103 protein-coding genes, 7 tRNA genes and 2 pseudogenes (2 of these 112 cut by a window edge) are annotated in these 110,376 nt (G+C 74.1%); 38 read left to right on the top strand and 74 right to left on the bottom strand.

The genetic code is table 11. The features are described 5' to 3' along the window. Both ACZ6CZ_RS24040 and ACZ6CZ_RS24035 read left to right on the top strand, forming a co-directional pair. Positions 1–459, top strand: the end of a protein-coding gene (locus tag ACZ6CZ_RS24040; protein WP_469024636.1) for an elongation factor G-like protein EF-G2. The gene continues 1,740 nt to the left of window position 1, outside the view; the window shows 459 of its 2,199 coding nt (coding positions 1,741–2,199); its start codon lies off the left edge, out of view; its stop codon occupies positions 457–459. A 215-nt stretch (positions 460–674) separates the two neighbouring features. Further along, on the top strand, positions 675–2,321 hold the full coding sequence (locus ACZ6CZ_RS24035) for a hypothetical protein (protein WP_469024634.1): 1,647 nt from the start codon (positions 675–677) through the stop codon (positions 2,319–2,321). Between the two features lie 103 nt (positions 2,322–2,424). Here ACZ6CZ_RS24035 and ACZ6CZ_RS24030 read toward each other — a convergent pair whose 3' ends face one another. Further along, the gene (locus ACZ6CZ_RS24030; protein WP_469024632.1) at positions 2,425–2,982 is read right to left on the bottom strand and encodes an HIT family protein; all 558 of its coding nucleotides are present in this window, start codon (positions 2,980–2,982) and stop codon (positions 2,425–2,427) included. 67 nt (positions 2,983–3,049) lie between these two features. Here ACZ6CZ_RS24030 and ACZ6CZ_RS24025 point away from each other — a divergent pair, with 67 nt between their 5' ends. Beyond that, complete coding sequence (locus tag ACZ6CZ_RS24025) at positions 3,050–3,709, top strand: potassium channel family protein (protein WP_469024629.1); 660 nt, start codon at positions 3,050–3,052, stop codon at positions 3,707–3,709. Positions 3,710–3,737: 28 nt separating this feature from the next. On the opposite strand, the gene thrS is transcribed toward ACZ6CZ_RS24025, so the two are convergent. From thrS to ACZ6CZ_RS24010, 3 genes are all read right to left on the bottom strand, one after another. Continuing rightward, positions 3,738–5,723: a threonine--tRNA ligase gene (gene thrS, locus ACZ6CZ_RS24020; protein WP_469024627.1), complete on the bottom strand. Its 1,986-nt coding sequence runs from the start codon at positions 5,721–5,723 to the stop codon at positions 3,738–3,740. A gap of 144 nt (positions 5,724–5,867) precedes the next feature. Next, positions 5,868–7,100: a hypothetical protein gene (locus tag ACZ6CZ_RS24015; RefSeq protein WP_469024625.1), complete on the bottom strand. Its 1,233-nt coding sequence runs from the start codon at positions 7,098–7,100 to the stop codon at positions 5,868–5,870. Beyond that, complete coding sequence (locus ACZ6CZ_RS24010) at positions 7,097–7,663, bottom strand: DUF4365 domain-containing protein (RefSeq protein WP_469024622.1); 567 nt, start codon at positions 7,661–7,663, stop codon at positions 7,097–7,099. The genes ACZ6CZ_RS24015 and ACZ6CZ_RS24010 overlap by 4 nt, the downstream gene beginning before the upstream one ends. A gap of 168 nt (positions 7,664–7,831) precedes the next feature. Here ACZ6CZ_RS24010 and ACZ6CZ_RS24005 point away from each other — a divergent pair, with 168 nt between their 5' ends. Beyond that, the gene (locus ACZ6CZ_RS24005; RefSeq protein ID WP_469024620.1) at positions 7,832–8,557 is read left to right on the top strand and encodes an exonuclease domain-containing protein; all 726 of its coding nucleotides are present in this window, start codon (positions 7,832–7,834) and stop codon (positions 8,555–8,557) included. A 58-nt stretch (positions 8,558–8,615) separates the two neighbouring features. Here the strand turns inward: ACZ6CZ_RS24005 and ACZ6CZ_RS24000 are convergent. The 4 genes from ACZ6CZ_RS24000 to ACZ6CZ_RS23985 form a co-directional block, all read right to left on the bottom strand. Continuing rightward, positions 8,616–8,687, bottom strand: a tRNA-Val gene (locus tag ACZ6CZ_RS24000). Between the two features lie 39 nt (positions 8,688–8,726). Continuing rightward, the gene (locus ACZ6CZ_RS23995) at positions 8,727–9,173 is read right to left on the bottom strand and encodes an SRPBCC family protein (RefSeq protein ID WP_469024617.1); all 447 of its coding nucleotides are present in this window, start codon (positions 9,171–9,173) and stop codon (positions 8,727–8,729) included. 499 nt (positions 9,174–9,672) lie between these two features. Then, positions 9,673–9,744 (bottom strand) — tRNA-Val (locus ACZ6CZ_RS23990). A 138-nt stretch (positions 9,745–9,882) separates the two neighbouring features. Further along, the gene (locus ACZ6CZ_RS23985) at positions 9,883–10,422 is read right to left on the bottom strand and encodes a TIGR02611 family protein (RefSeq protein WP_469024614.1); all 540 of its coding nucleotides are present in this window, start codon (positions 10,420–10,422) and stop codon (positions 9,883–9,885) included. Positions 10,423–10,613: 191 nt separating this feature from the next. On the opposite strand from ACZ6CZ_RS23985, the gene ACZ6CZ_RS23980 reads away from it, so the two are divergent. Both ACZ6CZ_RS23980 and ACZ6CZ_RS23975 read left to right on the top strand, forming a co-directional pair. Further along, positions 10,614–11,027 carry an SsgA family sporulation/cell division regulator gene (locus tag ACZ6CZ_RS23980; protein ID WP_004002642.1) on the top strand — a complete coding sequence of 138 codons (414 nt, stop codon included), beginning with the start codon at positions 10,614–10,616 and terminating at the stop codon, positions 11,025–11,027. A 361-nt stretch (positions 11,028–11,388) separates the two neighbouring features. Beyond that, positions 11,389–11,949 (top strand): CGNR zinc finger domain-containing protein, encoded by a 561-nt coding sequence (locus tag ACZ6CZ_RS23975; protein WP_469024612.1) that lies wholly within the window; start codon positions 11,389–11,391, stop codon positions 11,947–11,949. A 62-nt stretch (positions 11,950–12,011) separates the two neighbouring features. Here the strand turns inward: ACZ6CZ_RS23975 and ACZ6CZ_RS23970 are convergent, their stop codons facing one another. Together ACZ6CZ_RS23970 and ACZ6CZ_RS23965 are read right to left on the bottom strand one after the other, a co-directional pair. Further along, positions 12,012–12,164, bottom strand: coding sequence for a hypothetical protein (locus ACZ6CZ_RS23970; RefSeq protein ID WP_469024610.1), 153 nt, complete (start codon positions 12,162–12,164; stop codon positions 12,012–12,014). A gap of 192 nt (positions 12,165–12,356) precedes the next feature. Next, positions 12,357–12,803 (bottom strand): hypothetical protein, encoded by a 447-nt coding sequence (locus ACZ6CZ_RS23965; RefSeq protein ID WP_469024608.1) that lies wholly within the window; start codon positions 12,801–12,803, stop codon positions 12,357–12,359. Positions 12,804–13,076: 273 nt separating this feature from the next. Between ACZ6CZ_RS23965 and ACZ6CZ_RS23960 the strand changes: the two genes are divergently transcribed. Beyond that, positions 13,077–13,595 carry a DsbA family protein gene (locus tag ACZ6CZ_RS23960; RefSeq protein ID WP_469024605.1) on the top strand — a complete coding sequence of 173 codons (519 nt, stop codon included), beginning with the start codon at positions 13,077–13,079 and terminating at the stop codon, positions 13,593–13,595. Between the two features lie 12 nt (positions 13,596–13,607). On the opposite strand, the gene ACZ6CZ_RS23955 is transcribed toward ACZ6CZ_RS23960, so the two are convergent. From ACZ6CZ_RS23955 to ACZ6CZ_RS23945, 3 genes are all read right to left on the bottom strand, one after another. Then, positions 13,608–14,432: a GNAT family N-acetyltransferase gene (locus ACZ6CZ_RS23955; protein ID WP_469024602.1), complete on the bottom strand. Its 825-nt coding sequence runs from the start codon at positions 14,430–14,432 to the stop codon at positions 13,608–13,610. 73 nt (positions 14,433–14,505) lie between these two features. Further along, on the bottom strand, positions 14,506–15,327 hold the full coding sequence (locus ACZ6CZ_RS23950) for an aminotransferase class IV (RefSeq protein ID WP_469024598.1): 822 nt from the start codon (positions 15,325–15,327) through the stop codon (positions 14,506–14,508). A 1-nt stretch (position 15,328) separates the two neighbouring features. Next, a complete protein-coding gene (locus ACZ6CZ_RS23945) occupies positions 15,329–16,366 on the bottom strand; it encodes a chorismate-binding protein (protein WP_469024595.1) in 1,038 nt (345 codons plus the stop codon). 179 nt (positions 16,367–16,545) lie between these two features. Here ACZ6CZ_RS23945 and ACZ6CZ_RS23940 point away from each other — a divergent pair. The 5 genes from ACZ6CZ_RS23940 (at position 16,546) to ACZ6CZ_RS23920 (ending at position 17,003) form a co-directional block, all read left to right on the top strand. Continuing rightward, positions 16,546–16,618: transfer RNA gene (locus ACZ6CZ_RS23940), tRNA-Gly, on the top strand. 38 nt (positions 16,619–16,656) lie between these two features. Beyond that, positions 16,657–16,730 (top strand) — tRNA-Cys (locus tag ACZ6CZ_RS23935). A gap of 1 nt (position 16,731) precedes the next feature. Further along, positions 16,732–16,803: transfer RNA gene (locus ACZ6CZ_RS23930), tRNA-Val, on the top strand. Between the two features lie 24 nt (positions 16,804–16,827). Then, positions 16,828–16,899: transfer RNA gene (locus ACZ6CZ_RS23925), tRNA-Val, on the top strand. Positions 16,900–16,931: 32 nt separating this feature from the next. Next, positions 16,932–17,003: transfer RNA gene (locus ACZ6CZ_RS23920), tRNA-Val, on the top strand. A 56-nt stretch (positions 17,004–17,059) separates the two neighbouring features. Here ACZ6CZ_RS23920 and ACZ6CZ_RS23915 read toward each other — a convergent pair. The 4 genes from ACZ6CZ_RS23915 to ACZ6CZ_RS23900 form a co-directional block, all read right to left on the bottom strand. After that, positions 17,060–17,356: a TFIIB-type zinc ribbon-containing protein gene (locus ACZ6CZ_RS23915; protein WP_469024593.1), complete on the bottom strand. Its 297-nt coding sequence runs from the start codon at positions 17,354–17,356 to the stop codon at positions 17,060–17,062. Positions 17,357–17,436: 80 nt separating this feature from the next. Then, on the bottom strand, positions 17,437–18,441 hold the full coding sequence (locus ACZ6CZ_RS23910) for an aminoglycoside phosphotransferase/kinase family protein (RefSeq protein WP_469024590.1): 1,005 nt from the start codon (positions 18,439–18,441) through the stop codon (positions 17,437–17,439). A gap of 210 nt (positions 18,442–18,651) precedes the next feature. After that, positions 18,652–18,852: a hypothetical protein gene (locus ACZ6CZ_RS23905; RefSeq protein ID WP_469024588.1), complete on the bottom strand. Its 201-nt coding sequence runs from the start codon at positions 18,850–18,852 to the stop codon at positions 18,652–18,654. Between the two features lie 198 nt (positions 18,853–19,050). Continuing rightward, positions 19,051–19,326, bottom strand: a complete 276-nt coding sequence (locus tag ACZ6CZ_RS23900) for a hypothetical protein (protein ID WP_469024585.1) — start codon at positions 19,324–19,326, stop codon at positions 19,051–19,053. A gap of 196 nt (positions 19,327–19,522) precedes the next feature. Between ACZ6CZ_RS23900 and ACZ6CZ_RS23895 the strand changes: the two genes are divergently transcribed. After that, positions 19,523–20,908: a serine/threonine-protein kinase gene (locus ACZ6CZ_RS23895; protein ID WP_469024677.1), complete on the top strand. Its 1,386-nt coding sequence runs from the start codon at positions 19,523–19,525 to the stop codon at positions 20,906–20,908. Positions 20,909–20,936: 28 nt separating this feature from the next. Here ACZ6CZ_RS23895 and ACZ6CZ_RS23890 read toward each other — a convergent pair whose 3' ends face one another. The 9 genes from ACZ6CZ_RS23890 to ACZ6CZ_RS23850 form a co-directional block, all read right to left on the bottom strand. After that, positions 20,937–21,755, bottom strand: a complete 819-nt coding sequence (locus ACZ6CZ_RS23890; RefSeq protein ID WP_469024582.1) for a TrmH family RNA methyltransferase — start codon at positions 21,753–21,755, stop codon at positions 20,937–20,939. Between the two features lie 99 nt (positions 21,756–21,854). Further along, on the bottom strand, positions 21,855–23,087 hold the full coding sequence (cobA, locus tag ACZ6CZ_RS23885) for a uroporphyrinogen-III C-methyltransferase (RefSeq protein ID WP_469024580.1): 1,233 nt from the start codon (positions 23,085–23,087) through the stop codon (positions 21,855–21,857). A gap of 140 nt (positions 23,088–23,227) precedes the next feature. Next, the gene (gene cobT / locus ACZ6CZ_RS23880; protein WP_469024578.1) at positions 23,228–27,136 is read right to left on the bottom strand and encodes a nicotinate-nucleotide--dimethylbenzimidazole phosphoribosyltransferase; all 3,909 of its coding nucleotides are present in this window, start codon (positions 27,134–27,136) and stop codon (positions 23,228–23,230) included. A 392-nt stretch (positions 27,137–27,528) separates the two neighbouring features. Beyond that, entirely contained in the window at positions 27,529–28,746 is a 1,218-nt protein-coding gene (cbiE, locus tag ACZ6CZ_RS23875; RefSeq protein ID WP_469024575.1) for a precorrin-6y C5,15-methyltransferase (decarboxylating) subunit CbiE, read from the bottom strand. 170 nt (positions 28,747–28,916) lie between these two features. After that, the gene (locus ACZ6CZ_RS23870) at positions 28,917–29,558 is read right to left on the bottom strand and encodes a GNAT family N-acetyltransferase (protein ID WP_469024573.1); all 642 of its coding nucleotides are present in this window, start codon (positions 29,556–29,558) and stop codon (positions 28,917–28,919) included. A 159-nt stretch (positions 29,559–29,717) separates the two neighbouring features. Then, entirely contained in the window at positions 29,718–30,548 is an 831-nt protein-coding gene (locus tag ACZ6CZ_RS23865) for a MetQ/NlpA family ABC transporter substrate-binding protein (RefSeq protein ID WP_469024571.1), read from the bottom strand. A 62-nt stretch (positions 30,549–30,610) separates the two neighbouring features. Further along, positions 30,611–31,348 (bottom strand): methionine ABC transporter permease, encoded by a 738-nt coding sequence (locus tag ACZ6CZ_RS23860; RefSeq protein ID WP_469024569.1) that lies wholly within the window; start codon positions 31,346–31,348, stop codon positions 30,611–30,613. Then, on the bottom strand, positions 31,345–32,388 hold the full coding sequence (locus ACZ6CZ_RS23855; protein WP_469024567.1) for a methionine ABC transporter ATP-binding protein: 1,044 nt from the start codon (positions 32,386–32,388) through the stop codon (positions 31,345–31,347). The genes ACZ6CZ_RS23860 and ACZ6CZ_RS23855 overlap by 4 nt, the downstream gene beginning before the upstream one ends. Before the next feature lie 388 nt (positions 32,389–32,776). Further along, complete coding sequence (locus ACZ6CZ_RS23850) at positions 32,777–33,427, bottom strand: HAD-IA family hydrolase (protein WP_469024564.1); 651 nt, start codon at positions 33,425–33,427, stop codon at positions 32,777–32,779. Between the two features lie 69 nt (positions 33,428–33,496). Here ACZ6CZ_RS23850 and ACZ6CZ_RS23845 point away from each other — a divergent pair, with 69 nt between their 5' ends. Together ACZ6CZ_RS23845 and ACZ6CZ_RS23840 are read left to right on the top strand one after the other, a co-directional pair. Continuing rightward, positions 33,497–33,856: a hypothetical protein gene (locus tag ACZ6CZ_RS23845; protein ID WP_469024562.1), complete on the top strand. Its 360-nt coding sequence runs from the start codon at positions 33,497–33,499 to the stop codon at positions 33,854–33,856. Between the two features lies 1 nt (position 33,857). Beyond that, on the top strand, positions 33,858–34,274 hold the full coding sequence (locus ACZ6CZ_RS23840) for a hypothetical protein (protein ID WP_469024559.1): 417 nt from the start codon (positions 33,858–33,860) through the stop codon (positions 34,272–34,274). On the opposite strand, the gene ACZ6CZ_RS23835 is transcribed toward ACZ6CZ_RS23840, so the two are convergent. The 3 genes from ACZ6CZ_RS23835 to ACZ6CZ_RS23825 all read right to left on the bottom strand — a co-directional run bounded on the left by ACZ6CZ_RS23835 (position 34,264) and on the right by ACZ6CZ_RS23825 (position 36,584). Next, positions 34,264–34,761 (bottom strand): GNAT family N-acetyltransferase, encoded by a 498-nt coding sequence (locus ACZ6CZ_RS23835; RefSeq protein ID WP_469024556.1) that lies wholly within the window; start codon positions 34,759–34,761, stop codon positions 34,264–34,266. The genes ACZ6CZ_RS23840 and ACZ6CZ_RS23835 overlap by 11 nt on opposite strands. 45 nt (positions 34,762–34,806) lie before the next feature. Next, on the bottom strand, positions 34,807–35,313 hold the full coding sequence (locus tag ACZ6CZ_RS23830; protein WP_469024554.1) for a sigma-70 family RNA polymerase sigma factor: 507 nt from the start codon (positions 35,311–35,313) through the stop codon (positions 34,807–34,809). Positions 35,314–35,408: 95 nt separating this feature from the next. Then, a complete protein-coding gene (locus ACZ6CZ_RS23825) occupies positions 35,409–36,584 on the bottom strand; it encodes a glycerophosphodiester phosphodiesterase (protein ID WP_469024550.1) in 1,176 nt (391 codons plus the stop codon). A 460-nt stretch (positions 36,585–37,044) separates the two neighbouring features. On the opposite strand from ACZ6CZ_RS23825, the gene ACZ6CZ_RS23820 reads away from it, so the two are divergent. Then, positions 37,045–37,674, top strand: coding sequence for a lysophospholipid acyltransferase family protein (locus ACZ6CZ_RS23820; RefSeq protein ID WP_469024674.1), 630 nt, complete (start codon positions 37,045–37,047; stop codon positions 37,672–37,674). Positions 37,675–37,726: 52 nt separating this feature from the next. On the opposite strand, the gene ACZ6CZ_RS23815 is transcribed toward ACZ6CZ_RS23820, so the two are convergent. From ACZ6CZ_RS23815 to ACZ6CZ_RS23795, 5 genes are all read right to left on the bottom strand, one after another. Further along, the gene (locus ACZ6CZ_RS23815) at positions 37,727–39,253 is read right to left on the bottom strand and encodes an MFS transporter (RefSeq protein WP_469024547.1); all 1,527 of its coding nucleotides are present in this window, start codon (positions 39,251–39,253) and stop codon (positions 37,727–37,729) included. Continuing rightward, positions 39,250–39,801 (bottom strand): TetR/AcrR family transcriptional regulator, encoded by a 552-nt coding sequence (locus ACZ6CZ_RS23810; RefSeq protein ID WP_469024545.1) that lies wholly within the window; start codon positions 39,799–39,801, stop codon positions 39,250–39,252. Before ACZ6CZ_RS23810 ends, ACZ6CZ_RS23815 begins: the two co-directional genes overlap by 4 nt. Positions 39,802–39,913: 112 nt before the next feature. Continuing rightward, positions 39,914–40,885 (bottom strand): aldo/keto reductase, encoded by a 972-nt coding sequence (locus tag ACZ6CZ_RS23805; RefSeq protein WP_469024543.1) that lies wholly within the window; start codon positions 40,883–40,885, stop codon positions 39,914–39,916. A 132-nt stretch (positions 40,886–41,017) separates the two neighbouring features. Beyond that, on the bottom strand, positions 41,018–42,445 hold the full coding sequence (gene argH, locus ACZ6CZ_RS23800) for an argininosuccinate lyase (protein WP_469024540.1): 1,428 nt from the start codon (positions 42,443–42,445) through the stop codon (positions 41,018–41,020). 117 nt (positions 42,446–42,562) lie between these two features. Next, positions 42,563–43,756 (bottom strand): argininosuccinate synthase, encoded by a 1,194-nt coding sequence (locus tag ACZ6CZ_RS23795; RefSeq protein ID WP_469024537.1) that lies wholly within the window; start codon positions 43,754–43,756, stop codon positions 42,563–42,565. A 184-nt stretch (positions 43,757–43,940) separates the two neighbouring features. Between ACZ6CZ_RS23795 and ACZ6CZ_RS23790 the strand changes: the two are divergent. The 4 genes and pseudogenes from ACZ6CZ_RS23790 to ACZ6CZ_RS23775 form a co-directional block, all read left to right on the top strand. Next, a pseudogene (locus tag ACZ6CZ_RS23790) lies at positions 43,941–44,525 on the top strand (pyridoxamine 5'-phosphate oxidase family protein); the annotation flags it as partial. Positions 44,526–44,645: 120 nt separating this feature from the next. Further along, a complete protein-coding gene (locus ACZ6CZ_RS23785; protein ID WP_469024535.1) occupies positions 44,646–49,580 on the top strand; it encodes an HD domain-containing protein in 4,935 nt (1,644 codons plus the stop codon). Further along, positions 49,573–49,956: a hypothetical protein gene (locus ACZ6CZ_RS23780; protein ID WP_469024533.1), complete on the top strand. Its 384-nt coding sequence runs from the start codon at positions 49,573–49,575 to the stop codon at positions 49,954–49,956. The genes ACZ6CZ_RS23785 and ACZ6CZ_RS23780 overlap by 8 nt, the downstream gene beginning before the upstream one ends. Then, entirely contained in the window at positions 49,953–50,555 is a 603-nt protein-coding gene (locus ACZ6CZ_RS23775; protein ID WP_469024531.1) for a hypothetical protein, read from the top strand. Before ACZ6CZ_RS23780 ends, ACZ6CZ_RS23775 begins: the two co-directional genes overlap by 4 nt. A 40-nt stretch (positions 50,556–50,595) precedes the next feature. Here ACZ6CZ_RS23775 and ACZ6CZ_RS23770 read toward each other — a convergent pair whose 3' ends face one another. Then, positions 50,596–52,107, bottom strand: coding sequence for a sensor histidine kinase (locus tag ACZ6CZ_RS23770; protein WP_469024529.1), 1,512 nt, complete (start codon positions 52,105–52,107; stop codon positions 50,596–50,598). Beyond that, positions 52,104–52,844, bottom strand: a complete 741-nt coding sequence (locus ACZ6CZ_RS23765; RefSeq protein ID WP_469024671.1) for a response regulator transcription factor — start codon at positions 52,842–52,844, stop codon at positions 52,104–52,106. The genes ACZ6CZ_RS23770 and ACZ6CZ_RS23765 overlap by 4 nt, the downstream gene beginning before the upstream one ends. Before the next feature lie 164 nt (positions 52,845–53,008). On the opposite strand from ACZ6CZ_RS23765, the gene ACZ6CZ_RS23760 reads away from it, so the two are divergent. The 5 genes from ACZ6CZ_RS23760 to ACZ6CZ_RS23740 all read left to right on the top strand — a co-directional run bounded on the left by ACZ6CZ_RS23760 (position 53,009) and on the right by ACZ6CZ_RS23740 (position 57,946). Continuing rightward, positions 53,009–54,361 carry a ferredoxin reductase family protein gene (locus tag ACZ6CZ_RS23760; protein ID WP_469024527.1) on the top strand — a complete coding sequence of 451 codons (1,353 nt, stop codon included), beginning with the start codon at positions 53,009–53,011 and terminating at the stop codon, positions 54,359–54,361. A 10-nt stretch (positions 54,362–54,371) separates the two neighbouring features. Next, the gene (locus ACZ6CZ_RS23755; RefSeq protein ID WP_469024525.1) at positions 54,372–54,863 is read left to right on the top strand and encodes an FMN-binding protein; all 492 of its coding nucleotides are present in this window, start codon (positions 54,372–54,374) and stop codon (positions 54,861–54,863) included. A gap of 78 nt (positions 54,864–54,941) precedes the next feature. Further along, positions 54,942–56,324, top strand: coding sequence for a ferredoxin reductase family protein (locus tag ACZ6CZ_RS23750; RefSeq protein ID WP_469024523.1), 1,383 nt, complete (start codon positions 54,942–54,944; stop codon positions 56,322–56,324). A gap of 28 nt (positions 56,325–56,352) precedes the next feature. Then, a complete protein-coding gene (locus tag ACZ6CZ_RS23745; protein WP_469024520.1) occupies positions 56,353–57,150 on the top strand; it encodes an FMN-binding protein in 798 nt (265 codons plus the stop codon). A gap of 55 nt (positions 57,151–57,205) precedes the next feature. Then, positions 57,206–57,946, top strand: a complete 741-nt coding sequence (locus tag ACZ6CZ_RS23740) for an FAD:protein FMN transferase (RefSeq protein WP_469024668.1) — start codon at positions 57,206–57,208, stop codon at positions 57,944–57,946. Positions 57,947–58,005: 59 nt separating this feature from the next. Here ACZ6CZ_RS23740 and ACZ6CZ_RS23735 read toward each other — a convergent pair whose 3' ends face one another. From ACZ6CZ_RS23735 to argC, 5 genes are read right to left on the bottom strand one after another with little or no spacing between them, the layout of a single operon-like run. After that, the gene (locus ACZ6CZ_RS23735; RefSeq protein WP_469024517.1) at positions 58,006–58,551 is read right to left on the bottom strand and encodes an arginine repressor; all 546 of its coding nucleotides are present in this window, start codon (positions 58,549–58,551) and stop codon (positions 58,006–58,008) included. 7 nt (positions 58,552–58,558) lie between these two features. After that, a complete protein-coding gene (locus ACZ6CZ_RS23730) occupies positions 58,559–59,764 on the bottom strand; it encodes an acetylornithine transaminase (protein WP_469024515.1) in 1,206 nt (401 codons plus the stop codon). Continuing rightward, the gene (gene argB / locus ACZ6CZ_RS23725) at positions 59,761–60,669 is read right to left on the bottom strand and encodes an acetylglutamate kinase (RefSeq protein ID WP_469024513.1); all 909 of its coding nucleotides are present in this window, start codon (positions 60,667–60,669) and stop codon (positions 59,761–59,763) included. Before argB ends, ACZ6CZ_RS23730 begins: the two co-directional genes overlap by 4 nt. Further along, positions 60,666–61,844: a bifunctional glutamate N-acetyltransferase/amino-acid acetyltransferase ArgJ gene (gene argJ, locus ACZ6CZ_RS23720; RefSeq protein ID WP_469024510.1), complete on the bottom strand. Its 1,179-nt coding sequence runs from the start codon at positions 61,842–61,844 to the stop codon at positions 60,666–60,668. The genes argB and argJ overlap by 4 nt, the downstream gene beginning before the upstream one ends. Beyond that, positions 61,841–62,869: an N-acetyl-gamma-glutamyl-phosphate reductase gene (gene argC, locus ACZ6CZ_RS23715; protein ID WP_469024508.1), complete on the bottom strand. Its 1,029-nt coding sequence runs from the start codon at positions 62,867–62,869 to the stop codon at positions 61,841–61,843. The genes argJ and argC overlap by 4 nt, the downstream gene beginning before the upstream one ends. Before the next feature lie 316 nt (positions 62,870–63,185). Between argC and ACZ6CZ_RS23710 the strand changes: the two genes are divergently transcribed. After that, positions 63,186–63,638, top strand: coding sequence for a DUF6314 family protein (locus ACZ6CZ_RS23710; RefSeq protein ID WP_469024505.1), 453 nt, complete (start codon positions 63,186–63,188; stop codon positions 63,636–63,638). A gap of 39 nt (positions 63,639–63,677) precedes the next feature. Here ACZ6CZ_RS23710 and ACZ6CZ_RS23705 read toward each other — a convergent pair whose 3' ends face one another. Then, the gene (locus ACZ6CZ_RS23705) at positions 63,678–64,271 is read right to left on the bottom strand and encodes a histidine phosphatase family protein (protein ID WP_469024503.1); all 594 of its coding nucleotides are present in this window, start codon (positions 64,269–64,271) and stop codon (positions 63,678–63,680) included. A gap of 291 nt (positions 64,272–64,562) precedes the next feature. Here ACZ6CZ_RS23705 and ACZ6CZ_RS23700 point away from each other — a divergent pair, with 291 nt between their 5' ends. Beyond that, entirely contained in the window at positions 64,563–64,763 is a 201-nt protein-coding gene (locus ACZ6CZ_RS23700) for a DUF1918 domain-containing protein (protein WP_469024500.1), read from the top strand. A 10-nt stretch (positions 64,764–64,773) separates the two neighbouring features. Here ACZ6CZ_RS23700 and ACZ6CZ_RS23695 read toward each other — a convergent pair whose 3' ends face one another. Continuing rightward, a complete protein-coding gene (locus ACZ6CZ_RS23695; RefSeq protein WP_469024665.1) occupies positions 64,774–65,985 on the bottom strand; it encodes a glycoside hydrolase family 10-like protein in 1,212 nt (403 codons plus the stop codon). 180 nt (positions 65,986–66,165) lie between these two features. Here ACZ6CZ_RS23695 and ACZ6CZ_RS23690 point away from each other — a divergent pair, with 180 nt between their 5' ends. Together ACZ6CZ_RS23690 and ACZ6CZ_RS23685 are read left to right on the top strand one after the other, a co-directional pair. Continuing rightward, complete coding sequence (locus tag ACZ6CZ_RS23690) at positions 66,166–67,041, top strand: 3-hydroxybutyryl-CoA dehydrogenase (RefSeq protein ID WP_469024498.1); 876 nt, start codon at positions 66,166–66,168, stop codon at positions 67,039–67,041. Positions 67,042–67,261: 220 nt separating this feature from the next. After that, positions 67,262–67,519 (top strand): hypothetical protein, encoded by a 258-nt coding sequence (locus ACZ6CZ_RS23685; protein ID WP_469024496.1) that lies wholly within the window; start codon positions 67,262–67,264, stop codon positions 67,517–67,519. Positions 67,520–67,540: 21 nt separating this feature from the next. Here the strand turns inward: ACZ6CZ_RS23685 and ACZ6CZ_RS23680 are convergent, their stop codons facing one another. From ACZ6CZ_RS23680 to infC, 10 genes are all read right to left on the bottom strand, one after another. Next, complete coding sequence (locus tag ACZ6CZ_RS23680; RefSeq protein ID WP_469024493.1) at positions 67,541–68,071, bottom strand: NUDIX hydrolase; 531 nt, start codon at positions 68,069–68,071, stop codon at positions 67,541–67,543. 75 nt (positions 68,072–68,146) lie between these two features. Then, on the bottom strand, positions 68,147–69,487 hold the full coding sequence (locus ACZ6CZ_RS23675) for a transcriptional regulator (protein ID WP_469024490.1): 1,341 nt from the start codon (positions 69,485–69,487) through the stop codon (positions 68,147–68,149). 199 nt (positions 69,488–69,686) lie between these two features. Then, positions 69,687–70,802 (bottom strand): PP2C family protein-serine/threonine phosphatase, encoded by a 1,116-nt coding sequence (locus ACZ6CZ_RS23670; RefSeq protein ID WP_469024487.1) that lies wholly within the window; start codon positions 70,800–70,802, stop codon positions 69,687–69,689. Positions 70,803–71,047: 245 nt separating this feature from the next. Continuing rightward, positions 71,048–73,564 (bottom strand): phenylalanine--tRNA ligase subunit beta, encoded by a 2,517-nt coding sequence (gene pheT / locus ACZ6CZ_RS23665; protein WP_469024485.1) that lies wholly within the window; start codon positions 73,562–73,564, stop codon positions 71,048–71,050. Continuing rightward, positions 73,564–74,685 carry a phenylalanine--tRNA ligase subunit alpha gene (pheS, locus tag ACZ6CZ_RS23660; protein WP_469024483.1) on the bottom strand — a complete coding sequence of 374 codons (1,122 nt, stop codon included), beginning with the start codon at positions 74,683–74,685 and terminating at the stop codon, positions 73,564–73,566. The genes pheT and pheS overlap by 1 nt, the downstream gene beginning before the upstream one ends. Before the next feature lie 167 nt (positions 74,686–74,852). Next, positions 74,853–76,031 carry a sensor histidine kinase gene (locus tag ACZ6CZ_RS23655; RefSeq protein WP_469024480.1) on the bottom strand — a complete coding sequence of 393 codons (1,179 nt, stop codon included), beginning with the start codon at positions 76,029–76,031 and terminating at the stop codon, positions 74,853–74,855. A 50-nt stretch (positions 76,032–76,081) separates the two neighbouring features. Next, a complete protein-coding gene (locus ACZ6CZ_RS23650) occupies positions 76,082–76,945 on the bottom strand; it encodes a TrmH family RNA methyltransferase (RefSeq protein WP_469024477.1) in 864 nt (287 codons plus the stop codon). Positions 76,946–77,115: 170 nt separating this feature from the next. Further along, positions 77,116–77,499, bottom strand: coding sequence for a 50S ribosomal protein L20 (gene rplT / locus ACZ6CZ_RS23645; RefSeq protein WP_020938960.1), 384 nt, complete (start codon positions 77,497–77,499; stop codon positions 77,116–77,118). A 100-nt stretch (positions 77,500–77,599) separates the two neighbouring features. Then, complete coding sequence (gene rpmI, locus ACZ6CZ_RS23640) at positions 77,600–77,794, bottom strand: 50S ribosomal protein L35 (RefSeq protein WP_003977225.1); 195 nt, start codon at positions 77,792–77,794, stop codon at positions 77,600–77,602. Between the two features lie 111 nt (positions 77,795–77,905). Continuing rightward, positions 77,906–78,616, bottom strand: coding sequence for a translation initiation factor IF-3 (gene infC / locus ACZ6CZ_RS23635; RefSeq protein WP_469024474.1), 711 nt, complete (start codon positions 78,614–78,616; stop codon positions 77,906–77,908). 359 nt (positions 78,617–78,975) lie between these two features. Between infC and ACZ6CZ_RS23630 the strand changes: the two genes are divergently transcribed. Continuing rightward, a complete protein-coding gene (locus ACZ6CZ_RS23630) occupies positions 78,976–79,344 on the top strand; it encodes a DUF1844 domain-containing protein (RefSeq protein ID WP_469024471.1) in 369 nt (122 codons plus the stop codon). 36 nt (positions 79,345–79,380) lie between these two features. Here ACZ6CZ_RS23630 and ACZ6CZ_RS23625 read toward each other — a convergent pair whose 3' ends face one another. Then, complete coding sequence (locus ACZ6CZ_RS23625) at positions 79,381–80,112, bottom strand: SseB family protein (RefSeq protein WP_469024468.1); 732 nt, start codon at positions 80,110–80,112, stop codon at positions 79,381–79,383. A gap of 149 nt (positions 80,113–80,261) precedes the next feature. On the opposite strand from ACZ6CZ_RS23625, the gene ACZ6CZ_RS23620 reads away from it, so the two are divergent. After that, complete coding sequence (locus ACZ6CZ_RS23620; protein WP_469024466.1) at positions 80,262–81,260, top strand: serine hydrolase; 999 nt, start codon at positions 80,262–80,264, stop codon at positions 81,258–81,260. Between the two features lie 34 nt (positions 81,261–81,294). Here the strand turns inward: ACZ6CZ_RS23620 and mycP are convergent, their stop codons facing one another. Both mycP and ACZ6CZ_RS23610 read right to left on the bottom strand, forming a co-directional pair. Next, positions 81,295–82,467, bottom strand: a complete 1,173-nt coding sequence (gene mycP / locus ACZ6CZ_RS23615; RefSeq protein ID WP_469024463.1) for a type VII secretion-associated serine protease mycosin — start codon at positions 82,465–82,467, stop codon at positions 81,295–81,297. After that, on the bottom strand, positions 82,464–83,882 hold the full coding sequence (locus tag ACZ6CZ_RS23610; protein WP_469024461.1) for a hypothetical protein: 1,419 nt from the start codon (positions 83,880–83,882) through the stop codon (positions 82,464–82,466). Before ACZ6CZ_RS23610 ends, mycP begins: the two co-directional genes overlap by 4 nt. A 271-nt stretch (positions 83,883–84,153) precedes the next feature. Here ACZ6CZ_RS23610 and ACZ6CZ_RS23605 point away from each other — a divergent pair, with 271 nt between their 5' ends. Further along, on the top strand, positions 84,154–85,356 hold the full coding sequence (locus tag ACZ6CZ_RS23605) for an amino acid deaminase/aldolase (protein WP_469024459.1): 1,203 nt from the start codon (positions 84,154–84,156) through the stop codon (positions 85,354–85,356). 57 nt (positions 85,357–85,413) lie between these two features. On the opposite strand, the gene ACZ6CZ_RS23600 is transcribed toward ACZ6CZ_RS23605, so the two are convergent. The 4 genes from ACZ6CZ_RS23600 to ACZ6CZ_RS23585 are packed head-to-tail and all read right to left on the bottom strand — an operon-like array spanning position 85,414 to position 90,215. Continuing rightward, complete coding sequence (locus ACZ6CZ_RS23600; protein WP_469024456.1) at positions 85,414–86,649, bottom strand: HAD family hydrolase; 1,236 nt, start codon at positions 86,647–86,649, stop codon at positions 85,414–85,416. A 25-nt stretch (positions 86,650–86,674) separates the two neighbouring features. Beyond that, on the bottom strand, positions 86,675–87,466 hold the full coding sequence (locus ACZ6CZ_RS23595) for a 3-oxoacyl-ACP reductase (RefSeq protein ID WP_469024454.1): 792 nt from the start codon (positions 87,464–87,466) through the stop codon (positions 86,675–86,677). Then, positions 87,463–88,836 carry an aldehyde dehydrogenase family protein gene (locus ACZ6CZ_RS23590; RefSeq protein ID WP_469024452.1) on the bottom strand — a complete coding sequence of 458 codons (1,374 nt, stop codon included), beginning with the start codon at positions 88,834–88,836 and terminating at the stop codon, positions 87,463–87,465. Before ACZ6CZ_RS23590 ends, ACZ6CZ_RS23595 begins: the two co-directional genes overlap by 4 nt. An 8-nt stretch (positions 88,837–88,844) precedes the next feature. Then, positions 88,845–90,215 (bottom strand): glutamine synthetase family protein, encoded by a 1,371-nt coding sequence (locus tag ACZ6CZ_RS23585; RefSeq protein ID WP_469024450.1) that lies wholly within the window; start codon positions 90,213–90,215, stop codon positions 88,845–88,847. An 87-nt stretch (positions 90,216–90,302) separates the two neighbouring features. Between ACZ6CZ_RS23585 and ACZ6CZ_RS23580 the strand changes: the two genes are divergently transcribed. Beyond that, positions 90,303–91,064 (top strand): FadR/GntR family transcriptional regulator, encoded by a 762-nt coding sequence (locus ACZ6CZ_RS23580; RefSeq protein ID WP_469024447.1) that lies wholly within the window; start codon positions 90,303–90,305, stop codon positions 91,062–91,064. Positions 91,065–91,170: 106 nt separating this feature from the next. Then, positions 91,171–91,905: a gamma-glutamyl-gamma-aminobutyrate hydrolase family protein gene (locus ACZ6CZ_RS23575; RefSeq protein ID WP_469024444.1), complete on the top strand. Its 735-nt coding sequence runs from the start codon at positions 91,171–91,173 to the stop codon at positions 91,903–91,905. Between the two features lie 654 nt (positions 91,906–92,559). Here the strand turns inward: ACZ6CZ_RS23575 and ACZ6CZ_RS23570 are convergent. Continuing rightward, positions 92,560–93,513, bottom strand: coding sequence for a LysR family transcriptional regulator (locus tag ACZ6CZ_RS23570; protein ID WP_469024441.1), 954 nt, complete (start codon positions 93,511–93,513; stop codon positions 92,560–92,562). 71 nt (positions 93,514–93,584) lie between these two features. Here ACZ6CZ_RS23570 and ACZ6CZ_RS23565 point away from each other — a divergent pair. After that, positions 93,585–94,808: pseudogene (locus ACZ6CZ_RS23565) on the top strand (TDT family transporter); the annotation flags it as partial. Here ACZ6CZ_RS23565 and ACZ6CZ_RS23560 read toward each other — a convergent pair. Both ACZ6CZ_RS23560 and ACZ6CZ_RS23555 read right to left on the bottom strand, forming a co-directional pair. Next, the gene (locus ACZ6CZ_RS23560) at positions 94,723–95,508 is read right to left on the bottom strand and encodes a helical backbone metal receptor (RefSeq protein ID WP_469024438.1); all 786 of its coding nucleotides are present in this window, start codon (positions 95,506–95,508) and stop codon (positions 94,723–94,725) included. The pseudogene ACZ6CZ_RS23565 and the gene ACZ6CZ_RS23560 sit on opposite strands and share 86 nt — an antisense overlap. A gap of 102 nt (positions 95,509–95,610) precedes the next feature. Continuing rightward, positions 95,611–96,177 (bottom strand): helix-turn-helix domain-containing protein, encoded by a 567-nt coding sequence (locus ACZ6CZ_RS23555; RefSeq protein ID WP_469024435.1) that lies wholly within the window; start codon positions 96,175–96,177, stop codon positions 95,611–95,613. A 534-nt stretch (positions 96,178–96,711) separates the two neighbouring features. Between ACZ6CZ_RS23555 and ACZ6CZ_RS23550 the strand changes: the two genes are divergently transcribed. From ACZ6CZ_RS23550 to ACZ6CZ_RS23540, 3 genes are all read left to right on the top strand, one after another. Beyond that, positions 96,712–97,641, top strand: coding sequence for a 5'-3' exonuclease (locus ACZ6CZ_RS23550; protein ID WP_469024662.1), 930 nt, complete (start codon positions 96,712–96,714; stop codon positions 97,639–97,641). Between the two features lie 125 nt (positions 97,642–97,766). Next, on the top strand, positions 97,767–98,612 hold the full coding sequence (locus ACZ6CZ_RS23545) for a siderophore-interacting protein (RefSeq protein WP_469024433.1): 846 nt from the start codon (positions 97,767–97,769) through the stop codon (positions 98,610–98,612). A gap of 81 nt (positions 98,613–98,693) precedes the next feature. Continuing rightward, the gene (locus tag ACZ6CZ_RS23540) at positions 98,694–99,656 is read left to right on the top strand and encodes a pseudouridine synthase (protein ID WP_469024430.1); all 963 of its coding nucleotides are present in this window, start codon (positions 98,694–98,696) and stop codon (positions 99,654–99,656) included. A gap of 17 nt (positions 99,657–99,673) precedes the next feature. On the opposite strand, the gene ACZ6CZ_RS23535 is transcribed toward ACZ6CZ_RS23540, so the two are convergent. The 11 genes from ACZ6CZ_RS23535 to ACZ6CZ_RS23485 form a co-directional block, all read right to left on the bottom strand. Continuing rightward, positions 99,674–101,182 (bottom strand): cytochrome P450, encoded by a 1,509-nt coding sequence (locus ACZ6CZ_RS23535; RefSeq protein ID WP_469024428.1) that lies wholly within the window; start codon positions 101,180–101,182, stop codon positions 99,674–99,676. Between the two features lie 65 nt (positions 101,183–101,247). Further along, positions 101,248–101,868, bottom strand: a complete 621-nt coding sequence (locus ACZ6CZ_RS23530; protein ID WP_469024425.1) for a GTP-binding protein — start codon at positions 101,866–101,868, stop codon at positions 101,248–101,250. Further along, the gene (locus ACZ6CZ_RS23525; RefSeq protein WP_469024422.1) at positions 101,849–102,283 is read right to left on the bottom strand and encodes a DUF742 domain-containing protein; all 435 of its coding nucleotides are present in this window, start codon (positions 102,281–102,283) and stop codon (positions 101,849–101,851) included. Before ACZ6CZ_RS23525 ends, ACZ6CZ_RS23530 begins: the two co-directional genes overlap by 20 nt. After that, on the bottom strand, positions 102,280–102,687 hold the full coding sequence (locus ACZ6CZ_RS23520) for a roadblock/LC7 domain-containing protein (protein WP_469024419.1): 408 nt from the start codon (positions 102,685–102,687) through the stop codon (positions 102,280–102,282). The genes ACZ6CZ_RS23525 and ACZ6CZ_RS23520 overlap by 4 nt, the downstream gene beginning before the upstream one ends. Beyond that, complete coding sequence (locus tag ACZ6CZ_RS23515) at positions 102,684–104,315, bottom strand: ATP-binding protein (protein WP_469024416.1); 1,632 nt, start codon at positions 104,313–104,315, stop codon at positions 102,684–102,686. Before ACZ6CZ_RS23515 ends, ACZ6CZ_RS23520 begins: the two co-directional genes overlap by 4 nt. 400 nt (positions 104,316–104,715) lie before the next feature. Continuing rightward, positions 104,716–107,571 carry a DEAD/DEAH box helicase gene (locus ACZ6CZ_RS23510; protein ID WP_469024414.1) on the bottom strand — a complete coding sequence of 952 codons (2,856 nt, stop codon included), beginning with the start codon at positions 107,569–107,571 and terminating at the stop codon, positions 104,716–104,718. 86 nt (positions 107,572–107,657) lie between these two features. After that, complete coding sequence (gene tatC / locus ACZ6CZ_RS23505; protein WP_469024412.1) at positions 107,658–108,608, bottom strand: twin-arginine translocase subunit TatC; 951 nt, start codon at positions 108,606–108,608, stop codon at positions 107,658–107,660. A 47-nt stretch (positions 108,609–108,655) separates the two neighbouring features. Next, entirely contained in the window at positions 108,656–108,934 is a 279-nt protein-coding gene (gene tatA, locus ACZ6CZ_RS23500) for a Sec-independent protein translocase subunit TatA (RefSeq protein WP_469024409.1), read from the bottom strand. Positions 108,935–109,206: 272 nt separating this feature from the next. Beyond that, complete coding sequence (locus tag ACZ6CZ_RS23495) at positions 109,207–109,401, bottom strand: hypothetical protein (RefSeq protein WP_469024408.1); 195 nt, start codon at positions 109,399–109,401, stop codon at positions 109,207–109,209. 10 nt (positions 109,402–109,411) lie between these two features. Beyond that, positions 109,412–109,672, bottom strand: a complete 261-nt coding sequence (locus tag ACZ6CZ_RS23490; RefSeq protein ID WP_469024659.1) for a hypothetical protein — start codon at positions 109,670–109,672, stop codon at positions 109,412–109,414. A gap of 90 nt (positions 109,673–109,762) precedes the next feature. Further along, on the bottom strand, positions 109,763–110,376 hold the 3' portion of the coding sequence (locus ACZ6CZ_RS23485; RefSeq protein ID WP_469024405.1) for a helix-turn-helix transcriptional regulator. The gene runs 418 nt beyond the window's last position; the window shows 614 of its 1,032 coding nt (coding positions 419–1,032); its start codon lies off the right edge, out of view — the gene reads right to left on this strand; it ends in the stop codon at positions 109,763–109,765.

Here is a 110,376-nt window from a genome sequence, read left to right as displayed (position 1 = left end):
GGCGTGCGGGCCCAGGCCGCCAAGGGTGTCGCCGCCGGTTATCCGCTCATCGACGTGCGGATCACGCTGCTGGACGGCAAGGCGCACTCGGTCGACTCCTCCGACGCCGCCTTCCAGACCGCCGGCGCCCTGGCGCTGCGCGAGGCGGCGGCCGACGCGAGGATCCACCTGCTGGAACCGGTGGCCGAGGTGACCGTGCTGGTCGGCGACGACTACGTCGGCGCGGTGATGAGCGACCTGTCCGGCCGCCGGGGCCGGGTGCTGGGCACCGAACAGGTGGGCGCCGGGCGGACCCTGGTGCGGGCCGAGGTGCCGGAGTTCGAGATCGGCCGGTACGCGGTCGACCTGCGCTCCCTCTCGCACGGCACGGCGCGTTTCAGCCGTGCCTACGCGCGGCACGAGCCGATGCCGCCGCAGATCGCGACCCGCATCCGCGAACAGGCGGGAGAAACCGCCTAGTCGGGAGCGCGCGGCCCGGTGGCGCGCTCCCGCGCGGTCACCTTCGTGCGGGCGGACGGCTTCGGCCGTCCGCCCTTCCGAAGTCAGTGGCTGCGGATACGCTGATCACCTGGCCCGTCGTGCCGCGTCGGTACGACGGCCGGTCCAACAGGTGTGCGGGGCAGGGAAGTCGGGAAGGCCGCAGGAGCGACACCGGCGGCGAATCGGGGGCGGGTATGTCCATGGGAACCGAGTGGGACGGGCCGCAGGTGCCCGTCTCCGGCGACGAGGGCCAGGCGGCCACCTTCGCCCTGGCCTCGGTGGCCTACCGCGACAACGCGATCGAGGACATCAAGGCGGCCGACAACGAGTGGCACGAGTCGACCGTCAAGGCGGGCCGGCTCACCCTGTTCCGGCCGAACCTCGGCGAGGCCTTCTCCCGCGCGGTCGTCGACCGCATGCTCACACCGGGCCGCAAGCCGCTCATCCAGTCGTTCGGCACCGAGCCCCAGGTCGTCGTGGAGCACTGCCTGGCGGCCAACAACATCCGGCGCGAGCGCGACAACCGGCTCGCCGTGGTCATGGCGCTGTGCGGGCTGATCTTCCTGCCCGGCCTCCTGGTCTGGCTGCTGATCTTCCAGGTGCGCACGCTGGTCGTGCGGGCGAACGGCAGGCGGGCGGGCGCCCTCGCCACCGCGCTGCTCCTCGGCGTCGGCACGCTGGCCGTCGTCTTCCTGCTGAAGATGCCGTTCTCGGGCTTCTGGGGATGGTATTCGCGCGGTGCCGTCATCGCGCCCGTGCTGGGCTGGTTCTGGGCCAAGCGGATCTGCGAGAGCACCGCGCACGACCTGCGGGCCCGCTGGGACGGGCTGCTGTCCGGGACCAGCGTCGGCGCCAAGGTGCCCGACTCCGTGCCCCGCAGCCCGGGCGAGACCGCCGCCGAGCAGGTGCGCCAGTCCCTGGCCCGGCTCAGCGCCGAGCAGAACTCCAACTCCGTCTTCTACGCCGGCCCCAAGGGGATACTCGGCATGGGCACCCGCTGGGGCGCCTGGCAGCTCGCGGAGGACCTGGTGCCGGCCGACCCCACCCGGGAGATCCACCCCTTCCGCAGCTGGGACGTCATACGCGCGATCCACGACCAGCTGAAGATGCTGGAGCGCGGCCCGCTGAACACCGGCGGCTTCACCAAGCCCTCCATACGGCACTGGATCGTCACCCCGATCGGCGAGAACGCCAAGGCCGTCTCCCGCCCGGACGGCACCGACGTCGAGGCCTATCAGGTCAAGCCGCACGCGATACAGGAGATCTGCAACAAGCAGCAGTTCGGCAGCGGTGACCGGCACTACCTCGGCGTGCAATGGACGCTGTGGGACGGACAGCTGGTCATCACCATGCTGATCACGGTGACCGTGCTGCACGAGACGCTGCGCATCGAGGTCACCGGGCACGCGCTGGGGCCGGTGCACCCGCTGTTCACCTCGAAGCCGGAGGCGCCGGCCCGGGAGGTCTCCAAGTCCCTCAAGCCCTGGGAGACCCGCACGATCAAGCTGCCGCTGGTCACCGCCGACGAGGTGGTACGGGTGTCCTCGCGGGCCCTGCTCACCTGGTACCCGCCGGCGCTCACCTGGCTCGGTGGCTCGCTGGGGCTGCCGGAGCCGTTCGGGCTGCGGCACGTGTGGGCCGACAAGCCGTGGCGGCACCGCTTCATGGCCGACGACGCGCTGCGCGCGGCCACCCCGGTGCTGCGGGTGGTGCACTCCGCCGCGATCCGGGTGCTGGCGGAGAACGGCGTGGACACGGAGAAGTTCGGCACGCGCTCGTCGTTCCTCAGCACAGCGGTGCAGGACCCCGCGCCGCGCAAGGCCGACCTGTACGACGCCTGACGGCGGCAGCGGGGACGGCGGCGACGGGGAGGCGGCAACACCGACGGCGACCGGGGAGCCCCGGCCGGGGCGCCCGGGCAGGTGGGCGGCCCCGGCGCCGGGGCTAGGCGGGCCAGGCCTCCGCGAGCATCTTGCGGGTGTCGGCCAGCAGCTGCGGGAGCACCTTGGTGTGGCCGACGACCGGCATGAAGTTGGTGTCGCCGCCCCACCGCGGAACGATGTGCTGGTGCAGGTGGGCGGCGATGCCCGCGCCGGCCACCGTGCCCTGGTTCATGCCGATGTTGAATCCGTGCGCGCCGGAGGCCGTGCGCAGCGCGGTCATCGCCTGCTTCGTCAGCTCGGCCAGCTCCGTGGTCTCCGCACCGGTCAGCTCGGTGTAGTCGGCCACGTGCCGGTAGGGCACGGTCATCAGGTGGCCGCCGTTGTACGGGTAGAGGTTGAGCACCGCGTACACGTGCTCGCCGCGCCGGACGATCAGCCCGTCCTCGTCGGACTGGGCCGGGAGCGAGCAGAACGGACAGCCGTCGCCGGCCTCTGGGCCGCTCGGCTTGTTCTCGCCCTGGATGTAGGCCATCCGGTGGGGCGTCCACAGGCGCTGGAACGCGTCCTGCGTCCCCACTCCGATCTGCTGTTCCGGCTCACTCGTCATGCAAGGCAGCATATGGCTTCGCCCGTTCGCGGCGTGTCGCCGGGGCGGCGGGAAGGCGGCCACCGGCCAAGCTTGGCCGGTGGACGTCGACAGCCCCGCGGCTCGCTGGGAGCAGCGCACCGAGATCCCGCTCTTCATGGCGTCGCTGGTCTTCATGGCCGCCTATGCCACCCGGGTGCTGGCCGTGGGACTGCCGGCCGGCTGGCGGAACCTGTGCGGGGTGGCGATGCTCACCCTCTGGGTGCTGTTCGCCGCGGACTACGTGGTGCGCTGGCGGCTCGGCGGGCAGCGCTTCGCGCGCTTCGCGACCACCCACCTGCTGCACACGGCCGTGGTCGTGCTGCCGCTGCTGCGCCCGCTGCGCATCGTTCCGCTGTACGACGTCATCCAGCGCCGCCAGGGGGAGCCGCGGCTGTCGCTGTACGCCCGGGTGATCGCCTACGCCAGCCTGTCCACCTTGCTGCTCGGCTTCGCCGGCGCCCTCGCGGTCTACCAGCAGGAGCGCGGGGCGCCGGGCGCGACCATGCGGACGTTCGGGGACGCGGTGTGGTGGGCCGCCTCGACCCTTAGCACGGTCGGCTACGGCGACATCACCCCCGTGACCACACTCGGCCGGGTGATCGCGACCGGGATGATGGCCTGCGGGCTGGGCCTGCTCGGGGCGGTGACGGGGTCCTTTTCGTCCTGGCTGATGCAGGTCTTCTCCCGCGAGGGCGACGAAAGGCCCCCGGGGCGGTGATCCCCGGGGGCCTCGCGGACGGTGCGGGTCAGACCTGGGTCCGCTCCCGCACCACCTCGGCGATCTTGGCCAGGGCGGCGTCGAAGGCGATGCCGTTCTCCTGGGAGCCGTCGCGGTAGCGGAAGGAGACGGTGCCCGCGTTCATGTCGTCGTCACCGACGATGACCATGAAGGGGACCTTCTGCTTCTGCGCGGTGCGGATCTTCTTCTGCATCCGGTCCGAGGAGGAGTCCACCTCGACCCGCAGGCCCTGCTTGCGGGCCTCGGCCGCGAACTTCTCCAGGTACTCGACGTGCGCGTCACCCACCGGGATGCCGATCGCCTGGACCGGGGCCAGCCAGGCCGGGAAGGCGCCGGCGTAGTGCTCCAGGAGCACCGCGAAGAACCGCTCGATGGAGCCGAACAGCGCGCGGTGGATCATGACCGGGCGCTGCTTGGAGCCGTCCGGGCCGGTGTACTCCAGGTCGAAGCGCTCCGGCAGGTTGAAGTCCAGCTGGACCGTCGACATCTGCCAGGTGCGGCCGATCGCGTCCTTGGCCTGGACGGAGATCTTCGGGCCGTAGAAGGCGGCGCCGCCCGGGTCCGGGACCAGCGGCAGGCCCTGCTTCTCGGCGACCTGGCGCAGGGTCTCGGTCGCCTCCTCCCAGGCCTCGTCGGAGCCGACGAACTTCTCCGGGTCCTTGGTGGACAGCTCCAGGTAGAAGTCGGTCAGGCCGTAGTCGCGCAGCAGGTTCAGGACGAAGGTGAGCGTCGTGTCCAGCTCGTCGGCCATCTGCTCGCGGGTGCAATAGATGTGCGCGTCGTCCTGGGTGAAACCGCGGGCGCGGGTCAGGCCGTGCACGACGCCCGACTTCTCGTACCGGTACACCGTGCCGAACTCGAACAGGCGCAGCGGCAGTTCGCGGTAGGAGCGGCCGCGCGCGTCGAAGATCAGGTTGTGCATCGGGCAGTTCATGGGCTTGAGGTAGTAGTCCACGCCCTCGTCGAGCTGCATGGGCGGGTACATGCCGTCGGCGTACCAGTCCAGGTGGCCCGAGGTCTCGAAGAGCTTCCCCTTGGTGGCGTGCGGGGTGTAGACGAACTCGTAGCCCTCTTCCTCGTGGCGGCGCCGCGAGTAGTCCTCCATGACCCGGCGGACGATGCCGCCCTTGGGGTGGAAGACGGCGAGGCCGGAGCCGATCTGCTCCGGGATGGAGAACAGGTCCAGCTCGTTGCCGAGCTTGCGGTGGTCGCGCTTCTCGGCCTCGGCGAGGAAGTCGAGGTGTGCCTTCAGCTCGTCCTTGGACGGCCAGGCGGTGCCGTAGATGCGCTGGAGCATGGGGTTCTTCTCGCTGCCGCGCCAGTAGGCGGCCGCGTTGCGCATCAGCTTGAAGGCCGGGATGAGCCGGGTCGAGGGCAGGTGCGGACCGCGGCACAGGTCCTTCCAGCACAGCTCGCCGGTCTTGGCGTCCAGGTTGTCGTAGATCGTCAGCTCGCCGGCGCCGACCTCGACGTCCGCGCCGTCGGCGCTGTCCTGGACGGCGGCCGAGCCCTTGAGGCCGATCAGCTCCAGCTTGTACGGCTCGTCAGCCAGTTCCTCGCGGGCGGCCTCGTCGCTGACGACGCGGCGGGCGAACCTCTGCCCGCGCTTCTGGATCTCCTGCATCTTCTTCTCGACGGCCTTGAGGTCCTCGGGCGTGAAGGGCCGCGCGACGTCGAAGTCGTAGTAGAAGCCGTCCTTGACGGGCGGGCCGATGCCCAGCTTGGCCTCGGGGAAGAGTTCCTGCACGGCCTGCGCCATGACGTGCGCGGTGGAGTGGCGCAGGATGTTCAGGCCGTCCTCGGAGGAGATCTCGACGCCCTCGACGGTGTCGCCGTCGCGCACCTCGCAGGTGAGGTCCCGCAGCTCGCCGGCGATCCGCGCGGCGATGACGGTGCGCTCGCCGGCGAAGAGGTCGGCGGCCGTAGTGCCCGTCGTCACCACGCGTTCTTCCCGCTCGGAATCGCGCTGGATGATCACACGGACGTCTGACACCGGTCTCTCCTGACTGAAGGTGGGTGCGGGCGCCGTACCAGGAGCGCGCGCACCAGGGATCGTACCGACCCGACCCCGCCGACCGCGAAACGGTTACGGCCCGTCCCCGGCCGGACACGGCCCCGCGGCCGGTGCCGCGCGCGCTCAGCCGTCGGCGCCGCACGCCTCCTCGAAGCAGTCCGGGTTCTCCTGGAGCGACTTCATCAGCCGGTCCCGCTCCGCCTCGTCCACCTGCACGGGGATCACCCCCGAGGCGCCGCCGAGCCGGCTGAAGCCGCCCCGGCTCTCCAGCCGCCCGTGCACCCGCACCGGGACCCCGGCGAGGTGGGCCTGCCCGGCGACGCGGTAGTCCGCCTCGCCGAGGGCGACGCGCAGGTGCGGCACCTCGGCGCCCGCGATCACCCGCAGCCGTACGACGCCCTCCCCGTGCGGTCCGGACCGGCGCAGCCGTACCACCGTCCCGGTGACCCGCACCGGCACCGACGGCTCCGCGCGCCGGTAGCGGGCCCCGGCCTCGCGCAGCACGGGCAGGTCGCCCGGGGAGAACTCCACGGGTTCGGCCCAGGCGGCGCAGCCCTCGGGGACTCCCGCGGCCGGCGCCCAGTCGACGGCGACGCGGGCGCCCTCGGTGCCGCGGACCAGGGAGACCAGCGCCTCGGTCAGCTCGCGGCTGACGCCCGCCTCGACGGCACCGTCGAAGGCGTCCATCCGGCCGGTGGCCCGCTGGTAGTCGACGGCCTCGCGGGCGGCGTAGAGGGCCTGGTGGAGGCGGACCGCGAGCGGGCGGCCGGCGGCCACGGGCAGGAAGGCGGTCAGCCGGCGGCCGCCCGCGGCCGGGCCGACCAGGACGTCGTCCAGCAGCGCGGCGGCCGAGCGGCGGTGCCGGGCGCCGTGGTAGCCGGCCCGCGCGCGGGTGGCGAGGGCGCCCGCGAGGAGGGTCTGGCGGGCGGCCGCGCGCACGTGCTCCTCGGCGGTCCAGGAGGCGGCGCCGGCGGGCCCGCCGGGTACGTCGCGCCACCAGCGCACCTCGTCGCTGGGCACCGCCAGGCAGAGGAGGATCTCGCGCGCGGACGGGCCGGTGCTGCGGGAGAGGGCGAGGAGGACCTCGCCGAGCAGGTCGTCACAGTCGGGGAAGTCCCGGCTCTCCGGCACCAGCAGGCTCGTCCCGGCGCCGCCCGGCTCCGGCGGGGTCCAGCGGCCGTAGCGCCCCGCCGCTCCCCCGCGCCGCTGCCAGCCGTGCCGGCGCAGCAGGGCGGCCAGGACGGCCGGGTCGACCCGGGCGGGGTCGGGGGGACGGTTCCAGCGGACGCGGGCGAGGTGCGCGGGCGGGGGCGCGGCGGGCTCCCGCCGGGTCTCGTCGTACGGGCGGTGCCTCATGGTCTGCCTCCCGTCCCGACCCGCGTCATGATCCCGCACAGCGCCCGGTCGTCGAAGATGCGCGAGGTCGGTATCCGCACGGTGGTCCGGGTCCGGCCGGTGACGGGGTGGCCGGCCAGGTCGACCCAGTAGCAGCAGTGCCGCAGGTCGAGGCGGTCGTGGCCGGCGCGCAGCCAGTCGTCCTGGGACCGGGGGACCAGCATCACGACGAGGATCTTGTGGACCGAGACGGGTGTGCGGGCGAGCTTGCGCAGGTGGTCGTTGTCGAGGGTGAAGGAGAAGAACGGGCCCGTGGGGTGGGGCGCGATCTGGTACGTGCACTTCAGCTGCACCTTGATGGTCACCTCGTCGTCGACGGTGTGTCCGGGCGCGCTGTGGCTGACGTGCCAGTCGATGCCGTTGTCCGGGAACGGCTGGGACAGCGAGCAGCCGGCCGCGGCGGCGACCGCGTGCAGATAGCCCACCTGCAGTGTCTCCATGCACGCGGTGGTGGCGAGCGTGCCGCGAAGGGGGCCCGTGCGGTCGGGCAGCAGCCCGCCCCGCTCGGGCTGGGCTATCGCCATGGCCAACAGCCTTCCGAGCCAGGTGTTTCCCTGTGCCGGGCCGCTGAACTGCAAAGACCCGCACTCCTGTTGTGTCCTGTCGGCGTACGGCGCAAACGGCCCGGGTATCACCAAACGGGCAGCGGACGGAGCATCAGCTGCCGTGGGTGAGCGAGGAGTTGGGTGCGCATGACGTGCTGGTACGAGGGGCCTCTGGCCGCCTTCGACACGGAGACGACGGGCGTCGACGTGGAGACCGACCGGATCGTGTCGGCCGCCGTCGTCGTCCAGGACGCCCCGGGCACCCGGCCCCGGGTGACCCGCTGGCTGGTGAACCCGGGTGTGCCGGTGCCGGAGGCGGCGACGGCGGTGCACGGGCTGACGGAGGAACACCTGCAGCGCAACGGCCGCTGGCCGGCGCCGGTGATGTACGAGATAGCCGAGGCGCTGGCGGAGCACGCGGCGATGGCCCGCCCGCTGGTGGTGATGAACGCGCCGTTCGACCTGACGCTGCTGGACCGGGAGCTGCGCCGGCACCGCGCGTCCACGCTGGAGCACTGGTTCGACCCGGCGCCGCTGCGGGTGCTCGACCCCCGGGTCCTGGACAAGCACCTGGACCGCTACCGCAAGGGCCGGCGCACCCTGACCGACCTGTGCGAGCACTACGGGGTGCCGCTGGAGGGCGCGCACGACGCGGCGGCGGACGCCCTGGCCTCGCTGGAGCTGGTACGGGCCGTGGGCCGCCGCTTCGCCACCCGGCTGGAGCGCCTGTCCCCCGCCGAGCTGCACACGCTCCAGACCACCTGGCACGCGGCGCAGGCGCGGGGGCTCCAGGCGTGGTTCGCGCGCAGCGGCTCGGAGGAGACCGTGTGCACGCAGTGGCCGGTGCGTCCGGAGCTGGGGGCGGCGGCGTAGAGCGCCGGCCGGAACGCAGCGAGAGCCGGTCCGCCGCTGCGGACCGGCTCTCTCCCGGTGGGCGATACTGGGTTCGAACCAGTGACCTCTTCGGTGTGAACGAAGCGCTCTCCCACTGAGCTAATCGCCCGGGAACGCAGTGAACAATACAGGGCCGGGCGGGCCGGGTTCAAACCGCTCGCAGGTGGCGCAGCAGTCCGCGGTGCCCGGCCCGCATCATCAGCCGGTGGTTGGCGCGGAACAGGGGCCGCCCGGGCACGGCCAGTCTCCTCAGCAGCGGCTTGCGCACGTCCACGACCTGGTCGTACCGGGCCAGGCAGCCGGGGCCGTCCGGGGTGAGGGTCCAGCGGGCCCAGCCGTCCAGGTCGCCGGACAGGTCGACCGTCAGGACCCCGGCGGCCGGATCGCGGCGCACCGCACGGGCGGTGAAGGTCAGGGCGTACGGCAGCGCGGAGCGGACGGTGACGACACCGGTGCTGTCGTCGACCCGGGTGACGGTGCGGACCTGCGGCCACCAGCGGGGGTAGTCGTCGGCGCGTTCCAGCGCGGCGTACACGCGGGCGGGCGGCGCCGGCAGCGGCCACAGGCTGCGGAAGCGGTAGTGCGTCCAGTCCATGGGACGAGTCTGCCCCGAGCGGCGGCGCCGACCCGGTGCCGCATCCGGCTCGCCCCGGCGCGAAGCTGACCCGGGCTCAGGCGGCCCCCCGCGAACCGGGATTCGAGGCCGGGCGGAATCCCTGTCTTGTCGTACTTCCGAAGGAAAGTGACGGCATTCCGGAAAGCGGCCGGGGATTTCCGCCGGCGGGCCGCTTCCGGAGTTCTCCCGGAACCCTTTGGACACGGCTGGAAGTCGCTTTTGGCCTTGATCTCCGGTACGCCTTCCCGAAGAGCGCGATGCTCCGGTTGATCCTTTCGGCCCCGCTGTTCACCACCGCGCGCGGAGTAACGGATCGTCACCGTCCGGTTCCGGACCTCGCTGTCGCCGCCGGGCGGTGCGCGCCTTCGGAGCGCGTGGCGGCCCCGGCAGCGGCGGCACCCCTGGCATCCCTGACGGCCGGACGAGCCCGGACACGACTCCGGCCCACCTGCTGTCGCAGGTGGGCCGGTGTTCCGGGTGGGCGATACTGGGTTCGAACCAGTGACCTCTTCGGTGTGAACGAAGCGCTCTCCCACTGAGCTAATCGCCCGGGCGCAGGAAGAACATTACCCCATGTCACGGGGTGCCCCGGACCAGCACCCCGGCGGTGCGGCCGCCGCACGTCCCCGCGCGGTCGGCGCGGCCCGCGCTCCCCCGCCGGTACCGGACGGCTCGCGCGGGGCAGGGATCACTGGTGCTTCATGTTCCAGGGCATCACGGCGCCGAACTTCCACAGGTAGACCCCGACCAGGGCGCCCACGATCACCAGGCCCGCCGACATCAGGATGATGTTGCGCCGCCGCACCTTGGGGTCGAGCGCCCGCTGGGCCGCCTCCGTGACCTTGCGCTTGGTCCAGCGCAGGACGAGCTGGGCCCAGACGAACTCGGTCGCCCAGATCGCCATGCCCCCGAAGATCACCACCCAGCCGGGTCCGGGCAGCGGCAGCAGCACGACGCCGGCGCCCACCACCGCGAGGCCGATCAGGAACACGCCGACCTGCCAGCTCAGGTGCAGGGCGCGTCGCTTCCTGACGAACTCCGGCGCCCGGGACCCGAGCCCCTGCTCGTCCCTGCCCTCGTCCCCGGCGTCCCCGTGGCCCGGGTCCCCACCGTCCCTGCCGCCGCTCCGGTCGCCCCCGTCAGCGCTGTCCAGCTCTGTCTCACCCGCCTCGGTACGCTCCGCCGCCACGGCGGTCTCACCGCCCAGTTGGTCACTCCCCGTATTCATACGACCAAACCCTACCCGAGTGAAACCAGTCACTGGAATGGCCGTAGATCTCGTACGCACCCTCGGCCGGAAGGGTTACGTAAACACACGCAAAACGCTCAGAGGGGTTTACAACGGCACCGTAGGTGGCATGTCGATTTCGCCGACGTGCGAATCCCCGAGCGCACACTGAGCGAAAGGCCCTGGCGCTTATGAACACCACGGTCAGCTGCGAGCTGCACCTGCGCCTCGTTGTGTCGAGCGAGTCATCCCTGCCTGTCCCCGCAGGCCTGCGGTACGACACGGCCGACCCCTACGCCGTGCACGCCACCTTCCACACCGGAGCCGAGGAGACCGTCGAGTGGGTGTTCGCCCGCGACCTCCTGGCCGAGGGGCTGCACCGGCCCACCGGAACCGGCGACGTCCGCGTCTGGCCCTCCCGCAGTCATGGCCAGGGCGTCGTGTGCATCGCCCTCAGTTCGCCGGAGGGAGAGGCCCTGCTGGAGGCCCCCGCGCGGGCCCTGGAGTCCTTCCTGAAGCGGACGGACGCGGCCGTGCCGCCCGGCACGGAACACCGTCATTTCGATCTTGACCAGGAGCTGTCGCACATCCTGGCGGAGAGCTAGGCCGCGGCCCCTCGAAGCCGCCCGGCGCCGTCCACTCGGGGAGACGGCGCGGGCCAAGACAACAACATCACCCACAACCGCATACGGCACCGTCGACGCCGCCACCGTGAGGTCCAGCACGGTGCGGCGTCGCGCGTGCGTGCGGGAACGCGCCCGGATCCGGGGCCCGACCGCATGCTTTCCGGCCGCGCCCGAGGTGACTGACGGTGACCGAATCCGGCCGCGGGAACCGTGCGGGGCCCGGGGGCGTTCTTCGGGTCGGCATCGGCGGGGCGGACCCCGGTGCGCCGGGCGTGGTTGTCGCTACCATCGGCCACCATCCGCGGGCACCCGCCCGCCCTTCAGGCCAGGGGAGCGAACAGTGCTGATCACCCACGACACCCGGTGTGCCCTCGACACCGTGGTGGATCTGGTGAACACCGCGCCGGAGGACGACGCGGCGCCCGACGGGCTGCCGGACGTCGCGGCCCTCGCCGCGTTCGTGGCGACGCACACCATCAGCGATGTCGGAGTGCTCTCGGAGTTCGACCTGTCGGCGGTGCGCAAGGTGCGCGGGCGGTTCGCCGCCATCTTCGCGGCCGCCGAGCCACGGACCGCCGCCGGAATGATCAACGAACTGGTGGCCGCCGCCGGTACGACTCCCCGGCTCACCGATCACGACGGCTACGACTGGCATGTGCACTACTTCGCCCCCGGTGCCTCGGTGGCGGACCATCTGGCCGCCGACGGCGGGATGGCACTCGCGTTCTTCGTGGTCGCCGGGGAGCAGGAGCGCCTGCGCCGCTGCGAGGCACCCGACTGCCGCCGGGCCTTCGTGGACCTCTCCCGCAACCGCTCACGCCGGTACTGCGACAGCCGCACCTGCGGAAACCGGCTGCACGTGGCCGCCTACCGGGCCCGCCGCAAGGAGGCGGCCGGCTGACGGAGCCGGCACCGATGCCGACGCCGGTCCCGGCGGGTGTCGCCGGGACGGGCGCGTACGGCTCACAGCAACAGCAGGTCGTGCAGCGCCGCCGTGAGGATCAGACACCCGATCACCGCTAGGAAGATCATCAGCGGTGGCTGGGAAAGGGCGAAGAGGCATCCGCGCGGCTCGTCCTTGGGCGGCGCGGCCTCGCTCTGTGTCGTGTCCAGCATCTCGCGGCGATGATGACCCAGGCGCCGCCCCCTACGCGATCAACACGCTCCAAATGTGCGGGAGTTCGCCGAACACTGTGAAGTACCGTCCGGCTGGCTTCACCTTGTGAACGCTTGGCGACGCCGACGGGACGCTCTGTGTCTGTTCAGTCCCAGAGGCCACGCACGGTCACCGGCGGGCGCGTCCCGCGTTCATATCCCGTGCTTCTTCAGGATCGCCTCGATGTCGCTGAAGTCGTCTCCCGAGCCGGTGGCCCGGGGCGCCGGTGCGGGTCTCGCCGCCGGGCGGGGCGTCCCGCCGACGGCGGGTGCCGAGGCCGCGGGGGCCACCGCACCCTGCCGGGCCGCGGCCTTCGCCGCCTTGCGCTCCTGCCGGGAGCCGCCGCGCCGGCGCTCCACGGCCCGAGTGGTGGCGAACAGTGCCCAGGCCGCGCCCAGCACGCCGAAACCGGCCCACGCGGTGGGACTGAAGGCGGTGTCGGAGAGCCAGCCGACGACGCCCGTCATGACCAGGCCGACCGGTACCAGCGCGTAGGCCGCGATACGGGCCGCCGTCAGGAACCGCTTGCGGTAGGCCGTCACCGCGGCGATGCCGAGCCCGGCCGCGGAGACGGCGGAACAGACGGTTTCGGCGATCATCCGGTCCTCCTGGCAGGCTCGGTCGGGTGGAAGGGCACAGCGGCGGGGCCCGTCGCCGCACCGCACGGCTCGCCCCGTCCCCTCCATCGTGCACCGCTCACGGCCCGCGATGCCACGGTCCGGCCCGACATCAGGGAGATCTCCGGGTCGCCTCCTCCCAGGGTGCCGGCCGCGGCGTGGCCCCGGCCCCGGATCCGGGCGCTGTCACCGCCGCTGTCACCGCCGTACGGGCCGGATTGGGTCGCTCGCGTCCGGCCTGGGAGACTGGTGGTCATGAGCGACTCCACCCCCGCCCGCGGTGACGACCTGGTTCTCGACGTGTGGTGCGACCTGCAGTGCCCGGACTGCCGCAGCGCGCTGGCCGACGTCGGCGCCCTGCGCGCCCGCTACGGCGACCGGCTCGAGCTGCGGCTGCGCCACTTCCCGCTGGAGAAGCACAGGCACGCCTTCGCCGCCGCGCAGGCCGCCGAGGAGGCGCTGGCGCAGGGCAAGGGCTGGCCGTACGTGGAGGCGCTGCTGGCCCGGGTCGAGGAGCTGGACCGTACGGGGGAACCCTTCCTGGTCGAGGTGGCCCGGGAACTGGGGCTGGACGCCGAGGAGTTCGACACCGCGCTGATCGACGGCCGGCACATCCTGATCGTCGACGCCGACCAGGCCGAGGGCAAGGCGGTCGGTGTGACCGGCACGCCGACCTATGTCATCGGCGGTGAACTCCTCGACGGCGGCAAGAGCCAGGAAGGCCTGCGCGAACGCATCGAGGAGATCGCCGACCGGCTGCTCGCCGGACACTGACACCCCGGCGGATCAGAGCAGGTGCTTGTCCATCGAGTACTCCGCGGGGGCGTACCCCAGGGACGCGTAGAGCCGCTCGGCCGGGGTGTTGCCCGCGAAGACGTTGAGCCGCAAGGCCGCCTTGCCGGCCGCCACCGTCTGGGCCTCGGCCAGCAGCATCAGGGAACGGCCGTGGCCCCGGCCGCGGTAGCGCTCCCCGGTCTGGACGTCGTAGACGAAGGCCCTGTCCTCCTCGAGCGCCAGCCAGAGCGTACCGACCGGCGTGGCCTCGTGCTCCAGGACCGTCAGCAGCATGCCGGGCGTGCCGAGTCCCCGCGGCAGCAGGCGCGCGTGGTCGCCGGCCGACCTGGCCCGTGCCTCCTCCGGCGGCAGCCCCCGCTCCCGCCAGGTCCTGGCGTAGTCCGTCTCGGCCTTCGCCAGCCAGGGACCGAACTCGGCCTGCGTCATCGGCCGGGCCCGGCTGCCCGCGGGCAGTTCGGGCGCGGCGGAGCCGAGCCGCTTGACCAGGCGGCGGCTGCGGTGGACGTAGCCGAGCGCCGTGGCCAGCCGCAGTGCGGCGTGGGCCTCGGCGGGCACCGTGACGACGAGGCGCTCGCACCGCCAGCCGCGGGCCACCTCCTCGGCGGCCAGCGCGGCCACCGTGCCCCGGCCGCGCCCGCGGTCGGGCTCCTCGATGAACAGGTCGTCGATCCGGGCGACCGCCGGCCCGAGGTCGGGGCACGTGCGCACGCGCACCCCGCCGACCGGGCGGCTGTTCACGCACACCTGGAAGTGCCGGGACAGCGCCCCGTCGGCGGCCCGCTGGAGCGGCTCGGTGGGCCGCAGGGTCGTGGTCATCAGAGGTGTTCTACCCGCCGGCGGGTGCCGCGTCAGCCCCTTTTTCGCCCGCCGTCCCCCGCCCCGGGCCGGATCAGGGGTCCAGGTCCTCGCCGGAGCGCTCGTCGAAGACCCGCATGGCCTTGGCGGTGACCGGGCCGGGCGCACCGGGCAGTTCGCGGCCGTCGACCCGGTGCACGGCCTGGATGTCGCGCAGCGTGGAGGTGAGGAAGACCTCGTCGGCCCGCTCCAGGACGTCCAGCGGCAGGTCGGTCTCCCGGGCGCCGGTCCACTCGACGACCAGCTCGCGGGTGATTCCGGCGAGGCAGCCGGAGGCGACCGGCGGGGTGTGGATCCGGCCGTCCAGGACGACGAAGACGTTGGAGCCGGTGCCCTCGCACAGCTGCCCGACGGTGTTGGCGAACAGCGCCTCCGACGCGCCCTCGCGGTGGGCGCGGGCGAGGGCGACGACGTTCTCGGCGTACGACGTCGTCTTCAGGCCGGTGAGCGCGCCGCGCTCGTTGCGGGTCCAGGGGACCGTGATCACGGCGGTGGAGTCGGGGCGGCGGCCGGTCTCGCCGAGGGCGACGAGCAGGGTCGGGCCGTGCTCGCCGCGGTCGGAGCCGAGGGGCCCGTGACCGCCGGTGTAGGTGATGCGCAGACGGCCCAGCGGCACCGGGTCGGCCTGGAGGACGGCGGCGCAGGCGCGGCGCAGTTCGTCGTGGTCGGGCTCGGGCAGGCCGAGGCCGCGGGCGGAGCGGGTCAGCCGGTCCAGGTGGCGGGTGAGGGCGAACGGCGTGCCGTGGACCGCCTTCACCGTCTCGAAGACGCCGTCCCCCACGGTCAGCCCGTGGTCGAAGACGGAGACGCGTGCGGACTCCGCGTCCCGCAGCTCGCCGTCCAGCCAGATCTTCACGTCAGAGCCCTCCACTGTCGTCGTACGTCCCCGACGCTATCGCGAGCAGCCGGGCGGCTTTCAGCTCGGTCTCCCGCCACTCCCCCTCCGGGTCCGACCCCCAGGTGATGCCGGCGCCGGTGCCGAAGCGCAGGGCGCCGGCCGCGCGGTCGATCCAGAAGGTGCGGATGCCGACGGCCAGCTCCCCCGTGCCCCGGTCGGCGTCGACCCAGCCGATGCCCCCGCAGTACGGCCCCCGGGGTACCGGCTCCAGGGCGCCGATGATCCGCAGCGCGCTCGGCTTGGGGGCGCCGGTGACCGAGCCGGGCGGGAAGGCGGCGGCGAGCAGCTCGGGCCAGCCGGCGTCGGCGCGCAGCTCGCCCCGGACCGTGGACACGAGGTGGACGAGCCCGGGGTGCTTCTCCACGGCGCACAGGTCGGGCACGGTCACGCTGCCGGTGGCGCAGACCCGGCCGATGTCGTTGCGGACCAGGTCCACGATCATCACGTTCTCGGCGTAGTCCTTCTCCAGGAGGTCGGCCTCGGTGCGTCCGGTGCCCTTGATCGGGCCCGACTCGACGGTGCGGCCGGCGCGCCGCAGGAACAGCTCCGGTGACGCGGTGGCCGCCTCCACGCCGTGCCCGGGCAGGCGAATCGTTCCGGCGTACGGTGCCGGGTTGCCGCGGGCGAGCAGCGCGGTCAGGGCGTCCACGTCGGCGTCGGGGGCCGCGGGCGCGCTCAGCACCCGGCAGAGGTTGGCCTGGTAGACGTCGCCGGCCGCGATGTGCTCGCGGATGCGCCGGACGGCCGCCGTGTACGCGGCGCGGTCCAGGGAGGACGTCCAGTCACCGGCCGCGGGTCCGCGCCAGCCGCCCGGGCGGGGAGCGGGCACCGGCCGGCGCCGTACGTCCGCGAAGCGGGCGCAGGTCAGCCGCCCCTCGAAGTCCGCGCAGACCGCCCAGAAGCCGCTCGAGTCCAGGGCCGCCGGATCGCTCGTGACGTCGAGCAGGCCGGTGGCGACGCGGTCACCGAAGCGGGCGAGGGGAGGCAGCTGGAGCACGTGTCGAGTCTAGGGCGGCGCGCCGCCCGGGTGAGCGGCGCGGGTCCCCGCGCGGGCCCTGACCACGTCGTCCGCCGGGTGCAGCGCAGCACGCTGCGTAAACGCGTTTTTGTGCTGGCCGGGGAATCCGCTAGAGTTCAACACGTCGCCGGGACGCGTGAGCGCACCGGAAACGACAAGCGGACGTAGCTCAGTTGGTAGAGCGCAACCTTGCCAAGGTTGAGGTCGCGAGTTCGAGCCTCGTCGTCCGCTCGAAGGATTGAGGGGTCTTCCCGATCCCCTACACTCCTGGTGGAGTGGCCGAGAGGCGAGGCAACGGCCTGCAAAGCCGTCTACACGGGTTCAAATCCCGTCTCCACCTCCAAGGACGATTAGCTCAGCGGGAGAGCGCTTCCCTGACACGGAAGAGGTCACTGGTTCAATCCCAGTATCGTCCACTGGATCTTTGTCGATCCGTACCCGCGCGATTAGCTCAGCGGGAGAGCGCTTCCCTGACACGGAAGAGGTCACTGGTTCAATCCCAGTATCGCGCACGCAGTGCCCGCGGCTCCGGCCGTGGCCCCGAGGACGATTAGCTCAGCGGGAGAGCGCTTCCCTGACACGGAAGAGGTCACTGGTTCAATCCCAGTATCGTCCACACCTCCGAAGCCCCCGGCCCTCCGGCCGGGGGCTTCGTCGTGCGCCGTCCTCGGCTCAGCTGGAGAACAGCATGTGGCCGAAGCTCTTGTGGCGGTGGTGACCGCCGTAGTGACCGCCGCCGTGGTGGCCGCCGCCGTGCGGGGCGCCCCAGGCGGGCGCGGCCGGCGCCGGGTACGCCTGCGGGGCGGCCGGGGGCGGCGGGGCGGGCTGGGACCACTGGGACTCCAGGCGGGTCAGCGCCTCCAGCTCGCCGTAGTCGAGGAAGATGCCGCGGCAGCCGCTGCACTGCTCGATCTGGATGCCGTTGCGGTTGTAGGTGTGCATCGGCGCATGGCACTTCGGACACTGCATGGTCGGCTCAACTCCTCGCCGGTCGGTCCTGCTTCGTGTTTCCCCAGGACAGACTCCGTCCGGACCTGGTCGGTTGCACCCTACGTCGTGGACCGCCGTGCCAACTGGGCGGGGACCGAGGTCATTCGGTCGCAGGCGTCCACGAGGCACCGCTCCACCTCGTCCAGCGGGCGGCCGGCCGCGTGGGCCCGGGCGATGGCGAGGGCGGCGCTCTGGACGGTGAGGGCACGGGCCGGGACGTCCAGGGCCGGCCAGGGGTCGCCGTCCCCGGCGGGCACGGCCGGGCCGCCGCCCGCGCGGTAGGCGCCCAGGAAGCGGGCCCACTCGTCGGGCGGGAGGAGTCCGCAGGCGTACCAGGCGGCGGGGCGGGCGAGGTCCCAGGCCGGTGGGCCCACCCCGAGGTCGTCGACGTCGATCAGCCGCCAGGGGCCGTCCGGTACGGGGTGCCGGACGAGCTGGCCGAGGTGCAGGTCGCCGTGGCAGAGGGTGGCCGCGGTCCGGGGCGCCGGGGCCTCGGCGCGGGCCCAGGCGGGCAGACCGGCCCAGGCGCGCAGCACGGGAGCGGCGGCGGCCGGGGAGTCCGTGGCGTCCTTGGTCTCCGTGTCGAGGGCCGTGCGGAGCCGGGCGACGGCGCGGGCGGCCTTCGCGGGCCCGCGCATGGGCGGCACGGCGGTGTGCCGCGCGTCGGCCCGGTGGAGGCGGGCGAGGAGGGTGGCGGCCGCCTCCCAGGGGGCGGCGTCGGGGTCGTCCGGGTCCACCGGGGTGCCGTACGGCCAGAGGGTCACCAGCCGGCCGTGCAGCGGCCGCGGGTCCGGCGTGAGCGGGGGCAGCAGGACGTCCGGGAGGCGGGCGGCGACGGCGAGGCGCGCGGCCAGCCCGGCCGGTGCGGTGTCCGGGGCGTGGGCCTTCGCGACGGTGCCGGCGTGCCGGACGACGGTGGCGTCCGGGCGGTCCGCGAGCGTGACGGTCCGCGCACCGCACGCGCGGCCGGCCGCGCCGGGGTGCGCGGCGTCCTCGGCCAGCGCGGCCAGCGCGGCCGGCAACGACGGAGACGACGGGAGCGCGGCTACGGCGTCAGCGGTCACGGGGTCCTCGGTGGGCCGGGCGCGGGTATGTGGGCTTGAGCCTACGCGGAGGCCGGCGGCCCCGGTGCCGGACCCCGGACGGGCACAGCAATGCCGGCGCAGCTCCCCAGCTGCGCCGGCATCTGTGCCGTCCGCCGCACCCCCGTCCCCACGGGGTTTCATGGGTGGATGTCCCCGCCCGGACCGCTCTTCCGGGCCTGGGGTCGCCGCTCAGCGCCCCAGCATCACTCCCACGGACGACGCTTGTGCGGCCACTGTCTCCCAGCCGTCGAAGACGAGCAGGAGCAGAGCCGCCAGGGGGAGGGCCATGAGCGTCGCCACCACAGGGTGACGGCGGCCCGTGCGGCGGTGGCGGAGCGCTGGGCGCCGCCCCCGGATGCGGACGAGTGTCCGCGGTGCCGTGTGGGCCATGGTCCCTCTCCCGACCGGTTCCGTTGTGCCTGTACAGCGGCGAGTGCCTGACCTCGGGGGAGGAGTGCCGTACCCGCCGCTCGACCTCAAATCTAGGCGCGCGGCACCCGGTCCACGTCATGCCCTCGTACCGATTCGCGGGCCTCCCGGAGGATGAGCCATGACCTGCGGACTACTCCCCTGGGTGGAGACGGAAGGTCAGCTCTCGGGGTCTTCCCGGAGGGGACGCCCGCTCCCGCCGGCTTGCTCCGAGCTGTCCTCGCGGGGCACCGGCTGCTCGACCAGGGCCAGCACACGGGTCGCCATGAAGCGGGCGGTGCGGACCACGGAGCCGTTGCGGGTGACTTCGCTCACTTCGACCACGCCCCGGCGCACCGCCGTCTCCACCCGGCGGCCCGCCCGGCTCGCCACCACCTCGTACGTCCTCGTCGTGTCCCCGGCATCCACGACTATCTCCACACGGTCACCCTTCACGGGCTCAATCCCCCTTCTGTGACGGCTCGTTGGTGTCACAGGGTTCTCAAAGCCACCGCTGCGGACGGCTTCCTGACCACCCTTCAAGTGTCCCACCCGGGACTGACAATCCATCGGCCCGAGAGGGCGCGGCCTCTGCGCGCCGACGGCCGGGGAAACGTAAGCTGTGCCACGTCACACGGACCGGGCAGCGGGGATGGACATGGCGATGATGCGCCTGAGGCGCGAGGACCCGCGCGTCGTCGGCTCGTTCAGGCTTCACCGACGGCTGGGCGCGGGCGGGATGGGCGTCGTCTACCTGGGCTCCGACAAGAAGGGGCAGCGGGTCGCCCTGAAGGTCATCCGGCCGGACCTGGCGGAGGATCAGGAGTTCCGGTCGCGGTTCGCCCGCGAGGTGTCGGCGGCGCGGCGGATCCGGGGCGGGTGCACGGCGCGGCTGGTGGCGGCGGACCTGGACGCGGACCGGCCGTGGTTCGCCACCCAGTACGTGCCCGGGCCGTCCCTGCACGACAAGGTCGCCGACGAGGGACCGCTGGGCGCCGCGGAGGCCGCCGCGGTCGGCGCCGCCCTGTCGGAGGGCTTGGTCGCCGTGCACGAGGCGGGCGTGGTGCACCGGGACCTGAAGCCGTCCAACATCCTGCTGTCCCCGAAGGGGCCGCGGATCATCGACTTCGGCATCGCCTGGGCGACCGGCGCCTCCACGCTCACCCACGTCGGTACCGCCGTGGGCTCCCCCGGCTTCCTGGCGCCCGAGCAGGTGCGGGGGGCCGCCGTCACCCCGGCCACCGACGTGTTCTCCCTCGGCGCGACCCTGGCGTACGCCTCGACCGGTGACTCGCCCTTCGGGCAGGGCAGTTCCGAGGTGATGCTGTACCGGGTGGTGCACGAGGAGCCGCACCTGGACGGCGTGCCGGACGCGCTGGCCCCGCTGGTGCGGGCCTGTCTGGCGAAGGACCCCGAGGACCGGCCCAGCACGCTGCAGCTGTCGCTGCGGCTCAAGGAGATCGCGGCCCGTGAGGCCCAGGGCCTGCCCGACGTCCGCCCGCCCGCGCCGCGTGCCGCCGAGGCGGACCGGCCCACCGGGCGGCTCGTGGAGACCTACCCGGAGCAGATGCGCGCCCAGCGCCGCCCGCAGACCTCGCCGGGCGCCCCGGTGCAGCGCGGCGGTGCGCCGGGCCGGGGCGGCATGCCCGCGCGCGGGGGCGGCGGATCGCGGGGCGGCGGTGTCCCGTCGCGGCCGGGCGCGGCGCGTCCCACTCCGGCGCCGCGCGTCGCCGGTCCGCGCTCGGGCGGCGCGAGCCGTTCCGGGCCGCGCGGTGCCGGCGGGCGTCCGGCGCCGCGGCCCACGGGCTCCGGACTGCGGCCGGCCAATCCGCGGCTGCTGCGGCAGCGGCTGTTCGTGTTCGTCGTGGTGACCTTGCTGGTCGCGCTCGGCATCGCCGTGGCCCAGGGCTGCCAGGGACCCGCGCGCGGGCTGGGCGGCACGCTCGAGCGGGTCGTCCAGCGCTCCCACGCCGCCGGGCAGCCGGCCGAGCGGGCCGCCCCGCCGCGGAGCGGGCAGCAAGCGGAGCCGTCGCGGTGACCGGACGGCGGCCGGCCGTGCCAGGCGCTCAGACCTGCGGGCGGCCGGTGGCGACGGCGTAGAAGGCGACCGCGGCGGCCGCGCCGACGTTCAGGGAGTCCACGCCGTGGGCCATCGGGATGCGCACCCAGGAGTCGGCGGCGGCCAGGGCCCGGGCGGACAGGCCGTCGCCCTCGGCGCCGAGCATCAGCGCCACCCGGTCCATCCGGTGCGGGGCGGCCTCGTCCAGGCTCCCGGCCTTCTCGTCCGGGGTGAGCGCGAGCAGGGTGAAGCCGGCCTCGCGCACCGAGTCGAGGCCGCGGGGCCAGGTCTCCAGGCGGGCGTAGGGCACGGCGAAGACCGCGCCCATCGACACCTTGACGCTACGGCGGTAGAGCGGGTCGGCGCAGTCCGGGGAGAGCAGGACGGCGTCCATGCCGAGGGCGGCCGCCGAGCGGAAGATCGCGCCGATGTTGGTGTGGTCGTTCACCGACTCCAGGACCACGACCCGGCGGGCGGAGCCGAGCACCGCGGCCGCCGTCGGCAGCGGCTTGCGCTGCATCGAGGCGAGGGCGCCGCGGTGCACGTGGTAGCCGGTGACCTGTTCGGCGATCTCCGGCGTGACCGTGTACACCGGGGCCTCGGCCGCGTCGACCACGTCCCGCATGGCGTCGATCCACTTCGCCGACAGCAGCATGGAGCGCATCGCGTAGCCCGCGTCGCCGGCCCGTCTGATGACCTTCTCGCCCTCGGCGATGAACAGGCCCTCGGCCGGTTCGCGCCTGCGGCGCAGTTCGACGTCGGTCAGGCCCGTGTAGTCGTGCAGACGCGGGTCGTCGGGGTCGTCGACGGTGATGAGATCGGCCACGGGGTGATACTGCCTTGTCCTGGGTGGGGGCGCCGCCGGGTGGTGCCGGCGGCCGGAACGGCCGGGGACGGGGTACGTCACCGGGTGGGGCGGGCGTGATCAGGCCTGGGTGGCCGGGCCCACCGTCACGACCTGGCCGATGACGATGACCGCGGGCGGGCGCACGTCCTCGGCGCGTACGGTCTCGGCGACGGTGGCCAGGGTCGCGTCGACGCGGCGCTGGGCCGCCGTCGTGCCCTCCTGCACCAGGGCGACCGGGGTCTCGGGCGACCGGCCGTGGGCGATCAGCGTCTCGGCGATTGTGCCGATCTTGTCGACGCCCATCAGGACGACCAGCGTGCCGGTCAGCCTGGCCAGCGCGGCCCAGTCGACCAGGGACCGCTCGTCGTCGGGGGCCACATGGCCGCTGACCACGGTGAACTCGTGCGCGACCCCACGGTGGGTGACCGGGATGCCCGCCGCGCCCGGGACCGAGATGGAGCTGGAGATGCCCGGGACGACCGTGCAGGGGATGCCGGCCTCGGCGAGCGCCTGGATCTCCTCCATGCCCCGGCCGAACACGAACGGGTCGCCGCCCTTGAGCCGGACCACCGACTTGCCCTGCCTGGCGTGCTCGACCAGCGCGTTGTTGATGGCCTCCTGGGCCATGTAGCGGCCGTAGGGGATCTTCGCCGCGTCGATGACCTCGACGTGCGCGGGGAGTTCGGCGAGCAGGTCGCGGGGGCCGAGGCGGTCGGCGATGACCACGTCGGCCTCGGCGAGGAGACGGCGGCCGCGGACCGTGATCAGGTCAGGGTCGCCGGGACCGCCGCCGACCAGGGCCACGCCCGGTGTGCGGGTGCGGTGGTGCGGGGCGACGAGGGTGCCGTCGCGCAGACCCTCGACGACCGCGTCGCGGACGGCGGCGGTGTGCCGCGGGTCGCGGCCGCGCGCGTCGGTGGTGAGCACGGCGACGGTGACACCCTCGCTGTGGCCGGTCGCCGGGGTCCAGGCGGTCGCCGCGTCGGCGTCGTCGGAGCGCACGCACCACACGCGGTGCCGCTCGCCCTCGGCGGAGGCGGCCGCGTTGGCCTCGGGGTCGCTGGTGGCGATGAGGGCGTACCAGGCGTCGGCCAGGTCGCCGGTCGCGTAGGGCCGCCGCTGCCAGCTGATCTCGCCGGCGTCCGCCATCGCCTCGACGGACGCGGTGGCCTCGGGCGACACCAGGAGGACGTCCGCGCCCGCCGCGATCAGGGCCGGCAGGCGGCGCTGGGCGACCTGCCCGCCGCCGAGGACGACCACGCGGCGGCCGGAGAGGCGGAGGCCTACGGGGTAGGCGGGATGTTGGGCCATGGAGGTACGGCTCCTCATGCGGGCATGCGGTGGGCGCTGCGGCTTCGGAGCAGCCCTGACGTGCGGATTTTAGGGTGCGGGTGGCGCCCGCGGCACGGGTGGTCCGGCTGGTGAACACCGGACCGCCCGTGCGGCGGCGGCTACTTCTCGGTCACGCCGGCCGAGTCGAACGTCGCGACCTCGTGCATCGCCCGGGCCGTGCTCTGCACCAGGGGCAGCGCCAGCAGGGCGCCGGTGCCCTCGCCGAGGCGCAGGTCGAGGTCGACCAGCGGGCGCAGGCCCAGCTTGTTCAGGGCGGCGACGTGGCCGGGCTCGGCGCTGCGGTGGCCGGCGATGCAGGCCGCGAGCACCTCGGGCGCGATGGCGCGGGCGACGAGCGCGGCCGCGCCGGCGCTGACGCCGTCCAGGATGACCGGCGTGCGCAGGGAGGCGCCGCCGAGCAGCAGGCCGACGATGGCGGCGTGCTCGAAGCCGCCGATGGCCGCGAGGACGCCGATCGGGTCGGCCGGGTCGGGCCGGTGCAGTTCCAGGGCGCGGCGCACGACCTCGGTCTTGCGGGCCAGCGTCTCGTCGTTGATGCCGGTGCCGCGGCCGGTGACCTCGGCCGGGTCGGCGCCGGTGTAGACGGAGATCAGCGCGGCGGACGCGGTGGTGTTGGCGATGCCCATCTCACCGGTCAGCAGTGCCTTGTTGCCGGCCGCCACCAGGTCGCGGGCGGTCTCGATGCCCACCTCGACGGCCTGCTTGGCCTCCTCGCGGGTCATCGCGGGGCCGGTGGTCATGTCGGACGTGCCGGCGCGGACCTTGCGGGGCAGCAGCCCGGGGGTGGCCGGCAGGTCGGCGGTGACACCCACGTCCACGACGCACACCTCGGCACCCACCTGGTTGGCGAAGGCGTTGCAGACCGCTCCCCCGCCCAGGAAGTTGGCCACCATCTGGGCGGTGACCTCCTGCGGCCACGGGGTGACGCCCTGGGCGTGGACCCCGTGGTCGCCCGCGAAGACGGCGACGGCCGCGGGCTCCGGGATCGGCGGCGGGCACTGCCGGGACAGCCCCGACAGCTGCGCGGAGATGATCTCCAGCATGCCGAGCGCCCCGGCCGGCTTGGTCATGCGCTTCTGCCGCTCCCAGGCCTCCCCGAGCGCCTTGGCGTCCAGCGGGCGGATCTGTGCGACGGTCTCGGCGAGCAGGTCGTGGGGTTCCTCTCCGGGCAGGGCGCGGCGGCCGTACGTCTCCTCGTGCACGACCCAGGACAGCGGGCGGCGCTTGGACCAGCCGGCCTGCATCAGCTCGGGCTCGTCCGGGAACTCGTCGACGTACCCGACGCACAGGTAGGCGATGACCTCCAGGTGCTCGGGCAGGCCGAGGGAGCGGACCATCTCCCGCTCGTCGAAGAAGCTGACCCAGCCGACGCCGAGGCCCTCGGCGCGGGCGGCGAGCCAGAGGTTCTCCACCGCGAGGGCGGCGGAGTACGGCGCCATCTGCGGCTGGGTGTGCCGGCCGAGGGTGTGGCGGCCGCCGCGGGTGGGGTCGGCGGTGACGACGATGTTGACGGGGGTGTCGAGGATGGCCTCGATCTTCAGTTCCTTGAACTGCTTGGCCCGGCCCTTCGGCAGCGACTTGGCGTACGCCTCGCGCTGGCGCATGGCCAGTTCGTGCATGCTGCGCCGGGTCTCGGCGGAGCGGATGACGACGAAGTCCCACGGCTGCGAGTGACCCACGGAGGGCGCGGTGTGGGCGGCCTCCAGGACGCGCAGCAGCACCTCGTGCGGGATCGGGTCACCGCGGAAGCCGTTGCGGATGTCCCGCCGCTCGCGCATGACCTTCAGGACGGCTTCGCGCTCGGCGTCGTCGTAACCGGGCGCGGCCGGGCCGGTGGACTGTCGTGCCTCTGCCACTGCGGCCGTGCTCTCTTCCAGGTCCTGCGGGTCGGCGCCCTGGGTGTCCAGGTCGTCCGCGTGCTGTACGACGCCGGCGGGGGCCGGGTCGCCCTCGCGGGGGGCGGGGACGGCGGGGGGCTGCGGCTCCCGGAGCGCCTCGGCGGCCGGTGCGTGCGCGGCCGCGGCGGGGGGCTGCTGGGCCGGGAGGACAAGGGGGTGGGGCGGGGTGGGTGCCAGGTGGGGACTGGTCGGTACCTGGCCCTCCACCGCCACGAACTGGCCCAGGGTCCGCTCCGTGGGCGCCTCCGGCGGAACGGCGCCGGGGAGGTCCTGCCCGGTCTCGCTCTCGGGGGCGGGCTCCTCGGCGGGCCACGGCTGCGCGGGCTCGGCGGCGGGTGCCTGCTCGGGTACCAGTACGGCGGCCGCCGCCGGGTCCCCGGCCGGGTCGTGACCCAGCTGCGGCCCCTGGGCCTGCGCGGCCGGCTCGGCGAGCACGGGGGCGGCGGGCCCCACGGGGTGCTCCGCGGGCTGTTCCGCCGGTTCGGCGTCCGCGGCCGGCGCGAAGGCGACGACCACGTTCTCCGGCGCCTCCTGCACGGGGAGGGGGTGCGGGGGCTCGGGCTGGAACTCGGGCCCGGCCTCGGGCTGGAACTCGGGCTCGGCCTTGGGCAGCGGGAGTTCGGTGAGCTGCGGCGCGGTCTCGCTGTGGGGCTGCGGGGGCTCCGGGGCCCCGGCGGCCGGTTCCGGGACCTCGGCGGCCGGTTCCGGGGTCTGCGGGATCCCGGCGGTCGGCTGCGCGGCCTCGGGCAGCGTCTCCGGCGCGGGCTGCGGGCTCTCCGGCACCTCGGCGACGGGTTCCGGGGTCTGGAGGGCGTCGGCCTCGGCGTGCGGTGCGTCGGCGGGGGGCTGCGCGGGCTGGAAGGGCTCGGCGGTGAGGTGCGCGGGCTCGGTCTCCAGGGGTGCCGCGGGGGCGTCGGTGACGTCGGTGGCGTCGTCCACGAGTGGGACCGGGACGTGCGGCGCGGCCGGGGCGGGCTCGGGCTCGGGCTCCAGCGTGCCGAGGGTCTGCGGCGCCGTCGCACCGGGCTCTGCCGCCTCCGTAGCCGCAGTGGGCTCGGTGAGTACGGCGTCGGCGGCGTCAGGGACGTCGGCGGTGTCGGTGTACTGCGGTTGCGCGAGGGACTGCGGTTCCGCGAGGGACTGCGCCTCGGGAGCGAAGGCGTGCGGGGCAGGGGCGTCCGCCGTCTCCGCCGGGGCCGGTGCGCTCTCCGCCGGGGCCTGGGCGGCCTCGGGCGCGACCACCGGGTCCGTGGCCTCGGGCAGCGGGACGGCGGCGTCCTCGGGAGCCACCTGGAGCGGCAGCGGCAGGCCGGCCTCCTGGGCCGCCGCCGGGACCGGCGTGCTGTCGGCGGTCCGCACCGGGCCCGCCGCGAAGCCGGTCTCGGCCTGGGCGGCGTACGCCTCGTCGGAACCGGGCGCGAACTGCGCGGGGACGGCGTCCGGCTGCTCCGGCTGCGCAGGCTCGTCGTGGGCCGTCACGGGGGCCGGGTCGGCCACGGGCGGGACAACCGTTTCGGCAGCCGGTGCCTGGGAGCCCGCCTGGGGCTCGGGCGTCAGGGGCGCCGCGGGCGGCTGCGCCGCACCCCAGGGAGCCGCGCCCTGCGGGGCGGTCTGGGACTGGGCGTCCAGGTACTCCTGGCCGGTGGCCTGCGGGCCCGGCTGCCGCACCGGGGCGCCGGCCGGACCGCGGTCGGCGAGGGAGCGGACCGGGCTCGCGGAGGCGTCCGGGATCGGCGGGCCGAGGTGCAGCGGGCGGCGCGGGGCCTGCGGGGCCGTCAGGTCGTGCGGGGCGGACAGGATGGGGGACGGCGGCACGGACACCGGGCCGGTGCTGGGCAGGCGGACGCCGCCGAGGTCGACCGAGCCGCTGTCGCGGCCCGCCGTCTCGTGCGGGCCCGGCTCGTGGACGGCCTCGACGACCGGTTCCGGGGGCGGTGGCGGCACTTCGTTGCCCCACGCGCCCTGGGCACCCGGCAGCAGCAGGTCTTCGTCCTCGGCCGGGGCTTCGGAGAGGTAGGTGTACACGCCGTGTGCGGGGACGCCCGGCTGTTCCACCATGCCTGCGCTCTCCGGCAGCCCCTCGCCCGGGACCTGGCCGGTGTCGGTCATGCGTACCCCTCGCCCATCGGTTAGTGCTTCTACGACCAGCTCACCCGGAACGGCGCACCGACCGCCCCGCAGTGAAGAACGAGCGGGCGTGCCCAGCGGCACGAACGACCCGCCCGGAAAAGGCGACAAAGCCATTCAGTGGCATTGTCCCGGCCGTTGCGCCGTCGCGACAGCATGATCCGCGACAGCCCGCTGTGGACTGCGCCACGTTGCGCGTCCTCCGGTTCCGCCGTACCACACCCACCCAAGACGAGCGCGCTTTCCGGACATTGATGAACGAAGTCCCGGGCCACCGGTGCGGTACAACGATCGGCCAGCCTACCGCGCGCGGTACGACAACAGGATCACGGGGCGCTCTCGGCTGTCCCCGGCCGCCGTCCGGCGGCCGCCGCTCAGCGGGAGGCGTCGCGCGGCGGCAGTTCCCCGGTGAGCAGGAACGCGACGCTCCGCTCGGTCTCCGTCCAGTCCCGGGTGTCGAGTTGGACGGACTGCACCAGGGCGCACTCGACCCTGTAGCCGTGCTCGGTCAGGTCGCGGCCGACGAGTTCGGCGGCGTCGCGGGTGCCGGCGTGGGTGACGATGCGCTGCGGGCGGCGGTCGGCGACCGCGGAGACCACGGCCGCTCCCCCGCCGCCGATCCGGACGACGTCCGGTTCGGGCAGGTCCTCCAGGACGTGCGGGGCGCTGCCGTGCACGATCTGCAGCTGGACGCCGAACCGGCGCGCGGCCGCGTCGGTGCGGGCGCAGGCGGCGGGGTCGCGGTCGACGGCGATGACGGCGGCCCCGGCGCGCGCGGCCTCGGTGGCGAAGGCGCCGCCGGCGCAGCCGATGTCCCAGACGAGGTCGCCGGCGCGCGGTCCCAGGCGGGCGAGCTGGGCCGCGCGCAGCAGTTCCGCCTCGCCCTCGCCGAGCCCGCCGCCGTACGCCTCGCCGGGCTGGGTCCAGCCGCGCGGCTCGGTGCCGGGATCGCGCCCCGCGATCCAGCCGCCGTCCTCACCCGCCCCGGCCGGTCCGCCGATGACGATGACGACGTTCGGGTCGCGCCAGGTGTGGTCGGCGGCCTTCTCGGAGGTGACAACGGTGACCCGTTCGCGCTCGGTGCCGAGTTCCTCGCAGATGACGAACGTGCGGGGGACGCCGTCCAGCAGCAGGCCGAGTTCGGCGGGGCCGGCGCCCGGCGCGGTGAGGACGGCGACCTTGGTGTGGGACCGGCACACGTTGACGGCGCGGCGCAGGGTGCGTGGGTGGGCGACGACCACCTGGGCGTCGTCCCAGGGCATGCCGGCGCGGGCGAAGGCGGCGGCCACCGGGGAGACGCCCGGGACCACCTCGACCTCCAGGCCGAACTCCGGCGCGCGCAGGGCCCGTACGACGCCGAAGAAGCCGGGGTCGCCGTCGGCGAGGACGACGGCCGTGCCGCGGTGGGCGGCGACGCGGCGGGCGGCGAGGGCGAGGCTGCCGAGCCGGACGCGTTCGGCGGTGGGCGGGATCTCGGGCAGTGCCAGGTGGTGGGGCGCGCCCGCCACGAGGGTGGCGGCGGCGAGGGCGGAGCGTGCCGCGGCGCTCAGCGGCGAGCCGTCCCAGCCGATCACCGTGACCCGGTCGGCCATCGTCGTCAGTCTCCTGGGGTTGCGCTGGGCGTCGGGGTACGGGCCCGCGAGGGGGCTTGGTGAGCGTACCCGCTGCGGTGCGGGGGTGTGCGCGGCGGGGCGGTGGCGCGCGCGGCGGACCCCGTCGGTTCCGGTCGGAGCGGTCCGTCGTCCCCGGTCGGAGCGGTCCGTCAGTTCCAGTCGGAGTAGGAGGTGAAGCTGCCGGTGTCGGCGAGTTCCTCGTCCGCGCCCTCCAGGTCCTCGGGCAGCAGGCTCCACACGATGAAGTCGGTGCGCGTGTCGGTCCAGGTGCCGTCCTCGGCGCGGACGTGGGCTATGCAGGCGTTGCGCAGGATGCCCTCGCTGATGCAGCCGATCTTCTGCGCGACCTGCTGGGAGGCGGTGTTGTCGGCGGCGGTGCGCAGTTCGATGCGCTCGAACTTCTGGTCGCCGAACAGCCAGTGGGCGGTGGCGAGGGCGGCTTCGGAGGCGTAGCCCTCGCCGCGGGCCCAGGGGGCGGTGACGTAGGACAGCTCGGTGGCCCGCACGCGCCAGTCGGTCCTGCTCAGCTGCACGATGCCGACCAGGCGCTGGGTGAGGAACTCGGTGACCGCGAGGTCCAGGCCGTGTCCGGCGGCGCGTTCGGCGGGCGCGTACTGGGTGATCCAGTGCCGGGCCGCGTCCTCGGTGAAGGGCTGCGGCACGTCGGTCCACGCGGCGACCTGCTCGTCGTCCATCATCTCGGCCAGGGCGGGGACATCGTCCTCGTCGAGGGGACGCAGCACCAACCGCTCCGTGCTGATGGAGATGTTGGGGAAGGTGCTGCTGGTCATGCGCCGCTCCGTAACCGTCGGGAACCTGCAGGGGCTGCTGAACTGCCCAGCATGCAGCATGCGAGCACCCGGCCGCACCACGGGGTCCACACCCGGTGAGGGCGTGGACCCGTTGCGTGGCGGCGAGTTGGCGGCCCGGACACGACCGGGGGCGCGGACCTAGAAGGAGGGGATGACCGAGCCCTGGTACTTGTCCTGGATGAACTTCTTGACCTCGGGCGAGGTGAGGAGCTTGGCGAGCTTCTTCACCCGCGGGTCCTTCTCGTTGCCCTTCTTGACGGCGAGGAAGTTGCCGTAGGGGCTGTTCTGCGCGGACTCGATGGCGATGGCGTCGGTGGCGGGCTTGATGCCGGCGGAGATGGCGTAGTTGCCGTTGACCACGGCGGCGTCCACGTCGTCCAGGGAGCGCACGGTCTGGGCCGCCTCGACCTCCTTGAACCGGAGCTTCTTGGGGTTGCCGGCGATGTCCTGCGGGGTCGCCTCGCTGCCCGCGCCGTCCTTGAGGGTGATGAGCTTGTTGGCGGCGAGCAGCTTCAGGGCGCGCGCCTCGTTCACCGCGTCGTTGGGCAGGGCGACGGTCGCGCCGCTCTTGAGGGCGTCGGTGCTCTTCACCTTGTGGGAGTAGAGGCCGAGCGGCTCCAGGTGCACGGTGACGACGGGGACGATGTGGGTGCCGCGCTTCTTGTTGAAGTCGTCCAGATAGGGCTGGTTCTGGAAGTAGTTGGCGCCCACCGAGCCGTCCTCGGTCGCCGTGTTCGGCGCGATGTAGTCCTGGAACTCCTTGACCTCCAGGTCGAGACCGGCCTTCTTCGCCAGGTTCTTCTTGACGAAGTTCAGGATCTCGGCGTGCGGGGTCGGGCTCGCGGCGACGACCAGCGGGCCGCTGTAGTCGGCGGAGCCGGAGTCGGAGTCGGAACCGCAGGCGGACAGCCCGAAGGTGAGGGCTCCGGCGGCGAGGACGGCGGTGGTGATCTTGGCGGTGTTACGCACGAAAAGTGCCTTTCCTGAGGGTGGTGCGGCCCCGTCATGGGTGAACGGGGAGTCGGTGGGGGTCAGGCGGCCTTGCTGATGTCGGCCGCCGCGGGCTCCTTGGCCTTGAGCAGGCGGAGCCGGGGAGCGGGACCGGAGCGGCCACCGCGGGAGTGCAGGGCGCGGGCCGCGTGGTCGCCGGCAAACTGGATCAGCGAGATGGCGACCGCGAGGACGGCGACGGTGATCCACATCAGCTCGGTCTCGAAGCGCTGGTAGCCGTAGCGGACGGCGAGGTCGCCGAGACCTCCGCCGCCGACGGTGCCGGCCATGGCGGAGTAGCCGATGAGGGCGACGACCGTGGTGGTGGTGCTGGCGATCAGCGAGGGCAGAGCCTCGGGGATCAGGACCTTGCGGACGACGGTCCAGGTGCTGCCGCCCATGGCCTGCACGGCTTCGACGAGCCCGCCGTCCACCTCGCGGACGGCCGTCTCGACCAGCCGGGCGAAGAACGGGATGCCCCCGATGGCGAGCGGTACGACGGCGGCCGCGGTGCCGATGGTCGTGCCGGTGACCCAGCGGGTGAAGCTCATCAGCGCGACCATCAGGATGATGAACGGCATCGACCGGCCGATGTTCACGACCTGCCCGATCACCTTGTTGGCGACGACGTTCTGCACCAGGCCGCCGCGGTCGGTGAGCACCAGCAGCACGCCGAGCGGAAGCCCTGCGACGACGGCGATCAGGGTGGACCAGAGCACCATGGAGAGCGTCTCGCTACACGCCTGGGACAGCAGGGGCTGCATCTCGGACCAGGTCACTTCGCACCTTCCTTCACCAGTTGGGTCTCCTGGCCCTCCACACCGACGACCTCGATCTGCAGACCCTGTTCGCGCAGGAAGCCGACCGGCACGACGTTGTCCTCGTAGCGGCCGGGCAGTTCGATCCGCATGCGGCCGATCTGGAGTCCGCCGACGGTGTCGATGGCGGCGCCGAGGATCGATATGTCGATGTTGTAGGTCCGCGACAGCTGGGAGATGACCGGCTGGGTGGCGGCCTCGCCGTGGAAGGTGACGTCGAGGACGGTGCGGTCGGCGCCGGACGCCTCGCCGCCCACCGGGAACAGGGCGGCGGCCAGCTGGGAGCCGGGGGTCGCCAGCAGTTCGCTGACGGTGCCGGACTCCACGACGCGGCCCCGCTCCATGAGCGCGGCGGAGTCGCAGACGGTCTTCACGACGTCCATCTCGTGGGTGATGAGCAGGACGGTGAGGCCCAGTTGCCGGTTCAGGTCGCGCAGCAGGTGGAGGATGGAGCGGGTGGTCTCCGGGTCGAGGGCGCTGGTGGCCTCGTCGGAGAGCAGCACCTTGGGGTCGCCGGCCAGGGCGCGGGCGATGCCGACGCGCTGCTTCTGGCCGCCGGAGAGCTGGGCGGGGTAGGCGCGGGCCTGGTCGGTGAGCCCGACGAGGTCGAGCAGTTCGAGTGCCTTGCGGGACCGCTCCCGGCCGGAGATGCCGAGGATTTCCAGCGGGAGTTCGACGTTGTCCTGGACGGTCCGCGAGGACAGCAGGTTGAAGTGCTGGAAGACCATGCCGATCCGGCTGCGCGCCCGGCGCAGTTCCCGGCCCGCGCGGGGTCCGCGGCCGGCCAGGGCGGTGAGGTCCTGTCCGTCGACGGTCACGGTGCCGGAGGTGGGGCGTTCCAGCAGGTTGACGCAGCGGATGAGCGAGGACTTGCCGGCACCGGACTGCCCGATGACGCCGTAGACCTCGCCCTCGCGGACGTGGAGATCGACGCCGTCGACGGCGGTGACCTCGCGACCGCGGGAGCGGTAGACCTTGGTGAGGCCCGAGGTGGTGATCACGTGGGTTTCCGTCACTGTCGAGTGCGCGGGCGTGGGTGTGCCCGGGCACGGGTGCATTCGGTCGGGAACGCGGCACGGTTCTCGCGTGGGCGGTCGAACCGGGAGAACGGGAGAACGTCGTGTGCGCGGGGGCGGCGTCGGTCGCCGGCGCCCTACGAACGGCGCGGGACCGGCCACGGCTCTCGCTTCGGGGCGCGAGGCTCAGGTGGTGCGGGGGCCCTCTAGCAGGCGCACATTCGGCACATTCGACCCGTACAACGAGCACCGGGCGTCAGGGTCGCCTCGGTCGCAAGGGTGCGGCAGCTCGTCGTGGTCATGCGATCAGTAAAGCAGACGTACGGTCCTGACAGGACGCCGCTGTCCGGATACTGGACAGCGGCGGACAGGGTCAGCCCCGGGCGGAGAGTTCGACGCCGCCCGCGGTGACCAGTGCGGACAGGGCCGACAGGTCCGGCACCACCAGGTCGGCGACCAGCTCGTGGGCCGGGTGGGTTGTGGCCAAGGCCACGGTGGTCATACCGGCCGCGCGGCCCGCCGCGAGTCCGGCCGGGGCGTCCTCGAAGACCACGCAGCGGGCCGGGTCGGCGCCGAGCTGCCGGGCGGCGAGCAGGTAGGGCTCGGGGTCGGGCTTGCCGCAGGTGATGTCGTCGGCGGATATCAGCGTCTTGGGCCGGATGCCGACCGCCTCCAGCCGGGCCTCGGCGAGCCGCCGGGTGGCGGAGGTGACGACGGCCCAGCGGTCCGCGGGCAGCGCGTCGAGCAGCTCCCGCGTCCCGGGCAGCAGCCGTACGCCGCCGTCCGGCACGTCCTCCACCTCCAACTGCTCGACCCGCGCGACGGCTTGCGCGACCAGGTGCGCGGGCAGCAGGTCGGCGACGATGTCCACGGCCGGGCGCCCGTGCAGCTCGACCCGCCGGAACTGCTCGGCCGTGATGCCGTACTCCCGCGCCCAGCGCGTCCAGCAGCGCTCCACGGAGTCGAGGGAGGAGACGAGGGTGCCGTCGTTGTCGAAGAGGAGGGCCTGCGCGTGGATCGTCATGGTCCAGACCTTACGGCGTTCGGCGGGGGCGGCCGCATCCGGCCTTTTCCGCCGTAATAAGGTCACGGCATGCTCACTGCCCTGACCCTGGTGACCGGGGTCGCCGCGCTGCTGCTCGCCGCCTGGTGCGGCTGGGCCGCCTACCGGGACCAGCCGACCAAGGACTGGCACTTCACCGGAATGGCCGTGGTCTCGCTGCTGGCGCTGGCGCAGCTGGCGATCGGGATCGTGCAGCTGGCGCGGGGCGAGAAGCCCGAGCAGGGCACGACGATCTTCGTGGCGTATCTGCTGGGCGCGTTCGCGTGCGTGCCGGCGGCGGGACTGATGTCGCTGGCCGAGCGGACGCGCTGGGGTTCGGTGACGGTGGCCGCGGGCGGTGCGGTGCTGGCGGTGCTCGAAGTGCGGCTCTACGACATCTGGGGAGGCTGAGGTGACGGCGGCGCAGGACAAGCCGACCCGGTTGATCAGCGGACCGGGCATGCTCCTCGTCTGGTTCTACGGCGTGATGGTGGTCGGCGCGGTGTCGCGCTCCGCCTACCAGATCGCGACCGGCTTCGACCGGGCACCGCTGGCGTACTCGCTGTCCGCGGTCGCCGGGGTGGTGTACGGGTTCATCACCTACACCCTGGTGCGCGGCGGGGAGACCGCCCGCAGGGCGGCGCTGGTGTGCTGCGCCGCCGAGCTGGTGGGCGTGCTGGTCGTGGGGACGTGGACCGTGGTCGAGCCCTCGGCGTTCCCGGACGCGACCGTGTGGTCGGACTACGGGATGGGGTACGTCTTCATCCCGGTGCTGCTGCCGCTGTCGGCGCTGTACTGGCTGCGCCGGGCGCGGACCGTCACGCGGTAGTGGCGTAGGCGCCGGCCGGCTTCTCCAGAATGATCATCGGTACGCCGTCCGTGCCCTCGGACGTGCCCACCGTCTCGTAGCCGACGCGGCGGTACAGCCGCAGGTTGCCCTCGCTGCGGTGGCCGGTGAAGAGGCGGAACCTGGTGGCGCCGCGCTCGCCTTCCAGCGCCGCCTCGGCCGCGCGCAGCAGCCGGGCGCCGATGCCGTGGCCCTGGAGACGGGGGTGGACGCAGAGCTTGCCGATGGCGGCGGCGCCGTCCGCGGTGACGCTGCCGCGCACCGAGCCGACCACTTCCTCACCGAGCCGGGCGACGAACACGCAGTCGCCGGCGACCTCCTGGCGCACCGACTCCAGGCTCTGGACCAGCGGGTCGATGCGGTAGTTGCCGTACAGCGCCGCCTCGCTCTGGAAGCACAGGTACTGAAGCTTGAAGATCTCCTCGGCATCCCGCTCGGTCGCCACCGAGATGGTCACGCTCATGCCCATGTGCGCACGCCTCCCGCTCACCTGATCGCCTGTCGTCCCCCACTCCTATCCCCGCGCCTGGCGCGCCGCAACCTCCGGCGGGAGCAATCGACGCAGACATCCCAGGCATCTGGAACGTTCCGGGCCGAGACTGCCCTGTGAGATACCCAACTCCCCCGCGATCTCGCGGTAGGTGAGGTCCTTCGGGGAGAGCAGCGCCTCCATCAGCCGGGGGCAGCGGCCGGGCAGCCGGCGCACCGCCTCCCGCAGTGCCCGGTGCCGGGCGGCGGTGAGGACGAGCTGTTCGGGCCCGGGCCCGGTGTCGTCGGCGGGCTCGGCGGCGTAGGGCCGCTCGATCCTGGTCGTCCGGCGGCCGCGGCGCGCCTCGGCGCGCACGGCCCGGCGCAGCCAGCCCTCGGGGTCGCGGGGCGGTCCGGCGCTCTCCAGGCGCTCCAGCAGCCTGACCCAGACCGCCTGCTCCAGGTCACCCGCCTCACCGCCCGAGGCATGGGCCTCCGCGGAGGCCTCGGCGGTGAGCAGGGGGCGCAGGGCGGTCACCAGATCGTGGGTCACATGCGAAACGACGTGCCGCCCCGGACGCGGGTTCCGGGGCGGCGGCCGGTCACCCCGAACGGGGTGCCGCGGGACTCGGGTGTTGACGCGGTGGCTCAGCCGCCGAGGAAGTCGGCGCGGGCGAGCACGCCGGTGTCGGCGTTGTCGGTGAAGACGCCGTCGATCCCGGTCGCGAAGTACGTCCGGAAGGCGCCGAAGACGTCGCCGTAGCCGTCCGCCGCGCCGCCCTTGCGGAACTCCGCGGGCAGGAAGGGGTTCTCGTTGCGCATGGTGTAGGGGTGCAGGATCAGGCCCACCTTGTGGGCGTCGGCGACCAGGGTGGTCGGCTCGGCCAGGGTGTTGTCGGCGTTCCGGGGGATGACGAGGTCCAGCGTGGGACCGATGCCCTGCGCGTAGCCCGCGATCTCCCTGAGGCCCTTCGGCGTGATCAGGTCGGCGACCGTGCGCGGGTCGCCCGCGTCGACGAAGTCGAAGGGCCGGCTGCCGGCCGACGACAGCAGCACGACCAGCGGGTTGTCCACCAGCCGGTTCAGCCGCTGGATGCTGGTGGGCTCGAAGGACTGCAGGACGACCGGCGCGTTCCGGCCGTCCTTGCCGTGCCGTCGCAGCAGCTTGGCGACCCGCTCCTCCAGGGGCAGGCCGAGCTTGCGGAAGTAGGTGGGGTGCTTGGTCTCGGGGTAGATCCACACCTGCTTGCCGCGCCTGCGGGTCTGCTCGTCCTGCCACGCCAGGACCTCTTCGAAGGTGGGGATCTGCCAGTGGCCGTCGTAGAGGCTGTTGTGCGGCCGGTTGGCCGGGATGCGCTCCACCGCCCGCAGGGTCTTCAGCTCGGCGAGCGTGAAGTCCTCGGTGAACCAGCCGGTGGTCGCGACCCCGTCGAGGACCTTGGTGGTCCTGCGGTCGGCGAACTCCGGATGCGCGGCCACGTCGGTGGTGCCGCCGATCTCCGGTTCGTGCCGGCAGACCAGGTGCCCATCCCGGGTGGGCACCAGGTCACCCGCCTCGACGATGTCGGCGCCGAGGTCGAGGGCCAGCTGGTAGGACCCGAAGGTGTGCTCGGGGCGGTAGCCGCTCGCGCCGCGGTGCCCGATGATCGTCGGCACCGGCAGCCCCTTCAGGCCCCGGCCCGGGCGTGGCGCCGGCCGCTTCCCGGTGGCCGCGGCGGTGCCGGGCAGTCCGAGGACCGCTCCGCCCGCGCCGAGCGCGGCCGCGCCCAGCAGCGCCCGCCGTCCCGTCGTCCGCTGCCGCCCGTCCGCATCGTGGGTGTCCATCAGCGCCTCCCGCCGTCCGCCCCGCGTCGTGTGTGCCGGCGTGCCGCCTCGGGCCGCCGGTGCGGGCCGATCGTAGGGGCGCGGTCATGACGGGCGGGAGGCCCCGGCCGGAACACCCGGGTGACGGCACATGTCCGTCCGGCGGCGGGAGGTGACGGTCCGTCGGCATCGCCGGACGCGGCCCGGGTACCCGCAGGGCGTGGCCGCGGCGGCCCCGGTGAGGCCTTCCGGGCGATGTCCGTCACACCGCCGCCGGGGCGCCGGACGCGCGCTCCGGCACGCCACCGCAGGTAAACCAGCGTCAACAGTGCGTAAGACCTCGGTGAACCGGCGATTGTCGATGTGCGCTCGCCCCGGAGCCGCGAGTAATGTCCTCACCTGCACAGAAACATATCGACCCTCGGCATCGGAGGACCCGTTGTCCCGCTTCGCGCTCATCAAGGCAGTGCTCGGACCGATCATGCGCCTGATGTTCCGCCCACAGGTGGAGGGTGCGGAGAACATCCCCGGGGACGGCCCCGTCATCCTGGCCGGGAACCACCTCACGTTCATCGACTCGATCGTGCTGCCCGTCGTGACCAAGCGGCAGGTGTGCTTCATCGGCAAGGACGAGTACGTCACCGGCAAGGGCCTCAAGGGCCGGCTGATGGCGTGGTTCTTCACCGGCGTCGGCATGATCCCGGTGGACCGGGACGGCGCCAACGGCGGCGTGGCCGCGCTGATGACCGGCCGGCGCATCCTCGAGGAGGGCAAGGTCTTCGGCATCTACCCCGAGGGCACGCGCTCGCCCGACGGCCGGCTGTACCGGGGGCGCACCGGCATCGCCCGGCTGACGCTGATGACCGGGGCGCCTGTGGTGCCGTTCGCGATGATCGGCACGGACAAGCTCCAGCCGGGCGGCCGCGGCTTCCCGCGGCCCGGCCGGGTCACCGTCCGCTTCGGCGAGCCCATGGAGTTCTCCCGGTACGAGGGCATGGACCGGGACCGCTACGTGCTGCGGGCCGTGACCGACTCGGTGATGACCGAGGTCATGCTGCTGTCCGGGCAGGAGTACGTGGACGTGTACGCCACCAAGGCGAAGGCCGCCTGAGTCCTGACGGCCGGCCGGGGTGCCCGCCCCGGCCTCCCGGAGGGCGCCGGAATCATTCCGCGCTCTCCAGCTCCTGCCCCTTGAGCAGGAACCACGCGGCCGCCGCCGCGGCCAGCAGCACCGCCGCCCCGGCGCCCGAGGCCAGGTGCAGGCCGTGCACGAAGGACCCGCGGGCGGCGTCGAGCAGATCCTGCGCGGTGTGTCCGGGCATGGCGCGCGACGCCTGCACGGCCGCGCCCAGTGACTCGTGGGCGGCGGCCGGGGTTCCGGCCGGGCCGGCGAAGCCGCGGTAGACCCCGGTGACGATGGAGCCCAGCAGGGCGATGCCCAGGGCCGCGCCCAGTTCGTACGCCGTCTCCGAGACCGCGGAGGCGGCGCCGGCCTGCTCCTTGGGCACGCTGGAGAGGATCACGTCGGCGGTCACCGTGAAGGAGAAGCCGGCACCGACGCCGACGACCAGCAGCGCGGCGCCCAGCAGCGGATAGCCGGTCGACCGGTCGAGGCTGGTGAGCACGGCCAGCGCCAGGCCGACGGCCGCCAGACCGCCGGAGACCACCGCCCGCACCGAGAACCGCCGGGCCGCGCGGCCCGCGACGAGACCGGCCGCCACCGCGCCGATCGCGGCGGGCAGTTCGGCCAGACCCGCCTCGAACGGGTGCCTGCCCTGGACGAGTTGCAGGTACTGCGAGAGGAAGAACACCAGCCCGGACAGGCCGAGAACGGTCAGCAGGTCGGCGAGGACGGCCGCGCTGAAGCCGCGCGCCCGGAACAGGCGCATGTCCAGCAGCGGGACCGGCATCATCAGCTGGCGGCGCACGAACCCGCAGAGGGCGGCCACGCCCAGCAGGCCCACCGCGAGCGACCGCGGACCCGGGCCGTGGCCGGCCGCCTCCTTGACCGCGTAGACGACGCCGATCATGCCGGCCAGCGACAGCAGCACGCTGGTCAGGTCCCAGGGGCCCGGGCTGGGGTTGCGGGACTCCGGCAGCACCCGGACGCCGACGACGACCAGGACCGCCATCACCGGCAGGTTGATCAGGAAGACCGAGCCCCACCAGAAGTGCTCCAGCAGGAACCCGCCCGTCACCGGGCCGACCGCGGTACCCGCGGAGGCGGCGGCGCCCCAGACGCCGACGGCGAGGCTGCGTTCGCGCGGGTCGTGGAAGAGGTTGCGGATCAGGGCCAGGGTGGCGGGCATCAGGGTGGCGCCCGCGACGCCGAGCAGCGCCCGCGCCAGGATCATCAGCTCCGGTGTGCCGGCGTAGGCGTTGAGGACGGAGATCGCGCCGAACGCCGTGGCACCGCACAGCAGGATGCGCTTGCGTCCGATGCGGTCGCCGAGGCTGCCCATGGAGACCAGCAGTCCGGCGATGACGAAGGAGTAGACGTCGCCGATCCACAGCAGCTGGGTGCCGGTCGGCTTCAGGTCCTCGCTGATGTAGGGGGTGGCCAGGCCGAGGACGGTCGCGTCCACGGCCACGAGCAGCACGGCGAGCACGAGGACGCAGAGCGCGAGCCAGCGGCCCGGGCGCTTGCCCGCCTCGCGCGTCACGAGCGCCGGCTGCAGGGTGCTGGTCATGGTTCCTCTCTTCTCAGGGCGCCGCCGAGCAACAGCTCGACGATCATGTGGGTGAAGTCCTTGGGGGCGACCCGGCCCTCGCTGACCGCCCAGGCGGCCGAGGCCAGCAGGCCGTACAGCGCCTCGGTGAGCCAGGCGGGGGTGAGGTCGATGCGGAACTCGCCGCTGTGCTGGCCGCGCCGGAACAGGTCCGCGATGCGCTCGTCGATCCGGGTCCAGCCCTGGTTCTGCTGCTCGCCCTCGAACAGCTGGTTCTCGGTGTAGAGGAAGGCGAGCAGACCGGCGGCGGGCTCGATCGCGCGCACCAGCCGGTGCACGGCCTCGCACGCCGGGCCCTCGTCGAGGCGGGCCGCGTCCAGTGCCGCCTCGCACTCCGCGATGCCGAGCGCCTCCAGCGCCCGTACGAGCGCGTCGCGCCCGGCGAAGTGGCGGTGCAGCGTGGCCCGGCTGATCCCGGCGGCTTTGGCCACCTCGTCCATCGTGGCGGTGGACTTGCGGGTCAGCAGGGCGGCCGCGCTGCGCAGCACGTGGTCACGATCCAGAGCCATGAGACAAGGATAGCCCATGTGAGACATTTTTGTCTCACTACGGGCATGCATGGCTCAGACACGCGCGGCGGGCGTGCGTCGACCCGGGCGGCGGCCGGGGGCGGGGGGCCGGTCAGTGCCAGGGAAGCTGTGCGCGCCGCTCCCAGTAGGCGCGCGGGTCCTCGGCGAGCGTGCCGAGCCGGGCGAGCTGGTCGTCGTCGAGGTCGGCCACGGCGGCGTGCAGGTTGGAGCCGAGCTGGGCGACGGTCGCCGCGCCGGAGAGCACGACGCCCGCCCAGGGCCGGCGCAGGACGACGCCGAGGGCGACGGCGTCGCAGCCGAGGCCGGTCTCCTCGGCCACCGCGCGCAGGGCGCCGGGGGCGTGCGCGCCGGCGAGCCGGCCGTTGGCCACGCCCTCCTTGACGATCACCGTCAGCCCGGCCGCGTGGGCCTCGGCGAGCGCGGGACCGGCCGAGGTCTCCAGGAGGTTGTACGTCGACTGGACGGTACGGAAGAGGGGCGCGCCGTCGGCCGTCACGGCGAGGGCGGCGCGGATCGCGTCGGCCTGGGCCGGGCCGCTGGTGGAGAAGCCCACGGTCAGCCCGGAGGCGGCGGCCTCGGCGAGCCGGGCGTGCAGGTCCTTGTCGGTGAGGGCGGGGCTGTCCGGGGTCACCGAGTGGATCTGGTAGAGGTCGAGCCGGTCGCCGAGGAGCGCGTCGGTCTCGGCGCGCTGGCGTTCGTACGCGGCCAGACTGTGGTCCTTGACCTCGTGCCGCTCGGCGTCGGTGGTCCAGCCGGCGGTGTAGGTGTAGCCCCACTTGCTGCCGACGACCACGTCGCCGACGTCCGGGCGGGCCGTCAGCCACTCGGCGAGGAACTCCTCGGCGCGGCCGTAGGAGCGGGCGGTGTCGACGTAGCGCACGCCCTGGGCGTAGGCGGCGTCGAGCAGCTCGTGCGTGCGGGTGCGCAGCGCCTCGACGCTGCGCTCCGCCGGGAGGTCCGCGTCGCGGCCCAGGGTGAGGTAGCCGGGGCGGCCGACGGCGGCCAGGCCGAGGCCCAGGTGGCAGGTGGGGGTGGTGGCTGCGGCCAGGCGGGCGAAGGGCATCGCGGGCTCCGTTCGGTCGGCTCCGTGCTGCTGCCGACAACCTAGGGCCTGTCGTTCGGATCAGGTCGGCGACGCGAGGCGTGGCACGCACATCCGCCGAACGACAGACCCGGACCCGCGACCCCCCGTCCGCTACTTCTTGGCGTCCGCCCAGGTGTGCTGTGCCGCCACGTCCGCCTTGATCTCGGCGAGCTGGACGGCGACCGCGCTGGGAGCGGTGCCGCCGCGGCCGTCGCGGGAGGCGAGGGCGCCGGGGACGTTGAGGACGGTGCGCACCTCGGGGGTGAGGTGGGCGGAGATCTTCGCGAACTGCTCGTCCGTGAGGCCGTCCAGCTCCTTGCCCTCGGCCTCGGCGACCTTGACGCACTCCCCCGCGACCTCGTGCGCGACCCGGAACGGCACGCCCTGCCGGACCAGCCACTCGGCGATGTCGGTGGCCAGGGAGAAGCCGGCCGGGGCCAGTTCCTCCATGCGCTCGCGGTGGACGGTGAGGGTGGCGACCATGCCGGTGAAGGCGGGCAGCAGCACCTCCAGCTGGTCGCAGGAGTCGAAGACCGGCTCCTTGTCCTCCTGGAGGTCGCGGTTGTAGGCGAGCGGCAGAGCCTTCAGCGTGGCCAGCAGGCCGGTGAGGTTGCCGATCAGCCGGCCCGACTTGCCGCGCGCCAGCTCGGCGATGTCCGGGTTCTTCTTCTGCGGCATGATCGACGAACCCGTGGAGAACGCGTCGTGCAGGGTGACGAAGGAGAACTCCTTCGTGTTCCAGATGATGATCTCCTCGGCGATCCGGGAGAGGTTGACCCCGATCATCGCCGTGATGAAGGCGAACTCGGCGACGAAGTCGCGGGAGGCCGTGCCGTCGATGGAGTTGGCCACGCTGCCGTGCTCGAAGCCGAGGTCCTTCGCCACCGCCTCCGGGTCCAGGCCGAGGGAGGAGCCCGCCAGGGCACCGGAGCCGTACGGCGACACGGCCGTGCGCTCGTCCCACTGGCGCAGCCGCTCGGCGTCCCGGGACAGGGACTGCACGTGGGCGAGGACGTGGTGGGCGAAGAGCACGGGCTGGGCGTGCTGGAGGTGGGTGCGACCGGGCATGGCCACGTCCGGGTGGTCCTCGGCGAGGCCGATCAGCGCGTCCTGGAGGTCGGCGATCAGGCCGCCGATGATCCGGGCGTGGTCGCGCAGGTACATCCGGAAGAGGGTGGCGACCTGGTCGTTGCGGGAGCGGCCGGCCCGCAGCTTGCCGCCGAGGTCGGGGCCGAGGCGTTCGAGCAGGCCGCGCTCCAGGGCGGTGTGCACGTCCTCGTCGGCTACGGTGCCGACGAAGTCGCCGGCGGCCACGTCGGCCTCCAGCCGGTCGAGCCCGTCGAGCATGCGCGTCAGCTCGTCGCCGGTGAGGAGCCCGGCCGTGCGCAGCACGCGCGCGTGGGCGCGGGAGCCGGCGATGTCGTAGGGCGCGAGCCGCCAGTCGAAGTGGACGGACGCGGACAGCTTCGCCAGGGCCTCGGCGGGACCGTCGGCGAAGCGGCCGCCCCAGAGCCGTACGTCACCGCTGTTGCTGCTCACTTGCGTGCTCCTCGGGGGTTACGGGTGTGGCGCCGCCTCCCCGCTCGGGCAGGAGCGGGGAGGCGGGCGGGTGTCAGGCCGGTGCGGGTCGAGGTGTCGCTCGGACCGTGCGGCGCCCTACGCGAGGTCGCGCTTGGCGGCGATCTTCGACGACAGGCTGTAGATGTCGATGAAGCCCTTGGCGGCGGCCTGGTCGAAGGTGTCGCCGGTGTCGTAGGTGGCGAGGTTGAAGTCGTACAGCGACGACTGCGAGCGCCGGCCGGTGACGACCGCGCGGCCGCCGTGCAGGGTCATCCGGATGTCGCCGGACACGTGCTGGCTGGCCTCGTCGATGAAGCCGTCCAGGGCGCGCTTGAGCGGGGAGAACCACTGGCCGTCGTAGACCAGCTCGCCCCAGCGCTGCTCGACCTGCCGCTTGTAGCGGGCCAGTTCGCGCTCGACGGTGACGTTCTCCAGCTCCTGGTGGGCGGTGATCAGCGCGATCGCGCCCGGGGCCTCGTACACCTCGCGGGACTTGATGCCGACGAGCCGGTCCTCGACCATGTCGATCCGGCCGATGCCCTGGGCGCCGGCGCGCTCGTTGAGCTGCTGGATCGCCTGAAGGACGGTGACGGGCTTGCCGTCGAGGGCGACCGGGACGCCCGCCTGGAAGGTGACGACCACCTCGTCGGCCTCGCGGGGCGTGGCCGGGTTGGAGGTGTACTCGTAGATGTCCTCGATGGGGGCGTTCCAGATGTCCTCCAGGAAGCCCGTCTCGACCGCGCGCCCGAAGACGTTCTGGTCGATGGAGTACGGGGACTTCTTGGTGGTGGCGATCGGCAGCTGCTTGTCCTCGCAGAAGGCGATCGCCTTGTCCCGGGTCATCGCGTAGTCCCGGACCGGGGCGATGCACTTCAGGTCGGGGGCGAGGGCGACGATGCCGGCCTCGAAGCGGACCTGGTCGTTGCCCTTGCCGGTGCAGCCGTGGGCGACCGTGGTGGCGCCGTGCTTCTGGGCGGCGGCGACGAGGTGCTTGACGATGGTCGGCCGGGAGAGGGCGGAGACCAGCGGGTAGCGGTCCATGTAGAGGGCGTTGGCCTTGATCGCCGGGAGGCAGTACTCCTCGGCGAACTCGTCCTTGGCGTCCGCGACCTCGGCCTCGACGGCACCGCACGCGAGGGCGCGCTTGCGGATGACGTCCAGGTCCTCGCCACCCTGGCCGACGTCGACCGCAACGGCGATGACCTCGGCGCCCGTCTCCTCGGCGATCCAGCCGATGGCGACGGAGGTGTCCAGACCGCCTGAGTAGGCGAGTACGACGCGCTCGGTCACGGGTTTCTCCTCACAGTGCAATGGCTGACATGCATGAGTATGCAGAACTCCGCATGATTCGTCAATCCGCCACGGGGTGCGCCATCGGGTCAACGAGGGAAACCGCTTTCCGGTGGCTGCCCCCGGCCGGGGAGACTTGGCAATTCCTTAGACAGCCGAAAGGAATCCGCCGACAATCGTTGGCATGGGAAAGAACTATGAGCGCATCGACGGCAGGCTCCGCGGGTTCATCGAGGAGCAGCCCCTCTTCTTCACCGCGACCGCTCCCCTCTCCGGCGACGGCACGGTGAACCTCTCCCCCAAGGGCCTCAAGGGCTCCTTCGCGGTGCTCGACGAACACACCGTGGCCTACCTCGACTTCGCCGGTTCCCACGCGGAGACGATCGCCCACCTGCGCGAGAACGGCCGGATCACCCTGATGTGGTGCGCCTTCCAGGGCCCGCCCACCATCGTGCGCGTGCACGGCCGGGGCGAGCCGGTCTTCCGCGACGACCCGCGCTTCCCCGACCTGCTCGCGCATTTCCCCGACGCCGACCCCGACCCGCACGGGCTGCGCGCGGTGATCGTCGTCCACGCCGAGCTGGTGCGCGACAGCTGCGGGTACGGCGTGCCGTTCATGGCGTACGAGGAGGACCGCGAGCTGCACGCCAGGCGCTTCGCGCGCGAGGACGACGCCTCGCTGAGCGCCTACTTCGCGAAGAAGGAGCACATCGCGACCAGCATGGACGGCCTGCCCGGCCTCCCGCTGCCGCTGCCCCCGTCACCGGTCCGTCCCGCAGGCGGCGGCGGAGAAGCCGTCCGGGCCGGGCGGGAGGACGCGAGGGAGGACGCGGACGGGCCGACAGCGCTCACCCGGTCCTGACATCATGTCACCCTGCGGGGAGGGGACATGGAACGAGTGCGCAGGGCCCTGCTGGTCGGAGTCGGGCGGGCGCCCGCCACCGCGGGGCTGCCGGAGCCGCTGGCCGAGGCCGTCGAGGCCGATCTGCGGCTGATGAGGTCGGTCCTGGACGGGGCCGGGTACGAGGTGGAGGTCCTGCACGACGCCGGCCTCAGCCGCATCCGCGCCAAGCTCTACGAGGTCGCCTCGGACGTCCCGGCCGGCGGCACCCTGCTGCTGTACTTCAGCGGCCACGGCATCCGGGTGGGTGGCACCGACTACCTGGTCCCCGCCGACGCCAGCCCGCCCCGCGACGGCGCCTGGCGGGAGCCGTACGTGGACTCCCTGCTGCCGGCGGGCATCAGCCCGCTGCTGAAGGACTGCGCGGCCGGCACGGTGCTCTGGCTGATCGACGCCTGCCGCACCGACCTCGGCGACGACACGGTGGGCTTCGGCAACGCCATCGACAACGGCCCGCCCCAGGGCGGCTTCGCCGTCCTCACCGCCTGCTCCGCCGGCCAGCGCAGCGGTTTCACCGCCGAGGGCAGCTTCTTCACCCGGGGACTCGCCGACGCGCTCGGGCCGCTGACCCCGGCGCGGACCGTCGAGGAGGTCTTCGAGCTGGCGCGGGCCCGGACGGCCGCCGCCGCCGTCCGGCACCGGCTGGACCAGACCGCCCGCATCCGCTTCGGCACCAACGCCGAGGCCGAGACACGGCAGACGGAGATCTGCGAGGGCCGGCCGCTGCTGGAGACCTGGCTCAGGGCGGTGCGGGAGACCCCGCTGTGGGAACGCGTCCGCGCCGAGGACCGGCCCGCGCTGCCCCGGGTCCAGGAGTGCGTGGGTGACTTCGTGGAGAACTGCGCCCGCACGCTCCACCTCGCCCAGGCACGGCTGCCCCGCCCCGACCCCTGGTCCGACGAGACGTTCCCCGCCCGCCTGGTCGCCACGCTGCTGCCCCAGCTGACGCCCGCCCGGGCGGCGCTGTCCGCGGCGGAGGTGGCGTTCCTGGTCACGGCGCCGTTCCTGCGGGAGGCCGCCTGGGCCGACCGGCTGAGCCAGGCCGTCGAGATCGACCCGTACCACGGGGAGCGCCGGCCCGGCGCCGGCGCCCACCGCAGGCACTTCGAGCAGATCAGCGACCAGCACGCGCGCATCGCCCGCAAGGCGGCCCAGTGCCGCGCCCGCGGGCGGGTGGAGGACGAGACCGCGGTCACCATGTGGCTGGTGCACCGCTGGATCGCCGACCGGCTCGACACCGACGACGAGACGATGCCCCCGGGGCCCGCCCGGTCCCTGGCCGCGGCGCTGGGCGTGACGCCGGACCGGGTGCACGAGGTGGCGGAGCTGCTGTGCGCGGCGGCCTCGGGCATCGCCCATGACGAACTGCCCGACGGTCTGTCCGGGCGTCTGCCGGGCAAGGTGGTGCTGCCCGGCGGCCCGCAGCCGCTGCGGATACGCCCGCTGACCGCGCTGCTGCGGCTCGCGGCCGTGCTGGCGGTGGACGTGCGGACGTTCCCCGAGGTGGTGGCGGAGCACCTGGCCGTGACCGACCCGGTGCTGCCCGAGCACGTGGTGGCCATCGCGCACGGCTTGCGCTGGGAGCGGGAGGACACCTCGCTGCACCTGGACGCGCCCTGCCCGCACCAGGCGGTGCACGCCGCGCTGACCGAGACAGCCGACGAGGCCGACCAGCTGGCCGCCCGCATCCTGGACCTGGCCGGGGAGCTGCGCGGCCCGGAGAGCGAGCTGCTGGCGGCCGTGCCCGCCCGCGTCACCGACCGCGACCTGCGCCCCGCCCGCACCGGCGGCCAGGAGCCGTACGAGGTGCCGCTGCTGCGGTTCCACCTCGCCCAGTCCGAGGTGCGCGAACTGCTCATGGGCGAGCAGCTGTACGGCGGCGACCCGAGCCTGGCGCTGCGCGAGCTGTACCAGAACGCCATGGACGCCTGCCGGTACCGCGCGATGCGCTGGCGGTACCTGGAGAGCAGCGGCGCCCGCCCCGCCGACTGGCGCGGACGGATCACGTTCACCCAGGGCGAGGACGAGCGCGGGCGGTTCGTCGAGTGCCGGGACAACGGCGTCGGCATGAACGCGGAGCTGCTCACCCACACCTTCACCCGGGCCGGCAGCCGCTTCGAGAGCTCCAGGGCGTTCCGCCGGGAGCAGTCGCGCTGGCTGCGGCACGACCGTTCGCTGCGGCTCTACCCCAACAGCCGCTTCGGCATCGGTGTGTTCAGCTACTTCATGCTCGCCGACGAGATGACCATCGTGACCCGGCACGTCAGTCCCGACGGCATCCCCGCCGAGCACGCCCTGCGCGTCGACATCCCCAGCAGCGGCAGCCTCTTCCGCATCCAGCGGCACACCGGCCCCGAGGACGCCCTCGCGGAGGGCGGCACCCGGGTACGGCTCTATCTGCGGGAGGGGCCCGCGACCGCGGACCTTTCGTGCACGCGGGTGCTGCGCGAGCTGGTGCGGGTCAGCGAGTTCGACCTGGAGGCGGTGGACGCCGGGAAGGCCCGCCACACCTGGCGGCCGGGGGTGCTCCAGCCGGAGGCCGGAACGAGTGCCTCCGAGGCGGTGCCGGGCGTGCTGTGGTGGGTCGCCGGCGAGGGGGCCCTGCTGTGCGACGGCATCGTGACCGACCAGAAGCCCTTCGGCTACGTGCTGGACCTGACGGGGCCGCACGCGGGCCGGCTCAGCGTCAGCCGCACCGAACTCCAGGACTTCGACCGCGGCTGGGCCGAGGAGCAGTGGCGCGCGGGCGCCGCGGTACTGGCCCGGTGGCCGCAGTTGACGCGCGGCTGGCTGGCGCAGCTCGAACAGCAGAGCCTGCGCGTGGCCGAGGTGCTGGACCAGGAGTGGCGCGGCAGGGGTGTCACCGTGGCGATGAACGACGGTGATCGGCTGCCCCTGGACGAGGTGGGCTGGTTCCACTCCGACGAGAAGAGCCACGGCCCCTACTCAAGCGGCGACTTCGCCGCTCACATCAGGTCGTGGCGGGACGCGGTCCTCGGGATGCCCCGGCGCAACTCGGCGCCGCCCCGCAGTCTCGCCGGCCATCCGGTGCCGGCGCCCGGGGACGCGGACATCGCGCTCAAGGCGCCGGCGACGTGGCGCGCGGTCCTCACCTACGCGGCCGACCGGAGGATGACCGTGGCGGACGTCCTGCGCCGCATGCGCAGACTCCGCATCACCCACCCCGTCTTCTCGCCGCCGCCCACCCGTACCGGCGGGCTGTCGTGGGTTCCCGACCCGTTCGACGCGCTCGTGACGCGCACGCTGAGTGACGAGTCCGCGTCCGGCCGGTCGAGATCGTCGCGCATCGCCATGGACGGTGACCGCGTGGACGAACTGGCCGGCCTGGTCCTGGCCTCGCAGGAACTGGCCGTCCCGCTGGGGCGGCTGGTGGATTCACTGCGCCGCTGCGAACCGCTGCACTCGCTGACGGTTCCCACGCCTCCCGAGCACCATGGCGGCCATGTCTGCACGGCCGTGGAGGTCGAGACCCTCTTCACCGACACGACGTTCTCCCGCCGGCTGCGCCGCCTGTCCGGGCCGTACGACATCCGTGCGCTCTGCCGTCGTACCGGCATCCCCCTGACCGACGTGCTCGCCCGGCTGGCGGAGTTCGGCTGGCTGGGCTGGCAGGCACCCCCCGCGGCCGAGGTGACGCCCTGGCTGGAGCTGGACGAGGAGACCGGCGAGATCGTCGACCGCTTCACCTCGGCCGGGCCGGACGGGCGCCGGCGACTGGACTGGGCCGCCACCGTCTACGCCGCGGGCCTGTGGCAGGTGCCCGTCGCCGAAGCGGAACACCGGCTCGCCGAGGTCGCGTCGGCCCTGGGGCTGCTCCACGAACCGCGGTACACCAACGGCACTCTGGACGGGATGGTCGTGCCCTCCCCCGTGACCTGCGACCTCCTGATCTACCTGGTCCATGAGTTCGAGTTCCGCCTGGAGGACGGGCTCGATCTGGAAGACCTCTACTTCATGAGCGACGACACTCTGGACGACACCGAACTGGCGGAGCTGCGGGCCCTGGGCGTCAGTGCGCCCGCCGACCAGCGCCTGTGCACCGCATGGCCGACGCTGGGACTGCGCACCCGCTACGTCCTCTCCGGCCGGGACGCCGCCACGGACGAGGGAGACTTCCCCGCCGGGCGTCTCACCGCCGCGGTCCTGGTCAACGCCGCCATGCACCTTCAGGAACCGCTGGACGAGGTCTGGGACCTCGCCGTGCGGCACGCCGCTCTGTTCGGCCTGACGGGGCCGCCGTTGCCGGCCACTCTCGCCCGTCGCCGGCCCTCCACGGAACTCTGCGACGCGCTGTGCTCCTACGAGATGCGCCACAGCGACATGGGCACCCCCCGCTGGACCCGGCTCACCCCCGTCGCCCTGGCCCGTTACGCCCGCAGGCTCGCCCTCGCCCCCGCCGACGCCTACGCACAGCTGGCCGAGTACCGGGCGCTCGGCGCCGACGTCCCGGAGCTGGACGCGGCGCAGCTCGCCGCGCTGCCCGCCGAGGTGCCCGACGAATGGGACGTCGTCGCACTGTCCGCCTCGCACCGGCTGACCGGCGAGGACTCCCCCTACACCCCGCTGGACCTGGTCGGCATCGCCGCCCGCCTCGGTGAGCCGGTCTCCGACACGGTGGCCCGGATCGGGCCGTACCTGCCCCTGTTCCCGGCCCCCGGCGAGCTGCCCGTGCCCCCGGCGACGGACACCGTCCCCTGCTGGCAGGACCTCACCCTGCTCAGCCGGTACGTCGACGGCCGCCTGCCCGCGCTGGAGGGGGCGGTGGCGGCCCGGCACGTCGCGCTCGCCGCCGAGGCCACCGGCGAGAGCGAGGAGTTCGTCCGCGACCGGCTGCGGCTGTACGCCCCGATGTTCCACCTGACGGTCCCCGACCCCGAGAGCGAGGCCCCCGCGCATGAGTGAACCGCCCGCCCCCGGCCACGACTTCGACGTCCGCTACGCGGAGACGGACGTGGGCCGGACGGCCGCCCCGTTCGTCCGGCGGCCCTCCGCCGACGGCCACGGCATCGTGGTCGAGGGCGCCTGCCCGCGCTGCCACGGCAGGACGGTCACGGAGTACCGGTACGGGGCGCCCGGCACCGGGACGAAGGGGCTGCGGAGCTGGTTCGCCGGCAAGCACCCCGAACCGGACGCCGCGGCCGACGCCGGTGCCCTGGCCCGGGAGGTGCACTTCTGCGAGTGCGGGCACCCGCATCCCGAGCTGCCGCCGGACGCGCCCTTCACCGGTTGCGGCGCCAGCTGGCGCATCGCCGCGCCGGGCCCGGGCGGGGCGGCGTGAGCGCGCAGTCCGACCGGCGCTGGGCGGCGCTGGCCCGCGACCTGGAGTTCTCCCAGCTCGCGGAGTTGCGGAAACAGGCGGAGGGCTGGCGTACCGGGCTGACCGGGCTCACCGCGCTGCTGGCGGTGCTGGTCACGCTGAAGGGCCGCGACGACCTCTCCCAGCTGCCGTCCGGGGCGCGGCACACGGCCACGGCGCTGCTCGGCGCCGCCTTCCTGCTGCTGGTGGCCGGCTCGGTGCTCGCGGTGCGCGCCTCCCACGGCCGCCCCGGGAGCCGGGTGCTGCTGGCCGGGCAGGCCCTGCGGGAGTGGACCCGGACCGAGACGGAGCGGGTGACGGGGGCCCTGCGGGGCGCGGCCGTGTGCTGTGTGAGCGGGGTCGTCCTGGTGAGCGGCGCGGTCGTGGTCGCCTGGACGGCCACCGCGGCACCGCCCGGCCACCTGGTGCGGGTGACGACGACGAGCGGCGGGCTGTGCGGGGAGTTCCTGGGCGCCGGCCCGGACGGTGTGGTGCTCGAGCCGGAGGGCGGGCGGCGGATGGTGCTGCCGGTGCGGACGGTGGCGTCCGTGGTGCCGGTCGCCGAGTGCGCGGCCGGCTGACGCTCCCCCCACCGCTGCGCCGAGGGCGCCGGAGAGCCGGTCACAGGTCCCCGTCCCGGCCCTCCCCGAGCGGCAGCCGCACCGAGAACGTCGTCGCGCCCGGCCGGCTCGCCAGCTCCACGCCGCCCCCGTGAGCCTCCGCGACCGCCGCCACGATCGACAGCCCGAGTCCGGCTCCGCCGCCGGAGGCGCCCGGGCGGCGGCGGTGGTCGGCCCGGGTGAAGCGCTCGAAGACACGGGGCTGGACGTCCCGCGGGACGCCGGGGCCGTCGTCGTGGACGCGGAGGGTCGCGGCCGTGGCGTCCGTCTCCAGGGACACGGTCACCTCGGTGCCGGCGGGGGTGTGCAGGCGGGCGTTGGCCAGCAGGTTGGCCAGGACCTGGTGGAGGCGGTGGGCGTCGCCGGTCACCGTCACCGGCTCCTCGGGCAGCTCCAGCGTCCAGCGGTGTGCGCGGCCCGCGGCCCGGGCGTCCGTGACGGCGTCCAGGACCAGGTGGGTGAGGTCGACCGGCCGGCTCTCCAGCGGACGGCCGGCGTCCAGCCGGGCCAGCAGCAGCATCTCGTCGACCATCTCGCCCATGCGCGCGGACTCGGCGGCGATCCGGTCCAGGGCCCGGGTCACCTCCGGCGGCACCGGACCCGGGTGCAGCAGGGCCAGTTCCGCGTGGCCGCGGACCGAGGCGACCGGGGTGCGCAGCTCGTGGCTGGCGTCGGCGGCGAAGGCGCGCAGCCGCTCCTCGCCGGCGTGCCGTTCGGCCAGGGCGTCCTCGATGTGGCCGAGCATGCGGTTGAAGGCGGCGGCGACCTGGCCCACCTCGCCGCGCGGGTCGGTCTGGGGCGCCCGGGGCGGCAGGGTCACCCGGCCGCTGGCGAGCGGGAGTTCGCTGACCCGGGTGGCCGTCGCGGCGACCCGGCTGAGCGGGCGCAGCGACCAGCGCACCCAGAGGGCTCCGGTGATGCCGGCGGCCGCCAGGGCGAGGCCGAGGACGACGGCGGCGACCAGTTCGAGGCGTTGCACGGCGGCCCGTACGGGTTCCATGGGCAGCCCGGTGACCAGCACGTCGCCGTCCCTGCCCGGCCAGGCGGCGAGCCGGTAGTCGCCGAGGCCGGACAGGCACACGGTGCGGCCGGCGCCGTTCGCCGGGAGGGCGGCCAGGGCGGCGCGGTCGGCGGCGGTCAGGGAGACGTCGAGGTCGGGGTCGGCGCCGCTGGGGACGACGGCCGCGTGGGTGACGGTGCCGTGCAGCAGGCGGGCGCCGAACGTCTCGGCGGCCTGGCGGCGGGTGTCGCCGTGCTCGTCGCCGTCGTGGTCGGACCGTTCCACCCGGCCGTGCTCCAGGCTCTGCGCGAAGGCGGGCCCGGTCTGCCGCAGCTGCTGGTCGAGCCGGCGGGTGAGGAAGCCGTTCAGCTCGACGACGGCGGCCGCGCCGACCGCGGCGCAGCTGACAGCGAGCAGGACCACCAGGCCCGCGATGAGCCGGCCGCGCAGGGTGTGCGGGACGCGCGGGCGCAGCGGTCGCAGCAGCCCGCGCAGCCGGGCGGGCACGGTCACCGGGTCACCGGCTTCAGCACGTAGCCCGACCCGCGCACCGTGTGGATCATGGGTTCGCGGCCCGCGTCGACCTTCTTGCGCAGGTAGGAGATGTACAGCTCGACGACGTGGGCGCGGCCGCCGAAGTCGTAGGACCACACGCGGTCGAGGATCTGCGCCTTGCTGAGCACCCGGCGCGGGTTGCGCATGAGGAAGCGCAGCAGTTCGAACTCGGTCGGGGACAGCTCGATCAGTTCGCCGGCCCGGGTGACCTCGCGGGCCTCCTCGTCCATGACGAGGTCGCCCACGGTGAGCCGGGGCCCCTCGTCCGGCCGGCGGGCCATGCCGGCGCGGCGCAGCAGGCCGCGCAGCCGGGCGACGACCTCCTCCAGGCTGAAGGGCTTGGTGACGTAGTCGTCACCGCCCGCGGTGAGGCCGGCGATGCGGTCCTCGACGGCGTCCCGGGCGGTGAGGAAGAGCACGCACACGTCGGGCTTCACCTCGTGCAGGCGGCGCAGCACGGCGAAGCCGTCGGTGTCGGGGAGCATCACGTCGAGGACCACGGCGTCGGGCAGCAGCTCACGGGCGGTGGCGACCGCGGCGGCCCCGTCGCCGGCCGCGCGCACCTGCCAGCCTTCGTAGCGCAGGGCGCCGGTGAGCACCTCGGCGAGGTCGGGGTCGTCGTCGACGACCAGGACGCGCAGCGGGGTGCCGTCGGGTCGGGTGAGGGCCGGTCGGCCGGAACGGGTGGTGTTCATCGCGTCCACCAGCATCTCCCCCGGCGGCGGGCCGGAGGTACCCGGGCCCCTCTGAGTTCCCTGTGAGTGCGCCGGGAACGGGCCCGCTCAGAGGTCGCTCAGAGGTTCACCGCGCACAGTGGACCGGCCGGACGGAGCGAGCCGGACGGAGAGAGGACGGACACATGACGACCGTGCAGGAACGGCGGGCGGCGCCACCGGTGACCCCCCTCGCGCGGCGCTCCGCCGCGGGGCCGGTGCTGGCCGTGCTGTGGGCCGGGGCGGCGGCCGTGGTGGCACTGTGGTGGTCGGACACGGCCTCCGTGGTCGGCGCGGCGGGCTGGCTGACCGGCGCCGGGCGGATCGCCGGGCTGCTGTGCGGCTACGCGTGCGCGGTGCTGGTGGGGCTGATGGCGCGGGTGCCGCTGCTGGAGGTCCGCATCGGCTCCGACCGGGTGGCCCGCTGGCACGCCATGGCCGGCCGGTACACCGTCTGCCTGCTGGTGGCGCACATCGGGCTGACGCTCGCCGGGTACGCCGCCCAGGACCGGGCCTCGCTGTGGCACGAGACGGTCACCGTCGTCCTGGACTACCCGGACATGCTGCTCGCCACGGCCGGCACGCTCGCCCTGTTCGCGGTGGGCATCACCTCGGCCCGGGCCGTGCGCCGGCGCACCAGCCACGAGTTCTGGTTCTCCGTCCATCTGCTCACCTACGCGGCCGTCTTCCTCGCCTTCTTCCACCAGGTGGCCCTCGGCAACGAATTCACCGGCGACGCGGTCGCCACCGGCGCCTGGTACGCGCTGTACCTCGGCGTGGCCGCCCTGGTGCTGTGGTTCCGCGTGCTCACCCCGGTACGGCTGAACCTGCGGCACCGGCTGCGGGTGGAGTCCGTACACAAGGAGGCGCCGGGGGTGTGGTCGGTGGTCGTGCGGGGGCAGCGGCTGGACGAACTGGGCGCGCGGGCGGGGCAGTTCTTCCGCTGGCGGTTCCTCAGCGAGGGCATGGGCTGGACGTCGACGCCGTACTCGCTGTCGGCGCCGCCGCGCCCGGACCGGCTGCGGATCACGGTCAAGGCGCTCGGCGACCACAGCGCGGCCGTACCGCTGCTGCGCCCGGGCACCCGGGTGTGGGCGGAGGGCCCGTACGGCGCGCTGACCGCGGACCGGGCGGCCGCGCGGCGCACGCTGCTGATCGCGGCCGGGGTCGGCGTCACCCCGCTGCGGGCGCTGTTCGAGACGCTGCCCGGAGAGGTCTCCCTGCTGTACCGGGCCCGCGGCGCCGAGGACCTGGCCCTGGGCGGCGAGCTGGAGGCGATCGCGCGGTGGCGCGGGGGGCAGGTGCGGTACGCGCTCAACGGGCCGCAGGGTCAGCGCCCGGACCTCGGCGCCCGGGCGCTGCTGGCCGCCTTCCCCGAGCTGGCCGGATACGACGTCTACCTCTGCGGTCCGCACGGCTTCGCCCGGGACGTGTACACCGCGCTGCGGGCGGCCGGGGTCCCGGACCGCCGCATCCACCACGAGTCGTTCGAACTGTGAGGCGGCACACGTGCACGCGTTGAACAGGAACCGCCCGCTGCGGCGGATCGTACTGGCCGGTGCGGCCACCGTCTCCGGGATGGTGCTGCTGCTGTCGCTGAAGCCGCACACCGCGCCCGGCATTCCCGTGAGCGCGGCCGCGCCCGCCCCCTCGGCCGGCGCGAGCGCCCCGGCCGGCAGCGGCGGCTCCACCGCCTCCGGCTCGGGCGGCACGCCGTCGCCGGGGACGCGGACCGTCACCGGCAGCACGGCCCAGACCCGCTGGGGCCCGGTCCAGGTGCGGATCACCGTCTCGGGCGGCAGGCTCACCGACGTGACCGCGCTCACCTACCCGACGGAGAACCCGCGCGACCAGGAGATCAACAGGTACGCCGTCCCCCAGTTGCGGCGGGAGGCGCTGGACGCGCAGAGCGCGCAGATCGACACGGTGTCGGGGGCGACGTACACGAGCGACGGTTACCGGCAGTCACTCCAGTCCGCGCTGGACTCGGCGGGTCTCTGAAGACTCGGCCGACGGCTGAACACCCGGCGGGCGCGGCACGTATCTGTGGGCCAAGGGTCAAGTCCCCACGGAGGAACCGTGACCACCACGATCGCAGGCGGGCGTGCCGCCCGCCGACAGACGATGCGCCGCATCCGTCCGCGCCGCTCCCCGGCCGTCCCCCTGCTCCTCGCCGTGTGGGCGGGCGCGGTGGCCGTGCTGTGGCTGTGGTGGCACGACACGCCGTCCATCGCCGACGACGGCGGCCGGATCCTCAACGCGGGCCGGATCACCGGGCTGCTCGCCGGGTACCTGATGGCGCTGGTGGTGCTCCAGATGGCCCGCGTCCCGGCCCTGGAGCGGCGCGTGGGCTCGGACCGGGTGGCCCGCTGGCACGCGATGAGCGGCCGCTACACGCTCTGCCTGGTACTCGCCCACGTCTTCCTCACCATGTGGGGCTACGCGCTCCAGGCGGGCCGCTCGCTCGGCGACATCGTCCAGCAGACCACGGACTCCGTCACCCAGCTGCCGGACATGGGCAAGGCCGCGATCGGCACCGCCCTGCTCGTGCTGATCGGGCTGGTGTCCATCGGCGGAGTGCGGCGCAGGATGCCGTACGACACCTGGTACCACGTGCACCTGCTGACGTACGCGGCCGTGTTCCTGACGTTCTGGCACCAGATCACCACCGGCAACGACTTCGCCCTGGAACCGGCCGCCAAGACCTTCTGGTACGGGCTGTACGGCGCCGTCACCGCGCTGGTCGTCTGGTTCCGCATCCTCACCCCGGTCCGGCTGAACCTGCGGCACCGGATGCGGGTGGAGGCGGTCGTCGAGGAGACGCCGGGCATCGTGTCGGTGCTGATCGGCGGGCGCAGGCTGCACCGGATGGGCGCGGAGGCCGGGCAGTTCTTCCGCTGGCGCTTCCTCGCCCCCGGGATGCGGTTCAGCTCGCACCCGTACTCCCTGTCGGCGGCGCCCCGCCCCGACATGCTGCGGATCACGGTCAAGGCGATCGGCGACCACAGCGCCCGGCTGCGCGAGCTGGAGCCCGGCACCCGGGTGTGGGCGGAGGGTCCGTACGGCGCGCTCACCGCCCAGCGCCGCAGCCGGGGCAAGGTGCTGCTGGTCGCGGGCGGGGTGGGCATCACGCCGATGCGCGCGCTGTTCGAGACGCTGCCCGGCGCGGCCGGTGACATCACCCTGCTGTACCGGGCCAACAGCACCCAGGACCTGGCGCTCTGGGACGAGCTGGCGGCCATCGCCGAGGAGCGGGGCGCCCGGCTGATGTACGCGGTCAACAGCCCCGGCGGGGAGCGGCCGGACATCTCCGCGGACAACCTCCGGCGGAAGATCCCGGACGTGGACCGCCACGACGTGTTCATGTGCGGCCCGCCCGGGTTCGCGCAGCAGGTGTACGAGGCGCTGCGCGGCGCGGGAGTCCCCGCCCGCCGCATCCACCACGAGTCGTTCGAGATGTGAGCGACCGCACGAGCAGGAGCTGGAAGCGATGAGGAAGAGCCACCCCGTGCGGCGGGCCGTGCTGGCCACCGCCGCCACGGTGTCCGGTGTCGTGCTGCTGCTGTCGCTGAAGCCGTCCTCGGACCCGGCCTCGGCGTCGGCGGCCGGCGCGGCACCGCAGCAGACCGCGGCGGCCCAGGAGTCGCCGCAGGGCGGGGCCCGGGCCGCGGGCTCCACCACGGTGACCGGCGACGCGGCGCAGACGCAGTACGGGGCCGTGCAGGTGCGGCTGACCGTCAAGGACGGCCGGATCACCGCGGCGGAGGCGGTGCAGGCGCCCAAGGGCGGCACCAGCGACCAGAAGACGGCGCTCGCGGTGCCCCGCCTCAACCAGGAGGCGGTGGCGGCGCAGAACGCGCGGATCGACGCGGTGTCCGGCGCGACGTACACCAGCACCGGGTACCGCACCTCGCTCCAGTCGGCGCTGGACAAGATGCGGACCGCCCCGGCCGCGTCGCCCGCGGCCTCCCCGGGGGCGTCCTCCGCCGCCGGGGCGGGGCAGGCGCGGGGCCAGGCGCGTACGGTGACCGGGAAGACCGCGCAGACCCAGTACGGGCCGGTGCAGGTACGGATCACCGTCAGCGGCGGCCGGATCACGAAGGCGGAGGCGGTGCAGGCACCCCGGGGCGGCACCAGCACCCAGAAGACCGCGCTCGCGGTGCCCCGCCTCAACCAGGAGGCGGTGGCCGCCGGCAGCGCGCGGATCGACTCCGTCTCGGGGGCCACCTACACCAGCACCGGCTACCGGCAGTCCCTCCAGTCGGCGCTGGACCGGGCCGGTGGCTGAGACGGGCGCCGGGGCGGCGCAGGCTCCCGCCGCGGTGCGCCGGGCGGAGGAGGTCATGGGGACGGTCTTCTCCTTCGACGTCCGCGGCGGGGAACCCGGTGCCGTGCGCGCCGCCCTCGACGCGGCGGTCGCCGGCCTGCACCGGGCCGACGAGGTGTTCAGCGGCTACCGGGACGACAGCGAGCTGTCCCGGCTGGCCCGGGGCGAGCTGGACGTCGCCGCCTGCTCCCCCGAGGTGGCCGAGGTGCTGGAGCTGGCCGCGGAGGCGGAGCGGGTCAGCGAGGGCTGGTTCAGCCCCCGCTACCAGGGGCCGCTGGACCCGACCGGCATCGTGAAGGGCTGGGCGGCCGAACGGGCGGCCCGGCTGATCGCCGCGGTGGACGGGGTGTGCGGGGTCAGCGTGAACGGCGGCGGCGACGTGCAGATGATCGGCGCGCCCGAGCCGCAGCGGCCCTGGCGGATCGGGGTGGCCGACCCGCTGCGGCCGGGCGGGCTGGCGGCGGTGATCTCCGCGGCCGGCGTGAGCGAACTGTCGGTCGCCACCTCCGGCACGGCGGAGCGCGGGGCGCACATCGCCGACCCCCGCACGGGCAGGCCCGCGGTGACGGACCTCGTGGCCGTGACCGTCGTCGGCCCGCGGCTGACCTGGGTCGACTGCTGGGCCACGGCGGCGTTCGCGATGGGCTCGCGGGCCGGGCTGGCCTGGCTGGAGTCGCTGCCCGGCGTGGAGGCGCTGCTGATCACGGCCGGCGACGAGGTGCGCTGCACCGGCGGCCTGGCGGCACGGCTGGGCTGACCCGGCGACGGTGCGCCCCGGCCGGGACGACCCGCGGGCCGGCCCGGCCGTGCCGGGCCTCAGTGGCCGTTCTGGGCCAGGCGCAGGAGGTGGTCGGCCAGGGCCTGGCCGCCGGTCGGCTCCCGGCTGATCAGCAGCAGCGTGTCGTCGCCCGCGATCGTGCCCAGGATGTCGTGCAGCTCGGCCTGGTCGATCGAGGAGGCGAGGAACTGGGCCGCGCCCGGCGGGGTGCGCAGCACGACGAGGTTGGCGGAGGCCTCCGCGGAGATCAGCAGCTCCTGCGACAGCCGCCGCATCCGCTCCTCCTTCGCCGATCCGCCCAGCGGGGCGCGCGGGGTGCGGAAACCGCCCTCGCTCGGCACCGCGTAGATCAGGTCGCCGTCGGTGTTGCGGATCTTCACCGCGTTCAGCTCGTCCAGGTCCCGGGAGAGCGTCGCCTGGGTGACGCTCAGCCCGTCGTCGGCGAGGAGTTTCGCCAACTGGCTCTGCGACCGCACCGGCTGCCGGTTGAGGATGTCCACGATCCGGCGGTGACGCGCGGTGCGGGTCTGCGGCACCGCGGGGCCTGCGGCGCCCTGCTGCTCGTCGTCCTGCGCCTGACTCATCGTCGTCTCATTCTCCGGATCGTCCGTCCCCGCGTGCCGGGTGCACTGCGTCGAGGATGCCGGGCAGCGCCCGGAGGAAGGCACCCGCCTCGTCGTCGCCGAGGTTCAGCGGCGGCATCAGCCGTACGACGTCAGGGGCGGGCGCGTTCACCAGGAACCCGGCCTCCTGAGCCGCCTGCTGCACCTGGGGCGCGAGCGGCTCGGTGAGCACCATACCCAGCAGCAGCCCCGCGCCCCGGACATAATCGATCAACGGGTGGCCCGAGGACTCGATTCCGGCGCGCAGCGTCTCGCTCTGCCGCTTGACGTTCTCCAGCAGTCCCTCCCCCGCGATGGTGTCGAGAACGGCGAGGCCGGCGGCGCAGGCGACCGGGTTGCCGCCGAAGGTCGTCCCGTGGTGCCCGGGCCGCAGCAGCTCGGCCGCGCGGCCGAAGGCGACGGTGGCGCCGAGCGGCAGCCCGCCGCCGAGGCCCTTGGCCAGCGTGACGACGTCGGGCAGGACGCCTTCGTGGGCCTGGTACTCGAACCAGTTCCCGGTGCGCCCGATCCCGGTCTGCACCTCGTCCAGGACGAGCAGCGAGCCGGTGGCGGCGGTGATGGCGCGGGCGGCCTTCAGGTAGCCGGGCGGGGGCACGACGACGCCGTTCTCCCCCTGGATCGGCTCGATGATCACCAGGGCGGTGTCCGCGGTGACCGCGGCGGCCAGCGCCTGCGGGTCGCCGTACGGCACGTGCGTGACGTCACCGGGCAGCGGCAGGAAGGGCTCCCGCTTGCCGGCCTGGCCGGTGAGCGCGAGGGCGCCCATGGTGCGGCCGTGGAAGCCGCCGTCGGTGGCGACCATGTGCGGGCGGCCGGTCAGCCGGCCGATCTTGAAGGCGCCCTCGTTGGCCTCGGCGCCCGAGTTGCAGAAGTACACCTTTCCGTCGCGGCCGAAGTGCTGAAGGAGCCGTTCGGCGAGGACGACCGGCGGTTCGGCGACGAACAGGTTGGAGACATGGCCCAGGGAGGCGATCTGCCGGCTCACGGCCTCGACGACGGCCGGGTGGGCGTGGCCGAGCGCGTTGACGGCGATACCGCCGACGAAGTCCAGGTACTCGGTGCCGTCGGCGTCCCACAGCCGGGTGCCCGCGCCGCGCACCAGAGGCAGCCGGGGGGTGCCGTAGTTGTTCATGAGCGCGCCCTGCCAGCGCGCGGTCAGTTCCTCGTTGCTCATGACTCCCCCTCGTGCTCGTCGGGCACGACCATCGTGCCGATGCCTTCGTCGGTGAAGATCTCCAGCAGGATCGAGTGCTGCACCCGGCCGTCGATGACCCGGGCGGTGTTGACGCCGTTGCGCACGGCGTGCAGGCAGCCCTCCATCTTCGGCACCATGCCGGAGGACAGGTCCGGCAGCAGTTTCTCCAGCTGGGCGGCGGTGAGGCGGCTGATCACCTCGTCGGAGTGCGGCCAGTCCTCGTAGAGTCCCTCGACGTCGGTGAGGACCATGAGGGTCTCGGCGCCCAGTGCCGCAGCGAGTGCCGCAGCCGCCGTATCAGCATTGACGTTGTAGACATGGCCGTCGTCCTGGGATCGTGCGATGGAGGAGACGACCGGGATGCGGCCGTCGGCGAGGAGCGCCTCGATGGCGCCGGTGTCGATGGCGGTGATCTCGCCCACCCGCCCGATGTCGACGCGCTCGCCGTCGATCTCCGGCCGGTGCCGGACGGCGGTGATGGTGTGCGCGTCCTCGCCGGTGAGGCCCACGGCGAGCGGGCCGTGCTGGTTGAGCAGGCCGACCAGCTCGCGCTGCACCTGCCCGGCCAGCACCATCCGTACGACGTCCATGGCGTCCTCGGTGGTGACGCGCAGCCCCGCCCGGAACTCGCTGACGATGCCGTGCCGGTCGAGGGCGGCGCTGATCTGAGGGCCGCCGCCGTGCACGACGACCGGCTTGAGGCCGGCGTGCCGCAGGAAGACGACGTCCTGGGCGAAGGCCGCTTTGAGGTCCTCGTCCACCATGGCGTTGCCGCCGAACTTGATGACGACGGTCTTCCCGTGGTGCCGGGTCAGCCAGGGCAGGGCCTCGATGAGGATCTGGGCCTTGGGGAGCGCGGTGTGCTTGCGCGTCGGATGGCTCATGAGCTGTAGGCGCTGTTCTCGTGGACGTAGTCCGCGGTGAGGTCGTTGGTCCAGATCGTCGCGGACTCGCCGCCCGCGGCCAGGTCGGCGACGATGTGCACCTCGCGGTAGCGCATGTCGACCAGCTCGCGGTCCTCGCCGACCGAGCCGTCCTTGCACACCCACACGCCGTTGATGGCGACGTTGAGCCGGTCGGGTTCGAAGGCGGCGCTCGTGGTGCCGATCGCGGACAGCACGCGGCCCCAGTTGGGGTCCTCGCCGTGGATCGCGCACTTGAGGAGGTTGTTGCGGGCGATGGAGCGGCCCACCTCGACGGCGTCCCGCTCGCTGGCCGCGTTGATCACCTCGACCCTGATGTCCTTGCTCGCGCCCTCGGCGTCGCGGATCAGCTGCTGCCCGAGGTCGTCGCAGACGGCCCGGACGGCCTCGGCGAACTCCTCGTGGTCCGGGGCGATGCCGGAGGCGCCGGAGGCGAGCAGCAGCACGGTGTCGTTGGTCGACATGCAGCCGTCGGAGTCGACCCGGTCGAAGGTGACGCGGGTGGCGGCGCGCAGCGCCTCGTCGAGCGTCTCGCTGCCGAGGTCGGCGTCGGTGGTGAGGACGACCAGCATGGTGGCGAGGCCCGGGGCGAGCATGCCGGCGCCCTTGGCCATGCCGCCGACGCTCCAGCCGTCCCCGGTGACGACGGACGTCTTGTGGACGGTGTCGGTGGTCTTGATGGCGATGGCGGCCTTCTCGCCGCCGTGCGGGCTGAGCTGCGCGACCGCCGCGTCGATGCCGGGCAGCACCCTGTCCATCGGCAGCGGTACGCCGATCAGGCCGGTGGAGCAGACGGCGACGTGGCCCGGGGCGTGGCCGCCGGCCTTGCCGTGGCCCGCGGTGTTCAGTGACTCGGCCACCTTCTCGGCGGTGGCGTGGGTGTCCTGGAAGCCCTTGGGGCCGGTGCAGGCGTTGGCGCCGCCGGAGTTCAGGACGACGGCGGTCAGCTCACCGCCCTTGAGGACCTGTTCCGACCACAGCACCGGCGCCGCCTTCACGCGGTTGGAGGTGAAGACGCCCGCGGCGGCGCGGCGTGGCCCGGTGTTGACCACGAGGGCCAGGTCCGGGTTGCCGTTCTGCTTGATCCCGGCGGCGATGCCCGCCGCCGTGAATCCCTTCGCTGCCGTGACGCTCACGGTGCCACTCCGATCGTGGAAAGTCCGGTGGTCTCGTCGAGACCGAGGGCGATGTTCATGCTCTGCACCGCGCCGCCGGCGGTGCCCTTGGTCAGGTTGTCGATGGCGCTGATCGCGATGATCCGGCGCACCTGCGGGTCGTAGGCGACCTGCACGTGGACGGCGTTGGAACCGTGGACGGACGCCGTCGCGGGCCAGTGGCCCTCGGGGAGCAGGTGCACGAACGGCTCGTCGGCGTAGGCCTTGTGGTAGGCGGCGCGCAGCGACTCCTCGGTGACCCCGTCCCGGGCGGCGGCGCTGCACGTGGCGAGGATGCCCCGGGACATCGGCGCGAGGGTGGGCGTGAAGGAGACGGAGATCCGCTCCCCGGCGGCCGCGCTGAGGTTCTGGATCATCTCGGGGGTGTGCCGGTGGCCGCCGCCGACGCCGTACGGCGACATCGAGCCCATGACCTCGCTGCCCAGCAGGTGCGGCTTGGGCGCCTTGCCGGCGCCGGAGGTGCCGGAGGCGGCGACGACCACGGCCTCGGTGCCGGCCAGTCCGGCGGCGTAGGCCGGGAACAGCGCGAGGGAGACGGCGGTGGGGTAGCAGCCGGGCACCGCGATGCGCTTGGACCCCTCCAGCGCGGCGCGGGCGCCCGGCAGTTCGGGCAGGCCGTAGGGCCAGGTACCGGCGTGCGGGGAGCCGTAGAACCGCTCCCAGTCGGCCGGGTCGGCGAGGCGGAAGTCGGCGCCCATGTCGACGACGAGCGTGTCCGGGCCGAGCTGCTCGGCGACGGCGGCGGACTGCCCGTGGGGCAGCGCGAGGAACACGACGTCGTGCCCGGCGAGGGTCTCGGCCGTGGTCTCGGCCAGCACGCGGTCGGCCAGCGGCAGCAGGTGCGGCTGGAGCGCGCCGAGGCGCTGCCCGGCGTTGGAGTTGCCGGTCAGGGTGCCGATCTCGACCTCGGGGTGCGCGAGGAGCAGCCGCAGGACCTCTCCGCCCGCGTATCCGCTCGCTCCGGCCACCGCCGCACGTACTGCCATGTCCGTCCTCCTCTGGATGGCATGACTATACGTTTCGATGCACGTTTATGCAATCCTCCCGAGTGCCGGCCTGCGGGAGCAGGACCCGGCGGGGACGTACCTGACTGCCGAGGTCGTTGACCCTGCGGGTGCGGGGGCCGAAGGGGTAGCTGCGGGCCGCGGCGTCGGCCGCGCGGAACACGGCGGCGGGGAGGACGGCGGCGATGTGCATCACGGGTGAGGGCCGAGGTCGGCGGGCTGTCCGCACGGGGCGGGCCACCGCGCGCGCCCCGGCCTGCCGCGGGCCGGTGCGCCGCCGGGTCGTAGGCTCGGTGCCATGGATGCGCTGTCGTGGCCGGTCACCGACGTACTGACCTACCTCGCCGGGCGGTGGCGGGTGACGCGGACGGTGCGTGATCTCGCGGGCGGGGCCGAGGGGCGGTTCGAGGGGACCACCGAGTTCGGCCCGCTCGAGGCCGGGGCGCGCGGACTGCTGCACCGGGAGTCCGGCATCTTCACCTGGCAGGACGTGGCCCGGCCCGCCGAGCGGACCCTGCGCTTCCTGCCGGGCGCCGCCGCGGGCACGGCCGACGTGCGGTTCGCCGACGGCCGTCCCTTCCACGACCTGGACCTGACGACGGGGCGCCACGTCGCCGAGCACCCCTGCGCGGCCGACCTCTACCGGGGCGAGTTCACGGTGCGGGACGCCGGTCGCTGGCGGACGGTGTGGCGGGTCGGCGGTCCGGCGAAGGACCTGGTGCTGAGCACCGACTACGTGCGAGGCGGCTGACCGCCTGGCCGGACGCGGGGGACCGGCCGGGGCGGCCGGTCAGCCGCGCGGGAGGTGGGCCGGGGCGCCGTCGAGGCGCAGGTTCCAGCGGCCGGCGCGGCCCGCGACGGCGGTCGCCGACAGCGGACGGACGTCGATGTTCCAGTAGGTCGAGGGCGGCGCCTTGAGGACGTACACCAGGGCGGCGCGGATCACCGAGGGCTCGGCGACGGCGACGATCCGGCCGCCGTCGTCCGCCGGGCGGGTGTCCAGCCAGCCGCCGACCCGGGAGATGAACTCCAGCAGGGACTCGCCGCCGTGCGGGGTGGCACGCGGGTCGGCCAGCCAGGCGTCCACCGCCTCCGGCTCACGGGCCATCGCCTCGCCCAGGGTCAGCCCGCGCCAGCGGCCCATGTCGCAGTCGCGCAGGGCGAGCTGCACGAGCGGGGCGTACCCCAGGGCGTCGCCGGTGGCCCGGCTGCGCGGCGCCGGGGAGCAGTAGCGCAGCTCGGCCGCCGCCAGCGGCAGCAGGCCGCCCGCGACGCGCTGCACCTCGTCCCAGCCCGCCTGGTCCAGCGGACGGGCGTCCTCGAAGCGCTCGGCCGGCTGCGGTGAGCTGCGCGCGGCGGCGACGAACGTGACCCGAAGTGGCATGCGGTGATGGTGAGCCGTGCAAGTACGCAGGTCAAGGGCCACAGCCGGGGAGTTACCGAAGGTATGCGAGGCCTTCACCCGAAACCGGCCGTCGCGGGCCGGGCGGCCGGCCGGGGGCCGCCGGCCGGTTGCAGCCGGCCGGTTGCAGCCGGCCCGGCCGCTGCTCACACTGGTGGGGTCGGTGCTGCCGCCGGTGAGCACCCGACGCCCGCCGCCGCGGTGACGGCCGTCGCCGTGCTCACGTGCATCGCCGTCACCCAACGGTCGTGATCGTGAGGAGGGCCGGCAGATATGCGCGCATCGCAGGGCGACCACCTTGTCCAGCACGGCAGGGTCGTCGGTCAGCACGACCAGGTATCCGAAGTCGTCGAGGTCATGGGCAGCGAGGGCAACCCGCCCTACCGCGTCCGGTTCGAGGACGGGCACGAGGCGATCATGTCCCCCGGCCCGGACTGCGAGGTCCGCCACCAGGAACAGCAACGGATGAGGTAGGGGGGAGACATCAGCGCGGGGGCCGCGCGGGCCGCCCGTAGTGGTCGGCGACCACCCGCGCCATCGCCCCGACCGGGTCGGCCGCCACCTCCTTGGCGGCGAAGAAGACGTGCCCGCCCACCTGCGGCCGGCCCGCCGCCAGGGTGAGGTGCCGGGACAGCTCGGCCGGGTCCTGCCAGGGCGCGGGCTGCCCGGCCGCCCCGGCCTTGTACAGGGCCTCGCCGATGTACAGCCGGGTGCCGGTGCAGTCGGCGACCCGGGCCCACCAGTCCAGCAGCGTCGCGTAGTCGGCGGCGGCGAACCCGATGTGCCAGTACAGCTGCGGGACGACGTAGTCGATCCAGTGGTTGCGCACCCAGGTGCGGGTGTCGGCGTACAGGTCGTCGTAGGTCTGCACGGCCGCCCGGGTGTCCGAGCCGCGCGCGTCGGTGGCGGCGTTGCGCCACACCCCGAAGGGGCTGATGCCGAAGGGGATTCCGGGGCGGACCCGCCGGACCCCGGCCGCCGTCTCCCGCACCAGGGTGTCGACGTTGTGCCGGCGCCAGGCGGCGCGGTCGGTGAAGCCGCCGCCGTGGGCGTCGTACGCGGCGTCGTCGTCGAAGGTCTGCCCGGGGACCGGATACGGGTAGAAGTAGTCGTCGAAGTGGACGCCGTCGACCGGGTAGCGCGCCACCGCGTCCAGCATCGCCCGCCGCACGAAGGCGCGGACCTCCGGCAGGCCCGGGTCGTAGTACAGCCTGCCGCCGTAGGGCACCACCCAGTCCGGGTGCGCGCGGGCGGGGTGGGAGGCGGCGAGGCGGGCCGGGTCGTCGTGGACGGCGATCCGGTAGGGGTTGAACCAGGCGTGCAGCCGCAGTCCCCGGGCGTGCGCCTGCGCGACGGCCGTACCCAGCGGGTCCCAGCCGGGGTCCTCGCCCTGGGTGCCGGTGAGGTACTCGGACCACGGCTCGTACGGCGAGGGCCACAGCGCGTCCGCCGTCGGCCGCACCTGGAACATCACGGTGTTCAGGCGGGCCCGCACGGCCCGGTCGAGGTGGGCGATCAGCTCCCGGCGCTGCTCGGCCGCGCTCAGGCCGGGACGCGAGGGCCAGTCGCGGTTGGTCACCGTCGCCAGCCACACGCCCCGCATCCCGGTGGCCGTGCGCGGCCGTCCGGTGGCCGCCGCACCCCACCCGGTGGCCGGCGTCGACAGTGCCGCCAGCGCGAACGCCCGGCGTGACATGCGCCCCATCGCCGCACCCCCATACGCTGCGGATCCGCTCGACCACGGATCGTCCCGCGCCCCAGGATGCCGCCACCCGCGCGATCGATCATCGATACTTGGCGGTAACGTGCACGATCGGAGCAGGCGCCGACCCGGAGGTCCTGCCGCACCACGGACAGCAGTAGCGAAGGGGACGATGTGACGGGCATCCCAGCGGCAGACATCGAGCGCATCGGAGTCGTGGGCTGCGGTCAGATGGGGGCGGGCATCGCCGAGGTGTGCGCCCGCGCCGGACTGGACGTGAAGGTCGCCGAGACCACCGGCGAGGCCCTGGAGATCGGCCGCACCCGGCTGCTCAACTCCCTGGGCAAGGCCGCCGAGCGCGGCAAGATCAGCGAGGAGGAGCGGGACTCCACGCTGGCGCGGCTCAGCTTCACCACCGACCTCGGCGAGTTCGCCGACCGCGATCTGACGATCGAGGCCGTGGTGGAGAACGAGCAGGTGAAGACGGAGATCTTCCAGGTGCTGGACCAGGTGGTGACCCGGCCCGACGCGATCCTCGCCTCCAACACCTCCTCGATCCCGCTGGTGAAGCTCGCGGTCGCCACCTCGCGCCCGGACCACGTCGTCGGCATCCACTTCTTCAACCCCGCCCCGGTGCAGCAACTGGTCGAGCTGATCCCGGCGCTCACCACCTCGGAGGGCACCCTCGGCCGGGCCCAGCTGTTCGCCGAGAAGGTGCTCGGCAAGCACGCCATCCGCGCCCAGGACCGCTCCGGCTTCATCGTCAACGCGCTGCTCGTGCCCTATCTGCTGTCCGCCATCCGGATGTTCGAGTCCGGCATCGCGGGCCGCGAGGACATCGACAACGGCATGGAGATGGGCTGCGCGCACCCGATGGGCCCGCTGAAGCTGGCCGACCTGATCGGGCTGGACACCGTCGTCTCCATCGCCAACTCCATGTACGCCGAGTACAAGGAGCCGCTGTACGCCGCTCCCCCGCTGCTCCAGCGCATGGTCGAGGCGGGCCGGCTGGGCCGCAAGACCGGCTCCGGCTTCTACACCTACGGCTGATCACGGCGGACTTCGCGCCGGCCGGTCACGGTCGGCGACGCTCCGCGGGCCCGGCACCGTCTTTCGGTGCCGGGCCCGTTCGTTTCACTCCCCGTGTGCGCGCCGGGCACGCATATGCCCGTCGCACACGCTCCCCATGCGCCCACCAGGGGAGTTGACTCCTCATGCGCATGCAAGGGAATGCGGAACCACCCGTTCGACTACGGAAAGGAGTGGACTCGTGACCCTCGGCCCGGAGCATCCCGTGGTCCATGGAGAACTCGCAGAGTTACGCCGCCGCCTCGACGTGGCCTACGCCCGCGTCGAAGGCGGGCTGGCGCTGCTCAGTCACCGCACCGAGGAGACCGCCAAGGAGCTGGAGGAGCTGAACTCCCGTATGAGTTCCCTGGAACACACCCGCTGGCCGCTGCCCTCGGTCGCCGCGCTGACGGCGCTGGGGGCGCTCGTGGTGGCGGTCTGGCAGGCGCTGGCCCATTGAACGCCGGCCGGCGAACGAGGCTCATCCGAGCCTGAGATGGTGCAGCAGGAGTAACGCGGCCGCCATGTTCGCGGCCGGGACCTCCCCCCGGGCGATCAGGTCGGGGACGAGCTTGAGGGGGACCCACTCCCGGCGGTCCGACTCGAAGTCGTCCACGGGATGCCCGGTGTACTCGCCCTCCTCGGCCCAGTAGATGTGGTGCCGGGCGTCGGTGAGGCCGTTGGACGGCTCCACGCTCATCAGGTGGTGCAGGGGTCCCGGCCGCCAGCCGGTCTCCTCCTCGAGTTCCCTGGCGGCCGCGCGGGCGATGTCCTCGCCGTCCTCGACGACGCCCGCGGCCAGCTCCCACCCCCAACTGTCGGTGATGAAGCGGTGCCGCCACAGCAGGAGGACCTCGTTGGCCTCGTTGACCACCGTCGCCACGGCCACGGGGCGCAGCCGGATGAGGAAGTGGTCCAGATGCCGGCCGTCGGGCAGCTCGACATCCGCGAGGTTGACCCTGAACCAGCGGTTTTCATACACAGTTTGTTCGTTCTGTTTCGTCCACTGCACGGTTCTGCCACCTTCCGCTGAGTAAGTGGCAATATCGCAGCAGCGGCTCCCCCGGCCTACCGGCCCCGTCCGCGGCTACAGCGGTACCCGCAGCGCCCCGTCGATCAGTTCGGCGGCCTCCGAGGTCCCGGCCGAGCCGCTGCGCACCAGGTGCTCGCGCACCGCGCGCAGCCGGTCGCGCAGGCGCTGCGACTCCATCCCGCGGGCCTGCTCGGCCATCTCCACGGCGGTGGCCACCGCCCGGTCGGCGTTGCCCCGGCGCAGCTCGATCGTGCTGAGCATGGCGAGCCGGTGCACCCGGCCCCGGTCGTGGGCGGGGTTGTCGACCGCGGCCGCCGCGTGCTCCCGGGCCGCCGCGAGTTCGCCGAGGCTCAGCAGCGCCTCGGCCACCTGGACGTTGACCAGGCCCGGTTGGACGTAGCCCGTCTCGTCGGGTTCGTGACCGCGCCGGATGCGTCCGGCGGCCGTCTCGGCGCGCCGGATGCAGGACAGGGCGCTGCTGCCGTCGCCGAGGTGGGCGTAGGCCTTGGCCTGCATCGCGTACAGGTCGGAGGCGAGGGCGGGGGTGATGTGCCGGCCGGCGGTGCGCAGGGCGGCCTCGGCGAAGGCCACCGCCTGCCGGTACTCCCGCATGAACAGCGCCTGGTTGACCAGGAGCGCGATGACATAGGCGCCCAGGCCCCGGTCGCCGCTGGCCTTCGCCAGCCGCAGGGCCTGGTGGAAGTAGCGCTGGGCGAGGCCGTGCGCGTCGGAGTCGTAGGCGCAGATGCCCGCGATGGCCACCAGTCCCCCGGTGGCGCGGTGCAGTTGGCGGCCGGTGGCGTCGGTGTAGCTGCCGCGCAGCAGCGGGGCCGCCTCGGCGTTGAGGAAGCCGACGATGCGGGTGCGGGTCGCCATGCCGCCCGCCTTGCGGTACATCTGCTCGTAGTGGGCGCGGGCGGCGCGCAGCATCCCTATGTCACCGGCGGTGACCCGGTGGCGGCCACCGCGGGAGACGTCGACGTCCTCGGGCGGGTTCTCCCACTCCCACACCGGCATCACGGCGGGTGTGCCGGTGACGGCGGGGGCGCCGAGGACGTGCGGGCGCTGCTGCTCGTCGCAGCGCCACAGGGCGGTGGCCCGTTCCACGAAGCCGGACAGGGAGGTGCCGTGCGGCGCGGCCGGCTCCCCCGGCACGCCGAGGCCGATGTCGTCCAGCGTCACCGGCCGGTGCAACCGGGCGGCGAGCACCTCGCAGATCAGGTCGGGGACCTGGCCGCGGGGCCGCTGGCCCTTCAGCCACCGGGCCACGGCGGTGTGTTCGTAGCGCAGGGCGAGACCGCGGGACCGGCCCGCCTGGTTGACGTGGGCGGCGAGACCGGCGTGCGAGATGCCCGCCTCGTCCAGGATCGCGTCGAGCAGAGTGTTGGGCTGCATGGGATTGCCCCCCGGTGGCCTGGTGCGGTCAGCGTAGTGCGTCCCGTTTCACACGGGGTGTGAACGGAGTGCCCGCATCCGCACTGTGCGCGCGCTGTCGCGCTGCGTGTCCGGCCGGTTGACTGAAATGCCTCGCAAGAGGCCGGCCGGGCCGCCTGCTCCCCCTCACACAGTGCGGTGGCCCGGCCGTCGGGTTCCGTCAACGGCCGGTGGTGGGCTGCGGGTCGTGGGCGGCGGGCCGGGTGGCGGGGCGGGTCGCGGCGGTGTGCCGCTGTCCGCGTTCGTTGCGCAGGACGAGCAGGGCGATGTCGTCGGTCGGGGCGCCGCGGGTGTGCTGGAGCAGGGCGGTGAAGACCGTGCCGAGCACCGCCTGGGGACCGGCCGCCGGACGGCGTACGGCCTCGCGCAGCACCGCGGCCAGCGGGAAGAAGCGGCCGCGGTGGTCCCGGACGTCCTCGGCGCCGTCCGTGAACAGGATCAGGGACGCGTCGGGGAGCAGCGGGCCGCAGCCCAGGACCGCCGGCTCGGGCGGCAGCGGGAACGGCCCCAGCGGAGGCAGCGGTTCGGCGTGCGACAGCGGCTCCAGGCGGTGGCCGCTGACCAGGTACGGCCAGGGGTGACCGCAGTTGAGGGCGCGGATCTCGCCGTCGTGGGTGATCTCCAGCAGCAGGACGGTGACGAACTCCTCGGCCACCGGGTGGTCCGGCTCCTGGGCGCCGGTCGCGGGGTGCTCGGCGCGGGCCCGCTCGCGCAGGTGCCGGGCGAGGGCGCGGTCCAGCCGGTGCAGCACGCCGCCGAGCCCGGGTTCGTCGTGGGCGGCCTCGCGGAAGCAGCCGAGGACGGCGGCGACGGTGCCGAGGGCGGCGAGCCCGTGGCCGCGCACGTCGCCCATCACGACGCGGACGCCGTGCTCGGTGGCGACGGCCTCGTACAGGTCGCCGCCGATGGCCGCGCCGCGGTCGGCGGAGAGCTGGGCGGCGGCCACGTGCAGTCCGTCGAGGCGGGGCGGCAGCGGTCGCAGGACGACGCTCTGGGCGGCGCCGGCGACCCGGCGGGCCTGGTGCAGCTCACGCAGCAGGGTGCGCCGGACGTGGGCTATCAGGCCGGTGCCGACGGCGAAGAAGACGGCGCTGGTGACGATCCGGGCGCCGAGGCCGTTCTGCTGGGCGAGCGGGCAGCCGAGCTTGTAGCCGACGGCCGCCGCGCCCCACGCCGTGGGCAGGCCCAGGGCGGTCAGTGCGCGGCGGCGCGGGTGGCGGCCGGGCTGGTGTGCGGTGTTCCGCCGGGTAGGTGCCCGTGCCTTGATGCGGATCATGCCGATGGCCCCCAAGTAGGCCCTGAGCGAGCGGACGGACCGACCTCGAAAGGCCGGTCCGATTCTGTCGACGGCATGCCCCGATCGGGCGGATCACCGGACCTTTTACACCCGATCGAGTGAGCTGGATCAAGAGTGTCCGCATATATGCAGGCGGGGGCGGGTGTGAGGCGGCCCGGAAAGCCGCCGGCCGGCCACGGAGGACCCGTGGCCGGCCGGACAGCCGTACTCTCCGTGCTGCGCCGCTAGCCGCGCAGCACGGCTCCCGTGCGCTCGCCCGCCAGCGCGACGGCCGCGTCCCGGGCCGCCGACGCCTCGTCGACGGTCAGGGTCCGGTCGGCCGCGCGGAAGCGCAGCGCGTACGCCAGGGACTTCTTGTCCGTGCCCAGCTGCTCGGCGTTCTCGTACACGTCGAACAGCCGGATCGCCTCCAGCAGCGGGCCCGCGCCGGTGCGCAGCGCCGCCTCCACCTCGGCGTGCGGCACGGACCTGTCGACCACCAGGGCGACGTCCTGCGTGGCGACCGGGAACGCGGAGATGCGCGGCGCCCGCACGGCGCCGCCCCCGGCCCGCTCCAGCAGGTCCAGGTCCAGCTCCATCGCGGCGGTGCGGTCGGGCAGGCCCAGCGCCTTGACCACGCGCGGGTGCAGCTCACCGGCGTGGCCGGCGATCCGCTCGGTGCCGTCGACGGTGACCGTCAGCTCGGCGCACCGGCCGGGGTGCCACGGCCCGTACCGGCCGGCGCGCACGCCCAGTTCGGCGCCGGCCTCCCGGGCCACCGTGCGGGCGGCCTCGACCGCGTCGGCCCAGTCGGCCGGACGGCCCCGGCCCCACCAGCCGGCCTGCTCACGGGCGCCGGCCAGGACGGCGGCGACGTGGCGCGGCTGCTCGGGCAGCGCGGCGTCCAGCTCCGCGATCTCCGCGTCCGTCGGGCGCCGGTCGACCGGCAGCGGGGCGGCGGTGCGCTGCTCCTGCCCCGGCAGGAAGACCAGGCCGGTCTCGAACAGGGCCAGCTCGTGCGCGCCGCGGCCGTCGTTGCGGCGCAGCGCGCCCAGCAGGCCCGGCAGCAGCGACGTACGGAGGGCGGGCTCCTCGTCGTTGAGCGGGTTGACCAGCCGGACGACACGGCGGGCCGGGTCGTCGGCGGCCAGGCCGAGCTGGTCGAAGACCTGCTCGCTGACGAACGGGTAGTTCGGCGCCTCCACGTAGCCGGCGCCCGCCAGGGCCCGGCCGACCCGGCGGTGCAGCCGCTGGCGGTGCGTCAGGCCGCGGCCCGAGGGTGCCTTGGGCAGCGTGGAGGGCAGGTTCTCGTAGCCCTCCAGCCGGATGACCTCCTCGGCCAGGTCGTTGGCCTCGCCTAGGTCGGGACGCCAGGAGGGCACGGTGACGATCAGCTCGTCCTGCCCGTACACGTCGCAGCCGACCTCCTGGAGGCGGCGTACGACGCTCTCGCGGCCGTACTCGACGCCGGCGACCTTGTCGGGGTGGTCGGCGGGCATGGCGATGGTGTGCGGCGCGGACGGGGCGATGACCTCGGTGACCCCGGCCTCGGCGGTGCCGCCCGCGAGCAGCACCAGCAGGTCGACGGCGCGCTGGGCGGCGGCGGGGGCGGCCTGCGGGTCGACGCCGCGCTCGAAGCGCCGGGACGCCTCGGAGGACAGCTTGTGCCGGCGGGCGGTACGCGCGACGGCGACCTGGTCGAAGTGGGCGGCCTCGATCACCACGTCGGTGGTCGCGGCTCCCTCGGGGTCCTCGTGGTCGGCGATCTCCGTGTCGGCGCCGCCCATGACGCCGGCCAGCCCGATGGGGCCGCGGTCGTCGGTGATCACCAGGTCCTCGGCGTGCAGGGTGCGGGTGACCCCGTCGAGGGTGGCGATCTTCTCGCCCTCCTCGGCCCGGCGGACCCCGATGGTGCCCCGGACCAGCGCGCGGTCGTAGGCGTGCAGCGGCTGGCCCAGCTCCATCATCACGTAGTTGGTGACGTCGACGGCCAGCGAGATCGGGCGCATGCCGACCTTCTGGAGCCGGCGCCGCAGCCAGATCGGGGAGCGCGCCTCGGGGCTGAGACCGGTCACCGTGCGGGCGGTGAAGCGGTCGCAGCCGGCCGGGTCGGCGACCCGCACCGGGTGGCCGAAGGCGTTCGGGGCCGGTACGTCGATCAGCGCCGGGTCGCGCAGCGGCAGGCCGTAGGCGATGGCGGTCTCGCGGGCGACGCCGCGGATCGACAGGCAGTCGCCGCGGTTGGCGGTGACGGCGATGTCGAGGACCTCGTCGACCAGTTCGAGCAGCTCGACGGCGTCCCTGCCGACCTCGGTCTCCGGCGGCAGCACGATGATGCCGTGGGTACCGTCGTCGCCCATGCCCAGCTCGTCGCTGGAGCAGATCATGCCGTGCGAGGTCCTGCCGTACGTCTTGCGCGCGGAGATCGAGAAGCCGCCCGGGAGGGTCGCGCCGGGCAGCACCACGACGACCTTGTCACCGACCGCGAAGTTGCGGGCGCCGCAGACGATCTCCTGGGGCTCGCCGCTGCCGTTGGCTCGGCCGACGTCGACGGTGCAGAAGCGGATCGGCTTCTTGAAGCCCTCCAGCTCCTCGATGCTCAGCACCTGCCCGACGACCAGCGGCCCCTTGAGGTCGGCGCCGAGCTGCTCGACGGTCTCCACCTCGAGTCCGGCGGACACGAGCTTGGCCTGGACGTCGCGGCCGGTCTCGGTGGCCGGCAGGTCGACGTACTCCCGCAGCCAGGAAAGCGGGACCCGCATCAGATCTCCATCCCGAACGGCCGGGTGAACCGGACGTCACCCTCGACCATGTCTCGCATGTCTTCGACGTTGTGGCGGAACATCAGCATCCGCTCGATGCCGAACCCGAAGGCGAATCCGCTGTACTTCTCCGGGTCGACACCGCAGGCGGTCAGCACCTTGGGGTTGACCATGCCGCAGCCGCCCAGCTCGATCCAGCCCTCGCTGGAGCAGGTGCGGCAGGGGCGGTCGGGGTTGCCGACGGACTCGCCCTTGCAGACGTAGCAGACCATGTCCATCTCGGCGGACGGCTCGGTGAAGGGGAAGAAGTTCGGGCGCAGCCGGGTCTTCATGCCCTCGCCGAACAGGGACTGGACCATGTGGTCCAGGGTGCCCTTGAGGTCGGCCATGGTCAGGCCCTCGTCCACGGCGAGCAGCTCGACCTGGTGGAAGACGGGCGTGTGGGTGGCGTCGAGTTCGTCCGTGCGGTAGACGCGTCCGGGGCAGATCACGTAGACCGGCAGCTCGCGCTCCAGCAGGGAGCGGATCTGCACGGGCGAGGTGTGGGTGCGCAGGACGACGCCGGACTCGGTGCCGCCCTCCGGGCCCTGCACGAAGAACGTGTCGGCCTCGCCGCGCGCGGGGTGGTCGGGGCCGATGTTGAGCGCGTCGAAGTTGAACCACTCGGCCTCGACCTGGGGGCCCTCGGCGACCTCGTAGCCCATGGCCACGAAGACGTCCTCGATGCGCTCCGAGAGCGTGGTCAGCGGGTGGCGGGCGCCGGGCGCGACGCGGTCGTAGGGCAGCGTGACGTCCACCGCCTCCTCGACCAGCACCCGGGCGTCGCGCTCGGCCTCCAGCTCGGCCTGGCGGGCGGCGAGGGCCTTGTTGACGGCGCCCCGGGCCATGCCGACGCGCTTGCCCGCGTCCGCCTTGGCGTGCGGGGGCAGGGCGCCGATCTCGCGGTTGGCGAGGGACAGCGGGGAGGTGCCGCCGGTGTGGGCGACCTTGGCCTCCTGGAGCGCGTCGAGGGAGTCCGCGGCGGCGAAGGCGGCGAGCGCCTCCTCGCGCATGCGCTCGATCTCTTCCGGTTTCAAGGCCTCGACCTCTACCGGGTCGTACGACTTATTCGGTGCCGACATCTCTTCCCGTGCTTCCGATTGTCCCCCAGCTACCGCTGGGAGGTGCCCCCGAGCTGATGGTCCCCGTCACCGACTCGCACAGAGAGCGGAGGGCCGTCCATGGGACACAAAGGTGCCAAAGGCCGAGTCTAACGGGGTGGAGATTGGTGTCTGCGCCCGCGGGCCGCTCAGGTCAGGTACGCCGGAGTGCTCACGGGCAACGTAAATCGGAACCTGGCGCCGCCGCCGGGGGCGCGGCCGACCGTGATGGTGCCGCCGTGGGCCTCGACGATGCCCTTGACGATGTACAGCCCGAGGCCGGTGCCCCCGCGCTTGCTGCCCCGCCAGAAGCGGGTGAAGACACGGTTCATGGACTCCTCCGGGATGCCGGGGCCCTCGTCGCTCACCGTGACCGACGTGCCGGTGTCCTCCCCTTCCCGGGGGGACGCGGCGGGCGTGATGTCGATGGTGACGGTTCCCTCGCCGTGCCGCACCGCATTTTCGATCAGGTTGCTCAGCACCTGGTCGACCTTGTCGGGGTCGGCCCACAGGGCGGGCAGCGGCTGCTCCAGGCGCAGCAGGAAGCGGTCGGCGGGCAGCCCGGCGGCGACGTAGGCCTGGATGTGCCGGCCGACGGCGGCGCCGATGTCGACGGGCTGGCGGCGCACCTCCAGCCGTCCGGAGTCGATGCGGGAGATGTCCAGCAGCTCGGCGATGAGGCGGGTGACCCGGTCGGCGTCGGCGTCGACGGTCTCCAGCATCAGCCGCTTCTGGTCGTCGGTGAACCGCTCCCACTTGGCCAGCAGGGTCGCGGTGAAGCCCTTGACGGAGGTGAGCGGGGAGCGCAGCTCGTGGGCGACGGTGGCGATCAGCTCGGCGTGGCTGCGTTCGGTGCGGCGGCGGGCCTCGGTGTCGCGCAGCGAGACGACGACGCGCCGGACCGGTCCGGTGGGCTCGGCGCGCACGTAGCGGGCGGAGACGAGGACTTCCCGGCCGCCGGGCAGCAGCAGGTTGCGCTCGGGCTGCCGCACCCGGATGGCGAGCCCGCCGTACGGGTCGGTCAGCTGCCACCAGCGGCGCCCCTCCAGGTCCTCCAGGGGCAGGGCCCGCTCCAGGCCGCGGCCGAGGGCGTCGGCGGCGCGCAGGGCTGTGATGCGTTCGGCGGCGGCGTTGAAGCAGACGACGCGGCCGTTCTCGTCGGCGACGACCAGGCCGTCGGGCAGGTCGTCGGGGTCGATGCCGGAGGCGGTGGCGGGGTCGATGCCGGGGTCGTCGGCGGGGGCGGTGCCGGGGCCGTCGTGGCGGGGCGCGGGTGTGCGGGGCGTGTCCCGCCCGTCCGGCGCCGTGCTCGTGCCGACCACACTCATCCCCGTACCCCACCTCTCAGCCGGCGCAGGGCCCCGAGCTGGTCACCTTACTAGCTCTTAGTGACCGGACGGCACCCTCCGGAGCCGCGCTGTGCGCGGGCCGACGCGTACAGACATACGGCGGCGGCGGTGGCGAGGTTCAGGCTCTCGGCCCGGCCGTGGAGCGGGACGCGGACGACGGCGTCGGCGAGGGCGCGGGTCTCCTCCGGCAGGCCCCAGGCCTCGTTGCCGAAGACCCAGGCGGTGGGGCCGCCCATGGTGCCCTTGTCCAGTTCCTCGTCGAGGTCGCGGTCGCCGGCGCCGTCGGCGGCGACGATGCGCACCCCGGCCTGCTTCAGCCCCCGCACGGCCTGCTCGACGGGGACGCCGACGGCCACGGGCAGGTGGAAGTGGGAGCCGACGGAGGCGCGTACGGCCTTGGGGTTGTACAGGTCGACGGAGGCGTCGGTGAGGATCACGGCCTCGGCGCCGGCGGCGTCGGCGCAGCGCAGCACGGTGCCGGCGTTGCCGGGGTCGCGGACGTGGGCGAGCACGGCGACGAGCCGGGGCCGCGCGGCCATGATCTCCTCGAACGGGGTGTCCAGGAACCGGCAGACCCCGACCAGTCCCTGCGGGGTGACGGTGGTGGAGATCTCCGCGATGACCTCTTCGGAGGCGAGGTGCGCCCGGGCGCCCGCCTCGCGGGCCGCGGCGACGATGTCGGCGTAGCGCTCCGCGGCCTCGGGGGTGGCGAACAGCTCGACGAGCGTCGCGGTCCCGTCCGTGCCCCGGTGCCCGGCGGCCTCCCGCACGGCCTGCGGCCCCTCGGCGAGGAACAGCCGGTCCTTGCCCCGGAAGTTCCGCTTGGCGAGCCGCCGCGCGGCGGCGACCCGCGCGGACCGGGGCGAGATCAGCTCAGGAGAGACGGGAGACATCCTCACACTTTCGGTGACTCGTGGCACCCTGCGGGGGCGCGGGGAACTGCGCGACCGGGCGGGGCGGCCGGCGGCCGGACGACGGCCGCCCGCCGCCCCGCCCAACGACAGGACCCGCAAGCCGTGAAGCCTGCGGGTCCCGAATCACATCGGCTGGAGCCGGCGCAGCGTCACGCGGCCTTCGGCGCGTTGACGTCCGACGGCAGCGCCTTCTGCGCGACCTCGACGAGCGCCGCGAAGGCGTTCGCGTCGTTGACGGCCAGCTCGGCCAGGATCTTGCGGTCGACCTCGACGTTCGCGGCCTTCAGACCCTGGATGAAGCGGTTGTACGTGATGCCGTTGGCGCGGGCAGCGGCGTTGATGCGCTGGATCCACAGCTGACGGAAGTCGCCCTTGCGCTTCTTGCGGTCGTTGTAGTTGTAGACCAGCGAGTGGGTGACCTGCTCCTTGGCCTTGCGGTACAGGCGCGAACGCTGACCGCGGTAGCCGGAGGCCGCCTCGAGGATCGCCCGGCGCTTCTTGTGGGCGTTGACTGCCCGCTTGACGCGTGCCACTTGTTAACTCCTTGTAGCGGGGCCGCGGTGGGACTCACGCGGCCCGGTATCGAATGGGTCCCGGTCTCGACGTACGGCGCTCAGTGACGGCGCCGTGACGTCACTTGCCGAGAAGCTTCTTGATCTTCGCGGCGTCGCCCGGGGCCATCTCGGCGTTGCCGGTGAGGCGACGCGTCACACGGGACGACTTGTGCTCGAGCAGGTGGCGCTTGCCGGCGCGCTCGCGGAGCACCTTGCCGGAGCCGGTGATCTTGAAGCGCTTGCTGGCACCGCTGTGCGACTTGTTCTTCGGCATAGCGCCGTTCTCTCCTCGTCGGTGGCGCTCCGGTGCCCGGTCACGAAAACCGGGCACGTGAAGCGTCGCTCTTGTTTCGGTTACATCCTCGGGGACTCGCGTCCCCCGGGATCACGCCTCGGCGGAAGCCTCGGCCGGAGCCTCGGCCGATTCCTCGGCGACCTCGGCGTCGTGGTCACCCTCGGCGCCCTCGGACTCCGCGGCGTTCTGCGACTTGCCGGGGTTGGCCTTCGCGTCGGCCTTGCGGGCTTCCTGCGCCTGGCGGGCCTCGGCCATCGCCTCGGTCTTCTTCTTGTGCGGACCGAGAACCATGATCATGTTCCGGCCGTCCTGCTTCGGGTTCGACTCGACGAAACCGAGGTCCTGGACGTCCTCCGCGAGCCGCTGCAGCAGCCGGTAGCCCAGCTCGGGCCGGGACTGCTCGCGACCACGGAACATGATCGTGATCTTGACCTTGTCGCCCTGCTTGAGGAACCGGACGACGTGACCCTTCTTGGTGTCATAGTCGTGCGGGTCGATCTTCGGCCGGAGCTTCATCTCCTTGATGACCGTGTGCGCCTGGTTCTTGCGCGCCTCACGGGCCTTCATGGCCGACTCGTACTTGAACTTCCCGTAGTCCATGAGCTTGCACACGGGCGGACGGGCGTTCGCCGCGACCTCGACCAGGTCCAGGTCGTACTCCTGCGCAAGCTCCAGTGCCTTGGCCAGGGGGACGATGCCCACCTGCTCGCCACTGGGACCGACAAGTCGCACCTCGGGAACGCGAATCCGGTCGTTGATGCGGGGCTCGGCGCTGATGGATCCTCCTCGGTAGCACCACACGGCGGTCTGGCGGACAGCCGCGTAACGTCATGTGGTTCGGTGATGACCTAACCGCACCGAGGCACAAAAAATGCCCCGGACGATCACAGACGGGGCTCCAATGACACCGGAGCACCGCCGCGTGGCCGCGGGGCGCGCGTTCGGGCGACTCCATCGTCCGTACGGAACGATGGGGGCCGCCTGACCGGGTGACCCGCCGTCCCGGAGGACGGTCAGGTGGGAGATCGGAGCCTCCACTTGTGGGCCGGACGCCAGGACAGGGTCTTGACGCACTCGGCCGGTCGTCACACAAGGTTAGCAGCAACGGTGGGGATGGGCTAATCCGAGGGCGCGGGGCCGCAGCGCTTATCGTGTGGGGCATGAGTGAGACCCCCCCTTCGGCCACGCCCGAGCAGCCCGGCTTCGACGAGATGACCCGCGACATCGCCGAGGTCCCCGCGGTCGAGGTGATCGTGACGGTCGCCGTCAACCTGATGAGCGCGGCCGCCGTGAAGCTCGGACTGAGCGAGGAGGGCGACACGTACAAGGACCTCGACGAGGCCCGCAAGCTGGTCACCGCGCTCGCCGGCCTGCTCGACGCGTCCGCCACCGAGATCAGCTCCTTCCACGCCGCCCCGCTGCGCGACGGCCTGAAGTCACTCCAGCTGGCCTTCCGCGAGGCCTCCCTGGTCCCCGACGAGCCGGGCCAGGGCCCGGGCGAGAAGTACACCGGTCCCGTCTACGGCTAGAGCGTGAAGGGCGGCCCGGACCGGTGGCCGCCCGGCTCATCCGCGTACGTACAGGGGCTCGCCCGGTGGGGTGGTCCCGGCCGGCAGCAGTGCCAGGTCGAGGCCGCGCACCAGGCGGGCCCGCAGCGTCTGGTCGGCGGCCAGCCGCCCGGCGACGGCCCGGGCCGTCTCGGCCGGGGCGGCGGCCGGATCGAGGACCAGCGCGAGGGTGCCGTCCGCCCCGCCGGGGCCGAGGTGGGCGCGGACCACGGCGGGCTCGGCGGCGACGGCGGCCCGCACCGCCTCCACCACGGCCGGGTCGGTGAGCGGATCGGCCGTCGCGCGGCCCTCGGCGAGCGCCAGCAGCGCCGGGCCCGTCAGCTCGAACGGCACCGGACCGGCCAGGTCCAGCACGACCGTGTCGGCCTTCTCGTGCGCGGCCGCCCGCAGCGCCTGGTGCAGGGGTACGGCGACGGGGCGGGCCGCCGGGTCCCAGCGGGCCAGCGAGGCGGTCGACGTGAACGCGGGCAGCGCGGTCCGGGAGCCCGCCTTCAGGGTCGGCACGGCCATGTCGCTGGTCTTCTCGCGGCGCAGCCCGTTCTCGTCGGTCTCCACCTCGCCGAGCACGGCCACCACCGGCACCAGCAGCCGGGCGCCCTTCAGCGCCGCCAGGACCGGGTCCACGGCGGTGCGGTCCGCGGCCCAGGCGGCGAGGGCGGCGCTCAGCCGGGGATCGGCGGAGCCGTCGTCGTCGGAGAAGCCGGGGTCGGGAATGTTCTTGTTCGCCACGGTCACCGACCCTATCGGGGGAGAACCGGTGCGCCCGAGCGCCCCCCGCAACGGGGTGTCACCGCTCTCACCGGAATCTCAGCGTTCCCTGACCCGCCTCTCACTCCCGTCCGAGGGGGCGCACAGTCCGCGCCCCGAGCATCGCGGGCATGGAGTCCTCCCCGGTCCACGGACGCCGTCGCACCCGCCCGTCCCGCTACCGCCGCGCCCTGCTGTGCACCGCCCTGGCCGCCGTCGCGGTCGTCGGCGCCACGGCCGGGGGCACGGTGTACGTGCGGGCCCGGGCGCACTCCGGCGCGGCCACGGCCTCCCCGGGTTCCGCCGCCTCCGCGCCGGCCTCCTCCCCGGCCGCGGCGGGCGGCGCCGAAGCGGCGGAGCCCGCGGCCGCGCCGGCCGTGGACCGGGCCGCGTTGCTGCGGCAGGCGATGGCGGCGGTGGACGTGCCGCCGGGGGCGCGGGTGTCGGCCGCGGTGCTGGACCTGGACTCCGGGCAGCGCGCCGCCTACGGCGACGGGGCCTTCGACACGGCGAGCATCGTCAAGGTCGGCATCCTGGCCGCGCTGCTGCTGCGGGCACAGGACGCGGACCGGCGGCTGACGGCCACCGAGCGGGCGTACGCCACGAAGATGATCGTCAGCAGCGACAACGCCTCGGCGTCCGCGCTGTGGCGGGACATCGGCGGGGCGGACGGGCTCGACGCCGCCGACGAGCGCTTCGGGCTGACCGCCACCACGGGCGGCGCCGGGGCGCTGTGGGGGCTGACCCGGACGACGGCCGCCGACCAGCTCACGCTGTTGCGGCAGGTGTTCGGCGGCGACTCCGAGCTGAGCGCGGCCTCGCGGGCCTACGTGCAGGGGCTGATGCGGCGCGTGCAGGCCGGTCAGCACTGGGGTGTCTCGGCGGCCGCCGACGGCTCGGCCTGGGCGCTGAAGAACGGCTGGCTGCCGCGCAGCGCGACCGGGCTGTGGGACGTCAACAGCATCGGCGAGATCACGGCCGGCGGCACCCGCTACCTGGTCGCCGTGCTGTCGGACGGCACGGCGAGCCAGGCGAAGGGCGTCGCGCTGGTCGAGGCGGCCGCGAAGGCGGCGCTGTCGGCCTTCACCGCACCCGCCGCGTCCTCCGCCCCGGCGGCCGCCGACCGGTAGGGCGGCGCCTGTGCGGCACCGGGCGCGGCGGGTCTCAGCGGCCGTCGGCCCGGCGCGGGGCCCGGGTGCGCCACAGGACGCCGGCCGCGACGAGGAGGACCGCGCCGGTGCCGCCCGCGAGGGGGCCGGTCCAGTCGGCCGGGCCGGTGCCGGAGGCGGCCGCGTCGGGGCCCGGGCCGAAGTAGGCGCGGGAGGAGGCCGCCGGACGCAGGCCGCGCGGCTTCAGGCGGGCGGCGGCGTCGAGCGCGGCGGCCGGGTCGATGAGGCCGAAGCCGCGGGAGTCGTCACGCCCGCCGACCGGGGCGTCCCGGGCGGTGTCCTCCAGCAGTTTCTTGATCTGCGCCGGGGTCAGCTCCGGGTGGGCGGCCTTGATCAGCGCCGCCGAGCCGGAGACGAACGCCGAGGCGGCGCTGGTCCCCCAGCCCTGGTAGTACCTGTGGTCCGGGTCGGCGATGACGACGTCGACGCCGGGCGCGCTGACGGCGGAGTACCAGCGGCGGGTGGAGAAGGCGGCGCGGGTGCCGTAGCTGTCCACGGCGGTGGCGGCGATGACGCCCGGGTAGGCGGCCGGGTAGGAGACGTGGTCGCCCTTGTCGCCGCCGTTGCCCGCGGAGGCCACCACGACGACGCCCTTCTTCAGGGCGTACTGGACGGCCTCGTCCTCGCTGGGTTCGGGGTGCGCGGAGGCGGAGTCGTCGCCGAGGGAGAGGTTGATGACGTCGGCGCCGTGGTCGGCGGCCCAGCGGATGCCCTCGGCGAGGGCGTTGCCGCGCGTGCTGCGGGCCTTGGCGCGGGCGGGGTCGCCGTCCTCCAGGATGACCCGCACGGGGAGGACGCGCGCCTGCGGGGCGACGCCCATGACGCCGTCGGCGTGGCCGGCGCCGTGACCATGGCCGGCGATGATGCCGGCCATGGCCGTGCCGTGCCGGGCCCAGGCGCGGTCGCCCTCCCGGGCGCCGAAGCCGACCATGTCCTTGGCGGGCAGCACGTTCCCGGCGAGGTCGGGGTGGTCGGCCTCCACGCCGGTGTCCAGGACGGCGACGGTGACGCCCTTGCCCTTGGTGGTGCGCCAGGCCTGCTGGAGGTGCAGGGCGGTCAGGCCCCACTGCTGGGCGCGGATGCCGTCGGCGTACGCGGCCGTGGCGGGCAGCACGGCGAAGGCGCCGGCGAGCAGGAGGCTCAGTGCGGAGCCGGCCGTGCGGTTCACGAGGTCGTCTCCCTGGCCGGTGCGACGCTCTGGCGCAGCCGCCGCTCGATACGGTCGGCCAGGCCCTGTGCCTCGTTGCCGAGCCCGGCCTGGGCGGGCGCCGAGCCGGCGCCGGTGGCGGTGGCGTCGGCGGCCGGCTGGGGGTCGTCGACCGTGCGGCCGTCGGCCCAGCCGGAGACCGCGTAGGCGACGACCGGGGCGTCGGTGAGCACGGAGACGGTCCAGGAGGCGCGCTGGCGGTCGCCGAAGCGGGCCGCGGCGGTGTCCGCGGCGGCGTAGGGGCGGGGCATCAGGTCGGCGCGGCGCTCCAGGTGCTCGTCGCGGAAGCGGGTGGCGAGCGCGGCCATGGCGGCGGGGTCGGCGTCGGTGAACAGCAGGCCGACGGTGGTGACGAAGCTCTGGGTGGCGTCGGTGTAGGTGGCGCGCAGCAGCCGCCGGCAGCCGACGGGGGCGAGCGCCTTGCGCAGCAGCGGGTCGAGGGCGGGCGCGCAGGTGCTGTCCGGGGCGACGGCGATCCGGGTCCAGGTGCGGTCGGCGCCGCCGGGTCCGGCGCCGGTGCCCTGGACGGTGGGCGGGAAGAGCCGGTCGACCGGCACGCTGTGCCAGAGGGCGGCGGCCGCGGTGAACCCGCTGCCCGGCCGCCCGTGGTCACCGTTCCCGGTGAGCCAGCTGCCGGTGACGGCTCCGCCGATGAGGCCGAGGCCGAGGACGGCGCAGGCGGCGGCAGCGGCGGTGCGCGTCCGCGCCGGCCCGCCCAGTGGCCTGGCCCGGGAGCGCTCGTCGTAGCCCTCGGGCTCCCCGAAGGAGACCACGGGCCGGGCCGGGGGCGCGCTCCAGGACAGGGCGGGGTCCGGGGGCAGGGCCGGGCCGCCGGGGCGGGCCGGCGCGGCCGGGCTCCAGGCGGCGCCGGTGCCCGTGCCGGTGCCGGGGCGGTGCGGGGGCTCGGGCGGCGCGCCGGCGGGGCGGGTGCGGGCGGGCGCGCCGGGGTCGGCGGGTACCGGGCGCAGCCGTCCGGTCGTCTCCGCGGGGGCGGCCGGGCGCCGGGGCGGCGCGGCCGGGGGGCGGCCGTCCGCGCGGGGTCCGGGCGGTGCGTCGGGGAAGCGGGCGGAGGCGGGCGGTGGCGGCGGGCTCGCGGACTCCCCGGACCGGGGCGGGGCGGTGGCCCGCAGGTCCGGGTGGCGGGGCAGGGTGACGCGGGGCGCGGCCGGGCCGCCCGAGCGGTGCGGGGGGCCGCTGTCCGGGGCGCCGCCGTGGCCGCCGTCGGCCGGTCGCGCGGGCGGGTCGTGCGCCGGGGGCCCTGGGCGTACGGCGCCGGTGTCGTCGCGGGGGGCGTCGGGGCCCGGGGGCGGGGCGGCGGGGCGGGGCGGTTCGGAGGGCCGTGGCGGGACGGGGGCGCGCCGCGCTTCCGTGCTCATGCACCCCCCGTTTCCTCGTGCCCGGGCCGCTTCTCCTGGTAGGCGGGCCGTCGTGGCGGCCGGCCCGGGGCAGGACGTCCTCCCGGGCACTGCATACCCGTACGGCTGAACCGGCATCCCCGCTCAACCGGCGCGGCCGGGATCGTTCCGCCGTACGTGCGCGTCACTCTACGGGTTGTCCGGCGGCGAGCGGGAACCAGTCGCCGACCCCGGGGCATCTGCCCGGATCGTCCCCCTACCCTGCGGTAAGGCTGTCTGGCAGGCTGCGGTCATGACTGCGCGCGCCGCCGACCGGGCCCGTTACGACCGGGCCACCGCCCATCTCGACGCCCCCCTCGCGATCGTGGACCTGGAGGCCTTCGACGCCAACGCGGCCGACCTCGTCCGCCGGTCCGGGGGCAAGCCGGTCCGCGTCGCCAGCAAGTCGGTGCGCTGCCGCGCCCTGCTGGAGCGGGTCCTGGCGAAGGACGGCTTCCACGGGATCATGTCGTACACGCTCGCCGAGTCGCTGTGGCTCGCGCGTTCCGGGTTCGACGACGTGCTGCTGGCCTACCCGTCCGCCGACCGGGCGGGGTTCGCGGAGCTGGCCGCCGACGCCAAGCTCGCCGCCGCCGTCACCGTGATGGTCGACGACCCGGCGCAGCTGGACCTGATCGAGGCCGCCCGCGACGGCGGCCGTGAGGAGGTGCGGGTCTGCCTGGAGCTGGACACCTCGCTCCGGCTCCTCGGCGGGCGGGTGCGGGTGGGGGCGCTGCGCTCGCCGCTGCACTCCCCCGCCCACCTGGCCGACCTGGCGCGGGCGGTGGCCCGGCGGCCCGGCTTCCGGCTGGTGGGGATCATGGCGTACGAGGGGCACATCGCCGGGGTCGGGGACGCTCTCGCCGGGCGGCCGCTGCGCTCGCGGATGATCCGGCTGATGCAGGCCACCGCCCGCCGGGAGCTGGCCGAGCGGCGGGCGGCCGCGGTGCGGGCGGTCCGGGCGGTCGCGCCGGACCTGGAGTTCGTCAACGGCGGCGGCACGGGCAGCGTGCAGCACACCGCGGCCGAGGACGCCGTCACGGAGATCGCGGCCGGCTCGGGGCTGTACGTGCCGCGGCTGTTCGACAACTACACGTCCTTCACCGGGCGCCCGGCCGCCCTGTTCGCCCAGCCCGTCGTGCGGCGGCCGGGTGTCGGGGTCGTCACGGTGCTGGGCGGCGGCTACCCGGCCTCGGGCGCCGCCGGACCCGACCGGCTGCCGGTGCCCTACCTGCCGGAGGGGCTGTCCTACGACCCGCAGGAGGGGCCGGGCGAGGTGCAGACGCCGCTGCTCGGCTCGCCCGCCGACGACCTGCTGATCGGCGACAAGGTCTGGTTCCGGCACGCGAAGGCCGGTGAGCTGTGCGAGCGGTTCATGGCGCTGCACCTGGTCGAGGGGGACACGGTGACGGCGACCGTGCCCACCTACCGCGGCGAGGGCCGTACCTTCCTGTAGTCCCGGTCGTGCCGGCAGGCCCCTGCGGGCCCGTTCCCGGCCCGGGCGGCGGCCGGCTCAGTACACGGTGTCCGCCTGGTCCGGCACGACGGTGCCGTCCGGGCGGCGCAGCGGGCCGCGGGTGCCGTCGGAGGCGGTGCGGGCGGTGCTCGCGCACGGGTAGGGGTCCGCTCGGCGCGGCAGCGGGGCGATGAACATCGGGGTGATCAGCCAGCGCCCGTCGGCGTCGTCGTAGGCCCGGCACATCAGCTCGGGCTTGTTGCGGTTGACGACCAGGTGGGCGCCGGTGGCGTCGCCGACGAAGGTGACGTCGGTGTCGGCGTCGCCCGCCGCGAGCACGGGCCGCAGCCGCCACGGCTGCCGTCGCCAGGCGGCCGCGCCGTGGACGCCGTACACCTCCTGGTTGATCCAGCAGCGCTTGCCGTCGATGTACGGCATGACCGCGCCCGGTCCGGCCGGGACGCCGCCGCAGCCCTCGCTGCGCACGGTGATCCGGCCGCGGTGGTCCAGGACGGGCCGGACGGCGATGGTGTGGGCGGCGTCGATGCCGACGCCGGCGGCCCAGACCTCGGTGACGGGCTGGAAGCCCGCGGAGACGACGTACACCTCGAAGCCGGCCCGTCGCAGGGCGCTGATCAGGGCGCGCTGCGGGCGGTAGGCGCGGACCCAGGCGGGCACGGTGTGCGTGCCGAGGGTGCGCGTGGCGCCGACGGGGGCGGCGAGGGCCTCGCGGCGGGCGGCCCGGGCGTAGGCGGCGACGGCGGCGGGGGTGCGGCCGGCGAAGAGGCGCGGGACCCAGGCGTACTGCGGCAGGGTGCGCCGGTGGTCGTAGCGGCCGCTGAAGGCGGGGGCGCCGCCGGTGGTGGTGCCGCTGTCGCGGATGCGGAGGATCTCGTCCGTGCAGCGCGGCCGGGCGGAGGTGCGCAGGGCGGCGCCCGCGCCGGTGCCGCAGGCGGCGGTGAGGGCGCGGTCGGCGGCCGGAGTCAGCCAGGCGCTGGTGTCGCTCCAGCGGGCGGGGCGCGGGAGCCGGTCGTGGCGCAGGGCCCAGGAGAGGGTGGCGTCGGTGGTGTCGTTGCGGGTGACGGTGTTGTCCCAGTCGAAGGCGGCGACCGGGCGGGGGCCGGGGCGGGCGGCGCAGGTGCCGTGGGCGTCGATCACCCGTTGCAGCCGGGCCCGGTCGGCGGCGCGCCAGCCCCCGTCCAGCCGCGGGCAGCCGGGACGGGTGTGCGCGGCGGGGGGTGCGGCCGCCAGGACGGCGGCCGCGGCCAGGGTCCACGCGAGGAGGTGTCGCATACGCGTGGACCGTACCGGTTCATCCCTACAGGGGCGTGACGTACGCGCCCGAGATACCGCCGTCCACCAGGAAGTCGGTGGCGTTGACGAACGAGGAGTCGTCGCTGGCCAGGAACGCGACGGCGGCGGCGATCTCCTCGGCCTCGGCGAACCGGCCGACCGGGATGTGCACCAGGCGGCGGGCGGCCCGCTCGGGGTCCTTGGCGAACAGCTCCCGCAGCAGCGGGGTGTTGACCGGGCCGGGGCACAGGGCGTTGACACGGATGCCCTCGCGGGCGAACTGCACGCCCAGTTCCCGGGACATGGCGAGCACGCCGCCCTTGGACGCGGTGTAGGAGATCTGGCTCGTCGCGGCGCCCATCCGGGCCACGAAGGACGCCGTGTTGATGATGGAGCCCCGGCCCTGGCGCCGCATGTAGGGGATGGCGGCCTTGCAGCACAGGTAGACGGAGGTGAGGTTGACCTCCTGGACGCGTTTCCAGGCCTCCAGGCCGGTCTCCAGGATGGAGTCGTCGTCGGGCGGCGAGATGCCCGCGTTGTTGAAGGCGACGTCCACGCTGCCGTAGGCGTCGTACGCCGCCTTGAACAGGGCCTCGACCTGCGCGGGGTCGGTGACGTCCACCTTCACGAAGATTCCGCCGGCCTCCTCGGCGGCGGCCGCGCCGCTCGCCTCGTCGACGTCGCCGCAGACGACGTGGGCGCCCTCGGCCGCGAGCCGGCGGGCGGTGGCGAGACCGATGCCGCTGCCGGCTCCGGTGACGACGGCGGTACGGCCGGTCAGGCGGCGGCAGACGGGTGCGTCCGGGGATGCGGTCACTGTGCGGGGCCCTCCGTGCTGATGAAGACGTTCTTGGTCTCGGTGAAGGCGCTCAGGGCGTCGGGGCCCAGTTCCCGGCCGAGGCCGGACTGCTTGTAGCCGCCGAACGGGGTCCAGTAGCGGACGCTGGAGTGGGAGTTGACGGACAGGTTGCCGGCCCGCACGCCCTGGCAGACGCGCAGCGCGCGGCCGATGTCGCGGGTCCAGACGGAGCCGGAGAGGCCGTAGGGGGTGTCGTTGGCGAGGCGGACCGCGTCCTGCTCGTCGCGGAAGGGCAGCAGCACGGCCACCGGGCCGAAGATCTCCTCGCGCGCCGCCCGTGAGTCCGCCCGCTCACCGGTGAGCACGGTCGGCGGGAACCAGAAGCCGGGTCCGCCGGGCGCGCTGCCGCGCAGCGCCGGGGCGTCGTCGGGGACGTAGGACCGTACGCGCTCCAGCTGCCGCCGGGAGATCAGCGGGCCCATGGAGGTCTTCTCGTCGGCCGGGTCGCCCACCACGACGGCGGCCAGCGCGTCGGCGAGCAGCGCGCGGACCTCGTCGTACACCGGCTCCTGGACGAGGACGCGGGTGCGGGCGCAGCAGTCCTGTCCGGCGTTGTCGAGGAAGGAGAAGGGGTCGGCGGCGGCCCGCAGGTCGGCGTCGGCGAAGACGATGCTGGGGCTCTTGCCGCCGAGTTCCAGGGTGACCGGCTTGACCTGCTCGGCGCACAGGGCCATCACCCGCTTCCCGGTCCGGGTGGAGCCGGTGAAAACCACCTTGGCGACCCCGGGGTGCCGCACCAGCGCCTCGCCCGCGATGTCGCCGCGGCCGGGCAGGACCTGGAAGAGGTGCTCGGGGAGCCCGGCCGCCAGGGCCAGTTCGGCCAGGCGGAGCGCGGTCAGCGGGGTGGTCTCGGCGGGCTTGAGGACGACCGCGTTGCCGGCGGCGAGCGCGGGGGCGGTGCCCCAGGCGGCGATCGGCAGGGGGAAGTTCCAGGGCGCGATGACGGCGACGACACCGAGCGGTTCCAGCAGGGTGACGTCCAGGCCGCCGGGCACCGGGATCTGCCGGCCCGCGAGCCGCTCCACTCCCCCGGCCGCGTACTCCAGCAGGTCGCGGACGTTGCCCGCCTCCCAGCGGGCGTTGCCGACGGTGTGCCCGGCCTCGCGGACCTCCAGCCGGGCCAGCTCCTCGAGGTGGTCGTCGACGACGGCGGCGAACCGGCGCAGCAGCCGGGCCCGGTCGGCGGGCGCGAGCGCCGCCCAGCCGAGCTGCGCGCGTGCGGCCCGCAGGACGGCGGCGTCGACGTCGGACTCGAGGGCGCCCTCGACGGTGGCGACGACCTCCTCCGTGGCGGGGTTGAGGACGGTCAGTTCGTACGGCTGGGACACGGCACCCCTCACAGGCGTTCGAAGGAGCGGCGCAGCTCCCAGTCGGTGACCGCGGCGTCGAAGGCCTCCAGTTCGACGCGGGCCATGTTCCGGTAGTGCGCGACCACCTCGTCACCGAAGGCGGCCCGGGCGATCGGGCTGTTCTCCCACAGCTCGGCGGCCTCCCGCAGGGTGGTGGGGACCTGGGCGTAACCGGCGCTGTAGGCGTTGCCGGCGCACGGCTCGGGCAGTTCCAGTTCCTGTTCGACGCCGTACAGCCCGGCGGCGACCAGACCGGCCACCGCCAGGTAGGGGTTGACGTCCCCGCCGGGCAGCCGGTTCTCGAAGCGCAGGGAGCGGCCGTGGCCGACGACGCGCAGGGCGCAGGTGCGGTTGTCGCGGCCCCAGGCGACGGCGGTGGGGGCGAACGAGCCCGGCTGGAACCGCTTGTAGGAGTTGATGTTGGGGGCGTAGAGCAGGCAGAAGTCCCGCAGCGCGGCGAGCTGGCCGGCGAGGAAGTGGCGCATGACCGGCGACATGCCGCCGGGATCCGCGGCGGAGCCCGCCATGGCGTTGGCGCCGTCCGCGTCGGCGAGCGAGAGGTGGATGTGGCAGGAGTTGCCCTCGCGCTCGTTGAACTTGGCCATGAAGGTGAGCGACATGCCCTCCTGGGCGGCGATCTCCTTGGCGCCGGTCTTGTAGACGGCGTGCTGGTCGCAGGTGCGCAGGGCCTCGTCGTAGCGGAAGGCGATCTCGTGCTGGCCGGGGTTGCACTCGCCCTTGGCGGACTCGACGGTGAGGCCGGCGCCCGCCATCTCGTTGCGGATGCGGCGCAGCAGCGGCTCGACGCGGCCGGTCCCGAGGACCGAGTAGTCGACGTTGTACTGGTTGGCCGGGGTCAGACCGCGGTAGTGCGCGTCCCAGGCCTGCTCGTAGGTGTCCCGGAAGACGATGAACTCCAGCTCGGTGCCGACCTGCGCGGTGTGGCCGAGCGCGGCGAGCCGCTCCAGCTGGCGGCGCAGGATCTGCCGGGGGGCGGCGGTGACCGGGGAGCCGTCGTCCCAGGCGAGGTCGGCCAGCAGCATGGCCGTGCCCGCGTTCCAGGGGACCCGGCGCAGGGTGGCGAGGTCGGGGCGCATGGCGAAGTCGCCGTAGCCGCGGTCCCAGGAGGACATCGCGTAGCCGTCGACGGTGTTCATCTCGGTGTCGACGGCGAGCAGGTAGTTGCAGCCCTCGGTGCCGTGGTGCAGGACCTCGTCGAGGAAGAAGCGGGCGGCGAACCGCTTGCCCTGGAGCCGCCCCTGCATGTCGGGGAAGGCCAGGACGACGGTGTCGATCTCACCGCCGGCGACGCGGGCGCGCAGTTCCTCGACGCTCAGCGGGGGTGTGCGGTCTGCCACGGGGGGAGCCTCCTTGCGGCTGCTTCGGCCGGTCGGGAACCATAAGGTATGGCGGGCGACCATTACTTGGGAAGGGGGTGCGGCCGGATGCCGCGGGACACGCGTGCGCCGGGACCCGGCGGCCGGCCGGGCGGGCCGACCGGTGACCGGCTGGCCCCCGTGCTGCGCCCGGTGCGGGCGGGCAACGGCTTCGAGGAGGCGCTGGAACAGGTCCTCCAGGTCGTCCGGCTCGGGCTGGTGCCCGCCGGTGAGCGGCTGCCGGCCGAGCGGGAGCTGGCGCGGCGGCTCGGGATCAGCCGGGTGACGCTGCGCGAGGTGCTGAAGGTGCTCCAGGAGCAGGGTCTGGTGGAGTCGCGGCGCGGGCGCTACGGCGGCACGTTCGTGCTGCCGCGCGCCGGCGCGGGCGGTGAGGGCGAACTGCGGCGCCGGGTCGCCGAGGTGGACATCGAGGACGTGCTCCGCTTCCGTGAGGTGCTGGAGGTGGGCGCGGCGGGCCTGTGCGCCGAGCACGGGCTGACCGGTGAGCGGGCCGCCCGGCTGCGTACGGCGCTCACCCGCACGCACGACGCCCCGCTCGCCGACTACCGGCGCGAGGACACCCTGCTCCACCTCACCCTGGCCGAGCTGTGCGGCTCGCCGACGCTGACCGCCCAGTACGCGGCGGTGCGGGCCGCGGTGAACGACCTGCTCGACTGCATCCCGCTGCTGGTGCGCAACCTGGAGCACTCCCAGCGCCAGCACACGGCCCTGGTGGACGCGGTGCTGGAGGGGGACGCGGACGGGGCGCGGGAGATGATGCGGGAACACTGCGCGGGCACGGCGGCCCTGCTGCGGGGCTTTCTGACGTGAGCGGCTCGCTGTCGGCGCGACCGGGGATCTGTGAAGGTTCTCCAGTGCACCTTTGCGGGGGGGGCGCGGGGATGACGGTGCGGGGCGGGGCGATGGGAGGGGACGCGTGACCGGGCGACGACCGCTGATCGGCGTGAGCACGTATCTGGAGTCCGGGGCGCGCTGGGGCGTCTGGGAGCTGGCGGCGGCGCTGCTGCCCGCCGCGTACCCGCGCATGGTGCAGCGGGCCGGCGGACTGGCCGCGCTGCTGCCGCCGGACGACCCCGGGGCGGCCGCCGCGACCGTGGCCCGCCTCGACGGGCTGGTGATCGCGGGCGGCCCGGACGTCGACCCCGCCCGCTACGGCGCCGAACGCTCACCGCGCACCGGTCCGCCCGCGCCGGAGCGGGACGCCTGGGAACTGGCGCTGATCGAGGCGGCCCTGGCCGCGCGGGTGCCGCTGCTGGGCGTCTGCCGGGGCATGCAGCTGCTGAACGTCGCCCTGGGCGGCACCCTCGTCCAGCACCTGGACGGGCACGCGGAGGCGGTCGGCGTCTTCGGCGGCCACCCGGTCACGCCCGTCCCCGGCACGCTGTACGCCGCCGCGGTCCCGGAGGAGGCGACCGTGCCGACCTACCACCACCAGGCGGTGGACCGGCTCGGCGACGGCCTCCTGCCCTCGGCCCACGCGGCGGACGGCACCGTGGAGGCCATCGAACTGCCGCCCCCGCACTGGGCGCTGGGCGTGCAGTGGCACCCGGAGATGGGCGAGGACCCGCGGGTGATGCGGGCGCTGATCGCCGCGGCGTCCACGGAACCGGCTCCCGCGCTCCGGTGCGCTCCGGTGCCGGACGCCCACTGAGCCTCCGCACCGGTGCGGATAAGCCTCCGCATCGGTGCGGAGGCGGTGCACGCCGGGCGCCTCGGGCGGGCGCGGGTCGGACCGGGTGACCGGGGCGGCCGGGCGGGCTGACACGGGAGTCCGCTTCCGAGCCCGTGCGGTGCGGCGGGGCGCCGGTCAGGCAGGGGGGCCGGGGCGGGCGCGGATCAGGCCGGGTTGCCGGGAGGGGCGCGGGTCGGGCCTCCTGGCTGGGGCGGGCGCGGGTCGGGCTGGGTCGCTGGGGCGGGCACGCGTCAGGTCGGATGGCCGGGACGGGCGCGGATCAGCCCCCTGGCTGGGGCAGGCACGTGTCAGGCCGGGTCGCTGCGGCGGGTGCGGGTCAGGCCTGTGGCCGGAACGCGCGCCGGCCGGGGCGGATGGCCAGGACGGCAGCGGGTCAGGCCCCCTGCCCGGGACGGGCCGGTCAGGCCGGCTCGGTGGGGCGGGCACGCGTCTGGCCGGGTCGCCGGGACGGGCGCAGGTCAGGCCCGGTGGCCGGGCCGGATGGTCAGGACGGCCGCGGGTCAGGTCCCTGGACGGGACCGGCGCCGGTCAGGCCCGGTGGCCGGAACAGGCGCTGGTCAGGCCAGGGCCGGGACGGGCCGGTCAGGCCCCCTGGACGGGGACGGGCGCCGGTCAGGTCGGCTCGGTGGGGTGGGCGCGGGTGAGGGAGAGGAGGTCGCGGGCGGGGCCGGTCGGGCGGTGGCCGGTCGGCCAGACGGCGCGCAGGTCCCGGCTGAGGGCGACCCCCTCCACCGGGACGCGCACGAGCCGGCGCAGCGACAGCTCGTCGCCGACGGCGAGCTCGCTGAGCACGGCGGGACCCGCGCCGCTGACCGCCGACGCCTTGACCGCGGTGGTCGAGGACAGCTCGATCAGCGGGCGGGCCAGGCCGCCCAGGGCCGCGTCCAGGACCTGCCGCGTGCCGGAGCCCGTCTCGCGCAGGATCAGCGGCGTGGAGGCCAGTTCGGCCGCCGCGAGCGGGCGCCGGCGGCGGGCCCAGGGGTGGGCCGGCGCGGCCACGACGACCAGGCGGTCGTGGGCGATCACCACCGAGTCCAGGCCGGGCGGCACCGAGAGCCCTTCCACGAAGCCGACGTCGGCCTCGCCCGCGAGCAGCCGCTCGGCCACCGCCGCAGAGTTCCCGGCGAGCAGCGACACGGCGGTGTCCGGGCGCCGGGCCCGCAGCGCGATCAGCCAGCCGGGCAGCAGGTACTCGGCGATCGTCATGCTCGCCGCCACCCGCAGCCGGGAGTCCCGCCGGTCCCGCAGCGCCTGCGCGCCCGCGTCGAACGCCTCGGCCGCCTCGACGACCCGCCGGGCCCAGTCGGTCACCAGGGCGCCCGCGGCGGTGAGCCGGGAGCCGCGCGGCGAGCGGTCGACGAGGGCCACCCCGAGCTGGCGTTCCATGGAGCGGACGCGGCTGCTGGCGGCCGGCTGGGTGATGCCGACCTCCCGGGCCGCCGCCCCGAGGCTGCCCAGCCGGGCCACGGCGAGCAGCAGCTCCAGTGCCCCGAGATCGGGCACCCGGTGTGCCAGCGAACCCCCGGGCCGCCGCTCGTCGCCGTCACGTTCCGCCGCGCTGCTCATAAGACCAGCTTATGTGGCCATAGACGAGTACCGGCTGGTCGGGGGCGGCGCCTGCCGGAAGGGTGGCCGCCATGGTCACCGCCGCCCAGCCCGTCCAGCCCCTCCAGCCCGCTCCGCTCGACGTCCGCCGGCCCTCCGGCATCCGCCGGCCACCTCCCGTGCGCCCGCCGGCCCGCGCCGCGCGGGTGCGCCACCTCGGCCCCCACTGGTACGCCGGGGTCATGGGCACCGCGGGCGTCGCCACCGCCGGGGCCGCGCTGCCGGTGCCCGCCGGGTGGCCGCGCGCCCTGTGCACCGCCGTGTGGGCGCTGTCGCTGCTGGCACTTGCCGTACTGCTGGCGGCCCGCGCCCGGCACTGGACCCACCACGGCGACCAGGCCCGCGCCCACCTCCTCGACCCCGCGACGGCGCCCTTCCACGGCTGCGCCGCCATGGCCCTGGTCGTCGTGGGCGGCGGCGCCCTGACGGCCGGCCGGAGCCTGATCGGCACCGAGGCGGCCGTCGTCCTGGACGCCGTGCTGTTCACCGCCGGTACGGCGCTCGGGCTGGCGGTCGCCGTCGCCGTGCCGTACCTCATGGCCGTACGGCACCGGGTGGGGCCCGGGGACGCGACGCCCGTGTGGCTGCTGGCGCTGGTGCCGCCCATGGTGTCGGCCGCGCTCGGACCGCTGCTGGTGGCGCACCTGCCGCCCGGCCTGCCCCGGCAGATCCTGCTGCTGCTGTGCGTGTCCCTGTTCGGGCTCAGCCTCCTGGCGACACTGCTGATCCTGCCCCTGGTCTTCGCCCGGCTGCTCACCGGCGGCCCGCTGCCGCTCGCCCCGACCCCGGCCCTGTTCCTGGTCCTCGGCCCGCTGGGGCAGTCCACGACCGCCGCCGGGATGTTCGCCGACACCGCCCCCGGTGTCCTGCCGGCCGCATGGGACCGCGTCCTCGGCGTCGTCGCCGTGCTCTACGGGGTGCCGGTCATGGGCTTCGCGCTGCTGTGGCTGGGCATGGCGACCGCGCACGTGGTGCGGGCCCGGCGGCGCGGCATGCGCTTCTCGCTGAGCTGGTGGTCGTTCACCTTCCCCGTCGGCACCTGCGTCACCGGCTGCGCCGCCCTCGCCCGGCACACCGGGCTCGCCGCCTACGGCGTCCTGGCCGCCCTCCTGTACGGCGGGCTCGTCGCGGCCTGGCTCGCGGTGGCCGCCGCGACGGTACGCGCGCTGGTCAGCGGCGAGCTGCCCGCAGCGCCCGCGCCAGCACCCGCGGCGCCTCGGCCAGGGACGGGCCGTACCAGGTCAGATGCCGCCCGCAGACCAGCGCGCAGGGCAGCCCGGGAAACGCCTCCGGGCCGTCGCCGGCCGTGAACCGGTAGGGCTCGTCCGGCAGCACCACGAGGTCGGGGGCGACGGCCCGCAGCTCGTCGAGGGGGACGCGCGGGTAGCGCTCGGCGTGAGCGGCGTAGAGGTGGTCCACGCCCAGGCGGGCCAGCACGTCACCGGCGAAGGTGTCCCGGCCCAGCACCATCCACGGACGCCGCCAGACAGGCACCACCGCCGTCACCCGGGCCGCGGGCCCGCCCAGGACCTGGTGCGCCGACCAGGCCGCCTCGGCGTCGTCCAGCCAGCCCGGCCGGCCCGCCGCGCCGCACGCCCGCAGCACCCGGGCCAGCTCCGTGAACGCCTGCGCCACGCTGCGCACCTCGGTGACCAGCACCTCGACGCCGGCCGCGCGCAGAGCGTCCAGGTCGGGCCCGCGGTTCTCCTCCTCGTTGGCGATCACCAGGTCGGGGCGGAGAGCGAGGATCCGGTCCAGCGCGGGATTCTTGGTGCCGCCCACCCGGGTCACGTCCAGGCCGGCCGGGTGGGAGCACCAGTCGGTGGCGCCCACCAGCACCCCGGGCCGGGAGACGGCGACCGCCTCGGTGAGGGACGGGACGAGCGAGACGACCCGCGGTCCGCCGCGGCCGGCGCCGGTCGCCCGGACGGCGCGACGGTGGGACACGTGACCCATGAGGCGCCTAGCTCCTGTCGTTCGGATCATGCCGGCGTCGCGGGGCTCGGGTCGGCCGAACGGCGCAGTTCCGCTCAGCCGACCTGATCCGAACGACAGGCCCTAGCGCGAGCGGTCCTGGACCGCCTCGATGTGCTCGGCGACCGCGACGATGATCACCCGGGTGTCGGGGACCGTGGCCCGCCAGCGGTGGCGGACCCCGCCGGTCAGATAGAGGGTGTCGCCGCGGCCGAGCCGGTAGGCGCGGCCCTCCGCCTCGATCTCCACCGCCCCGTCGGCGACGTACAGCAGCTCGTCGTTGCGGTGCTGGAACTCCCGGCCCGCGTCGTGGTCGCCGGTGAACTCCGAGGCGTGCAACTGGTGGTGGCCGCGCACCAGAGAGCGTACGCGGGGCGCGAAGTCGGCTTCGCCGGCCTCACCGCGTACGACGTCCACGCTGGACGCCGGGTCGGCGGCGGCGAGGAGTTCCACGGCCGTGGTGCGCAGGGCGTCGGCGAGCTTCTCCAGCGAGCCCCGGCTCGGGCGGGCCCGGTCGTTCTCGACCTGGCTCAGGAAGGGCACCGACAGACCGGTGCGCTCGGCCACGACGGCGAGCGTCAGTTCCAGTGCGCGACGGCGCCGCCGGACGGCCGCGCCCACGCGCACGGGCTGTTCCTTGTGGTCGCCCATCGCTCCGGCTCCCTCCTTCGCTCGTCGTCCCGCCCTCCGAGTGCCCACGACCGGACCGATCTCCTCGGATGACTTCTCTGCACCCTACGCACCTTCGGTGAAGCGCCGCACGCGGCCGTCACATCCTCGTCGTCTCCGGCGGCCGCGACCCCCGCGGTTCACGCCAGCCGGCCGGTGCCCCGGGCCCGCCCGCGCCGGGCCGCCGCCCCGACCCGGGGCCGACGGCCGATACGGCCGACCGGTGCGCTGCGGCGCAGGTCCGGCGCGGGTCGTGGCCCTCGCGGGCGGCCGGCGCAGGCCGCGGAGCGCCGGGCGGCGCCCGGGGCACGGTGGCGGAGCGTGGTTGGCCGAATCCGTGCCGTACGGGGCGGACGGGACGGGAGGCGCTGCACGAGGTGAGCCCGGACCCGAGCCCTGCCCCGGGACGCGCGCACCGTCCGCCGCCCCGCGCCGTCCGCCGCTCCGCCCAGCACCGCACCGCCTCGCCTCGCCCCGCGCTGCGTCGGCGTCCGGCTGTCAGTGGTGTGCGGCATGATGCGAGGCGTGACCGGACGACTCATGCTCCTCGACACCGCCTCGCTCTACTTCCGCGCCTACTTCGGTGTGCCGGACTCCGTGAAGGCCCCCGACGGCACGCCGGTGAACGCCGTGCGCGGGCTGCTGGAGTTCATCGACCGGCTGGTCCGCGACCACCGGCCGGACCAGATGGTGGCCTGCATGGACGCCGACTGGCGGCCGGAGTGGCGGGTGGAGCTCATCCCCTCCTACAAGGCGCACCGGGTCGCCGCGGAGCGCGCGGACGGGCCGGACGAGGAGGAGGTGCCGGACACCCTCACCCCGCAGGTGCCCGTCATCGAGGCGGTGCTGGACGCCGTCGGCATCGCGCGCGTCGGCGTCGCCGGATACGAGGCGGACGACGTGATCGGCACCTTCACCGGGCGCGCCACCGGCCCGGTCGACATCGTCACAGGCGACCGCGACCTCTACCAGCTGGTCGACGACGAGCGCCGGGTGCGGGTGCTGTATCCCCTCAAGGGCGTCGGCTCCCTCCAGGTGACGGACGAGGCGCTGCTGCGCGAGAAGTATGGGGTGGACGGACGGGGGTACGCGGATCTCGCGCTGCTGCGCGGCGACCCGAGCGACGGCCTGCCCGGCGTGCCCGGGGTCGGGGAGAAGACGGCCGCCAGACTGCTGGCCGAGTTCGGCGACCTGGCCGGGATCCTGGCGGCGGTCGACGACCCGAGGGCGAAGCTCACGCCGACGCAGCGCAGACGGCTGACCGAGGCGCGGCCGTACCTCGCCGTCGCACCCAAGGTGGTGCGGGTGGCCGGTGACGTGCCCCTGCCGGACGTCGACCCGGTGCTGCCGCGCGCCCCGCGCGACCCGGCCGCGCTGGAGGAGCTGGCCGCGCGCTGGGGACTCGGCGGCTCCCTGCAACGACTGCTGGTCACACTGGGCACTTGACCACAAGTCCGGCGCCCGAGAGGAATATTCAAGCAAAGCGTGACGACCGCGCAGGGAAGGGAGAGGTGTCCCCACAGTGGAGAGTGTTAAGTTAGGCAATCCTAACCACTGGACAGGAGGCCGCCATGGCAGAGCGCCCGGGCCGGAAGCCGCGTAAGTCCCGTACCGCCCAGGTGGTGCGCACCGAGAGGCTGACGCCGCACATGCAGCGCGTCGTGCTCGGCGGCGCCGGCCTCGCCGACTTCGCCGCGGACACCTGCACCGATCATTACGTCAAGCTGCTGTTCGGCCCCCCGGGCGTGACCTACCCGGAACCCTTCGACCTGGAGCTGATCCGCGCCGAGTTCCCGCGCGAGCAGTGGCCGGTGACCCGGACGTACACCGTGCGCGCCTGGGACGCCGAACACCAGGAGCTGACCCTCGACTTCGTCATCCACGGCGACGAGGGCCTGGCCGGACCGTGGGCGGCGCGGGTGCGACCCGGCGAGAGCGTGCGGTTCATGGGCCCCGGTGGCGCCTACACCCCGGACCCGGACGCCGACTGGCATCTGCTCGCCGGCGACGAGAGCGCACTGCCCGCCATCGCCCGTTCCCTGGAGGCGCTGCCCGCCGGCGCCCGGGCGCACGCCTTCATCGAGGTGTCGGGCCCCGAGGAGGAGCAGAAGATCGACTCCGACGTGGACGTCGTCTGGCTGCACCGCGGCGGGCGCCCGGTGGGCGAGGCGCTGCTCGAGGCCGTCCGGGCGCTCGCGTTCCCGGAGGGCCGCCTGCACGCCTTCGTGCACGGCGAGGCGGGCTTCGTGAAGGAGCTGCGCCGGCTGCTGCGGGTGGAGCGCGGTTTCCCGCGCGAGGACCTGTCGATCTCCGGCTACTGGCGCACGGGCCACGACGAGGACGGCTGGCAGGCGTCCAAGCGGGAGTGGAACGCCCGCATCGAGGCCGAGCAGGAGGGCGGCGAGGCCGCCGCCTGAAATCCGCCCGTCCTGGCCGGTGAGGGCAGCGGTGCCCGCCGGCCGGGGGTATCGGGCCGGCGCCTCGTAGGCTGGGCCGTCATGCGACGCAAGACCCCCGTACCGCCCTCCCCGCTGCCCCAGCGCCACGGGGTCGACGCCGTGCGCGTGCGGCTGCCCCGGTCGGACGCCTGGGCGACGGTGGGCGCACACCTGCGGGAGCGGCTCTCGGGCGCCGGGCCCGGCGTGGTGGACGCGATGCTGGACGCGGGCCTGGTCGTCGGGGCCGACGGACGGCCGGTGGCGCCGGACGCGCCCTACGTACCGGGCCTGTTCCTGTGGTTCCACCGGGAGCTGCGCCCCGAGGTGGCGGTGCCCTTCCCGGTGGAGGTGGTCTACCGGGACGCGCACATCGTCGTCGCCGACAAGCCGCACTTCCTCGCCACCACCCCGCGCGGCAGCCACGTCACCGAGACCGCGCTGGCCCGGCTCCGCCGCGAGCTGGGCGTGCCGGAGCTGTCCGCGGCGCACCGCCTGGACCGGCTCACCGCCGGGCTGGTGCTGTTCACGGTGCGTCCCGAGGAGCGCGGCGCGTACCAGACGCTGTTCCGCGACCGGCTGGTGCGCAAGGAGTACGAGGCCGTCGCGCCCCACGAGCCCGGGCTCGCCCTGCCTCGTACCGTGCGCAGCCGCATCCTGAAGGAGCGCGGGGTGCCGGCCGCCCGCGAGGTGCCGGGCGAGCCGAACGCGGTGACCGAGGTACGGGCGGCCGGGCACCGGGGCGGCCTGGGCCGCTACCTGCTCGTGCCCGCCACCGGGCAGACCCATCAGCTGCGCGTCCACCTGAGCGCGCTGGGCGTGCCCATCCTCGGCGATCCGCTGTACCCGGAGGTGACCGGCCCCGTGCCGGCCGGTGACTTCCGGTGCCCGCTGCAACTGCTCGCGCGCGGGCTGGAGTTCACCGATCCGGTCACGGGCCTTGAGCACCGGTTCCGCAGTGCGCGGGAGCTGGCGGCGTGGTCCTCCCCCGAGGAGTGGGACGCGGCCGGCGCGCGCGGCCGGTGACCCTGCCACGCCCGCGGTCAGTGACCCTGCCACCAGCGGCGCAGCCGCTGCCAGACACCCCGGGGCGGCGCCGCCTCCGCGGCGGCGGGTACGGCGGCGGGGGCCGGCGGGGCGGCCGGGGCGGGCACCGGGTAGGCGGCCGGCGGAACGGCCGGGACGGGGGCGGAGGCCGCGCGGACCGTGCTGATCTGCCACTCGGGCCGCTGCGGCGGGATGGGCACCGGACTCGGTGACTGCATCACGTCCTGCTGCGGCTTCGGCTCGAACCGCACCGGCAGCGCCACGAGTTGCCGGGAGGCGATCGAGGACCGCCAGGTCAGCTCGTCCTCGTCGCAGTCGAGCTGGACGTCCGGCAGCCGGGTCAGCAGCGCGTCCACACCCACGTCGGCGATGGCGCGGCCGATGTCCTGGCCCGGGCATTCGTGCGGTCCGCCGCCGAAGGCCAGGTGGGAGCGGTTGCCCTGCATGTTGGCCGACAGGTCGGGGCGCACCCGGGGGTCGACGTTGCCGGGGGCCGGGGCGAACAGCAGCCCGTCGCCCTTGCGGATGCGCTGGCCGCCCAGCTCCGTGTCCTGCTTGGCGAAGTAGCCGAGGACGGTGCTGAACGGCGGCTCGTCCCACAGCGACTGCTCGACCGCCTCCGGCACCGTCATCTGCCCGCCGTTGAGCTGGGCGCGGAAGCCGGGCTCGGTGAGGACCATGCGCAGCGCGTTGGCGAGGAGGTTGGCGGTGGCCTCGTAGGCGGCGAACAGCACGAGCCGGAGGTGTTCGCGGACCTCGTCGTCGGTGAGCCGGGCGGGGTGGGCGATGAGGTGGCTGGTGAAGTCCTCCTCCGGGCAGGAGCGGCGCAGGGCGGTGAGCCGGCCGAGGGCGTCCATGACGTACGCGTGGCTGGCGATGGCCGTCTCGGTGCCCTTGAGCGCGTCGCGGGCCGCCCGCACCATGCGGTCGTCGTACTCCTCGGGCATGCCGAGGACGGCGCAGATGACCGCCATCGGCAGGTGGTCGGAGAACTGGGAGACCAGATCGGCCCGGCCCTCCTCGCAGAACTCGTTGACCAGCCGCTGCGTGGAACGGCCGATGTGGCGGCGGATGCCGCGGTGGTCGATGGTCGACATGGCGCCGGTGACCGCGGCCCGCAGCCGCTGGTGCTCGTCGCCCTCGGCGTGCGAGCAGATGGGCTGCCAGGCGATGTGCGGCATGAGCGGGTGGTCGGGCTTGACCATGCCCTCGCGCAGCGGGGTCCAGATGCGGCTGTCCCGGGTGAACAGGGAGGGGCTGCGGACCATGCGCAGGTTCTCGGTGTGCCCGAGGACCACCCACACGGGTACGTCCTCGTGGAGCAGCGCGGGCGCCACGGGGCCGTGCTCCTCGCGCAGCCGCTCGTAGAGGTCGCCCAGGTCGTCCGCCTGGGGGCCGTGGAGCCGGCGCAGCCCGCCGGGGCCGAGGCCGTGCGCCGGGCAGCCGGGTGGCGGTCCTGGCGCGAGGTCGTCCGTACCGGTCAGGGACTGGGATTCAGGCGTCACAGTGGTAGCTCCGGAACTGAATGGGGGTCCGAGGTGAGGGGGTGAGGCGTCGGTGGGGGCGGTCGTCAGCCGAGGGCGCCGGTCAGGGACAGGGAGTGCAGGAAGCGCACCAGGGTCGTCAGCACGTCCCGGCTGGAGGCCCGGCGGCGCACGTCGCACTCGACGAGCGGGATCTCCGGGGCCAGGTCCAGCGCCGCGCGCAGCTCCTCCATGGGGTAACCGGGGGCGTCGGGAAAGGTGTTGATGGCGACGACGAAGGGCACACCGCGCTCCTCCAGCCGTCCCATGACCTCGAAGCTGACCTCCAGGCGGCGGGTGTCGACCAGGACGACCGCGCCGAGCGCACCCTCGAACAGGCCGTTCCACAGGAACCAGAAGCGTTCCTGGCCGGGGGTGCCGAAGAGGTAGAGCACCAGCTGGTCGGTGATGCTGATGCGGCCGAAGTCCATCGCCACGGTGGTGGCGGTCTTCGACTCGGAGCCGTAGTCGTCGTCGACGCCGACCCCGGCCTGGGTCATGGTCTCCTCCGTGGTCAGCGGTCTGATCTCGCTGACCGACCCGACCATCGTGGTCTTGCCGACCCCGAAGCCGCCCACGATCACGATCTTCACCGCGGCCTCGGCCGTGTGCGGCAGGTGGTCCTCGGCGCGTGGACCGGGGAGGAGGTCAGAGCTTTTGAAGTCCATGCATCACCGCTTCGAGGAGTGAACGGTCGGGGAGCGCCTGACGGACGATCGGGGCGCGCGCCTGCACCATTTCGGCCGTGATCAGCTCGGTGATCAGTACCGTCATCGCACTGAACGGCAGGTTCAGGTAGGCCGAGAGTTCGGCCACGGACAGGGGGGCCGTGCACAGCCGCACCAGCGCCGCCTGTTCGGGCGCGAGGGACGGCGGGGGGTCGGCGCGCGCCACGATCAGGGTGACCAGGTCGAGTTCGGCCCGTCCGCCGTCGGTGCCGGTGATGACGTACAGTCGCTCGGGGTTCTTGCGCTCGCCCTTGCCGTCCGCCTTCTCGCCCCCGGCGCCGTCTCCCGGCGGGGAGTACGGCGGGTGGGGCGGCTCGCTCCTCGGCTGTCGCCGTCTGCGTTGCGGAGGAGTCATACGGTCTGCCCGTTCCGCCGGGGCGGACTGGTGAGGTGGGCGCCGATCCGGACGACGAGGTCGCGCATGCTGTGGCTCATCCGGCCGGGCTCGCAGACCACGTCGGCGAGGACGGCCAGGTAGGCGTTGGCGCCGGCGGCCATGAGGTAGAAGTAGCCGCCGTCGATCTCGATCACGACCAGCTTCATGTCGCCGTCGCTGCCCGGCAGTTCCTGGGCGACGGCGCCCGCGAGGCTCTGCACGCCGGCGCAGGCGGCGGCGAGGCGGTCGGCGGCGTCGGGGTCGCCGCCGTAGCGGGCGATGCGCAGACCGTCGGCGGAGAGCACGACGATCATCTGGATGCCCGGGACGCCGTCCGACAGTTCCTTGAGCATCCAGTCGAAGTTGGCTCGCTGCTGGATCACGTGAGGTTCCCCTCGTCGTCGGCCTCGCTGGGGGCCGGCTTCTCGATCAGGTGCAGGTATGCGGTGGGGTCGCGGGTGAAGTCGGTCGGGTGGACGCCCGGGTTGTCCTTCTTCAGGCCCTCCCAGAAGGCGTCGACCCAGAGCCCCGGTTCGCGCTCGCGCTGCTTCTGCCGCTCGGGGTCGGTCTCCGGCTCGGACCGGGTCTGCGACCAGATGGTCGGCCGGCCCTCGCGCTCGGCGCGCTCGATGGCGGCCTGTTCGGCGTAGCGCACACTGAGCGGGGTCTTCATCTTGCTGCGCCGCTGCGGCAGTCCGCCCGCCGTCCACTCGGTGACCTCGGGGACGTCGTCCTCCATGGAGACCCCGGCGGGGATGCGCGGGCTGGTGGGCCGGCGCTTCTTGGGCGGGCGCTTGGGGCCCTCCACGGCGCCGAGTTCGGCCTTGGGCACGGCGGTGGCGCCGATGCCGTGCGCGAGGCCCGGGGCGGGTTCGGTGGTCATCATGGTGCTGGGCACGATGAGCACGGCGCGGACCCCGCCGTACGCGGAGGCGCGCAGGGAGACCTGCATGTCGTACGTCCGGCACAGCCGGCCCACGACGGCGAGGCCGAGGCGCGGGTTCTCGCCGAGGTTCTGCAGGTCGACGCCCGCCTTGGCCTCCTCCAGCATGCTCTCGATGCGGGTGCGGGCCTCCTCGTTGAGGCTGACGCCGCCGTCCTCGATCTCGATGGCGACGCCAGTCTGCACCTCGACGGCCGTGACGTGCACCTTGGTGTGCGGCGGCGAGTAGCGGGTGGCGTTGTCCAGGAGTTCCGCGGCGGCGTGGATGACCGGCTCGACGGCGGTGCCCTTGATGTTGACCTGGGCGATGGAGTGCAGCTCGATGCGGCGGTACTCCAGGATGCGCGACATGGCGCCGCGCAGCACGCTGTACAGGGCCACGGGGTTGGGCCACTGGCGGCCGGGGCGGCCGCCGCCCAGGACGGAGATGGAGTCGGCCAGGCGGCCGATCAGCGCGGTGCCGTGGTCCAGGCGGAGCAGGTCGTCGAAGACCTCGGGGTTGCGGCCGTGGTCCTCCTCCATCTCCCGCAGCTCGTTGGCCTGCTGGTGGACGATGGCCTGCACGCGCCGGGCGATGTTGACGAAGGAGCGCTCCGTCGCGTCACGCATCGTGATCTCGTGGTCGACGGTCTTGAGCACCGTGCGCACCAGGTCGCGCTGCTCCTCGGGCATCTCGCGCAGTTCGGGGCTGGCGTCGACAACGTTGAGCATCACCTCCCTGGGCGATTCTCCGGTGTACAGCCGGTGCAGCGCGATGGGGACCACCTCGGTGGTCAGGCGCACCAGTTCGGCGTCGTGGGCGGCGAGGCGCCGCTCGAGGTGTCCGGCGTGCCGGGCGTGTTCGGCCCGGGCGGCCCTGAGGTCCCGGGTGCGGCGCAGTGCCTCGGCGGCGGTCGCGAGGACCAGCAGGGTGGCGACGGCTCCGCACCAGCCGACGGCCGGGCGGGCCGCCGGCGCGACCAGGGCGACGGCCGCGCCGGTCGCCGCGGCCATCACGGCGGCCGGCAGCGACAGCCTGCGCGTCAGGGGGAGTTCGCGGCCACCGGGAGGCGATTGAACACTCACCATGTATGCCCTCTGTGACGAATCGGGGGGGTGTCGGGGGACGGTGCGGGGGGAAGGATCATGACGTGTCGGGATCTTCCGCATGAGGGGGAACAGACGCCCGAATTCACCTCAACTCGGTGCGCCGCGGGCGAGCTTAGTCCGACCGGATCATCGCCGTGTCATATTCGGCAAGCACCTGAAATCGCCCCTGGGACAGGAGTAACCTCTGCCCCATTTACACGCACGGCTCCCATTCGCACACGGTGGGTGACGGCGCGCGGGCGTGCGAAACTCACTCACCGTGACGGGTGAACCGGCTCCTCCACCGGCGGCCCGCCGTGCGTCACAGGCCCCCGGCCCGTTACGCCGCCGGCCCGCACGCCGAGGGCGTGCGGGCCGGACGGGACGGGCCGGGCGGGGGTCAGCCCACGGACGAGTAGGCCACCACGCCCCGCAGCAGCTGGTCGACGGCCTTGCGGGCCGCCTTGGCGACGCCCGAGCCCTCCCCCGCGGGCGCCGCCGCGGCGATCTGCCCGAGCACGTCGATCACCTGCTTGCACCACCGTACGAAGTCCCCCGCGGGCATCTCCGCCTCGCGCAGCACCTCGTCCAGCCCCTTGCCGGAGGCCCACATGTAGGCGGCCCAGGCGAAGCCGAGGTCCGGCTCGCGCTGGCCGACACCCTCGGTCTGGTTGATCCGGAAGTCCTCCTCCAGGGCGTCCAGCCGCCCCCAGATCCGCACCATCTCCCCGAGCGCGGCCTTCGCCTTCCCCAAGGGCAGCTTGGGTGCCATCGCGTCGTCGCTGGAGCGTGCCTCGTAGACCAGCGCCGAGACGCAGGCGGCGAGTTCGGCGGGGCCGAGGCCCTCCCAGACCCGCTCGCGCAGGCATTCGCTGGCCAGCAGGTCCAGTTCGCCGTAGAGCCGGGCGAGCCGTCTGCCGTCCTCGGTGACCTCGTTGCCGCGCAGGTAGTCCAGCTCGGTCAGCAGGGCGACGATCCGGTCGAAGGTCCGCGCGATGGTGTTGGTCCGGCCCTCGATCCGGCGCTCCAGCTGCGAGGTGTCCCGCATCAGCCGGTGGTAGCGCTCGGCCCAGCGGGCGTGGTCCTCACGGTCGTCGCACCCGTGGCAGGGGTGCGCGCGGATCGCGGTGCGCAGCCGGGCGATCTCCCGGTCGTCGGCGGCCTGGGCGCGCTTCTTGCGGACCCGGTCGGGCGGGATGTGCCCGGCCTTGGTGCGCAGCGCGGAGGCGAGGTCGCGACGGGACTGCGGGGAGCGGGCGTTGAAGTTCTTCGGGATCCGCATCCGCTCCAGCGCCTCGACGGGCACCGGGAAGTCGATCGACGCCAGCCGCTTCACCTGCCGTTCGGCGGTCAGCACCAGCGGGCGCGGGCCGTCGTGGGCGTCGAAGCCGCGGTACCCGTTGGACCGGCCGGCCGGCAGCCCCGGGTCCAGCACCAGCGCCAGGCCCGCGTACTTGCCGGTCGGGACGTGGATGACGTCGCCCGGCTTGAGCTTCTCCAGGGCGACGGCGGCCTCCGCCCGGCGTTCGGAGGCGCCCTGCCGGGCCAGCTCGGTCTCGCGGTCCTTCAGCTCGCGGCGCAGCCGCGCGTAGTCCTCGAAGTCGCCGAGGTGGCAGGTCATGGAGGCCTTGTAGCCCTCCAGGCCCTCCTCGTTGCGCTGCACCTGCCGGGAGATGCCGACGACCGACTTGTCGGCCTGGAACTGCGCGAAGGAGGTCTCCAGCAGCTCGCGCGAGCGGTGCCGCCCGAACTGCTCGACGAGGTTGACCGCCATGTTGTACGACGGCTTGAAGCTGGAGCGCAGCGGATAGGTGCGGGTGCCCGCGAGGCCCGCCAGGTGCTCGGGGCTCATGCCGCGCTGCCACAGCACGACCGCGTGTCCCTCGATGTCGATGCCCCGCCGGCCCGCCCGGCCGGTGAGCTGCGTGTACTCGCCGGGCGTGATGTCGGCGTGCTGCTCGCCGTTCCACTTGACGAGCTTCTCCAGCACCACCGAGCGCGCGGGCATGTTGATGCCGAGGGCGAGGGTCTCGGTGGCGAAGACGGCCTTGACCAGGCCGCGTACGAACAGCTCCTCCACGACCTCCTTGAAGGTGGGCAGCATGCCCGCGTGGTGGGCGGCGATGCCGCGCTCCAGCCCCTCCAGCCACTCGTAGTAGCCGAGGACGTGCAGGTCCTCGTGCGGGATGGAGGCGGTGCGCTCCTCGACCAGGGCGCGGACCTTCTCCCGCGCCTCCTCGTCGTTGAGCCTCAGGCCGGCGAACAGGCACTGCTGGACGGCGGCCTCGCAGGCGGCGCGGCTGAAGATGAAGGTGATGGCGGGCAGCAGGCCCTCGGCGTCGAGGCGTTCGATGACCTCGGGCCGGCTCGGCGTCCACACCCGGGAGCGCTGGCGGCGCTCCCGCTCCCGGTCGGCCTCCCGCATGGCCCGGCCTCGCCTGCGGTCCTGGTACGACGGCCGGGTCGCCTCCATGCGGGCCAGCCGGACCAGGTCGGGGTTGACGGCCTTCCGGTGGCCCTCGCCCTCCTCGAACAGGTCGTACATCCGGCGTCCGGCCAGCACGTGCTGGAACAGCGGGACGGGCCGGTGCTCGGAGACAATCACCTGGGTGTCGCCGCGGACGGTGTCCAGCCAGTCGCCGAACTCCTCGGCGTTGGAGACGGTCGCCGACAGTGACACCAGCGTCACCGACTCGGGCAGGTGGATGATCACCTCTTCCCAGACGGCGCCGCGGAAGCGGTCGGACAGGTAGTGCACCTCGTCCATGACGACGTAGCCCAGGCCCAGCAGCGTCTGCGAGCCCGCGTACAGCATGTTGCGCAGCACCTCGGTGGTCATCACGACCACCGGCGCCTCGGAGTTCACGCTGTTGTCGCCGGTGAGCAGGCCGACCTTGTCCGCGCCGTAGCGGCGGCACAGGTCGGCGTACTTCTGGTTCGACAGCGCCTTGATGGGTGTCGTGTAGAAGCACTTCTTGCCCTGCCGCAGGGCGAGGTGGACGGCGAACTCGCCCACGATCGTCTTGCCCGAGCCGGTGGGCGCGGCCACCAGCACGCCCTTGCCCGCCTCCAGTGCCTGGCAGGCCTCGATCTGGAAGGGGTCGAGGCCGAAGTCGTACATCTCGCGGAAGGAGGCGAGGGCGGTGGCCTGCTCGGCAGCCCGCCTCCGGGCTGCCGCGTACCGCTCGGCCGGTGAGAGGTCCTCTGTCATCGTGCTTTCGAGCGTACCGGGCCCGACTGACAACAGGACGATCATTATCCGGAAGCAGGGACGTCAACGGCGGATGCCCCCGTCCACGGGACGGGGGCATCGCAGGGTACGGCGGCGGGGGCGGCGGACGCTCAGGTCACGTCGTCGTAGCCGTTCACCCGGTCCGGGCCGGTCTGCTCGGGGACCCGGCCGGCCGGGACCGCCTCGACCTCGCCGATGTCCTCCGGTGTCAGATCGAGGTCGGAGGCCTCGTCGTCGGCGGGACCGGCCTCCTCCCGACGGCGCTTGCGCGCGTCGTTGACCAGCGAGAACGCCACGGCGGCGAAGTACAGCACCCAGATCGGCCCGGCCAGAGCCAGCATGGACAGCGGGTCGGTGCTGGGAGTGGCGACGGCGGCGAACACCGTGATGCCCATGATCATCGCCCGCCACCAGCCGAGCATGCGCCTACCCGTGAGCACCCCGGTGAGGTTGAGCATGATCAGCAGCAGCGGCAGTTCGAAGGAGAGCCCGAACACGATCACCATGCGCGTGACGAGCTGGAGCAGGTCGTCCAGCGGCAGCAGGTTGGCGATGCTGCCGTTCGGCGTGAAGTCGATCAGCACCTTCGCGGTGGTCGGCAGCACCTTGTACGCGAAGAAGGCACCGCCGAGGAACAGCGGCGCGCCGGTGAAGACGAAGGCGTAGGCGTACTTCTTCTCGTGCCGGTGCAGACCCGGCGCCACGAAGGCCCACAGCTGGTAGAGCCAGATCGGCGAGGCGAACACCACACCGGCCGTCAGCGACACCTGCAGGGCCAGCGTGAACGGCGCCAGCAGACCGTTGATCGTGATCTGGGCGCACGGCTCGGAACCGGCGCGGGAACGGGCCAGCTCCTCGAACGACTTCCCGCAACCGATCGAGTCGAGGATCGGCTGGGTCAGGAAGTTGATGATGTCGTTGTAGAAGAAGGCGGCGACGATCGTCACGACGACGACGGCCAGCAGGGCCTTCCCGAGCCGGTTGCGCAGCTCACGAAGGTGATCCGCGAGGGGCATCCGCCCCTCGGGATCCTTCTCCTTCTTGCGGGCAGACTTGGGCAACCCACGTCCTCATCTCGTGCGGCAGGCCGGGGGCTTCCGGCCCTGCGTCAGCGCTGGGTGGTGTCCGTCGGCTCGTTGACCGGGCGGGCGCTGGTCACGTCGCCGGGGGCCGCCTGGATGGTGCGCTGGGCGGGGGGCTGCTCGTTGGAGGCGGGCGCCTGGCCGGAGGTGCTGCCGTCTTCCTTCATCGCCTTGGCCTCGCTCTTGAGGATGCGCGCGGACTTGCCGAGCGAGCGGGCCATGTCCGGAAGCTTCTTCGCGCCGAACAGCAGGATGATGACGACGAGGATGAGAATGATCTCGGGAGCTCCGAGCCTTCCGAACATAAGTCTTTACCTTCTCACCGAGGCTGCTGGGTGGGGTGCTGTCCGACACGCCGGACATGTGTCCGAGTGATCGTGCCGGCAGCGATCGTAACGCTCACGGGTAAACGTCAGGCAATCCCCGTGCGTACTCCCGGTCCGCGGTACGGGCCTCGTTCTCCGCACCGCGACCTCGAGCGTACCTGGCCCGGTGGGCAGCATGACAGGGCGAAGTGACGCAAACCGCTTCCGCCGCCGCCGTCACAGCCGCCACACGGCTCCCGGCGCGGCGCACCTCACAGCGACTCCGCCGCACGGGCCGTGCTCACGGCCGCCCGCTCCAGGTCCTCGGCGGCCCGGTTGATGCGGCGGGTGGAGTCCGCGACCTGCTCCCCCAGGCGCCGCGCCTCCAGGAAGACCCGGACGGCGAGCACACCGAGGACGGCGAGACCCAGGAACCCCGCGGCTACCGCGAACATCGGCCAGAACATGACGCCGAGCCTAGACGGTGGAGTGCAGCCGCAGCGTTCTGACCCCGCCGCCGGTCAGCAGCTCCACGATCCGCTCACCGGCCGGCTTGCGCACCGCGGCGCCGCACTCGGGGCAGGTGAAGGAGTAGAACGTGGTCCGGCTGCTGGCACCGATGGCCAGGCGCAGGGCGCTCGCCGCCAGCTCGAACCGGCCCCGGCAGTCCGGGCAGCCCGCCCGGAACACCACGGGGACCGCTCTCCTCATCCCGGCGAAGGCGGCCGCGACCGTCATCTCCCTCGCACCCGGCACCGCAGTCTCCTCCACAGCCCTCGCCCCTCTTCCGCGTTCGTCCCCACCGCGCGGCGCCCCCGCCGGCCCGGCTCACACCGGCCGTGCGGCCGGCCCCTCGCGCACCCCGGGCGCCGCCACCGTCGGCGCGTCGTACGCCGCCAGCGCCTCGCGCGCCGCCCGGCGGGCGCTGTCGGCCAGCTCCGGCGGCGAGACGATCCGCCCGTCACCGCCGAGCCGCAGCGCCAGCCGGCGCAGGGAGGCCGGATCAGGGGTGCGCAGAGTGATACGCAGCCCGCCGTCGGGCAGTTCGACCGCGCTGTCGTGCGGGTAGTACTCGGCGACCCAGCGGCCGCCCGGACCGACCTCGATCACCACCTGCGGATCCTCGGCCGCGGGCTGCACCAGCGCCTCGGACAGATCCCGCAGCTCCATCTCCGGCGGCGCGGCCGGCTCGTCGAGGATCCTGATCTCGGCGACCCGGTCCAGGCGGAACGTGCGGCGCGCCTCGGAGCGGCGACACCACGCCTCCACGTAGGTGTGGCCGACGCTGACCAGCCGGATCGGGTCGATCTCCCGCTCGGTGACCTCGTCCCGGGCCGGCGAGTAGTAGCGGATCCACAGCCGGCGGCGCTCGGAGATCGCCCGGTCGACGTCGGCGAAGACACCGCCCTCGGACTCGAAGGTCACCGACAGCCGCGAGCTGG

This window comes from Streptomyces sp. NPDC041135, assembly GCF_055592085.1.
This window is presented reverse-complemented; position numbering and strand designations above follow the sequence as displayed.

Excerpts from the sequence above, each read along its gene's own strand:
- ACZ6CZ_RS24035 (WP_469024634.1), top strand. The coding sequence starts at position 675 with ATGTCCATGGGAACCGAGTGGGACGGGCCGCAGGTGCCCGTCTCCGGC.
- ACZ6CZ_RS24030 (WP_469024632.1), bottom strand. The coding sequence starts at position 2,982 with ATGCTGCCTTGCATGACGAGTGAGCCGGAACAGCAGATCGGAGTGGGG.
- ACZ6CZ_RS24015 (WP_469024625.1), bottom strand. The coding sequence starts at position 7,100 with ATGAGGCACCGCCCGTACGACGAGACCCGGCGGGAGCCCGCCGCGCCC.
- ACZ6CZ_RS24010 (WP_469024622.1), bottom strand. The coding sequence starts at position 7,663 with ATGGCGATAGCCCAGCCCGAGCGGGGCGGGCTGCTGCCCGACCGCACG.
- ACZ6CZ_RS24005 (WP_469024620.1), top strand. The coding sequence starts at position 7,832 with ATGACGTGCTGGTACGAGGGGCCTCTGGCCGCCTTCGACACGGAGACG.
- ACZ6CZ_RS23995 (WP_469024617.1), bottom strand. The coding sequence starts at position 9,173 with ATGGACTGGACGCACTACCGCTTCCGCAGCCTGTGGCCGCTGCCGGCG.
- ACZ6CZ_RS23985 (WP_469024614.1), bottom strand. The coding sequence starts at position 10,422 with ATGAATACGGGGAGTGACCAACTGGGCGGTGAGACCGCCGTGGCGGCG.
- ACZ6CZ_RS23980 (WP_004002642.1), top strand. The coding sequence starts at position 10,614 with ATGAACACCACGGTCAGCTGCGAGCTGCACCTGCGCCTCGTTGTGTCG.
- ACZ6CZ_RS23970 (WP_469024610.1), bottom strand. The coding sequence starts at position 12,164 with ATGCTGGACACGACACAGAGCGAGGCCGCGCCGCCCAAGGACGAGCCG.
- ACZ6CZ_RS23965 (WP_469024608.1), bottom strand. The coding sequence starts at position 12,803 with ATGATCGCCGAAACCGTCTGTTCCGCCGTCTCCGCGGCCGGGCTCGGC.
- ACZ6CZ_RS23960 (WP_469024605.1), top strand. The coding sequence starts at position 13,077 with ATGAGCGACTCCACCCCCGCCCGCGGTGACGACCTGGTTCTCGACGTG.
- ACZ6CZ_RS23955 (WP_469024602.1), bottom strand. The coding sequence starts at position 14,432 with ATGACCACGACCCTGCGGCCCACCGAGCCGCTCCAGCGGGCCGCCGAC.
- ACZ6CZ_RS23915 (WP_469024593.1), bottom strand. The coding sequence starts at position 17,356 with ATGCAGTGTCCGAAGTGCCATGCGCCGATGCACACCTACAACCGCAAC.
- ACZ6CZ_RS23905 (WP_469024588.1), bottom strand. The coding sequence starts at position 18,852 with ATGGCCCACACGGCACCGCGGACACTCGTCCGCATCCGGGGGCGGCGC.
- ACZ6CZ_RS23895 (WP_469024677.1), top strand. The coding sequence starts at position 19,523 with ATGGACATGGCGATGATGCGCCTGAGGCGCGAGGACCCGCGCGTCGTC.
- cobA (WP_469024580.1), bottom strand. The coding sequence starts at position 23,087 with ATGGCCCAACATCCCGCCTACCCCGTAGGCCTCCGCCTCTCCGGCCGC.
- cobT (WP_469024578.1), bottom strand. The coding sequence starts at position 27,136 with ATGACCGACACCGGCCAGGTCCCGGGCGAGGGGCTGCCGGAGAGCGCA.
- cbiE (WP_469024575.1), bottom strand. The coding sequence starts at position 28,746 with ATGGCCGACCGGGTCACGGTGATCGGCTGGGACGGCTCGCCGCTGAGC.
- ACZ6CZ_RS23870 (WP_469024573.1), bottom strand. The coding sequence starts at position 29,558 with ATGACCAGCAGCACCTTCCCCAACATCTCCATCAGCACGGAGCGGTTG.
- ACZ6CZ_RS23850 (WP_469024564.1), bottom strand. The coding sequence starts at position 33,427 with ATGACGATCCACGCGCAGGCCCTCCTCTTCGACAACGACGGCACCCTC.
- ACZ6CZ_RS23845 (WP_469024562.1), top strand. The coding sequence starts at position 33,497 with ATGCTCACTGCCCTGACCCTGGTGACCGGGGTCGCCGCGCTGCTGCTC.
- ACZ6CZ_RS23835 (WP_469024556.1), bottom strand. The coding sequence starts at position 34,761 with ATGGGCATGAGCGTGACCATCTCGGTGGCGACCGAGCGGGATGCCGAG.
- ACZ6CZ_RS23825 (WP_469024550.1), bottom strand. The coding sequence starts at position 36,584 with ATGGACACCCACGATGCGGACGGGCGGCAGCGGACGACGGGACGGCGG.
- ACZ6CZ_RS23820 (WP_469024674.1), top strand. The coding sequence starts at position 37,045 with ATGCGCCTGATGTTCCGCCCACAGGTGGAGGGTGCGGAGAACATCCCC.
- ACZ6CZ_RS23815 (WP_469024547.1), bottom strand. The coding sequence starts at position 39,253 with ATGACCAGCACCCTGCAGCCGGCGCTCGTGACGCGCGAGGCGGGCAAG.
- ACZ6CZ_RS23810 (WP_469024545.1), bottom strand. The coding sequence starts at position 39,801 with ATGGCTCTGGATCGTGACCACGTGCTGCGCAGCGCGGCCGCCCTGCTG.
- ACZ6CZ_RS23805 (WP_469024543.1), bottom strand. The coding sequence starts at position 40,885 with ATGCCCTTCGCCCGCCTGGCCGCAGCCACCACCCCCACCTGCCACCTG.
- ACZ6CZ_RS23785 (WP_469024535.1), top strand. The coding sequence starts at position 44,646 with ATGGAACGAGTGCGCAGGGCCCTGCTGGTCGGAGTCGGGCGGGCGCCC.
- ACZ6CZ_RS23780 (WP_469024533.1), top strand. The coding sequence starts at position 49,573 with ATGAGTGAACCGCCCGCCCCCGGCCACGACTTCGACGTCCGCTACGCG.
- ACZ6CZ_RS23765 (WP_469024671.1), bottom strand. The coding sequence starts at position 52,844 with ATGAACACCACCCGTTCCGGCCGACCGGCCCTCACCCGACCCGACGGC.
- ACZ6CZ_RS23760 (WP_469024527.1), top strand. The coding sequence starts at position 53,009 with ATGACGACCGTGCAGGAACGGCGGGCGGCGCCACCGGTGACCCCCCTC.
- ACZ6CZ_RS23745 (WP_469024520.1), top strand. The coding sequence starts at position 56,353 with ATGAGGAAGAGCCACCCCGTGCGGCGGGCCGTGCTGGCCACCGCCGCC.
- ACZ6CZ_RS23740 (WP_469024668.1), top strand. The coding sequence starts at position 57,206 with ATGGGGACGGTCTTCTCCTTCGACGTCCGCGGCGGGGAACCCGGTGCC.
- ACZ6CZ_RS23735 (WP_469024517.1), bottom strand. The coding sequence starts at position 58,551 with ATGAGTCAGGCGCAGGACGACGAGCAGCAGGGCGCCGCAGGCCCCGCG.
- ACZ6CZ_RS23730 (WP_469024515.1), bottom strand. The coding sequence starts at position 59,764 with ATGAGCAACGAGGAACTGACCGCGCGCTGGCAGGGCGCGCTCATGAAC.
- argB (WP_469024513.1), bottom strand. The coding sequence starts at position 60,669 with ATGAGCCATCCGACGCGCAAGCACACCGCGCTCCCCAAGGCCCAGATC.
- argC (WP_469024508.1), bottom strand. The coding sequence starts at position 62,869 with ATGGCAGTACGTGCGGCGGTGGCCGGAGCGAGCGGATACGCGGGCGGA.
- ACZ6CZ_RS23710 (WP_469024505.1), top strand. The coding sequence starts at position 63,186 with ATGGATGCGCTGTCGTGGCCGGTCACCGACGTACTGACCTACCTCGCC.
- ACZ6CZ_RS23705 (WP_469024503.1), bottom strand. The coding sequence starts at position 64,271 with ATGCCACTTCGGGTCACGTTCGTCGCCGCCGCGCGCAGCTCACCGCAG.
- ACZ6CZ_RS23700 (WP_469024500.1), top strand. The coding sequence starts at position 64,563 with ATGCGCGCATCGCAGGGCGACCACCTTGTCCAGCACGGCAGGGTCGTC.
- ACZ6CZ_RS23695 (WP_469024665.1), bottom strand. The coding sequence starts at position 65,985 with ATGTCACGCCGGGCGTTCGCGCTGGCGGCACTGTCGACGCCGGCCACC.
- ACZ6CZ_RS23675 (WP_469024490.1), bottom strand. The coding sequence starts at position 69,487 with ATGCAGCCCAACACTCTGCTCGACGCGATCCTGGACGAGGCGGGCATC.
- ACZ6CZ_RS23670 (WP_469024487.1), bottom strand. The coding sequence starts at position 70,802 with ATGATCCGCATCAAGGCACGGGCACCTACCCGGCGGAACACCGCACAC.
- pheT (WP_469024485.1), bottom strand. The coding sequence starts at position 73,564 with ATGCGGGTCCCGCTTTCCTGGCTGCGGGAGTACGTCGACCTGCCGGCC.
- pheS (WP_469024483.1), bottom strand. The coding sequence starts at position 74,685 with ATGTCGGCACCGAATAAGTCGTACGACCCGGTAGAGGTCGAGGCCTTG.
- ACZ6CZ_RS23655 (WP_469024480.1), bottom strand. The coding sequence starts at position 76,031 with ATGAGTGTGGTCGGCACGAGCACGGCGCCGGACGGGCGGGACACGCCC.
- ACZ6CZ_RS23650 (WP_469024477.1), bottom strand. The coding sequence starts at position 76,945 with ATGTCTCCCGTCTCTCCTGAGCTGATCTCGCCCCGGTCCGCGCGGGTC.
- rpmI (WP_003977225.1), bottom strand. The coding sequence starts at position 77,794 with ATGCCGAAGAACAAGTCGCACAGCGGTGCCAGCAAGCGCTTCAAGATC.
- ACZ6CZ_RS23630 (WP_469024471.1), top strand. The coding sequence starts at position 78,976 with ATGAGTGAGACCCCCCCTTCGGCCACGCCCGAGCAGCCCGGCTTCGAC.
- ACZ6CZ_RS23620 (WP_469024466.1), top strand. The coding sequence starts at position 80,262 with ATGGAGTCCTCCCCGGTCCACGGACGCCGTCGCACCCGCCCGTCCCGC.
- ACZ6CZ_RS23610 (WP_469024461.1), bottom strand. The coding sequence starts at position 83,882 with ATGAGCACGGAAGCGCGGCGCGCCCCCGTCCCGCCACGGCCCTCCGAA.
- ACZ6CZ_RS23605 (WP_469024459.1), top strand. The coding sequence starts at position 84,154 with ATGACTGCGCGCGCCGCCGACCGGGCCCGTTACGACCGGGCCACCGCC.
- ACZ6CZ_RS23600 (WP_469024456.1), bottom strand. The coding sequence starts at position 86,649 with ATGCGACACCTCCTCGCGTGGACCCTGGCCGCGGCCGCCGTCCTGGCG.
- ACZ6CZ_RS23580 (WP_469024447.1), top strand. The coding sequence starts at position 90,303 with ATGCCGCGGGACACGCGTGCGCCGGGACCCGGCGGCCGGCCGGGCGGG.
- ACZ6CZ_RS23570 (WP_469024441.1), bottom strand. The coding sequence starts at position 93,513 with ATGAGCAGCGCGGCGGAACGTGACGGCGACGAGCGGCGGCCCGGGGGT.
- ACZ6CZ_RS23560 (WP_469024438.1), bottom strand. The coding sequence starts at position 95,508 with ATGGGTCACGTGTCCCACCGTCGCGCCGTCCGGGCGACCGGCGCCGGC.
- ACZ6CZ_RS23555 (WP_469024435.1), bottom strand. The coding sequence starts at position 96,177 with ATGGGCGACCACAAGGAACAGCCCGTGCGCGTGGGCGCGGCCGTCCGG.
- ACZ6CZ_RS23550 (WP_469024662.1), top strand. The coding sequence starts at position 96,712 with ATGCGAGGCGTGACCGGACGACTCATGCTCCTCGACACCGCCTCGCTC.
- ACZ6CZ_RS23545 (WP_469024433.1), top strand. The coding sequence starts at position 97,767 with ATGGCAGAGCGCCCGGGCCGGAAGCCGCGTAAGTCCCGTACCGCCCAG.
- ACZ6CZ_RS23540 (WP_469024430.1), top strand. The coding sequence starts at position 98,694 with ATGCGACGCAAGACCCCCGTACCGCCCTCCCCGCTGCCCCAGCGCCAC.
- ACZ6CZ_RS23530 (WP_469024425.1), bottom strand. The coding sequence starts at position 101,868 with ATGGACTTCAAAAGCTCTGACCTCCTCCCCGGTCCACGCGCCGAGGAC.
- ACZ6CZ_RS23525 (WP_469024422.1), bottom strand. The coding sequence starts at position 102,283 with ATGACTCCTCCGCAACGCAGACGGCGACAGCCGAGGAGCGAGCCGCCC.
- ACZ6CZ_RS23515 (WP_469024416.1), bottom strand. The coding sequence starts at position 104,315 with ATGGTGAGTGTTCAATCGCCTCCCGGTGGCCGCGAACTCCCCCTGACG.
- ACZ6CZ_RS23510 (WP_469024414.1), bottom strand. The coding sequence starts at position 107,571 with ATGATCGTCCTGTTGTCAGTCGGGCCCGGTACGCTCGAAAGCACGATG.
- tatA (WP_469024409.1), bottom strand. The coding sequence starts at position 108,934 with ATGTTCGGAAGGCTCGGAGCTCCCGAGATCATTCTCATCCTCGTCGTC.
- ACZ6CZ_RS23495 (WP_469024408.1), bottom strand. The coding sequence starts at position 109,401 with ATGTTCTGGCCGATGTTCGCGGTAGCCGCGGGGTTCCTGGGTCTCGCC.
- ACZ6CZ_RS23490 (WP_469024659.1), bottom strand. The coding sequence starts at position 109,672 with ATGACGGTCGCGGCCGCCTTCGCCGGGATGAGGAGAGCGGTCCCCGTG.